The organism is Haloferax marinisediminis (assembly GCF_009674585.1).
In the GTDB taxonomy this organism is placed as follows: Archaea; Halobacteriota; Halobacteria; order Halobacteriales; family Haloferacaceae; genus Haloferax; species Haloferax marinisediminis.
The window spans coordinates 1-115,343 of record NZ_WKJP01000006.1; the positions used below are offsets into that span (position 1 = coordinate 1).

Below are 115,343 nucleotides of genomic sequence, written 5' to 3' on the forward strand. Positions count from 1 at the left end.
ATGACATCTGAACTCACTGACGACGAACTAATCGGCAGAATCGAGGGCATCAAGCAACACATGCAGTTGCTCGAAGAGCTCGGATTCGAGTTTCTCACACTACCGAACGTATTCGAGGTAGACCCCGTTGCAGAAGAACCATTCATCCTCTCAAATTCGTTCATTCCAGAGCAAATTGGTGGCTCAGTCAGAGTAATCGAACGTGGTGACGAGGAGGATGGAAGCATCCAAGAACCGCTGGAAGTCGAGAACCTCAACCATATGCTCCGGAGTTTTCTTCCGGGTGGCTTCCAGAAACGCTGGAAAGCGTTTGACCTCTGGCAAGGTGACTGGGATTTCAATCCCGATAACCCGGGTAGCGCCGATATTTCTCCGATGTTCGAGTTCAAAATGAAATACCCGCTTAGCGACATCCTCGGAGATGACATCGACGAGTACACACTCCTAGACCACGATGTCGACGACGTCGTCGTGTACATCCCGCAATCGATGTACGTCAAGCGGCTTTCTCGAGACACTCAGTATTACTGGAGTGTTGACTATCAGACGATTTTCGCCGCAAAGAGCCCGTTCGGTCGGCATTTACCGCTCGGTCGGAGTGACCCGACGACCAACTATCTGTGGTTCCGGCATCTGAAGAGTGACATATCGGCACCGCAAGAACCACTCCCCGACGGGAACGACCTACTCGTCTCACACGCCTACGAAGATGAAGTCGAATTCATCCGGTGTTACTACACGTCTCTTTTGACGCTGTACGAAAAGAGGAACAACAACACGCTCTCGCGAACCATTGACTACGTCAACACCGAAGACGAAAAACGAGCGTTCGTCGCCAGCAACGAGCGAAGCCAGTTGCTCTTATTCAATATCGACCGCCAGACGGTGCGACAGCGCGTGAAGGCAGTCCTTGATGAGCATCCAGCACTACGACGCGATCTCCAGTTCTCGCTCGCACACCGACTTGTCTGGGACAAACTGTTCTTCGAGGAGGGTGCCTTAGAGAACGTCTTCCAAGTAGAGCCGTTTATCAACCACCTCATCGGGGTTGATTTTCGTTGTCGAACGACCGAACTCGCTGCGTCGGTCTTTGACGCTGACACCGAGACGATTATCGAACAACTCCGTGCACTCCTCGAACCCGGAAAGGGTCTCGAACAGGGGCCACTGTGTCTGATGGGATACGACCCCGCACCACAGTCCGCGATGATTGACGTTGTCGACTCACATGAGGAGGTCGTTCACGGTATTCTCTCAGAATGCGCCGACGAGGAGACGCTCCTTGACTTTGCAGAAGAAGTATTCGTCCACTCTGTCGAACACGGATTAGCAACGTGGGCAACAGATGAGACCTCCGCTGGTGGGTCGTTCGAGTTGTGGTACGACACGAACTTCCAAGGACGGTCCGACGACCACGCACGCCTTGGTATCTACGACTCGATTCAAGGCGGTGCAGGCATCGCAGATGAAGTACACGACCACATCAACGATAGCCCAAATATCGACCTCGACACTGGTGTCGGCAAGCAGGCGGCCTGTCACACTGCTGCAGCAGATCAGACTGTGCTCGAAGTCCTCACCGAAGCGAGCGGTGACGTGCTCTACGACCTCTTTCACGAGTCGACACGGGCCGAATTTGATACGGACACAAACGAACAGAATGAAGGCGAGGACGGCGAACCGACAGGATTCCAAGCGCAGATTACTGCGATTCGTGACCAGGTCATCGACGACGAAGGTATGTACAACTTGAACGACCTCACGTCACACATCGAAAACCGGATTCAGGCCCTGTTCGAGACACGAGAAACTGCGCGGTTCTACGCGTACGTCGCCGCCGAATACGCAATTGTCGAAGACCAATTAGAACGCACCCCCCGGGCAGTCGATATCTTGCTCCATCTAGACCACCACATCTTCCGTGACCCACGCGTTAGAGAGACCTACCGACGGTTTGCTGAGGACGATAAGGGGCGTGACCTCTCAGAGCTCGGCGAGCGCTTAGAGGAACTCACCCACCAGTGTGTCACTGCTTGTCCAGACTGTATCGAAGCAGAGGAACCGAACTGTGTTCACGGGATGAAGTACCAAGCACAGTTGCTCAACCGACGACTTCTCAAGGAGGTCTCTTCATATGCTGCATAATTTAGCGAAAATCACAGACGAATATGCACGATTCGGTGGAAACGAAGTCACTGTCAAATGCCGCGTTATCGGAAGCCCGAAACGAGGGGAAACTGGCGGTGAGAAAGTGATGTACGAGGTCGCAGACCCGAGTGGGAACCTCGAGTTGCCGACGATGCTGTCGTTCTGGCTTGAAGAACCAACCGAAGATGGGTTCACCGACCTCTCGAAAACGGATTCAGCTGTCCTCGATGCGTTGTCGACAGGGAAAAATAATGTTCCACACCTTCGACGCGGGGAGACAGTCCTCGTTCGGGGTATCCCGAGACTGACGTCGAAAAACGGCCAACGGCTCTTCATCAACGTCACTTCAGTCCTCATCCGAGAGCCGGACATCCAGATCGGGAAAAGTGAGATTCGGACACAGGAATCCTGTCCGCGAGAGTATTACCTTCGGTACGTCAAGAAGACCTACCACAACAAATCGCTGAACAAGAACTCTTTCCGTGGAACAGCAGTTCACCTCGTCACTGAGCATGCAGTTGATGGCCATTCAGAGAAGTTTGCAGCAAACGCTTGGACCGAAGACGAGGCGGTTGCGTTCGCCGACGAAATAATCGAAGAACACCTGAGTATCGAACAAGCGAAAATTGGGCTTGCTGGGATTAAACTCAAGGAAATCAAAGAGCAGATCGAAGAGATTGCCGCTCGACTGTTCACGTCCGAGGCGTTCTGCGAACGCATTGCCAATGCGACAAGAATACAGACCGAACACAGGCTTCCATCAGCATACGGTTATAACGGGTTTGTCGACATTATCCTAGACGACGTCCCATACGACCTGAAGACGACGCGAAAACTCTTCGAATCGAAACAGGATAAACACAAACAGCAACTAAAATTGTACCTGTTCGCTCTTCTCTTGGAGCAACTCGAAGTCGGAGAACAAATCGAAGAAAGACTCGAAACGGGCCAAACGGGCTACCTCGTTTATCCGAACCTTGAAGACTCTGAGACGGTGTCGATAGAACAAGTCACCCTCGAGCTTGAAGACGTGGCAACGTTGCTTGCGGCACGAAACGAGGTCGCAGATTCTCGTGATACGTTTGGCCCTCCGTCACCGTACAACCGAGACTGCGATGGGTGTGAATTCAAGCACGGATACACTCATGCTTCGACCGGAGAGACGCTCTCACCCGCATGTACCTTCTACTGTCAAGACGAGCGTCGATGGCCGTGCTATGAGCTTAGTCCGTCGGGTGCTGTTGAGACAGAGTGCTCTCGATTCGACGACTGTGGCCAACGACTGGCGTACCGCGATACCGACGTCACAGATCACTATAACGCCCTCCGGAGCGCTCTCCAACAAGAGCGAGAGACACGGCAAACTGCCGGGGAACTCCTATCGAGCGTCGATGAGGATGCCCTCGCTCGAACTGGGCGGGTCGTCACAGGACTCTCACTCTCTGGTGCAAGTCAGGATACAATTGTCTACAATCGCGATTCTGCTGTCGTCTCTGCATTCACGCCAGGCGACATCGTCAGAATCGAACCCGAGAGCGACGGACGCACTGGCCGGTACGTCCCCTACCTTGGACGACGAGATGGTGGGTTTGTTTTCGGATTCGAAGACCTTGACCCAGTGTTCATGGACCCAACCGAGACGTACCGAGTGTGGTACGGGTTCGATGCAGAGACCGTGACTCGAAAGTACCTCCCGTATCTCGACTACGCACAGCGGACCGGCGCAAAGCCTGGCTTCGAGTACGAGGAACGCAATGAACTCGCAGGCGAAATCGAACTGAATGACTCTGCTGACATCGTTGACCACCTCGACAGCGACGAGGTGTTTGTCGACCTCCCGGCACGGCGCGACCGAACTGCCTTACTCGCCGAAACGGTGTCCTCGCTCGCCACTGCAGCGTATCCACATCCGGAAAAAGAAGACGAAGTGGTCCCCGAAGCAGGGCGACGTGCACTCATCTTAGGAACGTCACCAAAAGAAGTGGAAATCGCTCATCGAGCGACACCAGATGGCCCGAACTACCGCTTCGATGACTTTTCGACTGGCTCAGACACCATCCACGCCGGTCTCCGTCGAGCGGAAATTCAAAAACGTCTACTCGAGTCGCGAACACTCGTGTCGTCACTCCAGTATGCAGTTCGGACTGGCACGTTCCACGACCTCGCAGAAGGTGGCTACGGTGACCGAGACCACTCGAAGAGGTTCTTCGACGTCGTCGTCATCCTCGGGGCTGAACAGGTGACAGAGCCTGTGTATCTGTACCTACGCGATGTTGCCGACCGGGTCGTCACTGTCGGGGACAAGCGGGCACACGGCCCGAAAATGGTCAGTTCTGAGGCTCGTGAGCACGGCCTCAATCGGTCGTACTTCGAGGGAGCATATGAGCGATACGCATCGATACCCGCAGATGGGGCCACGAGTCTCCAGTTCGATGGGGAAGGAAATGCGTTCATCCGTGAACTCTTCAGAGACGATCCATTCGAGAAACTAGACTCGACGCTCTCGTTTTTGGGTATCTCTGGCGGAGAATCCACTGATGCGAGCGAGATAACACTCAATGCATCTGTCCGTGTACGACGTGGTTCCGGTGCCCCACAGAAACTCGTCTTCGACATTAGCCACACGAGTGCAAACCCGTTCGAGATTCAACAGACGTTTATTGACAGAGAATACCTCGATGCCACCAATCTCCCCAGCCCAGAAGGATCAGTTCTGCTCGACGGCACGCCACTGTATCTGACGTCGAAAGAACCTCTTGAGGGTGATATGCAATCGGACAGCCACCGCATCGTCATCCATGCAGATGCCGACACAATTCCTGCATTCTCGAAGACGTTCCTGTACAACCGTATCGAGGCACGAATTGTCGCACAAGTCGCCGACGACTACGACCCAGACTACATCGTCACGCCATTCGAAGCACACGCAAATGAACTGGCGTTCCGACTTGAAGAACAAGGACTCGACATACCTGTCAAACTCGCTCAGGAACTTGACGGCGATATCGCAGACCGGGCAATTGTCAGTTTCGCAGTTGCGAACGATGCAGGCATTCTTCACCCACCGCTGACCGACCCAGAGACGCTCTATGCGCTCTTTTCGGCGGCAGAGGACATCCTAATCGTTGGTCACAACCAGACGCTTAAATCGAAAGATGCGCTAAAGAAGTTGGTTACTGAACAGGCGGAAAAGTACGAACCCTAAGTTCAGGGTTTGGAACTCAGGACAACCAACTCGATTGTCTATTAAAGCAAAAAAGTCGAACTAGTTCGCGGTTAGTTGCTGGAATCGGCCGCGAGTGTGACCCCGTGATCGAGCAGTGCAGAGACGTCGTTGCGAGCAAGCGTTTGTGGGTCGTTGTAGGTGTCACACCCGTACTGGAAGACACAGAGCGGACACCCACTGTCACACTTGCACTGGAAGTGCTCTTCGATGAGGTCGATTGCTTCTTCGAAATTCCTGAATTCGTCGTCATCTGCTTCGACGAGGAGTCGGGTGATTTGTGCACCACCTTCCTGTGAGTCGAACAGATACATCGTCTCGTCGTCGATACTCTCGCCGAGTTCGCGCACATCGACCCCACCGAGGTACTGGAGTGCAACACGGAATCCGTGGACGAGTGCGTGTGTTGCTTCGCCTTCATCGTCGTCAAGGCGAACCCGCAGGCCATAGGTGTTATATCCGTATCCGAGTCGGACGAACTCAGACGGCGCTTCGTAGTCATCAGGGTGGTGGTCCGGGTCTGCGGTACACCGGCCACTGTGGTCTTCGGGGTCACGTTTGATGACGCCGTCACAACTCTCGTGACCACATCGTTCGAAGAGCGTCTCACGCGAGTCGATGCTCCCGCTTCTGTACTTGACTCGATAGCTCTCGGCGTGGACGAGGACGTCCAGTTCCCCGTATTCGACAGTGCCGACTCGATTTCCACTCTCGTCTTCGAGTTCAAACTCGTCGACGGTATCGAACGAGAGGACTGTCGTGTCGCGGTCAGTGAACGTCGCTTGAATGCCTGCATCCGGGTCTGCGTAAAGTTCACGTGCGCGGAACGAATCACCAACAGACGACGAGAGGTCTTCTCGATACGCCGTTACCGAATCGAGAACGGCGAGCCGACGTGGTTTCAATGGCACATCGGCATCGCACGAACAGGTCTCTGCGTCCAAGGGATACGCCGAGTGACATGCTGGGCAGACCAACTCTTCGGCGAGTTGGTCGTGTCCCGCTGTTTCGTCGACGACCGACCGAACCGATTCAGAGGAGAACTGGTCGTACTTCGCACGGGCAACCACGTATGTTTGATTCTCGTGGAGATACGCAGCACCAGGATGGAACTCTTTGATGGCCATTCGCATTTCACGGCCATTGTTATCGCCGAGTTGCTCTCTGGCATAATCCTCTTTAACCAGTGTTGTTTCGACGGTCGACGAAATCGAACGCATGTTGAACGCGAACTTACTCTGTCGCGACGTCCGGAGGAACTCACTGTACTTTTGCTGACGAATCGAGTCGAGGTGGTCGTCGATGACCGACTCTTGTGCTCGAATCCGGTTTACTTCGTCTAAGAGTCGAGTTGCTTCGTCATCGTCTCGTGACCGCTTCCTCTCGCGCTGGAGCGACCGTCGCCGCTCGTACAACTCGTCTTGTGCTTCGAACAACTCGTCGGTGTAGTTGAAGAAGTGATAGACATAGTGGTCTGCGAACTCTTCGACTGCGGCCTCTATGAGGTCGTCGTATTTTGTTGCAGCGTACTGGATTCGACCGGAGCAATCTTCTGCTGTACACCGTGTCTCGTCTACATCGGCGTCGTACTTTTCGCCGCAGAGCTCACAGTAGCGATAATCGAGCAGTGAAGAGAGATACGTCTCGATGTCATCGGCGTAATCGTGGACAATTTCATCTAACACCTGTACTTTCGACCGGCGCGTGTCGAGTTGGAGTACTTCGTTCGTCTGTGCCCGAACTGCGGTGAATTTCGCACAGCCTTCGAGGTCTGCGTCGGACGGTTGGTGGACGAAACTGTCGCCACCTTTGATTGTTGTTCGGTTCCCTTTTCGTTTCAACTCCCACGGGATTGCGAAGTTCGCGGCGATGTAATCGAAGATGGCCCACGAAAGCGACACGCGGAGGACCTCCTCGTTGTGTTCGTTGAGTGGGACGTCTTTTGACGAGGTGTGGATCAGGTCGACAGGGTTCTCGTAGTAGTAGTAGTCGATTGGGTTGCGTTTGCTGATGCTGTGGACCAGTGCAGACTTCGATTGGCGGCCTGCACGACCGACCCGCTGGAGATAGGCGTTCATGTTCGGTGGCGTTCCGAACAGCAACAGCGAGTCGAGTCCACCTATGTCGACCCCGACTTCCATCGTGGGACCTGATGAGAGGAAGTGTGGATGTTTGCCCTCTTTGAACAGGTACTCGATATTCCGTCGTTTTTGCTTATCTGTTAATCCAAGATATTCCTCTGCCCACAGCAACATGGCCGCCGCATACGTTGCTCTGTACGCGCGATAGGTGAACCGTGGGTGTTCAGGATCTGCAAGTTCGTTCAGTGATGTGTCGAGTGTGACGGACTTGGCAGACTGCAGACTGAACATGTGTTCGAGAGAGGAGTATGTCTCTTCCCGTTGTGGGTCGTACCACAGGTTGTCTCCGTTGCCTGCGACGGTTACTTCGAGTGCAGTCGGCGACAGTGAGACCCAGCCACCGTCTTCGTCGTGTTCCAGCACACCACCATTGACTAGCCCCTGGAGCACTGGTGTCGGGTTGTTTACCCCAGAGTTCTCACGGAGGGCGTCGATGTGGAGGCTGTTTCCACCGGCAAGTTGGCGGACGATCGACCGCTCGTCTGCATCCAAGTCGATTCTTGGGTCAAGACGAACGTCGATGACACCAACTTTAGAGAGTGGGTCATCGTGCTCACTGAACCGTTTGCTATACCGGTGTGGAAGCACTCGTCGGAGAAGACGGTCTTTGACTGCTTCTTCTGGGTCCCACCTGTACCGTGGACCTCCTTTCAACTTCTCCAAGATGTTCACAGAGCCTTCGGTGACGTCGGATGTCGTCGAGAGTTGTGCCTGAAACTCTGCGAGTTGGGTGAAGCTTTGGTCGAAGACGTCTTCGAGCGAGACCCAACCGTCGCTCTCGAGCATACTGGTGACGATCACTTGATCGAGTACGGTCTCGACTTCAGGGTCGTCGAAGTCGCGTCGAAGGCGCTTCATGTCTTGATGGGAGTCAGAAAACGAGAGCATCTTTGAAGACTCGAAGCCCTCATCCTCAGCAACACTCCGAAGGAGGTACTGCGCCGTGGTGACTGCTAAGTTATCGTAACTGTAGGTAAGCTCGTCATATCGGCTTCGACGATAGCTCGTTCCTGAGTGGTAACACGGCACGCCAGTCTGAAAGTCCGTGGGACTCCGAAGTCCACCGTTTGCATCGAACATACCGTAGGTATCGACATCGACGGTCCGGGATACGAGCTCGGGATTACCACACCCACACTCAAACCCGGTAACGACTTCAGACTCACAATTTTGACACACTCGCCGGTGTGTGAGTTCAAACAGACCCGCCCGAGCGAACGTCCGTGACCCGCACTCACACTTGTCTGGTGGAGTTTGGGTGAAGTATGTCCGACTACACTTCTTGTCCTTCTTCCGGCAAACCCACGGGAGGTAGTGCGTATTCACGACGCGTTTGCCGCAGTCACAGTCGACGATGGTATCTTCGCTGTGGTGTGTCTCACTGCAATCGGGACATGAGACTGTTTCACCGGACAGTTTTGGCTCCAGTTCATCCGAGCCACAGACATCACATCCATACGACACGGGATACTCTTTTTCGCACGCTGGGTTGACACAGACCGCGGTCTCAGCACTGACTCGGGCAGTCGGTGAGTCACAACTGTCACAGGTCGTTGTGGTTTTCCGCTTGCCGACATACCCACAGTCGTTACATTCGAGCCATGGACGGAACGTCACACGCAACGAATCGACCTCCTTTCCGCCAACAGCACACCGCTGACACGTGTGCTCGTCTTCGCGGCGACCACCGTGTTCTGTCGGGGTGTACGGGTCTAGTTGGTCGCACTCGGGACAGTACCACGCGACGAGTGATTCCTCGTCGCAATGCCGGCAGTATGTTGCCCGTGTAACGAAGTCGTATCCACACTCGCCACACGATCCGCGCGGCGACCGATACACCGCATCGCATCGACCACACGAATAGAACCCGTCGAGTGGCCATGAAAAGAGGTGTGTGCGATTTTCGAGCAGCCCAGAAAATTCACCGATCGTCCTGACGTTGGCAAGCGTTTGTTCTGCTTGTGTGTCTGTGAGATCGAACGTCGAAGTAAGCTCTGCAAGTAACTGTTCACGGGTTTGGGGTTTCTCACGAAGGACTCCGTGAACGTATTGAATCGCTTGGACTGCGGCCGAAGACGGCTCTGGTGTGGTCACGAATTCGAACACCTGTTCGCGAACAGCCTCTGCGACCTCGTTCCGACTGAGCTCTTCGTGTCCGTCAACGACGAACGCCCTGTCGGCAAGTGCTGGCGGAGTCACACTCTGGTCGCGACCCATCTGGATGAGCGACTCTTCATCGATTTGGACGTTCGAGAGAACCTCGGGCATCGAATCGGGGCGTATCGGGTCTAACGTCCGTGGATTCTCGTCGACGTGTGTAATATCCGAGGTGCCTGCGACTTTTCGGAAGAGTTCGTTGTGGTTGTTGACGGTTGCGGAACTCGCGACCACCTGTAGGTTATCGTCGCCAAACCGTTCTCGACGAAGCGCCCTGAGGCGCTTGACTAGCATCGATGTGTAACTTCCGAACAGTCCTGTGTAGGTGTGAACCTCGTCGAACACGAGGAAGTCTGGTTCGTAAATGAACGCGTCTTGTTCGCTGGTCGCGTTGACGTTCATCGCCCGGAAATTGATGATGTCCGGGTTCGTGAGGATGATGTCGACGTGTTCTTCGAGGACGTCGTTTTTGGTGAGGTGGATGAAGTCGAGCGGAACATCCGACTCACACTGTTGCTTGGTTGGCTTGACGGTAAACCGGCCAGAGTCAGGAGTAACCCGGAGGTTCTTGCTACAGCCTCGGCACTTCGCCAGTTCCTCGTTGTAGCCAGGACACTCAAAGAACTTAAACGAAGACCGGAGATAGCCTTCAGCCCCACCTTCGCCTTTGTGTGTAGGGGTGTCGCCGTCGTAGATCCCGACGGTGATGCGCTTTCGCTTCGGCAACTCACCGTTTATTCTGTACAAATATTCGATGAGGCGCTTGAGCTGGTCTTGGGCGAGTGCCTTTGTCGGATAGACGAGCAACGCTTTGACGCTCTGTGGGTCACATCCCTCGATTTCTCCTTCCTTCGCACGAAGAATATAATCTAGGATGGGGAGAAGCCACGCCTCAGTCTTCCCTCGACCAGTCGCTGCGGTAACGAGGGTATCGTCACCGTCAGCAACAGCCTTGACTGCTCGCTCTTGGAAATCGTACAGGCGCTTGAACCCCAGTGACGAAAAGGCATGTCGAACCCGCGGGTGGAGTCTGGCCTCGTTTGAGAACTCTTCCCACGGTTGATCGCTCCAATTCGGGATATCGAGTGCTTGCATGAACGGGCCACGTGACCCGACAAACGTCTCGTCTGTTTCCGTGTTCTGGAACCGGTGATAGACGTTCCGAGCGGCCTTGCCTTTGTTCCCGATGATGTACGACTCGTATGCCGATTTGACTTCCTCGGCGCGTTTGGCTGGATCTTTCATCGTTTTCGAAGTTCGAGTTGAAGCGCCTGTTCGAGCTCGGGAACCTGTTTTACCTCGCGCAGCGTCTCCATCGAGAGGTCGGACAGGCGAACCGGCTTGTCGTCGGTGAATCTTTTGAGCTCTTCTATGGTCTTGTCTTTGAGCTCATGTTGGGTTTGGAATGCCTCCCACCCGTGCTTCTCAGTGTTTTGTTCCCACCGGTCTGTGAGGCTATCCCACCGGACAGCAAGTGAGTGAGGGTTCTCCTGAGTGTTGCGAATGCTCTGGTCCAAGAACGAACGCATCGTGTCGATAAACGAGATGAACTCGTTGTCGCCACCACCGATAATCTGGTTCAATTCACGGGCAGACGACAGTTTAGCTTTCCATCCATCTCGGTGGGTGCCGTCTATCTTCGTGATTGTTTTGTCGGTTGCTGTCCCAAGTTGGCTTTCTGCGTCATCCACTGCCTGCTCTAGACTGACGATAGAACCCTTGTTTGCGTGCTCGATGAGTACGTCGTCACTGATGTCGGCGGCCTGCTCAGCGGTTTCAATAGCCCGGTTGACCGCTGCTGGGGCCGTGTCATCGAAAACCTTCTCGAGAACAGCGACATGGAAGGCGAGTTCTTTGGCTGTCCCTTCGAGGGTCTCCAGCTTCTGATTGAGTCGTCTGATGTCCCTCGTTGCGGATTCAACCTCTGCTTCTGTGTTTTTGGCAACCGCGATGTTGTTCGACTTTTCCTCGCACGCTTCGACTTTGTCTAGCAGAGAGTTGTTAACCAACGTGGACATGTTAGATACCTCCAAGGGTATTCATCACAGAACTGCGCTTCGTCTGGAAAGTCGTAAACTCACTTGACTCGCGAACGAGCGAATTGAACTCGTTCTTGTCAGCGCCATCGATTTGCTCGATAGCAGTCAGCATTTCATCGAGCGTTTCGTAAACCGTCCAGGCTTTCTGTGTTGCCCGACTCTCGTTGTACTGATGCATGAGCGTCATTACTTCGAGACCGTTGTCTGGATCGATGTCATCGAAGGTCCGTAGTGTCTGCCCGAACTCGTTGAGTTTGAGCGACCCTGGACGTTCCTCTAACATCTCACCGACTTTTTCCCACCGCTCTTTAAGATTCAACTCAGTGGGACCGATACTGTCACACAGGCGGTCGTACATATTTTTCAGGTCTGCCGGTGTGTGGTCCATACTGTACAGTGGTCTGACCGTATCGATGTCTTTCTTGATTACGCCGGAATCGAACGAGACCTCTAGTTTCTGCATTTCATTTGCGTACTCTGAGACACTCGTCATGAGAGTCTCTGCTCGGACTGTCGCACCACTTCTGGTCGTACCGACTCGGTAACCATCAGGCAAGTCGCTCGCAGATATTTGGGCTGCTGCATCCAGATAACCGTCCAAATCATTCGAGACCGCTCGTATTGCTGGAGCGAGTCGTTCGTCATCGACAACGTTCTTTTTGAGTAGGAAGTAGCCTCTGGACAACTGAGCGATGTCTGTCCGCCTCATCGACATGTTGTTGAAGCCTTCTATGAGGGACTTCGAGAGGTCGAACGTAGACTGGTCCCACTTGAACGGAGAGTGATCCGGCGTACTGAACTCATCGGGGTCACTGAACAGTAACTCGCGGGTAATTTCGTCTACCCCTTGGGCACTATTGAACAGTAGGAAGCGAGCAAGGACGATGAACTCCTCAATGGTCATTCCGGGCAGACACGCTTCGATGTCGTCTCGCATCTGTTTTCGAAGTCCAACGACCTTGTCGTCGGTCCACGCTCGGATTGCTTCGAAGTTCGTCTCTTCAGGGAACTCCTCATCGAGTCCATAGCGCATCATGTTCAAAAGCATCCGCTCGTAACCCGCATGCCCCTCCGGTTTGTGGGTGACAGTGATGCCGATGTTCTTTTTTGCGTCTGCTCCGCGAATCTCGACTGGGACATCGCTGCCCGTTGCATAGTAGAATCCCGCAGCTTTCTCCGCTGTCGAATTCTCGTTTGCAAGTCGAGTTGGGTCGTGGAACCGATTGAGTGCAGTCTGTACACCTTCTCGGAGTCGGTTTGCACTCGGGAAGTCACCGCCGCCACCGTACCAACTCTGGAACTGTGCGATACGTTCTCCGTTTCCAGATTTCGGTTGCTCCGGAGGTTCTGGTGGGTCTTCCGGAGGGTCTTCCGGTGGGTCTTCCGGTGGGTCTTCCGGTGGGTCTTCTGGTGGGTCTTCCGGTGGGTCTTCTGGTGGGTCTTCCGGTGGGTCAAGAGAGACTGGTTTGAGCTCAGAATCGTGAACCGTCCATTGCGGTGTCGGGTAGAGGACAGAGAACTGGACTTCGTCGTCTGTGACCGTAGCACTGTCCGGAATCCCGACATCGAAGGTTTCGAAATACGTTCGCGGAACGACGACCAGCTTATCGTCCTCAGGCGACACCTGACCGTACCACTTTACCAATCGTTGTGCCTCGTAACTGAGGCCCTCTGAAGAGATCGGCGTCGCGAAATCGCGGATGTAGGTATTTCCGTCAATCTGTTCATGTGGTGGGACGTCTGAACGGAGACAATCCCCAATAACGTGGTACAACAGCAGTCTTGGTGTCTGCTGTATCTTTCCGTCTTCCTCAAGGTGTTTGTACGCCCGCATGACGAAGCGTTTGTTGAACGGGTAGAGATCTTCGAAGGCACCGACGTCGACGTCGGTTTCGATATCCGAGCGTTCGTTAATGACCTGCAGGTAGTTTTCGACGAGTTGGACGGGCATCGCCCCTTCTTCGAGGAAATATGCCTCGCCATCGTCGTTGGTGAGTCGGAGATACCCATCTGCACGTTGAATCATGTGCGACAGGCCGCCGGCAGTCAATGCGTCGTCTGCATTTTCACTTTCCCACCCGGTCGTGTATCCGAGAACGACGTCGAACCCGCTCGTCAGTTCTTCACCACCGTCTCCTAATTGGAAAATGGTGTCCATGAAGTCGTCTTTCAGGAAGTTGAAGGTGGTAACGTCCTCACAGATGAGGACTGGACGAACACCATTCTCCTGGTACTTGTTGGCAATCTCGAGGAGTTCCCCTCGGAAGTCTTCGATGCCGATATTCTTCTGGAGACGACTGTGGATGGCGTTTCGAACTGCCGAGTAGACATCCTCTGCGTACGATGCGTCCCCAAAGACGTTGAAACAAAGCTTCTTGAACTCCTTTTTTGTCAGGAGGTCGATTCGCTGTTCTTTGCTTTCCTGTACGACCGCATCTTGATACTCGCGGATATTAGCGGTAAGAACACCGCGTAAGTCACTCTTGTTCGAGTTGTCCTCGAGGAATTTTTTGAGGTCGAAGTCGCTGAACTTCTTTGCGTCGAACGTTCTCAGGCCGGCAATAATGAAGTCTGCAAGGTCTTCAGGATCGAGTGTAACGACGTCGTCGAGTGGTTCTCGATCTTCGTCGAGGTGCTCGTAGAGTTTGTCGAGAATACCGCTAATACGGGTATTGTTTCTCGAGATGTGAATTGCGACGTGGTTTTCGGCACCTGGTGCTTTTTCACCACCACGGCCGTTAATCCGGTATTCGAGCCACTGGCAGAGGTGGCTTTTCCCACTCCCGACCTCCCCTTTCAGCATGTAGATTTTGTTTTCATGGCTCGAAGGGGCCGAGTTCGAAAGAATGTATTCGAGAAGCTCCTCGTCAGAGATGAAGTCGTTAGCGTATCCAACGAGAGTCTCTGCTCTAATCTTCTGAATTGGGATGTGTGTCTCGAGGAAGACTTCGGGTGTCTTCTGTTGGGACTCTTGTTTAATGTACTCGTTGACGACGTCGAGAGACCAGGTTTTAGGGAATGTACTCATGTTCGAAGCCTCCGCTCGTTACGGTCGAGCGGGTACCAGTATGCGGGTCGGTCAGGAAGCGATTCGACAGTGTAGGTTGCTACGTTTCGTGGGGCGCCGTTTGACCGCGGAAGTGACGCAACAATTCCGGCATCCGACATCGTCTGGAGCGAAATGGCACCTTCCATTTCGATGTCGTTGAGCACGTCTGCGACGCCCGCAGCAAGCTTTGGAACACCAGGCCGGTCAGCAAACACCGGCATGAACTCCTCGTCGATCCACTTCAGCGCACGTGCGAAACGTTTGGAGTCTTCACCGTTCTCGGCGTACCACGCTAGCAGCTCGTACATGAGTGCTCGCGTCGGGGAAGCGATGATTTCGTTTTCATCGAGATCGGTCGCATCGTTGACGTAGGAAATCGCTCCGAGCGGATCGAATAGGTTTGCCCACATTCGTATTTTTTCACCCCGCCACGTCAGGTCGAACGACCGATCAGAATCTGCTTTCACCGCTTCGAGTAGATTCTCCTCAGTAACCCGGCGACAATTTTGTTTAGCAAGTACGTCGAAAATATAGGTCAGATGATACTGTTTACCGGGCTGTTTCCGAACATGGTGTAGGACACGTGCCTCGAACGAGAGGGAGGAGTACACGTCTTCGTTCGAGAGTGACACGACGTTTTGGGCGGATACATCGACCATGTCTATCGCACGTAAAAATTTCAGCGACTGGTCGATATGTTCGGTTTCGTAGCCGCTCGTCATCGGGCGGCCAAATCGTTTCTCTAACGTCGAAACAGGGACTTCACCCTGTGACTCGAGTGTTTTGTAAATCGCCTTTAATTCGGCCCCTCTAACAGTACTGTACCCTGTTAGTAGGGCACTCGGTTTGTCGTTGTTGTGTTTGAAATCAGTCATTATCGTAAAGTGCTGCGTTCCGCTCTCGTTGCTTGTCGAGTTCTTCAACGTCGAAATCACACTGTACGAGCATTGCGTCCATCTCATTTGCAATCTTTTGGACGTAATCCCGTTCAAGCCACGAACGAAGCGTCTCGCGCATCCGCTCGGTGTACTTGGTGAGGACGTTTTCGAGGTCGTGTTCGACGAAGTAGTACAGTGGTTCCCAGACGCGACTGTCTGGTGGCGCTTGTTGATAATCGAACAGCGCCGGAAGAGTATCTGCGGGTGCTCCAACTGACCGGTGATGGTCCGAAACCTCGTGGAAAAAGTAATTCCGTGTCTCGCTGAACGGGATCGCAGAATCGAGGTTCTTTCTCACATATTGCTCCAGTAGATTCGGATACTTGATCGTCGTAATTGGGCCAAATTCATCGTTTATCGGGCGTTGTTGGTCGTATGCCGGAGTCTTTGGGGCATTCGTGTCGGTGACGATGACGTAGATGTCGTTGTCACCTCGTGAACGTAGTATCTCACGCATCAGATGCTGTTCGCCCATACGTTCGATCCCGTTGTGGTCGATTGGATAATCTGTCAACCCTGCGCTGCTGACAGTATGAACAACTGGATACGAAAGGTCTGCAGTGTTGAGTCCGTTTGGGTCAAGATGTTCGTAATCAACAATTTTGAAACCACTTTCCCACAATGGAGTGTGGAGAAATCTGCCGAACCCGAATTCTTCGAGAAGCGGAAGACTGCGCAACTGTGCCCGTTCTTCATGTGTGTGATTCCCAACCTTTGGGTCTTTGATAACGACCAATTTTGGCCCGGATGTTTCAGATAAATTTGCCAGTCCCATGAATCCCTACACTAATACTATTCTTGCAGATGAATATAAATGTTTGCAATAGATGAATACGAAGGGCCAATCCAAATTTTAGATACAATACGTTGCTCTTATATTCTCATTCCTGGGGCTGTTGGGGGTGTGATGATTGATACCACTCAATTTGCGTGTCTCTGTTTCTCTAGTTAATTCGCCTAACACACAACCGCATTTAAAACTTTATTCGATTCTACCATGTCTATATGAATACTCTAGTAATTTGATAATTCTATAAGTGAATTCTCTCACTGAGGGTGTGCCCGTTAACAAAACTTATCTCTAGGCGGATATTTTTCACAGTATGACCGAGGAGCCCGCTCGGCCATCTGTTTCGCTCTCACCGCATGCACTTGGCCAGTACGTTCGACTGTCCAGTTGCCCCCGGTACTTTCGTCTCAAATTCATCGACACGGAGGTCAAAGGTGAGCGTCAGTGGTACGAAAAAAATAGCCTGAGCTCCTTTCTTGGGGAAGTTGGCCTTGCGTTTGAAGCAAACCAACTTGCTGCACTCGCAGATGTTGCTGATGCGATTGTCGGACTTCCAGAAGACCATAACAACCCCGTTGCCCTCGATGAGATGTGGACTGACCCCCACGAATACGACTGTAACTCTCCATTTCAACAGGCGTGGGACGAACGCAACCAGACTCTCGTCGTGAAATACCTCTCCCGTGCTTCGCGTGCGTCCGAAGAAGAGAAACTATACGTCCTGTTCCAGCCACCGATGGTCGGGCAAGTCGGTGTCTGGGATATCAGAGGCTACGCAGATATCGTTCTCATAGAAAGTACTTCCACTGGCGTCCGAACGAAAGTACTCGAAGTCAAGTCGTCGTGGAGCGAAAAAACATCTCACCAATTACAAGCAACTGTTTACAGCATGCTCTTGGACGACCTCGCTACCAATCTCGGGGTCGAGCACGAGGCGCAGGCAGCAGTGATTAACCGTGAGTCAAATCTCGCAGAAATCGACCTATCCGAGGTATCCCCTTTTGAGACAGAACCGAGGGTCATAGAGCTCAATCGACTGCTCCGTCGTGATGGTGAGTTACACAAACTTTACGATGCCGGGTTCAATGACGTTGGCTACCGACTCGAACAGAAGTGTGATGGTTGCCCATTCCACCAAATTTGCTTTACGAAAGCTATCGAGTCGAAAGACCCTGCACTGTTGAATCTCACACAGGGCGACCAACAGAAATTGCAGGCTCACGGCATCGATTCACTTGACGGCCTCTCTACGTTGTACGAACGATTATCGGGGCGTGGTCCGACCGCCTACGAACCCCTTGATGTCGATGACTCGGAGACTGTCGGTAAACTCGAATCGGCTGGCCGAATAGGGAACCAACTCGAAGAATTAGGACAACGAGCACAGGTTCTCCGAAGCGAACTCGACCCGACGTACGAGCAGTTCGACGACGTCCAGTATCTCCAGGGAAGTGGCCCCGGAACGCTTCCCTCCGATGAGCATTCAACGGGCTCACTGCTTCGGGTCTACTTGTTCGTACAGGAAGATTACGTTCGCAACAGAATCTCTGTACTCGGTGCTCGAATCGCCGGACCAGACGGGAACACTGAATCATTTTCTCACGTCACACCTGACCTCTCATTTGGGCAGGAAGAAAGCCGAGAAGAAGAGGAAATCTTACTGCAGGACTTCTTCTTCGACCTGTTCAAAACCCTTGAAGAGGTTAACGCCGACTCATCAACAGATACTGCACCTGTTCACCTGTATTTTTACACGAGGGGCGAACGCGATGCGCTCGTCGAAGCGGTTCGAACACATTCGAGTCTCTTCGGGAGTACTGCAATCCGTGACTTGTTAGGGTTGCGAGAGGGACTCGACCAACCGATGGTCTCTGTCGTCCACGACGAATTGACCACACGTTTCGCGCTCAAATACCCCGGAACTGGGCTTATTCAAACGTCCAAACAATTCACACGAGCGGGCCACGGGCAGTTCACGGGTGACGATTGGATTGTCGAGGGTGAACACGGAAAGTTCGACCTCCGGTCGACGTTCTCTGATGGCCTGTTCGAGAGTGCTGTTCCTTACGAAGATAGTGGTAATCGAATCAAACTGTTACTTGGTGAGGATCCAAACACGGGAGACGGTGAGTACCCACTATTCAACCGATATGGTAACAATATCCCGATGGAGTACGTCTGGGGTGTTCGAGATGCGCTAGAGGATATCGGCGAGATCGTCACTGAAGACGAAGGCCCCGGCTCACTCGACGACTATCGATACCATTCAGACGCCAAGCGCCGCCGGATCACCGATACAGATGTCCGCTTGTTAGCCATCAAACTCTGTGAAGCGCTAGCCCACATCGAACGCAGTATCGAGCACAAAAACACCGATCTGAAAAAGCCGGCGTTGAACATACCGAAGCTTCCTGACTTCGGACTCGACGACCGACAGCTTTGGGAAGCCTGCCAAGAGTACCTTGACCTCGAATATACGACACACAGACAGGAGAACTTCGACCACTATCTAAAACCGCCGCTTCGACGAGTCCGCACAGGTCAGTCGGTCCTCTTTCGCGTCGACGAGGTCGTCAAAGACAAGAACGATCTCACGGTGACTGGTACACTCCCATACGATGAGTTCTTCGCGAACCCGTCGCAGATCCTTGGTGGGACAAAAGTAAAAGGGTCCGACAGTGGCGGTAGCGGAAGTTGGATGGTCATGACCCAACTCAAGCAATCAGGCTCGGCACTTATCCAACAACAGATTGACTCTCCAACCGACATCGAGAATTCTGTTCAGGTGACGGTGGAGTCAATCGACCACCAAACAGGACACATAACGCTCTCAGCAAGCTCAGGGTTCTGGATACTCAGCAAGCGAGAAGACGCACAGAAAAGTCGGTACCGGACACCGCATCGGTACCCTGTGCGTAGCCAACAGGAGGTCGTCTCTAAACACGAAGAGTGGTGTACCGTCGTCGACGAGGGGGCGCTGTTTATTCTCGACCCGATGGCGGACAGCTACGTTCAAGAGTACGCACGAACGGGGCTTGACTACGCCGAAAATAAACCGCTGTATGAACGTCTGAACACGGCGTTCGAGAGTGGATTAGCAACCGAGTTTGGCGACTCGATTTGGGAGGCTGATACTGATCTACTAGCGAGGTTCTACGAGGAGTACAGCAAGGCAATCGGCAACTCGCCAAAGGGGAAACAGCGTGATTTCGTCGAGGAGACCGAACCACCACTTGCAGTCCTTCAGGGTCCACCTGGGACTGGGAAGACGAAGTACACGCTCGCACCAGCGTTGTTGTGGCGACTTAGACTCTGGGAGCACACATTACGTGCTCAACGTAGTGGGTCATTTTTGGGTGTTGTGACTGCTCCCTCTCACACCGCTATCGACGAAGTCCGAGATTCAGTGTCGGAACACTGGCATGCATACAATGAAACGACTGGAAACCTGGATGACGTCGTGTTCGTCCGACTGGTCTCGAACCCAAGTCAAATCGGAAAGGACCTCCCTGGTGTCGAGTACTGCCACTATCACGGAAGAGATGACATCAAACGGTTTGAAGAGCTCTTGTTCTCAGAGACGGACGTCATCTTACTGGGGACACCGTCATCCATCCGGAGCACACTGGATAAGTTCGCGAAATCGACGGCGATGCTGCCGATGAACAGTGTGGAACAACTGCTCGAAGCAGGTGTTCCGCTGTTCGACCTGCTCGTCGTCGACGAAGCGAGTATGATCGACCTGCCACAGTTCCTTCTTCCCGCCTCGTTCCTCAAATCCACGAGCCAGACGCTGTTGGTGGGGGACCACAGACAGATGGAACCGGTGCAAAAACACGAATGGGAGGGCGAAGACCGCCGGACCATCGAAGAGAACATCCCGTTCATGTCTGCGCTGAACTTCGTTCGGTTCCTCCGTGGAGACCTTGATGAGACTGAAAGCATTCACCGAGAATCGCCGAACATCGGGGACGCAATCCCCATTATTGGACTCGAGCAGTCTTATCGATTCCACCGTGTAACCGCAGAACTCCTCAGACGACTCGTCTATCAACAGGACGGAATCGACTTCTACTCAAAACGTGAGGATCTCTTGGATTGTGTAGACACGAGTACCGCGGGAGTCGCCGCAGCGATGGATTCGGAACGACCAATAACGCTGGTAGTTCACGGCGAAAAAGGAAGTCAAGACTCTAATTTGACTGAAGTCGCTCTTATTGAAGCGTTGCTGGACGGGCTCCCAGAAGCAGACCCTGACGAAGTGGGGATTGTCACTCCACATAACGCACAAAAATCGAGGCTCAGAGATCTGGTTGGAACGAAAGCACTCTCGGATACTGTCGAGCGGTTCCAAGGGGGAGAGCGAGAAACGATCTTCATTTCGACGACAGCGAGTGACCCGGACTACGTCCGTGGCGAATCGAAATTCCTGTTAAATCCGAACCGACTCAACGTCGCACTATCTCGGATGGAAAAGAAAGTCGTTCTCATCGCGAGTGAGTCGGTATTTGATTTCATCCCACCCAAAGCAGACGAATACGAGAAGACTCTCATCTGGAAACGGTTGTATGGCGAACTGGGTGTGGGTCGAGAGAGACCCGTGTGGAGGGGAACCGTCGGCACGTTCTGTCCAACTGGAGTGGATACGCCAAAGAAAGGAGATGCTTCTGTTGAGGTCTACGGTTTGGGGAAAGACTGGATGGAATAGCTCCACCCAGCGATGATTAGAATTATCTCTTGCTGGATGATTTGTCTGATAAGACAGGACGTCAACAGGTACAAAACAATGGATTTTGGGATTGGTACATATCAACTGTGACAGTGACTCAAACTATATGTACTATTGATATGATATCCAAACATGGATTCTTGTTGGGTTGCGAAACAGGGAAAGAAGGGTACAATCACTGTCTCTCATCGGGATGACGCGTGGTATCTCACTAAGCCTCATGTCAAGTCTGAAGTGAAGTGTGTTGTACGAGGTATCGATGAACTATCACCCACAGATGTGTGTTGTGAACTTGAAGGGACTGTCTCGAAATATATGCGAAGTACGAACGGTGGTCCCGACTTTCTCTTTTTCGAAGTGGGTGACAAGACAGCGAAGGCACCAACCACAGTGCAAAACTCCGACCCGCCACAACACTCGAAGTCGCAGGACACTAGCTCACGGCCAAGATATCCTAGACGCCGTATTACTGAACTCTCGGGTAGTGGAGAGTACGTCACAGTTGAGGCTGTTATCGACTCAATCAAATCGGTCAATAAAGATGACTCCAAGATGCCTGATATTATTGGCAAACTCCGTGACGAGAAGACTGGCCGGATTCGGACGTTCGTCGTGGCGAACAGTGTTCGACACCCCTATCTGAAAATCGGGACTCGCTTCAGGTTCACGGGGGTCAAGGACCATCATTACGCAAAGTACGACCAAACACAGGTGTACATTACGAACCAGACAGAGTTCGAAAAACTCGGGGTTGAACAATCTGAGAAGTCGAAGAAGTCGACAAAGCCAAAGAGGTCGAAACAATCGGCAGGGTCCAAGAACCGCAGACTGAGGGCGATTGCTAAGTCAAGAATCGGAAACCGGGTGTTCACTGAGACAAACTCTGGCGACAAGTCCAGTATCGAGAAAGCGAAGCGAAAAGCCCGAAAACAAGGACGTGATCCCGCGATTGACCCAAGGTTGAAAAAATAGCTCACCCACGGTTCCTAGACTCCTCCCAACAATGTATTTAATTTTGAGATAGGGGCAATCTATAGTAGTTAATTATTTAACCGCTCCAACCTTATCAACAAGTCACATGATATCGCTTCCACTTTCTCTCGACGGTTTCCTCTCCCGTCTCGAGGACGCAAACAAAGAACGATTTGATGACGAAAACTGGTCGTTCAATGAGGGGCAACGGGCAGCAATCACCAGCGCAGATGGGCCGCTTTGCATCACTGCAGGCCCCGGCAGTGGAAAAACTGAGGTACTCATTTCTCGGGCATTGCGACTTCTCTTGGTCGATGGAGTTGCGCCCAAATCGATTCTCATCACCACGTTCACCGAGAAGGCCGCACAGAATCTCGAAGAACGAATCGCTGACCGACTTTCGACGCTCGGGTTCGAAGACGAGGTCGACGCTAATGCACTCCGCATCGGAACGCTCCACTCGTTGTGTAACGACCTCATACAGGAGTACCGATATCCCGAGTATGCGAACGTCGAACTACTCGATGCAGATGGACAGCAGTTGTTCATGTACGACAACTGTGATTTCGTGGACTACGTTCGTGGCCGGGGATTAGACGTCGAAGAGTGGGAGACGATTTCGGAGGAAGAACTGAGCGGAGACGAGTGGCGGTTCTTCAAACCCATGCTGGGTTGGGGAATCAGCGACCAGTATGGCCCGAACAAGTGGCAGGCCACGTCTGGTGCAGCGACCTTGCTTGATCGCGTCTCACAGTACAGAGTAGACACAGCAGCGATGCAATCTCAAGCACCCGATCAGTGGAAAGCCTGTGCTGAGGGGCTCGAAAAGTACCGAAAGACGCTCAAAGACAACAGTCGGTGTGACTTCTCTCGGTTGCTGGAAATCTTTATCGAGTTCATCGGAAGCGAAAGCGGGCGGCGACTTGTCGACGGCGATGAAGAGCGCAATCGTCCACCACTCACGCACGTCCTCGTCGACGAATATCAGGATACAAATCCGCTTCAACAAGAACTCTACTTCCGACTTGCAGAGGAACTCGACCAACCGAACATCACCGTAGTTGGTGATGACGACCAGGCTCTTTACCGGTTCCGTGGTGGGACGGTCGAGTGTCTGATACAGTTCCCAACGCGTGCCGCTGAACGCTTCGATACAAGCGTCGAGACCGTCCAACTTCGACACAACTACCGCTCGACGAAGGATGTCGTGGACTGGTGCAACCGATACCTCGACGACTACCCGCTCATGCAAGTGCCAGGAGCCCGCGCCCCTGACAAAGACTCGATGTTAGTCGGTAGAGATGACACAGCAGGGCGGCCGAGCGTCAAAGCACTCTTAGAGGGGAGCAGTGACAGTGTGGCAGCTGAAAAAGCAGCGGAACTCGTTGAGCAACTGTACGAACGAGACTACATCACAGACTACAGCCAAGTCGCGTTCCTGTTCAAGAGCACGAAAGAGACTCCCAAAAATGCAGGCCCGTACGTTGCTGCACTGCGTGAGCGAGGGATTCCTGTGTACAATCCCCGAAACAAAGCCTTCTTGAAACAGACCGAAATCAAGTTCGCACTCGGTGCACTCCTTCACTGTATCGACCCCGGCCTCGACGGTGCAGAGACAATCAACATTCGTGGTCGAACCCGGACACAACTAAACACCTGGTACGACAGTTATGAAGAGTTCGTGGACGAATTCGATGCGGGTGAACTGGCTGCGTACGTCGAAACGCGACGTGAAGCACTCGAGGACGCTGAAGGTGGCGACTCGTTAGGATTGACTCTCTTGGACCTGTTCTATCGGGTTCTTTCTTTCGAACCCTTCCAGACGTGGATTGAGAGCCCAGATTACCCAGCACCGGGGAACCGCCTAGGACAACTCTCCAATCTCTTCGATTCGTTCATGAGTGTGTCGGGTGCACACAGATTATCCAAGTCGACGCGGAGTGAAACTGTCTCCACACGATTTCTCAGACAGTTCTACTGGCAGTTCTGTGGGTACTTGGAAGCAAGCGACTTTGACGAACCAGAAGACCCCTACAACCAGATCCCAGAGGGATTCGTGCAGGTTATGACGGTCCACCAGGCGAAGGGTCTCGAGTTCCCAGTCGTGTTCACGAGCGACCTCGACAGCGAGCCGTGGATGTCCGGTACGTACTGGATTGAAGAACAGGTTCGACCCTACGCCTCAATCAACCCTTCAGGGACAGAAACGGAACGCGCAGAACGCGACGAGCTTCGCCGGTTCTTCGTCGCCTACTCCCGTGCGGAAGAAGACCTAATACTCCTCGATAACGAAGGCGCACCGACCACGCTTTCGCTGGGCTATTCGGAGGACAATGACGAACTTACTACCGAGTGGTTCGATGACGAACGGCGAGTTCGAACCCCGGATGACTTTTTCGAGACCGCCCAGGAATCAGTTGGTTCACACAATTCGACGACGCTGAAGCGCCGTTACAGCATTACGGGCGACGTACTCGCGTACAGGCGATGTAAACGGCAGTACGGTTACTACAACGAGATGAGTTTCGTCCCCGACCACGCGACGCAACTGTTCTTCGGTCGCGTCGTCCACGAAACGCTCGACCGGGCTCACCGACATTACAGCGGTGAAATCGACGGTGTATCTGCCGGAACAATCCCTAGCGATGGTGACATCGAGACTTACTTCCGCGAAGTTGCCTCGTCGTTGAAAGCCCAGAACATTCGACCAATGAGCCAAAAAGCCGAGGAGACGGCCCTCAAGTACATCCAACGGTTCAATCGGCGTGAAGGGGCTGACCTGTACCCGCGTGTCGTCGATACGGAACACCACCTCCAGAGTAACCGTGGTGAGTTCGTCCTCGAAGGCATCGTCGACGTCCTCTTGGGAGACGAAGACGGCCGTGAAATTTGGGACTACAAGGCCGGAAGTCGACCGGATTCCGATAAAGAACTCGACGACTACCGCGCACAACTTAACACGTATGCCGAACTCTACGCGTACCAACGAGGTGAGTACCCAGACCGTGGAGTCATCTACTTTGTTGGTGAAGATAGTCGAGACGACGCTATGTTTGAATTGTCGTTCTCGACCGGGGAAGTCGAAGACGCACTTACTGCGTTCGACGAGACGGTTCGAGATATCGAACAATCTCGAAGCACTCGAGATTGGTTCGGCATCTCACAGATGGAGGCGCCATCTGAAGGTACGTGTACCGAATGTGACATTCGTTGGAATTGTCCTGCGAGGCCACAGTTCAAGAGGAATCTAAACTAAGGGAGTGCGTCGGCGAGATAAAAGAGAACATCTGAGAGCGACTTGACATCGTGCTTAATGAACCCTCGAGACTGGATGGGTGTTGACGACAGCGTGTCGACGAGTCAATCATCGAAGTCTCGGCTAACTCACTTTGAGATTGGAATTTGAAGCTCATGACTAATTGACTGACGACCTCGTCCCGATGACAGTACTTTGTTTCCATTGAATTTCTCCATGTAATCTCGCTTAGGTGGAAAAGTGCTAGTATAAACTACAATCTGAGTGTGATTCGTGTATATCTGTACTCTGCTCTATGTTTCTCTATGAGGTTACTCAATAGGTGCTGAAAGTGAACTGTTTTTCGCCATGAGACGAAGGGTTAGAGAGGTCGAAGATGTAGGTTCAGCCCGCTCCAAGATGGTTGCTCTTCAATGGAGTCCAACTCATCGAACGGAGCTTTCAGCAGAGCATGATTAGGAAGCCATCGAGACGTCGCATAGATTTGCTTGCTGAAATCTGCTTCGTCTCTAGGAATCCAGCCGTCTCCGCGGACAAGGGTACGCATTGATTCCCCATTGATGAGCCTTGAGACCAACTCAGGAAGAGAAGCAGGGGGGATAACGGCGATAGAATCATCGCTTTTGAGACAAAGTCCAATCGGGTGGTTGGATGCCGAATCTTCGACCACCAAGAGTTCTTCGTCTGCCAGTAGGACCCCTCTCAAGTCGGACAGCACCTGCAGCATCTCATGGTGGAGCGTCAAGACCGACCTATCCTCTGGCTCTGATTCCGCGATAATCGAATTGCCATCGGGCTGGGATAGCGTCACGCGAACCGAAGACGCCCCCGATTCGAGCGTCGCGTTCGGCGCAACAACTGCCAATACCTCCAAGAACGCTCTTCGAACTCTCGTTGAGAGCGGAATCAGCTCTTCGGGCGAACCCCAGACCTTCTGAATTGCGGCATGTTGGACGCTCTGTCGAATCTCGCCAAGGTTTGCGATGGCGTCCTCGATGTTACCACTACTTCGTCTATCTCTTGAGACGACCCTCGAGCGTATTGCGTTACTGACAATCTCCGGCGACTGACCCACGGCGATATCGTACAAATCCTTGCGTTCGGTCAGGCGGGTGTACATCTTCGCTTCGACGCTGTCAGGATACCACAGATTGTATATTACCACCTCGTCAGCCGTTTGGCCCAAACGAGCGATGCGACCGATTCGTTGCTCCAACTTCGCCGGGTTCCAAGGAACATCGATGTTTATCATCACCCGAGCAGCCTGCAGGTTCAACCCTTCCGCGGCGGCCTCAGAACAGAAGACAACCCGAATATCCTCGTCTTCCAAGGCGAGTTTTACGTCCTGTTTGGTCGCCGGACGCTGTGTTTCGTCCGTCGTGATCCACGCATCCTGCCCGGTGTACAACCCATATCCGACATCCAGATTATCTGATTGATTTGCTCTGAACGCTTCGAGACAGGCATCGAGAGTGTCGGTGTACCGTGAGAAGACGAGGACTCCCTCTTCGGGGAGGTGCTCATTCAGCAACCCGACCATCGTATCCATCTTCGGGTCACGGAGGGGACCATCATCGACGAAGTTCTCCAATCGTCCAATCAAATCCATAATGTAGGTTGATTCGATACTCTTCGCACGTTCCAGCCGTCGCTGCTCGGAACTGGTGTTCTCAGAGAGTGACTCTTCCTCATCCGGACTGATATCCGGCTCTTCGTACTCTTCTTCGAGGACATCAGCGTCCGTGTCGTATCCTTCCGCTATCGCGTCAATCTTCTGCAGGCGATTCTCCAAACTACAGATGGCAGAATTGAGACTCGAGGCAGTCCGTTGGTGATACGAACTCTTCGTGAACCCAAGACTAATCTCCCGATTAGGGTCTGCTGCTTCCTCGACTGACCCGTACGCCTCCCGTAGGTACTCATGGAGACCATCGTAGAACTGATTGACTTCCAATGGGATATCGAGCGCGGGAGATTCGAACCGCCGCTCCGGGAACCGATACCCGAGTTCTACGAGTGAAGATCGGTTGTTTCTGAGTGTGAGAAGATGTGCGGGATGGAGTTTGACCAAAAGGTCGAACGCGCTTGACCAATCCTCCATGACTTCGTTAATAGCGTCTAGCGATGGGCTCTCGCCGGAGTACTTCGCCATCTCAAGGAGCTTTCGCTGGGTAGGCGAGATATTGTCGGGAGTGTATTTCATGTCATTAACCACCGCTTCCAACAATCGGAGAGTCCAGCGAGCGTTCTGGAGACTCTTTGCACCTTCGCCACCGGAGAGAATCTCGAGCGACCGTTCGTACACCTCCGAATCGTCCCAGAGTTCCGGCAACCCCAGTAACGCGAGCAACGAATGATACTCATACAGATTCGTCTGAAGGGGAGTTGCAGTCATGAATACAAGATGGGCTACCTCCTGGGAAACGTCGTCAAGCAGTCGCCAGAGTCTCGTCGGGCGATACGAACCATCAAGGGTCGGTCGAACCCTTGCAGCATGCGCCTCGTCGACGAGTATGACGTCAGGGAACCGATCTGCGTCTTCGTAGATATGGCCCCGCTGCCTCGTCCCTCTCGCGAGTTGTGCGGATATCAGGACACGTGAAGGGGCTGCCGGACCGACTGGATTGCCGCCGAGCGGTTGATTCCAGATTTCACCCGTGGGTGAGATGTATTCTGTCTGCGTCGAATCCCACCGCCAGAAGTCGAGCCCGAAATGCAACGTGAGTTCTTCCTGCCATTGCTTGAGGAGGTTGGCTGGGGCGAGAATCGTCGCGTCCTCGACATCACCGAATTCCAGTAAGTAGGTCAGTATCGCCCCAGCTTCGAGGGTCTTTCCAAGGCCAACTTCGTCTGCGAGGAGGACTCGAATGGGCCATCGGCTAAGTGCTTCGACGAACACGCGCTCTTGGTGTGGGTACAACCCCACGTTGTCGAACGAGAGTACTGAATATGCAGGGCTTGATTTAACGATTTCGAGTACCTCGTCAATCTTCACGGAGGGGGGGCGCTGCAACATAGGGGGCTGTTTCGGGGCGTTGAGCTGGTCGAGAAGTTCGCTCGCGAAAGAATCGTCGAGCTCGACGACCTTGAGGTACTCACGTTCATCATTCCAAATGTTCTCGAAGCTCTCTGTGTGGCGCTGAACAAACGCTCGTTGGCCTTCTTCCCAATCGGTGAAGACGCTCAGTTCCTCGATGTTCCCGTGCATCCCGGCGCCTGTTTCGTTCGGGCTGCCCACACCGACGACGGTGTTGCCTTCGGTATCTCGGAATATCATCCGCTTGTTGTGAAAGATACCTCCAGACCGGTGGTTCTCGAGGTCGACCGGGCAGGCGATACGAATCTCGAGCAACCCGTCGTTCATCATCCATGCCAGTGTAGCGAGCCTGTTCCGAGCGAACTCGTCCTGGACAGTCGATACCTCCTCGAGCAGACGTCTTCTAACCTCCTCAACCATCTCGTCAGCAGTCTTTGCATCCAGCCTTTCAGCCTCAAGAATCTCATGAGGGACGTCGTGTATACCGACAATCAGGCGCATCGTCCCTTCCTTCCGCCACAGAGCGTCTATACCGTCCGCGACTGCCAATAGCGAGTCGACGGTGAAGAACCCGGTCAGTCGGTCGTAGCTACGAGCGCGTTTGAGGACGGGGCGGACGAACGAATCGAGAATATCCTGACCCCAGCCCTCGTAGAGGATGTCCAAATCGAGCTCCGTGAAGAGCGCATCATTCGAGGACATGGATGTCACCGTCTGAGCGCGTCCAAGACCTGGTTGCAGATGTCTTGATCGTCGTCGGGCGAACCACGAGTGACCGCCCCCTTGTCCGCCAACTGTTCGAGCAAATCGCACGCGTAATCAGCCTGAGCAGGGGACATATCGTAGTCCGCTCTCCTTCTCTTCCCCATATCGAATAGGAATTTCCTCGACTTCCCGCTCAACAGGCCGTACTGTTTCGCTTTGGTCGACATGTGGAAGAAGACCTTTCCAGGGAGTTCGGCAACGTTCTCCTCCGGTCGCGGTCCGCTGACCTCCCGGAAGGCCCCTTTCACCACCGCGTGCGGCGCATCGTCAGAGGACATATCGTCGAGCGCTTTCAACCCAGCAACGATCTCGTCGGTGGTTGCATTCGCGAAGGCGAACCACGTGGTTTTCGGTGGGACGTCTTCTGCGAGAATTGAGAGGTCGTCTTCCTCCATCGTCGCAAGGACGAGGACGGCAGCGAGTTCTCCAGGGGTCGTGTCCAAGAACCGCGCGACCATCTCGATTCCCAAGCCGCTTTCGTAGAAGGTCTGCGAGACCGAAAGCACCCATTCATTGAACGGGTCTCGTGATGAATCCCAGACGTCGACGAGGGCCAACTTCGGCGATTCGGATTCGAGATTTACAGCCTCAACTTCGCCGGCCGTATCGCTTCGTTCGTCGCTCATCTTCACTCACCGAGCCTCTGGTATAGCCACATGTTACGATAGCGTCTCGCATCGGACGATTCGTACCCTATCTCGTCAGTGAGGAAGGACGCGATGCAGTCCGCCAAGGCCAACGTTCCTACAATCTCGTGGTCTTCCGATTTGTCGAGGAGTCGCGAGTTGGTGTTGAGGATGGCTTGCAGTTCCCCCGTTGCCTCATCATAAATGTAATCCCACGGGAGACGTTCGTCGGGTATCCCAGCCATCTCGTACGAAAGCCGAATCCGTTTGCCATCGATGGAGAGGGTGCTGGCATCGACCTGCACTAGCTCGTCTTCATCGTGCGTCGAATCACCATCATCGTCCCCAGTCCCGCCCCCCGAGGTGTCCTCATCCTCTCCTTCCTCGCCACCGTCAGGGTCCGCAACTTCAGACCCGCCACCCAGCGCCTTTTGAAGGCCCCTGGCAGCTTTCCGGAACTTCTTCGGGTCTTTGCCCCTGCTCGCTTCCCGAGAAGCTTTGACCACCGGCTCGAGGAACTCCTCCATCGTCTCCCTCGCTTCCTTCCATTCGTCGGATTGTCGCTCGAACCCCCGCTTGTAGAAGTTTGGAGGGACGAAATCGAGATGTACCTCACCGATGATTCTGGAGGTCATGAGGTGAGCTTTGAAGAAGTCCTTGTTCCAAGGCTCAACGAGTTGGTTCTCGCGGTAGAGGTTCAGACCGAAGATGTCATCGTTGTGGGTTTGCTTGTCCAACGCCACCCACCCGTAGATTCGGTGTTCCTCATCGTCGCCACATGGGATGTTGAACTCCTGTTTGGACCCTTCTATGAAATCGTACTCGGGGGGACGTGCTCGATTACCATTCACCTTGATGACGTCGCCGTCCTCGATGTGTCCCTTGTATGCCCGGCCAAGTTTATCTAGTACCGGACCGGCCAGGGGGTTGTAATCTCGGAGCTCTTGGACCACGATTGCGGTCCCGTGCTCGCGAACCCCCAGGACCCCATCCTCGTCAGGTTCTCGTTCCTCGATTTCGATTTCCCACTTGAAATCTGAATCGCCCGCTCGGTCCGTCCATTCCTCAAGGTTGAACTCAACGAAGTACTCTGTCCCCTCGCCGACTGGACGGGTCGTGACCGACCACCGGCGTCCAAGGCTGGCACACGCAGTCTTCATTCCGAGGCCGAACATCCCCTTCCGAGAGGCCGAGACCTTCCCAATCTTATCCATTTTCACCCCAAGGCGAACGGCTTGAGCCAAGACATCGCCATTCATCCCCTTCGCGTTGTCGACTACTCGAATCTCGGATGAGTCGATGTAGATGTCAACCTCGATATCGGTTCCCTCGACTTGGGCGTCCATGCTGTTCGCCACAAGTTCAACGATAGCCTCTGCAACCGTGAAACTCGCCGCTCCGATGTCCTCCATCAACGACGGGTCTGGGTTGATAGAAACGCTATGGCGCTTAGACATACATGAGAATCCATCGTCAGAGAGCATAACAGTATCTTCAGTTGACATTGCTCAACGTGCCAATTTCATTCGTCGTAATCCAGATTAAATTGTTGAGTCCACCGATGCCATTTCGTCGTCGAACTTATCCTGATAAGCAACAATCATCGAATGTTTCGAGCGCGAGTGCTGTTTAGGAGGATTTAAAAACCGGGCAATCGACCGTAGACACGTCTCAAACCTCACTACTCTACTGTGGCCCAGTAGATGGCAGATGTCAGACAATATGGACGGTCTGGGACTTAGGCTGAAAATCTAGATTTTTTAGTCGGTCTGAGTGGAACCCATCCGTGGTTCCGTAGAATTCGACAGATATCGTGCACGGAGTCTATCGTCCACACACTTGCCATCGGCTTCAGAACCGCAAAGGGGAGTAATCGACTCCGACGAGTCTTCGAACTCCTCTGGGACATGAATCTCATCTCGGTTCGCCTGGACCCAGGCACCACAGTAGTTGAGCTTGTACGCTAGGTAGTTCGCACCGACAAGTTTCAATAGCACACGGACGGGGAGCGTGTCATCCTCAGCCCCAAACAAGTCTGGAGTCTCGACCCGGTCGCTTCGGTCGAACTCCAATTGCGGGAAGACCTGGTCGACAATCCCGCTCCCATCGTAGTCTGAGATGGCCGAGAGTAGATTGTACTCAAGCGGCTCATCGCGTTCGTGGCGCCGTGACCTGATGGCTTGGAGCGTACTCGCGTCGGGAATTTGTGGGCCAAGTTCCGAGACGAACCCATCGATAACCTTCTCGACCTCTCGATGTAATTCAGGCCGCGAATCGAGCAATCCATCGAGGAGTTTGAGTGCTGTGTCGAAATCGACCGTGGTCGATTCCACGTCTGTGGAGTATCCACGGTAGAGTACAACCTCGAACTCGACAGGATGGCGAAAGTCACCGTCGACAGCATCATCGAGTGGGTGCCTGACGCCACCATCTTTGTCGGTCTCGAGGTCGACGCGGAAAGACTGCTTATTATCGACTGGTACGTGATGACGGAAGTTTCGAGAGATACTGAGACGACGTCGACCCTTCCACGAGGTGTCCCTCTCGTTCAGATTCGCACCCACTTCCGGACAGTTCTCTCGTACGTCGGGAGAGTCGACAGGGTCGAGTCCCATCGACTCGCGCAGCGCCTGTCCGATTCTGAACGCTGTCGGAACAGGAACAGCATCGCCAACACGGCGCCATTTCTGTGCTTGCGACGTCCCCGTGAACTGATAGGTGATTGGGAAGCCCTGGATAGTCGCAATCTCTCGAATCGTCGGCTTACGGAATCGGCTCAGGCCTTCGGGAGCGTCGGCTTCTTCCATCACGAGCGTCTCCCGTGCGACTCGTCGGTTCGTCGCGAGGACGGTCCGAGACGGTACATCTGGGTCGTCCGGGAACTGCATCTTTCCGTAGAACGAGTGGTCTTCCTTACGCACTCGTATTTCCTCTGCCTCGCGGTTCGTCAGGTGACTATTGTAGAAATGGTCCGTGAGTTCTGACTCCGGAAGCGAGAGCTCGTCGTAAATGGGGTCAGCGATGGTCGCATCGTCAGTTGGACCGTGGACCGGTCGTGGGAAGTGCTCTCGGACCTCGCCAAAGCTGAGAACCCGACTCGTATCAGACTCGGGGACAGGGAACTGTCCAGAGAATAGTCGGTTACGACGCTGTGATGCACCGTACTCGTTGCAAGCGAGAACGTGCTTCTCGATTTCGAGAGTTCCCTCGCGGTCAAGCCACGGTATGTCTTCGTACTCCACAGTCTCGGGGAGGTAGTTGTCGAGCCGTGGGACGTTCTCCATAATCCAGTAGTCTGGGTCCAGTTCCACGACGAAATAGAGGAACCGTTTGACGAGTTTCATCCCCGCCTCGATGTCACCACCGCCCCCACTCTTCGCCCAGGAGAACTCAGTGCATGGAGGAGACCCAAACAAAAGGTCGATATCGTTTGGCAGATCTTCTGGTTCGGTGTCGAGTACGTCTGCCTCTATGACTTCTGCGTCAGGGTGATTCAGTCGATAAGTCGCACAGGCTTTTGATTCGATATCGACTGCATGGGTAATATCGAAACCCGCCTGACGAAGCCCCTCACTAAAACCACCACCACCGCAGAACAGGTCAACCGCCGTTGGCGCCTCTGGCATACGAACCAATCTCTATCGAACACGTAAAGACATTTCGATCCATAGTATCAGAAATATATTATTTTAGAAAGACACGTTGGACGATGGCCTGCTAGCTTGGTCCACTGTCAGATTATAATTCAGTTGATAAAGAAATTCATTAAAATCTATAAGTATATATATATGGGAGTTTGCTATCCTGACGACATGGACGCATCTCCGATTGGTCGTGACGCATCGATAGAAGAAATCGAAGCCGCCTCCGACGCACTCCTTGGACACACGTTCGGAGACATCGTGACGACTGATCTGAGTGGTGCCGATAGAACGAAGGTCAAAGGCCAGCTTGGTGAGCTTCTCGAGAACTACTACGGGATGGCTAATGATAATGATCCTTTACCGGACTTCCGTGCTGCGGGGTTAGAACTGAAGTGTAAACCTCTGAAGATTTCGTATGGAGACTACTTCTACCCGAAAGAACCGCTAAGCGTGGGGATGATTGATTATTCGGAGGTTGCTGAGACCGAGTACTGGCGTGACATTGAGAAACTGCGGAAGAAGTTCCTAAATCTACTAATCGTATGGTTCGTTCACGATGGTGATTCACGAGCTGATTTCCCCTTCATTTGGTGGCAGAGTTGGTCCCCACACGAGCACATGGACGAGCAGATTCAGGAAGAATACGAAGAGATACGTCGACAAGTTCTGGAGGGTGAGCACCTGAGCGAGACCGAGGCCGGTAACGATATTCTCCAAACCTGTCCAAAGCACAACTACGATTTCGCGAACGACGAACCTGGGTCGTTCGTCGTCAACAGTGGGCATCCACACCTGGAAAAACCCGAGCGGCGAAGCTGGCGTATCCCAACACGGTTCCTTGTTCGCATGTTAGCAGATAATGCAAATCTCGAACTAATCGATAGGGGTCGCGTACAGTACGTGAAGAAGGATGCCTTGTGGAAGAAATCGAAGGACCGTGCGACAGATGCAGAGTCGATTTCCCGGTTCGTGTCAATTGGTGACGCTCAGTCGGAGTTGCGAGACTTCGACAGGTAGTCCGAATAAGTAACCAGGGCGAACATTTTCGGGGGCCTCCGCTCGTTAGGTACCGACAGATTCAATCGGTGGATTACCGTTTCCGATTATAAAGATGGGTCTGGAGACTGTAGAGTTGTTCGCAGGTGTTGGTGGCTTCCGACTTGGTCTAGAGCGTGCCGGTCACGAGATTATCTGGAGCAATCAGTGGGAGCCTAGCATCCAGGCTCAACATGCATCGGACTGTTACGCCGTGAACTTCGGCGAAGAGAACCACACCAACGTGGACATCAACGAAGTGGATGAGACGGACGTCCCAGACCACGACCTTCTCGTCGGTGGTTTTCCCTGTCAGGACTACTCAGTCGCTCAGACTGGGGCACAGGGTATCGAGGGAGAGAAAGGCGTCCTCTGGTGGGAAATCGAGCGAATCGTCCGAGAGAAACGCCCACCTCTTCTACTGCTGGAGAACGTGAACCGATTGCTTCGGTCACCAACGGAACAGCGTGGGCGCGACTTCGGGGTCGTTCTACACTGTCTCCACAATCTCGGATACAACGTGGAATGGCGAATGATAAATGCAGCCGACTACGGTTACGCGACCAAGCGCAGGCGAGTATTCATCTTCGCAGCAAGACGGGATACTGAATGGGGGGCGTGGCTTGATGCCGAAGCAGCAAAACCACAATACTTCTCTCAGAAGGGATTCTTCCCCCGCGAGTTCCCGGTGAAAGACCGACAACAGCGGTTCCCAATGCCACAAGAACCGGATACGTCGCTTCTGGGAGACCCGAAGGAGACAAGTGACAGTTTCGAATTCCACTTCAAGCATGCAGGTGCCATGGTCGCTGGCGACATCTGGACCGAGGAAGTCGACCCAGACACCGTGGACGGAAAGACGCTTGGTGACGTACTCGAGAGAGACGGCGTCTCAGAAGAGTACTTCCTGAACGAGGAAGACATCGACCGGTGGGAGTACATAAAGGGGGCAAAGGAGGAAGAACGCGTAACGGATGAGGGTTACGAGTACACGTTCAAGGAAGGTGCCATCCCGTTCCCAGACAAGCTCGACGAACCATCGCGGACGCTCCTGACTAGCGAAGGAACGACGGGAGTGGGACGTGTAAAGCACGTCGTCGAAGACCCGAAGACCGGTGACTTTCGAATATTGACGCCCAAGGAAGCCGAACGCCTCATGGATTTCCCAGATGACTGGACTGACACCGGAATGCCAGAGACGTGGCGTTACACCTGTATGGGGAACGCGCTGGTAGTAGGGCTCGTAGAGCAGATGGGTCGTTGGCTTAATCAGCAACCGGATGCTGTGGAAACCGACGACGAGCTTGTGTTCGGCACAGCCGATAACTAGAGAACCTGTGCTCAATCGGTACCATCGCTTCTGATTGCGTTAAGCGATATCAGAACTCATTCTCATCCGAAAAGTCTCTCCCCGGCCCTCAGAGAATCACCTTCTACGACGTATGTTTCTTCAGATAGACGATCAAGTGCATCGTACTTCATTACAATGTTCAGAGGTCGTTCATCAAGGAAATTTGTCAAGTAGTAGAAGAAGTCGTCATGCCCGGACGCGATGTACTTCTTTTGTCCTTGCTCTCGAATTTGCCGTGCCTTTGCTTCCACACTGTCTCTGTCGTGTCCTTCCTCTGCTAAGAATTTCTGAAGGCGTTGCCTACTCACCAGGAGACATTTCGCAGTCTCGATATCGGATAGTTGTCGAAGATTATCACGTCGAGCATCAGAGATCCAGACGAAGAGGTAGTATTCTGTGGCTTTCGAGTTGTCGTAGAACCACCCCTGTTTGAGTTGTCCATGTTTTAGATAATCTAGTTCAAGGACGAACGATTCTCTTGGGTTATTGATGTATGTCGTTTGGGCTTTCACGTCCAACAGTAACTCATCGCCGACATCGGGTATCGTCGCCCTAATATCACCTTCATCGTATTGCTCAGACATACTCTCTAACCGGTCGAACGAAACAGAGATTTTGGGGAATAAGTATTTCACCAGATATTGCTCAATGAGTTCACCGTCTTTGAGATCAGAATTGAAGCTACCCATTTATAGACAAATTCATCTCATATATTTATAACTTCTGCCGCAGTTATCATTCTGTATATCCATCAGTACGAACTTCATCAAGTGCCAACCAGTCCGAATATAGAACAACGATATAGTCCAAGTGACAAATGTCAAAAATAGATTACACTATCTACGTGAAGATAGGAGATTCAGTCCGACCACTTGCCGACGTCTCGTGCTGTGGCCCGAATCTCTTGGAATCGCTTAGATATCGTGTCAGTCGAAATTTCTGCCGCGGATGCTGCTGCACGCTGTGGTATGTCTTCGAAACCAGATTCAATTCCCGCAGCATATACAGCGGCTGCAGCGATGCCGATTGGCTCAACAGAAAATGAACCGACCTGTGGGTCTGAACTGAGTAATTCGGGTTATCTATCTCCTAGCAAGTCGACTTCACCGCTCGAATCACCACCACCCATATCAGCACCTTCGGACCGTGTCGGTTGTTCCTGCCGCTGCTCGTGTGCAGTCCGCCATTCCTCTGTTGCAGGAATACTATCCGCTCCGTGCTGTGTGTGGCGCTGCCGAACCTGAATCAGCACAGGCGTGTTCATCGCGTCTCCAGACACCACTGCTTGCCCTGGTGTGAGTCCTGGTAGTTCTCGGAGAACGTCTTCACCAGCAGCTTCAACACTGCTCTCGATGGCCTTCTGGTCGGTCGGGTTCTGTATCTTCATCGTGACCTGTGTCCCACACTGAGAGAGGACGTCCTGGTCAATTTTGGATGGTCGCTGACTGATGATGCCGAGCCCGAATCCAAACTTCCTGCCCTCGGAGGTGATTGTCCGCATGATTCCCAACGAGGGAGCGTCACCGGTCGCTGGCGCGAATCTGTGACCCTCTTCAAACAGCGAAAACAGTGGGAATTCGATGATGTCACCGTCGAAATTCGGGTCGTCACCGCGCTCACGAACGGCAGCCAGCCTTGCCTGATACAAACGACGGAGAAGCACCGTCGCAATCATCTGCTGGTCACGACGACTCAGCGTGTCCATCTGAAGAACGGTACATCGACCCGGTGCAACGAGGTCGTCAAGTGGGACGTTCATATCCGTCGTGAAGAGTTCGTTGCGTTGGATAGAACGGCGAAGACGCCACTCGAGCGCACCGACACTCGCGTCGTCCGTGCCGTACTGGTTCCGCATCTCATCCAGTAGTTCGTCGACACCCCACGTGCGAGATTCACGCTGTTGCATTGTTCGCCACCCCTCAGCAAGTCGTTCTTGCATACGATCACTGGGGTTGTCCAGAACAGCCATGACGTCTCCAACGCTCAATTCCGAAATCCGAATCCGGAGATTTTCTGGGGTGAAATACTCGACTTCGGGTCGGTACCCGTCTTCGCCAGCGAACATATCTTCTCCCCGCATCTCCGAGAGACTCCCGTACTCCCCGTGTGGATCGAACACCAACAGTGACGCTCGAACGTCTGGCTTCATCATCTCCTCCATCAGAACACCGGCAGTGTACGACTTCCCAGAGCCAGTAGACGCGAGGATGGCCAAGTGTGTCGCAGCGAACTCGTCGATGGGGACGTGGAGATCGACCGCACCGGTTTCGCGGTTGAGCAACCACCCCATGTGAGCGAGGCCATCTCGTGCTGTGACGTCGACCGAGCTCAAGGTTACCACGCCACTTTCGGTACGAGCGTCTGCAGCACCCACACCGAGGTTCGGGAGGACTGCCTCCAACATCGCGTCCGGTGCAGTTCGGAGTTGCGTTCCCGGCCGTGGAAGTTGGCGCGGGTTAGAGAACGTTTCCATATTGGTGTCGTAAAAACCGATGACAGTCGCCTCGAGCCGATAGAGGTCGATGTCTTCCGTCGGGACTCCGAGCGTCCCAGCGACCGCCTCTGGCGCGACATGCGGGTCTGCCATGAACGTCTCGGGGAGGCCCCGTGCCTGCTCGCGGTTGGTAACGCGAGCGATGACATCCCGAGGCGTCCCCTCGACAGTCACCGAGTAGGTGATGAACTCACCTGTCTTCACCGCTTGCTCGTCCGGGGTGACAATGAAGAACTCGTTCGGTCCATCTCCTGGGCCAGCTACGGTACCGATAAGGTCTCCATTGCTCCCAGTCGTCGTGGACGAGGAGGGTGGTGTGCTCATCGCATCACCCCCCGATCAACAGATGACTGCCATCTGATGTCCTTCTCGATGACGTTCAGAACTCGCTGGTGTTCTTTTGCAGGGAACGACTCACGGAGACGTTCGACCAGTGCCAGTGTGACTTCCGCACCGAGTGGACCGGCGACATCTAGTAGCCGCTCGATGTACGCGAGTTGAAGCCGCCCATCCTCGGTGGTGTGGAAGTCGCGGGTTACGCCATCTGGACACCGCTCGACGATATCCTCAACGGCGAGTGTCCACCGCGGCATCTGTTGGGTCGGGCTCTCGATAGTCCCATCGTCGCCAATTACTGCGGTACCCAGCAGGGCGACACCCGCGAACTTCGTTCGTTCCTCGACGTATCCCGGTGTGAACTGCGGTTGGTCACCCTGTGCGAGCCGCGGACCGGACCGCCCCTGGTCAGGGTCAACAAGCTGGGTGTCGTAGATGACGCCCATTACGACGTACTCGTCTACCCCAATCGTCTTTTTCACGAATACGGGCTGGCCAAATCCACATTCGTCAGGGGCGGGAGCACGCTCTCGGTCGGTTTCGTTGTAGATTTCGACCGTGTAGTCGATGTGGCTGTTCGAACTCACAATACTGCCTATCGCAAGACAGTCGTCGACTCGGTCGTTCTGAGTGCCGGGCTGATTCGTCGTTGGTGCGTCGCTCATTGATTGTGGAAAGTCGTGGAGATAACGGCTCCAATACCGTAGTTGAGGAGCGATTCTGTCGCCAACACCGAGCGTGTTGTCAGTATCATCGTCGGCGGAGTTCCTTGCTGAGTGCTTTAGCATCCCACTCCAGAGGCACATCGTTCGTCTCGGCCCACTTCTGGAGGAGGCGGAGGAACTGTTGTCGGTCCCGCTGGTCGAGCACAGCGTCGGTGTCTGCTTGTTGGAGTACTTCTGGATATCCTCGGCCAACTCCCGCTTCGGCTCGAATAACATCCAGCACGTACTCGTATAGACTCTCATACCCGGATGGTCCATCCGTGTCCAGCAGCCAACCAGGGAATTCCAACCGGTCGAGGCCTTCTCCCGGTGGAACTTTCAGATATGAAAAGTGAATCTCGTGGCTGAAGTCATACTCTTCGCCGCGATACGTCGCAGTAAGTGCGTCGACACTGCCATCACGACGGCACAGAAACGGGACAGTTGAGTCTCCCCAAGGGCTCATCATCCCTGACAACACTCTCGCGTCTGGAATTGTTCGGTCAGCACCAAGTTCGTCCTGAAGCAGCAACCGTGTCATCTTCGACAACTCAATCGCATTGGTTCCTGCAATGTACCCGACGAGTGGTATCCGATGGTGCTGACTTGCAGCGATGAGCTCGCTGATTGCTGAGAGATATCGGTTCCTAATCTCTGGTCGCCTTGGGTTTGCAAATGAAGCAACGAGCGGACCATCGTAGAGAACGACCGGTTTCCGTTCAAATGCGCCGCCCCCGTGTCGCTCTGCAAGGTATTCGATTTTGTCGATGAGCAGGTTAGCCTCGTGTTCGTATCGCTCAAGGCCGACGAGAGAGCTGTCGACGAACCGGTACTCGTCATCACCATCCTCGCCACCCGAGCGTGTCACGTCCATTGGATCTAAGAGTCGCCCCTCCCTCCCACGTTCGAGTCTTCCCTCCGGCGAATGGTGGTTGAGACACCATGCCGCCTGCACATACGCGAGTGGAATGTTGAATTGCTTCGTTGGGGGTATCTCTGACCCATCAACGGCGAGCATTGGAACGTCCATAAGGAGATCACGTGCCCAGTCGTTGACCGCCTCGTGGCTATCCCAACTGTCGGATGCCTCGTGATGAATCACGAGTGAATCTGCGGAATCGAACCTATCCGTTGGGAGTGCACCGGGATACGACGAAGACGATAGGTCGGAGCGGAGGTCACTCGCATCACCCATCTTCGGAAGTCGGCGAAAGGCATCCTGGTAGCGCTCGACGAAGTAGCCATCGTCCTCCAGATATGACCGGATGACTTCGACATTGTCGTCGAGTGCCGCCGCGACTTCGGACTTGTCGAACGCCATTAGTCGCTCATCACCTCCGACGTCTGGTTCGGTTTCTCGATGGTTACGCTGTAGTCAGTCATCGAGTCGAACGTGGAGTCGTGGCTGATGACCGTTAGCTGCTCGAAGGCGTCCAGTCCGTTGAGTTGCGCGACGAGGTTCGCTTTCTTGTCCTCGTCGAGGTTTGCTGTCGGCTCGTCGAGGAAGGCGATTCCGAGTCCCGAAATCTGTTCTAAGATGGCCAATCTGACCGCGAGTGCCGCAGCCATCTTCTCGCCGCCGGAGAGGGTTGAGAACGACTTTCGGACGTCAGCGTCGACGACGACGATATCGTAGTCGGACGTCCACTCCAGTTGTTCTGCCTTTCGACCGCGAATCGACCGGAAGATGGTGTCGGCACGCTTGCCGATGCGGTCGGTGATGACGTCACGCATCTTTGGCCCGGCAGCACGAACGTTGTCGCGCACCCACGTGGCGAACTGCTGGTCTGCAGCGAGTTCGCGTAGCTTTTCAATCGCTTCTTTCCGTTCCGACAGTTTCTCCTCTAAGTCCTCGACAGTGGCTGCGACTCCCTTGAGTTCCTCTTCCTTCGCGGATTTCGTTCCATTGAGGGTGTTAATTCGTCCTTTGAGTTTCTCTATGTCCTTGGAGAGAGACTCGTACTCGTCTTCGTCGAACGATTCCCTTTCGTCCTGGAAATCCTCGTTCAACAGATCGTGTTCTTCCCGAAGATTCGCAAGCGCTTGCTCTATCTCCGCTACTGCCTCCTCTCGTGCCTCCAGTTTGTTGGCAGTCTGCCGATTGCGTTCGAACTGCCGGTAGTCGTCTTCGCTTTCCTTGAGTACCCCTTTCACGCTCTCCAGTTCATCTTCGACATCACCGAACTCGGCTATTTCCTCATCCAGCTGGGCCATCTCGGCCTCAACCGACTCAATCGACTCTTCGACATCCACGAGTTTATCTGGGGCATCGGCGTACTCTTTCGCTTGAACCGTCGCCGTCCGGTAGGCGTCTTTCGCAGCCTCAAGTGAATCGCGCTCGTCCTCAAGGTCGGGCATCTGTTCGATTCCCTCCGTGAGTGAGGTTATTTGCTCACGAGTTTCCTCGCGCTTTTTGGCGAGGTCACCGAGGTCTTCTCTAAGTTCGCCTGCCCGACTCTTGTGCATGTCCAACTGCGCGACTCGTGTCTCGACCCGTTTGGCCTCCTCGAGTTCGTCCTGAAGTTCGGAGAGTTCCTCGTTGAAAGCCTGACGTTCCTCTTGAATCTCCTCGAGCCGTCCTTCCCGCTCTTCGATGGTCTTCGTCCGATGCTCACCTTCCAGTGGTTTACCGCAGGTCGGACACGGTGAATCTGCGTCAGCATCTCGAAGGTTTTCTAGGCGCTCGCGAAGTTCAGACTCTTCTGAATTCAGTGACGCGAGCCCACCCTTCACCTCACTTTTTCGGTCCCGAAGACCGCCTGCATCCGCCACTTCGGCCGCTTCGGTTTCGATTTCCTCAATCGTCTCAATCGTTCGCCGTAGTTCATCGAGGTCATCCCGGGCGTCGGTGTCGAGTGAATCAATTTCACCACGGAGGCGTTCGACTGTCTTGCGGTCGGACTCCAAATCGGAAATCCGTTCGTCGAGTTCCTCGTAGCGGTCCTTATCCGACTCGTGCGTATCGATGTTCTCCTTGGCCTGTTCGTACTTCTCTACCTGCTCCTGAAGTGTCTCTTTTTGCGTCTGGAGGCGCCCGAGTTTGCCGTCCCGTTCCTGACGTTCCTCGCGTAACTGGTTCAGTTCTGAGAGGTCGTCTTCGAGTTGGTCTTGGCGTTCCTTTGCCTCGTCGTACTGCTCGTATCCTTCACGAGCGGCCTCGCATTTGTCGGCGGCTTGTTGTGCGGCTTCGAGTTCGTTCTCTGCGTCACCGAGCGCGTTCTCTTTCGCCTCGATTGCTTGCTCTTTCTGTTGAATCTTTGTCTCAAGTTCCGTAATTCGTTCACTGATGTCATCTAGCTCTTCGTGTCTCTCTTCGACCTCGGAGAGCTCGGAACGTGCAGATTCTATCTCGCCGGAGATCTGTTCGACTTCCTCCTCGAGCTTTCTCTTCTCCTCACGTTCCTTGGGAAGGCTCTGTACTTCCCCCGTGAGTTCGCGGATGTCTTCTCGCACGCGCCGGCGCTCGGCTTCAATCTCGTCCGGAACCCCCTTCAAGACGTTCCAGGAGTTCTCGTAGGCGTCGATGCCGAGTAGTTCGTCGAACGTCTTCTGTCGATTCCGAGCGGTTTGTGCGAAATCAGAGAGGAACCGTGTCTGTGGGACACCGAGGCACGACTCCCACAGTTTGCTCAGTTCGTCGCCATCCTCGAGATTGAACTTCGCGCAGAGCCAGTCGACGAGTCCTTTCTTCGAATCGATATCTTGGTTTATCCACTCGTCGTTTTGACTGTCGTACCGTGCAACACCGTACTTCGAATACCCCGCAGACCGGGTCACGCGGTACCGCTGTCCTTCTTTGCCCTCGTCCAACTCGATGATTACCTCGACGATGCCGGACGAGGCCCCCTCACGGACGAATTCGTTGTTGTTGAACGGGAGCGAATCGAACAGGGCAAACCCAATCGCCTCCTGTATAGTCGACTTTCCGGAACCGTTCTCTCCGAGAATCGCGGTTACACCTTCCTGTAGTGGTACCTCCGTTCTGTCCTCGTACGACTTGATGTTCTCCAGCGTAACACCGAGTATTTTCAATTTGCATCACCTCTAGGGGCAGCAGCAGTCTGTTGTTTGGCAGTACTCTCCTCGCCCTCGTCACGTTCTGCAAAGGGGTCCTCACTGACATCCAGCGAGACGCCCGATGTAGCTTCGGGGAATAGTTCCCGGCGACTTTCAGAAACGACGTCGACGATGTCGTCTGTACTCTCACCGTCCTGCGCCATCCGATGTGCATCACCGAGGAGTGCCGCCACGGCGTCGGCGTGATTGCTGTACTCAGATTCGGTGGCGATGGTCTCGAAGACCCGTTGTTCTAATGCAGCGGTCTGCAATCGGCCGTCGACGAACACTTCTTCGTCGTCGAGTTCGGCAAGCAGTTCTTGAATCTCAGCCGTGGTGACGCGGCTGGTGTTCGTCTGTACGTACAGTGCATCGCACACAGTCGCGGTTTGGTCGGCTAGTTCGTCGACTCGGAAGCTCCCTCGGTCAAATTGGAGCGTTCCCTCGAAGCGGAGGTCGATCATCGGCTCACGACGTTCATTGCCCAGCAGGAACTCCTCACGGTCTAGGTAGTTCTGGAGAACACTCTGCTCGTCGCTCAGTTGTTCACGGAACGCGGTTTCGAGTTCACCTACCGACTCATAGGGTGTCACATCGAACTTGATGGTGTAGAACGGACGTCGCCGGGAATGCTTGTGGTTGACGTCGTGAGCGAGTTGTCCCGGTCCATCGTACTCATCGTCAGCCGGACTCAGGTCCACGCTGTAGTAGCCGTGGTTCCAGTCGTCTCGTGCCTCCGACGTGGAGTGTGCTTCAGATGACCCTGGGTTGTAGATCCATCCACTCGCATCGTAGCACTTGTGGATGTGCCCCAGTGCAAGATAGTCAACTACCTCACGCACATCTCGGAGTTCAGCGTGTGTCACGTTCCCGCCGAGTGCAGGTACTTCGTCCTCGATACCGAAGTGAGCCAGAAGCACCGTGTAGTCCGGTTGTCCGTGGTCCTCTGCTGTCTCTCGGATACCCTTCGCGACCTTCTCGAGCGCGGTGTCTGTTCGCGCACCCCGCCACTGCAACCCGAACACGCGGACTGTGCCGGTGTCTGTCTCTATGTCGTAGAAGCCAGCGTCTTCACCGGGTTCGTCGGCGTCGTATCGTCCGAACTGGGCGACCTCTGGATTGTTCTCTAGGTCAGCTTCAAGAAGAACGATATGTCCACGGCGATGGAGGTAATTTAGCCACGTCACCTCACGTGGGGTCAAGTTCTCGTCGTGGTTCCCACGAGAGACGAGGACAGGGACATCGTTAGGAACGACGCTGAGTCCCTTCTCAGCAGCTTCCAGAGCCTTCGGGCGGAGGTCTCGGGAGTGGAACAAATCACCGGGCAAGAGGATGGCGTCCGGATCGTCCCGCATGATGAGTTGTAGCGTCGCTTTGAACGTGTTCGTCATGTCGTCTTCGCGTTGTTTCAAACCGTACTGACGGTGGCCGAGATGTATGTCGGCAAGGTGTCCGATTTTCATTTGTTGATGTGTTTTGTGAATCGTGTTTGCTGTTCTCTACTCACTGGAATTGTGTTCCAGCAGGGAGTTTCGAACCAGGAAGGATTCCTGTGTATTCGATTTACTGACTTTTCTTCTGGCAGACATATAAAAACGAGCAAGGCGGGATGAAAGTGAACAGTCCCACCAGTGAAACACGCATGTCGGTAATGGGTTAGTCCCTACTCAACAGACTTCGAAGGAATCCTGGACTCTCAAGTCCTAATCGCTCCTAGTTGCTTAGTGCGGACAAAACGCCCCCTGCAAGAGTGGACGAATCCAGTTCATATTTGTCTCCCGCGTGAAACTAGAGCGTGTGATGCCCTCCATCGTCAACGGTCTCGTGTTCAGCTAGCCCTCTGGTAAGCCACTCGGCGTACTCCAGCTCTGTGGTGCCCTCATCTTTTCGTACATCGTCGAACTCGTTGCACCCACAGTTCGGACCACAGCCGTCTCCCTATTGACGAGCATTGGCCTGCTCGGCGCGTTTCTGCACCCATCGTGGCCGGCGCTATCATCGACTGGGCGGGATATAGCCTTGCGTTCTTCGTCGCCGGAGGTGTCGCCCTCATCGGGGTTCTGTTGGCATTACGTGCGCCCGAACCCGATTGCGATCTTCGAGGAATCTGATTCAAACAAGTGGTGATTCAGTCAACGACTTCAGACGTCCGCTTCCACTTGCATCTGATGTTCTAATGCCATATACTCCGTGCGTGCTGGGGAACAAACGAGACTGTCGTGCTGTACCCATCACTTCTATTCAGCATACCACTTCAGATAGACTCCCATGACTGTGAGTTTCTTACTAGCCGTATCCGCGTGGAGTACTGCGCCCCCAACTGGCCTCATTGAAGGGTGGCAAGAATGAGAATTGAATTCCTCTACATCGTTGTCCAAAACAGATAAGTCAGTGACGTCTGGTGGCTCAAGACGTGACGACGGCCGACGATATTAGACACAATCAGCCAGTTCCGGGTACTCTCAGGTTCACTATCAACAAAGTCGCCCATTCGCCCACGCCCCACGTGACGTCGAATTGACAGCGACTGACTCTGATGGGAACCAGTTCCAAATCGTGCTTTGGGAAAAACACGACGTCAATGGTGACTGGGTGATTAACGAGAAATACGCTCTTACTGGTGGCCGTGGAAAGCGATACTCGAACTATAGCCCTGAGGTTGTCATTGACAGCAACAAGGCCCTCGAAATTGAGCGCTTGGACTCCGAACCGTCGGCAACCGAACTCCTCATTGTGGGAGATACGCACATCGGATATCGGCATCGAGACCGGTCAGAAAAACGTCCGTGGGAACGGTCAGTCGATGCACGTGAGGGATTCAAACAGGCGTTAGAAGTGGCAATTTCACGCGGCGTCGACGCGATTGTCCATGCAGGAGATGTGTTCGATTATGAGGCAACGAAGTCGGACTGTATTGAGGTTACAGCCGATCTGACGGACCCTCTGGGAGCAGATATCCCGATGTACTACATTCGGGGGAATCACGACACAGACTATGGAATCGAAAGTTTACAGCAGTTCGCAGACGGGGCTGAGATGCGTCTTCGTCTGGGTACTGAGCCAATTACGCTGGGTAATCCTTCAGTCAATCTGTTCGGGATTGACTACACTGCCGGGGACTTACCGGAGGGAGGTATAGAATCGACTGCATCGACGTTTTTCAATCGGAATATCCTCGTCCTTCACGAAAAGCCATATCCAGTTACCAACGACCAAGGTTCGCTCATCTACAAAACCGGAGCTGATGTGTCGGCATTCCTCGAATCAGCGTCTATCGATATTGACCTCATCGTGACTGGCCACATGCACGTCAGTAAACAGGGTCGCGTCGTTGGTCATGATGTTCCTGTCCTCGTAACTGGCCCGACTTCGACGATAAGCAAATACAAGAAAGACAACAAACCCTCTGTTTGGCTCACGAGGGTTACTGAAGACGATTTAACGATTGAACGGCTGGAATTGGAATCATAATCGTTGATTTCGCCTGTATTGTTCGATTAAATCGTTCGATTAAATTCTCGATTGGTACTGTGAATACTCTCTACCATTAGCTGTTAGTAATGACACCACGCCTTTGCGTTTAGAAATTGATGAGCACAGGATTCTTTGACTGACAAATTACCTAACTTTATCAATCACGAGTTAATTGGGAGTGTTAGATGCGTGCAAGGGATGGCGGTTTCTTTGACTCCTACGATTTCTTTGGGAAGGCCATTCCAGGCGTTGTCTGGCTTTTCGGGATTGTCCTTTTGCTTCCAATGTCGATTTTCCCCGACGGGGAAACGACGGTCTTTACGATCCGAAATGTGGCGCTAATCTTGATTACCGGGGTTGCCGTCGGCTTGGTCTTCGGGGAGGGAATTCACAACGTAGCCGTGAACATTGAGCGGTCGTTCGGGTGGTTGAGGGGATGGCTGATGCGTCTTCGGGACGCAACCAGCAGTCATCGTCCATATCCCATCCTATTCGCTCAAGACGTGTTGCTGGGAAAAACAGGCGACCCTGAGGGACCACCAGACCAGACGGGAGATGAGAGCACGGTCGATGGAGTTGCTGACACGTCGGATGAGACTGACAAGACCGAGACTAATTTTAAGCCACGAATGCACGACTGGTGGGAGAATACGAAGTCAAACTGGTCCAATGATTTGAATGTGGACTGGGTTTTCCCTATCGAAATCGGACATGCCATGAAAGATTGGGCGAAACGACGATTAAAAGAGGTTGATACAGGACTCATATCCCACCGTGACCTGTTCGTCCGGAATCTTGAGGACCAAGTCCTTCCGTACCGAAATACTGAGAGCCGGAAAGAAACAAAGTACGAACTATTCGTGAATGCTGTAGAGAGCGAATTGGACGATCTCGACGTCACACTCGAGCGGGAAGGAAGTCGGCTTGAGGAACTCTACCCACTGATTACGACACGATTGGACGAGGCTCAACCGACGCGTGCAGGTAGCTTCCAATCCAGGTATTCATTTTGTCGAAGTATGTGGGTCGTTCTAGCCGGTCTTACGATAGCCTACCTCTCGGTCTTTGTCCACCAGAATAAACTAGCACTTCTGGATGCAGTATCTACGTTGCCGACCGACGTCGCCAACTTCACTGCGGAATCGGTCATACTACAGCTGGTTCTTGCTTTCTCACTCACTCTCTTTATTGGGGTATTGATAGAGTCGCTTGTGCTCGTGTTTGCACAAAACTGGAGAGAGAACGCTTTATCTTCGCTTATGACGGTGGGTCTGTATGTGGTTGCGGCTGGTGGTCTTGTCTTGTTTGGGGGCGACATTCTGGCTCAAATTGCCGGGTTGCTTGTCCATCTGTTTGTGCCCGTCCTAGGTTATTCGATTGAGCTCGCAGCTCAACTGACAGACATATACGCAACCCTGTTCAATTACAAAATTGACGAACCGGATATCCTGCTGTTCAGTGTATTCGGCGGATTAATCGGCCCACTCATCATTGTCCTTACAGTTTCGACGATAGCGTTCTTCGATGCGTCCGGTGATTACAAGGAGTACTACGTAGAATACTTGGTGACGGAATATACAGAAAAAGTACATTCATCCGATGGGGATAAGGACCCGGATGATTAGAACCAAACTCAGGCACTCGGCTGGCAGACTGCCCGGTATTGAGAACAACAACCCTGACAACTAATCTATGAGCCCTCAACTCAGCACAGAAGCGGATGTAGAGGAAGTACAGGAAGTCCTAAAGGAATTCCTCAGCAAGTATAAGTACCTCTACGAGATTCGCTTCCAGAAGCTTGTCTATGAGGCTGAACTATATTGTATAGAAAATTATGGGGCCCGGCTTACGACGGCGGAGTTCAAACCCTACATCTACGGAAGCTACTCAGAGACAATACGAAAGGCGTTGAATGATTTGGACGTCAAGAAAGATGTTGTCTATCGTAATGGTGGAAAGACAACGAAATACCTGGGCTATGGAGTATCTGGAGGCAATCTCCCGAATGCCAAAAAGAAGATAATCGAACGTGTCCATCAGCGGACAAAGCGGACGTCGACCGAAGAACTCGCTAAAGAAAGCAAAGCGAGTTGGCTCTACCAGAATCAGGACTACGACAACCCAATGGATTTCGAGGAATACTACGAGCAGTTAGGTAAGCTGGAAGATAGGCCTCGATACGATGAACAGAGACCAGTTCTTGGTGGCCAAGAGGGCACTGAAACAGCGGACGGAACTCAAGGAGAATCAGAAGACGACAGCTCAACAGCGGAGATTTCATCAGACGTCGCTCAATCAGCCCGCTTAATTCGATTGAATGTTGAGAATCCCGACACTTCTCAAGCAGAGACGACCACGTAGGTCGTGTTCAATTCAGGCAGCCTTTGTGCCTCCGCGTCTGTCAAGCATTTCAGAACAAAACCACCCCATAATTACAGTTACAATTGAGTAATAAATATGTTAGAGCCAACTTGTGAAATCTGAATATAGACAGAATTGGTGCATAGATTTTAGTTATTCAAACGCTATCTCCAACTTCTCATACATCCTCCTTCGCCGAGCCTTTCGCTCTTGCTCCCTCGACAGATAGTTCCGAAGCACGACCTCCGTCGACGAACTCCCCTGGTCTTCAGCAACCCCTTCCAACCCCTCAAGCACCTCACCAACAGCTTCTTGATACGCCGAGTACCAGAACCGTCGCCCCATCTTCGGTGTGGGCGTATCCCCATCAACGACCACGCCAGCACGGTCTGCAAGTTGCTTGAACCGACGACGAACCGTACTCACAGACACATGCCCCGTCGACGATGACCGAGAGGGGAACAGATACCCGTTCCATGTCTCACGGTCAGAAAGCACGTCAATCCGATTAGCGACCATATTGACCCCATACAACAGGGTCACCTCACCGGGTCCGTTCTTCCGCTCTCCATCACTGAACGACAGGTGTGGATCCTCGGCATCCAAGACCACCTGGTCAATGTGCAACGCCGCAACCTCGGAGGGCCGTAATCCCCACCCAGCAAGTGCAACGACGAGTAATTCCGCTTCGGGCGAATCCACCTCACTGTAGATTCGACGGACTTGCGACGCCGACAACGCCTGTGGGTCCGGTTCGCTCGCTTCCCAGCCAAACTCTTCGCCAGCCTCCGAGAGTGGGTTGTACTTTGCGTACTTCCGGCGCTTCACGAACGCATACCACGCTCTGGCGACGTGTAGGTACTCCAGCTTGGACCGATCCGTCGATAGCTCCTCGTCGAAGACGTCGAGGACGGCGAGACAGCGTTCGATTTCCCGCGGCTGCTGGTCTAACTCAGACAGCGGTCCGAGCAACGCATCTGTCCCGTGTAGCTCTCGGTAGGTCCGAACCCACTTGGCCAGTCGTGTCCGGTGGGTCTCGACGGTACTTTCTGCCCGTCCACCACGAGTTTTTATCGACGTGAGGTACGCGTCGAGCGCGTCGACGGTAGAGTCGTGGTCGACGTTCCACTCCCACTCCTCTGATTCCTCGTCTTCGAGGCCGACGACGTCGACAAAAAACTGCTTGGGAGTCAAATCGTGATGCTCGCGTAGCGCGTACGCGATTCCACTGCATCCGTGTTCAGTGAGCCAGTCGTAGGTCGGTACGTCTCGATCTTCGTTGAACCCATCACGATATCGCTTCGGTGCGATGTCTTGCCAGTAGACGTCGACGAGTTTGTCGAGGCTCATCTGCGACCACTTGTAGCGCTTTTCTCTCGGTCCCTCGTCTGAAGCCTCATCTTCAGCGTCCAAACCCTGGGAGTCGGACTGCTGACTCACGGCTTCTCACCAGGGAGTAACCCTCTCAATGCGTGTTGGGGTGATTCTGAATGTGAGATTTTCATTACTCACCGACTTTCTCCAATCTAGTTAATACTTTGGCTTGTGCAGGAGTGGACGTTACACAACTGCAATTAGTAAATAGGAGTCCCTGACAAGCGAATTTTCAATATACCAAATAGCGCTATACAGAAAATTGGACTGGGTTCCGTGGTTTGGGGTTGCGATTGTTTGAGCCATCGACAGTTACATATCTAGTGGTGTATGAAAATGGGCAACTACCAAATTCAAACTCACAGGTAGTACTTACGCATGAAATCACTCCACAGTAATTTCCCTCTAATAATTCTCTTGGTGGTTGTACTCGTTTTAGGTGTGGCACCGGCGTCGACAACCGCAGCGAGCGCACCAACTGCTTCGTTTACATACTCACCAACAACACCAAACCCAGATACTAAAATCACACTCGACGCCAGCAGCTCGTCGACGACTGGCACTGAAATTGTTTCATACGAGTGGGACACTAATGGTGACGGACTCTACGGTTACTCTGATGACGCTCGAGACGGACGAACTTCGTCAGTCACATTCTGGTCAGGAGGGACCTATGTTGTTGGTCTTCGTGTAGAGACAAGTGATGGGAAAATTGACACAGTTCGAAAACAAATTACAGTCGAAAACCCTGCTCCCGACCCGTCATTCACGTACTCGCCGTCATCTCCGAACCCAGACAACACAATTTCATTGGACGCAAGCGCCTCTACTGACGAAGACGGAACAATTACTGATTACGAGTGGGATACCAACGGAGACGGATGGTATGGATATTCCGATGACGCACGAGACGGTCAAACAGCGACGGTATCGTTTTCTTCGGGTGGAACATACACTGTCGGGCTTCAAGTCACAGACAATGGCGGAAAAACCCGAACGCTAACGAAACAAATCACGGTGGATAATCCCGCTCCTGAACCATCGTTCACGTACTCGCCGTCATCTCCGAACCCAGACAACACAATTTCATTGGACGCAAGCGCCTCTACTGACGAAGATGGAACAATTACTGATTACGAGTGGGATACCAACGGAGACGGATGGTATGGGTATTCCGATGACGCGCGAGACGGTCAAACAGCAACCACCTCATTCTCGACTGGGGGAGTGTATACAGTTGGTCTCAAAGTCACTGATAACGGTGGAAAAACCCGAACGCTCAAGAAACAAATCACGGTGGATAATCCCGCTCCTGAACCATCGTTCACGTACTCGCCGTCATCTCCGAACCCAGACAACACAATTTCATTGGACGCAAGCGCCTCTACTGACGAAGACGGAAAAATCACTGATTACGAATGGGATACCAACGGAGACGGATGGTATGGGTATTCCGATGACGCGCGAGACGGTCAAACAGCAACCACCTCGTTCTCGACTGGGGGAGTGTATACAGTTGGTCTCAAAGTCACTGATAACGGTGGAAAAACCCGAACGCTCAAGAAACAAATCAGGATTGAGAACCCGCAGCCAACTGCAAAATTCACTGTTGAGTCAGTAAATGGGTTGTCAGCCACGCTTGATGGTGGTGCATCATCTGATCCAGACGGAACAATCGTTGAATACCAGTGGGTTATTGATGGTCGAGCTTACGAGTATGGTCAGACTCCAACTATCTCGTTTAGTGATAGTGGCACGCACGAAGTGAAGTTAGTCGTTACAGACAACGGAGGAAGCGAGGCCAGCACCACGAAAGAAGTAGGCGTTAGTCATCCGCCAAAAGCAGAGATCGATGGACTCCCTCCTGTCATTCCGGTTGACCAACAGTTCGAGTTGTCTGCAAGCGGTTCCAGCGACGAGGATGGCAGTATCACGAGTTATCGATGGGTGCTCCCATACGGTGAGACACGACAGGGTGAAGACATCTCAATGGCAGTTAATCGTCCTGGCACAAGCGTGGTCAAACTTATCGTCACCGATGATACGGGGAATACTGACACTGCTGAAGCAGTGATTCAGGCAAAGACCCCGCCACAAATCGATGTGTCGTGGAGTCCACAGAACCCGATTGACGACGAGCCAATTGAGTTCTCTGCATCCTCGGATACACCGATCAAGTCGTGGGAGTGGGACTTCGATGATGATGGTTACGGCGACGAGTCAGGTCAGACCGTTGAAACGGTCTATGAAGAAGGTGGCAAGAAAGAAGTCACACTGACAGCAGTCGGAACAGACAATCTTGAGGTCACAATCCAGAAGACTATCCAGGTTCAAGACGTGAAACCTCACGCAAGCGTTTCTTGGAATCCATCCGTCCCGCGTGATGGACAAGATGTTGTATTCACTGCAAATTCCACGGACGAGCGTTTGGAGTACGAGTGGGACTTCGACAACGACGAAACTACCGATGAGACCGGCCCAAAAGCAACCTATCGATTCAAATCGAGCGGGAAGCATGTTGTTGAGATGACCGCCACTGATGAGCACGGTGATACCGCTGAATTCTCCGAGGTGGTGACCGTCCAGCGAAGTGCAACATTTGATGTGTCAACTGATCGGTCTGCTGTTGACACTGGTGAAGAACTGCTCGTGAAATTCTCCGGGGCGAACAAACTCCCTGATACGCCTATTCAAGTGAGACTTGAGCTTGACCTTCCTGAGAGTGGTGTGTCTGTCTCTGGAGTAGCTGGGAGTAACTTGGCGAGCCCCAGCAGTACCGAGTTCGTTACTATCGACCCCGGTAGAGAACAGAGCATCCAGTTACGAATGCAACTGAATGAACGTGGCTCTTACAATATTTCTGGGAATGCCGTTTATTACATTGGTGAGGTTGGCGAAGGAGATCGCCGCGTAGTCGCAGTCGAACCCATTAAAATTCAGGCAGGTGTCACTGAAACAGAATCGAGTGCGCCTGGCTTTGGAATCGTCGGGGCGCTCGTTGCGTTGGTTCTCACAGTCGCCATCGCAGTAACTCGAGCTAACTAAGCAAACTTGGAACCCACAATCTACTGCAATCGGACTCGTATTTGTGTGAAAAGAGCGATGAAAAGAATGAGAACTACATAAATCACCATAACGGTTTCACCTCCAGTGTTGACAGTCGAAGGCCCTACCCTGTCAACGTCCACAACAAACTAATTCGATCACATCAACCATAACCACATAATCTAATTCGACGATTCCCGAAGGAAACATATCTTAAACAGGTTTGAACCGTTTCAGATATTCTATGAAAATCAGATGAAATGTTCCCGTTCAAAGTTGGACAGGCGTTTCATGTCCGCTGTTAGGGTTTCAGCAGAGCTGTCAGTCTCTGTTCTTAATGTACCGAACGGCGCCGAGTGCTGTCATCGAGATGAATGCTGAAGGTCCAGTGAACCCGAGACCACCACCAGCCTCACTTTCAGAGGTTTTCACTTTTTCTTCGGACGTTTGGATCTGGACTGCTTGGCTGTAAATCGCCTTGTTCTCCGTGTCATCCTCAAAGTAATAAATCGCGTTCCCAACGACGTTGTACTCACCCGGTTCATTCACCTGTAGGTTGACGGTGATGCTGCTCTCGTCGGAGGGGTCAACAGTAACCGTCGTAGTGTATTGGTTCGATCCTTGGCTGGCATCATCGACACCTGTTACTTGCACTCCGCTGGGGAGGTCTAAGAGCAACTGGACGGTGAGTGATTTCGAGGTGAGGAAGTTCACTGCACTGAGTGTGATTGGGGCTTCCCCTCCCACAGGAACCGTTGGATTGGTTGTAGTGAGGCTGAAACTCGCATCCCCTGTAGATTCAGGGACTGCGCCGTCTCCTGCTGAAGTCGGTTGGCTGGAACTGAGACTGTGGTTAGCTCCCTGTTTCGCGAAAGCCATCACTTCACCGGCACTGGTTGCGACGAAGATTCTGTCACGCCCTGTAGTCATCTGATTGAACCATTCGCGGTCTCCAGTGTATTCCCACTTGATGACCCCTGATTCTGAGTTGAGTGCAAGTATCGTTGCGGTATCGTCAATTGAGCCGGCTGCGTAGACTGTATCACCGTCTTGTTTGACACTCCCTCTTTTTGCATCAAGCGGCACTTGCCAGTTGGTGTCGGTGGACGTTCTATCAAACGAAACAACGCCATCATCAATTACGTTAATGGCGACGGCGTTCGAAGCATCGCCAGAGATAGACCCTGCTGCAGCATGTCTGGTTGCACCACCTCTAACCCAGATTTGACTCCCGGATTTCGTGTATCCTTCATACCTCCAAACATTCAGAGTCGGGGAAACAACGACCGTATTGCCTGCAATATGGGCATCAAAGTTTTCCCGAGTTGCTGGATTGTAATGGTCATATGGCATTCCGTATCTATAGTCCTGAGTGAGGTTGATGATGTCACCAGTTACTGCTGATAGGAATGCGACTGAGTCACCCGAATTGAACCATCCTTGGATTACGATTTTGTCTTCGATTGCGACCGGGCGAGTGAAGATGTCTGTTTGTTTATCCCATTTTGTTGTTCCATCTGTGGGGTTGAGTGCGAGGAGTTCTTCTTTGCACGCAACAATTCCGAGCCCTTCTGTGAATGTGACTCCAAGAAATCCTTCTGTGAGGGGGCGTTCCCACTGTTTGGACAGGTCCTGTTTGGAGAGACAATGGAGGCGGTCGTTGGAAGTACCGACGAGGATGTGGTTGTCACCGAGTGCAACACCCGAGACCATAATACGGTTATCGAGGGTCGTCGATGCGATTTCTGCGCCGTTTTTCGCACCGATTTTCCTGAGCGTACCGGTACCTGTTCCAACGTAGAGAATCTGGTCCTCGATTTGGAGGTTTGTGATATTTCCTGGGTTGCTGGTTTTCCAAAGTGCAGGTGATTTTTGTGCAGTTGCGGTTGGTGCGAGGGACAGGGCCGTTGCTGTTGTGGTTGCTTTGAGGAAGTTCCGTCGAGTAAAATACTGTGGCTTTGACATTATTGGGACTAAATAGTCGTTCAGTGCTTATCTCTTGACTAGCGACTTTACTAGTAAAAACACAAGGGCATAAATAAAAATTGTGACTCAGAACACAAATACACCAATGCGTATCACGCACAATCAAACTATTCATTTCCCTCAAGATGATTACTTCGCAAACGAAGTTAGTGCCTTGAGGAAACCTTGTTACTGCACCGACAAAGATGAATCTTGATGAGATGTCGTGTTAGTTTGGTGACGGCAATTAAGGTAAATAACTGGATGAAGTTGATTTACATATGTGCGTTCAGATGTGTTGGTTGGGCTTCAACACAATATATCATAAAATTGGTTATTCTTTTACTAGTGAAAGATTTATTACCCCCCGGACAATATGTAGGAGTAGATGAAACGCATCACCCAACACCTCATCGTTGCACTCACCGTCTTCATGATGGTGACCAGTGCCGCAGCACCACTCGCAGCCGCACAATCCACCAACAACTCCACCACCACCGCCACCCCCACCGAAACTCCGACGGCAACCCCCACGACCACACCTACCGCTACTCCCACCGAAGCTACGGAGTCTGAACCGACCGAATCTGAGTCCTGTGAGGTCTCAGAAAATGGCCCGAAGCTCTCCCAATCGCGCCTCTACGCTCCCGTCACGACCATCAACTCCGGTCAATCGGGTGAAATCGAGGGCGGCTTCCAACTTGACCCAACCACCAGTTGCCCCATCGTCGTCCACATCACGATGAGCGTCCCAAACGGCATGAGTATCATGGGTGCATCTGACACCTTCACCACCGGGGCTGGTATGACCTCCGCCCAGTTCAAGGTCACCCCCCAGTCCGGTATCAAGGATATCCGTGCGAACGTTTACTCCGAAAACACCGGCAAGCGTACCGTCACCGCTGACATCACCTACTGGCCTGAAGGACACAAGGATCTCGCCAAAGAAATCGACGGCATCCGCCTCACCTTCGACGTCGAAGAAAAGAACGTTGCTCCCGCTAACGCATCTGCCGACTCGGACTCCGGCGGTGCTCTCGGCTTCGACAACCTCAGTGCCTCTAGTCCGCTTGTGATTATCGGCGTTCTCGCACTGCTCCTGCTCATCGCAATCGTCGGCCTCATCGCTCGCGGTGGCGACATTAACGTCGCCCAGAAGAACAAGTAACTGGACGAATCACACGACAAGTAGCGCACCCACCCCTATTTTCCACTCATGTTCGACAAATTACGATCCCTACTCAGAAATCCACTGACCCCACGAGTCAACAATGTCGATGGAGACCCAACTGGACTCCTCGATACCGACCCCACCGGTCTGCTTGACTCTGACGAGTGGTTCGAGGCGCGAGACATCCACGTCAGTCGGTCTTCGCCTTCCAAAGCAGCGCCTCAAGAACCGCTATCGCCAGAGATAGCGAAACCAGACCAATCCTCGCCCATTTCACGAGAGTTCGGACGGGGTGTGTTCGCGCTTCCAGCTTCACGGCCGTTCCTTCAGAATCTCGAAACCCGCGCTCAAAACGGGGCTCACGAGGTTGTAGAGACTGCTTACGTCCTTGCGGGGCCAACGTACTCGACACCGAATACGATGTTCCAACTCGACGACCCCGAGTACTACAAGGACGCTACGATTGATTCACTCACATCGCTGCCAGAAAAGGTCGCTCAAGACGTTGCTGACGCCTACGATGGCCTTTCGAAGCCAAAAATGATTGCGTGGATTCACACCCACCCGAACGGTCGACCAATGCCGAGCCCGACCGATAGAGAAGATGCGACTATGTACCAGCGGTGCTTTGCGAACGCCCTTGGGACGAATGATTTCGAATACTACAACGGTATCCACGCCTTCGACACTTCACGCCGATCAAACGCGACTGTTGACGAATACTACGTCCCTCAGGAGAAACCAATTGGCGCATCGTGGACAGGCCCACGGTTCACCCACACTCTTGCCATGTGGGACCCTGAATTCAAGACGCCCTACAACGTGAAGGTGATTAGCGAATGACCGACATTCACGAAGAAGACTTTCGAGCGGCATTTGATATGCTCTCTCCAGAAGCAAAGAGTGCGCTCGTTGAAGCCATCTTAGATAACCCAACAGCTGTCGAATCGTTCGCCCTCAACGCGAACCAAGACAACGGAGAGTCGGTGAAAATGGTTCACGAGGTAGACTACGACATTCCCGACTTAGAGGACCGCCTCGATGGCCTTCCTCGAACAACTCGCGAGTTCTACGAAGTGGTCAAAGAAGTCCCTGAACCGCTCTCACGGGAGGATATCGCGGCGTTTATCCAAAAGGAACACCAGGATTTCTTGGAAGACCACGCTTCTGCGAAGTACAACTCGTGGCTCTCTAAGCACCTCAACAAACTCTCGAAAGCAGGTGTGCTAGGAAAATACCGTCACAACCGAAAGGTCTTCTACACGCCTGACATCGAGAGAGCAATCTACGACTGGTACAGTATCAACCAACCCGAAGAAGAACTTGGCCCTAAACTTGCCAATGAAATCGCATCAGAAACGGGTATGCCGTGGGCTGTTGTGAGAGCAACTCTAGAAAGAGTCACGTGATATCACCCCAGTTCTACATCCCTCTAATTCGGTTCAGCTCCTCGAGACCCCCACTCAATACTTCCACTGACTAACTACCTTACTCCCTCCAATTGGCACCCAAAAGACAGGAAGTGTTGCGTATTGAGAGGAAAATTCTGTAACCTGTAACCAACTCTCGTGAATGAACTCTCAGCTAAGGTTCTCGAGACGGATTTGGTTCGAGGCTAAACGGGGTTTCTCAATCGCCACGTTTCTGGAATCATCCTTCAACGAACCCAGATTGGACACTACGATGAGTTACGAGAGCACACGAATAGAAGTGGTGTCACCGAGTAATAGACAGCAGCCACTGGATGAACCCATCCAACAACCCACCATCAGACGACTCAGACGGTCCCAACGAATCAGAAACCCCGGAGTTACCGGACTCTGAACCACTTCCACTAGTACTTGAACTGGATGTAGGTGTTTTGTTCGTTCCTTTAACTGTTGCTTTAAGCTCCACAGATTCTGACTCACCCTTCTTGTCTCCGTAGTAGAAGACAGCTTTTGCACGGACCACGTGGGTGCCTAGTTCGTTCACTTGGATGTTCAGCCCGATGTTATCCTCCGAACCGGGAGAGACCTCTGAGACCGCAGTAAACTGGTTCGACCCTTCGTCAGCATCCTTGACATTAGTGACATCCACACCACTTGGAACTTCCAACAGTAACTGCAGCGTCATTGGTTCTTCGTCGACCTCGTTGATGGCGCTCAGTTGGAGTCTGGTCGAGCCACCTAGAGTTACAGTGGTTTCACTCGCGGTGAGATTGAAGTTCGCTTGGTCTGTGGCTTCGCGAGATTCACTGGGGTCGATTGAAGGTGAATCTGGGATGTCCGCACCAATTCGTGTCCCACTCAATGCTTCCCTATCCCCTGAAAGCGGACCTCGGACGGAAACCTTGTCATACTCGTATTCTTTCACACTGAGGTACGTGATGATCTCTCGGCCAGCCTGCAAATCAACGAACTCTATCCAAGATTTATGCTCGAGGCGGCTTTCCCACTCGATGATTCCAGTCGTTGGGACAATTGAACTAATCGCAATACCGTCCTTGTCTTTTCCAAGCACAAAGAGTGAGTCATTCGTCAGGGCCAGCCCATTTCTGACCGCTTCGATATTTGATTCGAATAGCGTCTGACCAGTAGAGGCAGATAAGGGGTCAACGGACTCGTCGACGACAACGTCTGAGTTAGTGACATAACCCGGTTCTGGCCTGTATCCCGAATTCCAGATGAGACTTCCATTGTTTGAATCGAGCGCTATGGTTCCCTCATACTCGCTGAATTCGTAGCTGGGATAGGACGCGAATACGCGCCCATTCGAGTACGAAATGTCCACTGGTTGGTCATTGTCGTAAACGCTTGGCTCTGCTTCCGACTCGATTTTCCATGCAACTTCCCCGGTGTCCACGTTGAGTGCGTACACGGAGGTGTCTCCCCCAAAGTTACCATCGGCAATATCGATGGCTCGGAAAAAGAGTTTTCCATCGCCGAATGTTGCCCTTTCCGCGGACATGTTGGTACGCCACTTAACCTCCCCGTCAGATAGTGAGCGCATGGTGATGCTCTCGTCTGCGGCGATGATTACGTTGTCATTGTGGATATAGAGTCCACTCACTTCCCCGCCGGTTGGGATGCGCCATTCTTCTTTGAGGGTTTGGCGGTTGATTACGTGGAGGCGGTCAGAGGACGTTGTGAACAAGAAGTAAGCTTCACTAATCGCCATCTCTTCGACAGAGCTGTTAAGGTCGAATTTCTGGAGAAGAACCCCTGTTTTCAGGTGACGGGCTTCCACGAGACCGTCTTCTCCTCCGATGAAGAGGTTATTCGCGCCAAGAGTGTAGGATGACACCTCTTGGGGGAACTCACGTTCCCAGAGAATATCTGGGGCGCTTGTTGCTGCGGCTGCGGGTGTGGTAAGTTGCGCGAGACCGGGTGAGGCGGTGAGACCAACGGCGCTGAGACGCAATATATCTCGCCGGGTGAGACTGTACTTGGGAGTCATTGAACCATCCAAATCCATTACTAGTAAAAGAAGAGCCCAATTATTGATAAGTCTAACTACTACAACAACCCAAGGACTTGGCTACCGCATCTGTTGCAACGTCTTGAATAGTTAGAAGAAAGTTGACTTCCGTGAACCTAAAATCCTAGACATACATCGTTTGACACACGCTACTTTCATCACACAGATGTCGGATTCTACCCTTAATGGCGAAGAAAAAGACCAGTAGATGTTTGAGATGGAGTGACAAAATGGTAGAGATAAACTGTCTCTGAAACCAGACATTAGTTATCCATATTGTGGCAAAATAACTAATAAAGATAGCCAACGGAATTTTCGTGTTTTTGATAGTGAAAAGTTGGAATAGTGATTTAGTGAGGTTCTTGAAGATGAGAATTGGACCGAAAAGTAATAACGAAAGGAAATGAACCTATTGAGTTGGCAGTCACCAGATGTATCGTAAACGAACTACGCTGAACTACGACCCCAACGAAACTCTCTTTCCTTCCGGATTCACCACGAGAGTACTTCTTCCACCACTGACTACTGTCCCAATCAATGCAGTCCATACCACCGCTAACACGAGAAGCCCTTAATTCACATATCCAAGTAGAATTACTTCCACTACGGGTCACAAGTATAGCTGCAGACTATGCATTCGATATGCCCCAAGATTCCTCGGTCTCAAAAGCCACGGTCAGCCTAGCACGTGGTATCCAAGAAGTTCTCACCAAGGAACTTCGACCATTATTCTCCACTGAACCAACTGGGAATGACGCTCCTGGAGCGTATAGAGACACGAAAGAACCACTCTACATCGACTTTTCCCTCTCAGAACACTCATCGCCTCTAGTTGCCACGTTCTATGTTGATCTCCCTCTATCGATTCATTCACAACCTGAAAAAACCGCAACCAAACTCATCAGGCCAATCGAAGCTCTCGGACTAACTCACAGTTTCACAGATTCAAGCACACTCCCATCAGAGTCGAAAACCAACGAACCTTCGTATCGACTAATTTTCGAACTCAGCGAGTCCTCTCAACTCTTCACGACACTTCTGGCTCTCGTCGAGTAATCATCGTCTACCCCAGTGGGATTCGATATTCAAATACGCAGACAAAATACTGGCCAACATTGGCGATTTCTACTCTTAAAAGCAATTACAACCAGTGAGGTACTCGAACAAGGGGTGTCTCGAGTAATTCACCGACTACTTTGACTTGCTACCTGCGATCAGTTCCAGGAGGTCCGAGTGATTGGTATAGTAGTGTTTTACTCGAACGAGACCGTTTTTGTCTCTCTCACAGATTTGAGGCGATTGAGGACTTCTTCAGCCATGAACGTTGCTTTCATGTTGGGCTCTGGCTCGTTCTCACTGAAGTCCTTGAGTGCTTCATAGATATCTATGAGACGGTCCAGTTCTTCCACAGGAACGTATTCGCCAGTAGCAGGAGTTGAAGGCTTTGTGGCTTGTTCATGGGTCTTACTCTCTACTTCTTCAACTCTCGCAGGTACAGCATCCCTCTCAAGGTTCGCCACTTCTTGAGCCGTTGCCTCTGGTTCAGATTCATTTTCATCTTGACCGACGTATTTGTTGTAACGAGTCTGAATTGCAGCGATAACGGTATCATCGACCATCTCATCGAGTTCTTCATCCGAGAACTCACCATCTTCTACCTGTTTGAATGTCCGGCGGACGTGTTCACCAGACGTGGCAATCAGTTGTTCGCCAATATCTTTGGTACTGATATCCTCTAAGTCAGCGACGTACGCATTCACAGCGCGAGCGCGCTTGGTGGGTGCACTTTTGATAACCTCGAGGGCCTCCTCGTCGGTGAATTCCTCAGATGACACATTGACGACGTCCCTCATTTTTTCCTCTTCTTGACCGAGACCAGCTTCTTCGATGTATTCGAGAATGAGTTCTTGAGTTCGGGTGTTTTGGTAGTCCTCGTACTGCTCGGGGGTGATTTTGGTATTTCTGACGTCCCGCATGATTTGTGCGGCGTACTCGGGAGTAATACCTGCGACAACTGCAACCTCATCAGGGTGTAGTTCTGGTGCGACCTCCATCGTATTCACAACGACCTGCTTCCCATTGGTACCGTACGACGGACGCGGCGGGTACGGATCATCTTTTTTCTGGAAACCTAAGTCAAGCATCTCTACGTCACTCTTGATGCTTGGAGAGAGCTTCTCAAGAGCAGTATTTTGGTCGTCGTGGAAGTGCTCCTCTTGGATTCGGTTGAGGATGTACCGCTGAAGGTCAACATCAAGTGCACTTTGGACCTCGTATTTCGATATCTCGCCTTCACTGAGTGCCTTCATTATCCGACGGGAGTATTCTTTCCCGCAGTTGAGCAAAGGCTTCAGGTCCATGTAATGAAGTGACGGTTCAACTGCTAATGCGTTGATGATTCTAACTTTTTGTGAGTATGAATCGGGGTCGATGTCCGGTTTGGTGATATCTTTTGAAGAGCTCATTATGTTGGGGGTGTGGTGGTGTCATCTTGTTGGTCAAGGCCATCTGAAGGTGAGGCCTGCCACTCAGTAGTCTCTAAAGTAGTCTCAGTATAGACAAAATGCCCTTCCTCAATTGCCATAGGTTGAGGTGTGATTTCATCGAATTCGATGTCGCATCCGTTGAGCCCCACGTGAACCTTATCAAAGCCTGTGGTGTGGGTTCGGATATCGTTTGAACTATTGGACCCATCTACACGATAAAGGCACATCCAAACAAGGTTTATTGGTTGAGTGAATCGTGGCTCACTTGCATGGTTGTAGACCGGGGCTTGTTCACCGGCTGCCGATTTCATCGACATGATTTTTTGATGAATACCGTACGTTGATGCTGGCACTCAGAACATGCGTAGTCTACCGATTTGGAGTAGGATGTCCAAACACTGATAATCGGTGCCATCACACAATTCAGCTCACTAATTGGGACTTAGGTTCTCATAACATATAGTATTCATTGCCAAAAGCCCCTAAAACGAGTTTTTCCAATTGGTGGCTTAAGTCTACCAAAGGAACCCCACACAAGTAACAAACATCACGACGGCACTCTAGTTTAGAGCCTCCTTTTCCGGCGTTGTCCGTTGAAAAACAGATGTGGTTGGCGGAAATTATTACTTTACTGGGTTGTGTGAATCACTCACGGGCGCTCGCGTGACTACCTGCCCACCAATTTGGAAGTAGATAATTCAAGTTTTCAAGGTGTGGATTCTAAACACATCTTGAAGATCGGGGAGTGTTGAAATATAATCAATAGCACATTTCAGCATAGCCGCTGTTTTTGAATTATACACACCACCGTATCCGGAGAGACAGCAATCAATCACTCGGAGTCAATACGGAGGTCCCCATTTGGCGCAAACTCTTAACCAACAAAGTTGCCTGGTGACACAGTTGTTGGTTAATATGGGAAGACAAGGTAGCACGACAAGTTGTTCATCGACCACAAGGAAATCCCACCTCTTGTCCGTGTCATAATGACGGCAATTCATGCCCACGGACAACGAATTCGCGAGTCGGATTCAGTCGGAACACCCCCGGTCTCATTCGACGAGTGGGTGACCAGCGAAGACATCCACGAACTCTTGACCGATCACAACATCCACGATGCGTACCGGAAGGACGTCAAGGAACTCAGTCAGAACCCGCTTGCAATCTCTCGGAAACTCGTGGAATATCCGGGCGTGAAGCATTTCGATATCGATAATTCAGGGCGGAAAACACGTTCAAATTCGGGAACCCGTACCGGAAAGGTGAGAAATTACATATAGAAAAACCAGAAGATATCTTCGAATTACCGTGTGTGGCGAACATCGACGAGCACCTCCACGAAGAAAAACCAGTCCGATACGTGCTGTTCACACTCGCACGACTCCTGTTCAGCCTCGAGAACAACTTCACAATCGACGACCTCGTGTCCCTGTACGAACGGTGGGATTGGCACGACCCAGAGATTACCGAGTACCAGCTCACCTACGAATTCGATAACGGCTCGAATATCATGCCAATCAGTTGTACCAGTGAGAACGAAGATTGGATGAGTTTCTGCGTTGGCTACGACAACTGCCCCTACGACATCTACTCTAGTCTGCCATTGAAAGGCGAGATCTTCGACGACTAATACACCTCACATCTTTCAGCACTTCTAACAATCTCTCCATCTCACTGACGTAGTTTAGCACTCTACTGGAGTGAACCACTTCCAGGATTTTACGAATTGACCTCGTTGATTTGGTGGTTAATTGAACCAGTATTGTCCAACAGATAGCGGCTATCATCGTGGGAAGAACACCCCGATTCATCGAGATAACTAAACATTTCACCTAACAATCAGTGGGCTTTCAATCGTCTGTACAGTGGGATTTCCTTGATGAGAATCCCTTTGATTCCCACCATTTGCTCTTTACTGACCCCTCTCGAGCGCACCCTTCTCAGGCGAAAATATATCCTCATATTCCCCTCGTTTTCCTGTGCCTATTCCGCAATTGAGACGGCCCGAATATCGAGCTGTTTTTTCGTTCTTGCTCTGTTGATTTGGTTCGATTTCGCCGGGGTTGTAACACCCAAAAGAGGGGCCAATTATCAGATTTCGTATGGTAATATTGAGAGGCTCGGATTATTTACGCCAGTCTTGTTCACGAGCATAATATTCTATCCCGAATGAACGTATCAGAATACTAATAACACGTATTCTGAGCATACATTGGTAAAGTCCGATTGTGGTATAAGTAGTATATAAACTCCCTTCGAGATATGCCCATTATCTCAAAATCCAACCCCTCTGGACAATGCGTGTTGAGTTCGGAATCTGCGTGATATTGGGGATAGAAGGTCTGGAAACCTATTGTAAGGCGGAATTGAAAATCTGTCCGAGATACGCGATTTATCTCAAACAACAATTGACACTCATAAACCAAATGCGTACTATTTTATAGGATGGTAAACTTCAATTTTCATTTATATGCTATATAAGCATGGTCCGAGTTATCCCCGATATATCAAATGGAATCTCTCACATTTCCCTCGGACAGCAATTACGGTTTTCACACAGAGCGTGCAGTGCCCCTACCCTTTGAAAACTGGATTGTAAAACACATCCAATGTTAGTCCCCTGACTAGTGCTTATATGTTAATAATTCAGATATCGAGATATCGCCTCAAGTTGGTAAAGTGCAGTTAACCACCCCCTTGACCCCCTTCTCGTTCGAGATAAACCCATTATCTCGATAATAACGGGGTGAAATAGGGGGTAAAACCCGAGTTAACCACCCCCTCTTTTGTCGATGTTGTCCCAAAGAACCCCACTCATTGCATTTTGGTTGTGTGGTGGGTGGGGTTCTTTTGCGGGGGTGGTGGGTGCTGGTGGTGGTTTGTTGTTTTCTCTGTTTTCTGATATGGTGTTTGGGTGTGTGGTGGTCGAGGTGAGGTGGGGAGTGAGCTGGGGTGTGGCCTGGGGTGGTTGGTGGGCCCGTGTATGTTCTCGATCTTGTGTGAGAGCAGGGGGTTTCTTTGGTGGAGTACTGGGGGTGGGTTCGATTGTTTACCCCTGAGTTCTGAGTAGGTTGCTGGGACTCCAGTCGGAGTGACTAGACCGAGTAGCCAGCCGGAGTGGTCAGCCGGAGTGACTAGACCGAGTGGGTAGACCGAGTGGGCAGTCCGAGTGTTGAGTCGGTTTGGGTAGTCGGAGTCGACAGTCCACCTCACCAGTCGGTTTGGGTAGTCGGTCTGAGCAGTCGGTCTGAGCAGTCGGTTTGGGTAGTCGGTTTGGGTAGCCGGTCTGGGTAGTTCGAGTCGATAGCCCATCTCATCAGTTGGAGTTCGGATGCGACCTCGTGAATGAGGGGTGGTACAACAGAGCAGTAGTCCTCGAAAGCCCCTCTCGTGTCGACGCACGCTCAGCGACATATCGACTTCGTCGATAGTGGGCCGCTGAATCGCACGCGACACCTCGAGCCCCTTTCAATCCACCCGGTGGTTGGTGTCGCCATCTCTCGACCTCTATTGTCCCCCGGTGAACGCACTATATCCACGACATGGGGGAATGCACGGAAGAGAGACAGAAATCACTATGACCAACGAGATTGAGAAATTCCAGACCGACCCGAGCGCAGAGAACTACTACGACCGACTTGGTGTTCCACAAGACGCCGACACGCAGACGATTCGCAAAGCAGGGAAACTCGCGTGCAAGAGAACTCACCCTGATTCCGGTGGTCGGTTCTCTGGCTGCAAGGAGTTCACTCGAATCACTGCTGCTCGGGATGCGTTGGAAGATGACGACGAACGCGGACACTACGAGGTATTCCGAGCGAGGTACGGGGCTGCCAAAGGGACGACGATGTACGAACAGTGGGTGCAGCGGGGCCAGCCCCAGACTCCTGAGACCTGGACTGTTAGCGAATCCGAGCCAACTGACGGGTGTCAAGACACCACCACTGCATCAGCTCCTCGTAGCGTGGGCACTGCCCAGGGCGTCACTGTTCCCGATACCGAACCAGTCACAGCACCGTACGGATACGTGACTCGACCGTGCCCCGAATGTGGGAGCGAATGCGAAGCCAGTCAGATTGGGCGTACTCCCATCGATTGGGTCCCATCCGGTGAGTTCGACGCGTACGAGGAGTACCTCTGTTTGGTGTGCCGCCTCGTTTTCATCGCCCACGTCAAGTCCGACTCGACTGTGGAGATGACTCTGCACTCTGGGCCTTACGAAGAACCACGACCCGGTGGCGTTGTTCGTCGAGTCACCTCCCTTGGGCGGGAGTTCCTCGCTCGACTCCTGAACTTGAACGTGCGTCCCGTTCATGGTCTCACCACCGCGTGCTTAATTTGTGTGAACGACTCGCGTGCAGCGAGACCCAGAAGACTACAGGCTATTAGGATGCGAGTGCGGGATCGGTTCCGGAACCACATCCGGTGCTTCGTCTTGGTCTCGTCAATTTCAACTCACCAATCGAGAGTTCAGACATTGCCGTCGGTACGGTGAGTTTGGTTCTTATTGCTGTTAATTTCACTCGTGCGAACATACTTATTTGACCTCTCACTACCCCGGATTGAGAACTCCAAAACACGGGAATCTGCCTTCTCAGTGCGGTCTCAAACCAGATCACGTGTTTCTGTTGAGTGACAACGATATTCAAAAAGTATGAAATCATCATCCACACCCGAAGTTCACAATCAACTCCGAATACACCTCGCGCAGGCGCTGACTCGGAGTGACTCACCCGTCGTCACAGACCACATCAACGCAGCACTAACACTGTGCGATGAATTATTCAATGAGGGGCTACACGAATGCCAAGTATGCGGTCGAATCGGTCTCACAGAACGGATTGCAGTACACACCTGCAAAGAACAAAGTCAAGACCTGTAACGATTCGTGGTTGGCCTTTTGGGTAACGATACTCCTCATCTTGGACGCTAATCTCGTTGGGTAGAACCGACAGTCAGTTCGAGGGTTTTGCAGATTCTACTTCGTACCCCACAAGTGCTTCGAAGATGTGGTCGTAGAGTGCCAATTCCTCTTCGGGTGAATCAACAGACCGTTTCGAAGTCCCTTCAGTTCGGGCAATTTCTCGGAGGACACACAATCCGAAAGCGAACTCACTTCGGTTGAACACCTGATACAGAGAGACATCAGCTGCGTCTGCAAGTTTGTGTTGCCAGCACCACCGGGTTTGATTCTCTTGGGAGCTCCGCACTGCAACCAGAACGTGCTCAGCTGAGAAGCGGCCTTCGTACACGTTTTCAGGGTCGTCTGCTGGCCAGAATCGAATGGACTCGGGCATCAGTACGGGGACACGCGACGTATCATTATGATCAACCGTTCGTTCAAGCTCAAACACGTCTTCAGCGTCGCCTACTGACTCTTCAGTTGCAACGAGTTTCATGAGTTTTCCTTCGGGCGTTAGTTCGTACTTCACCGTGAGTCGAGAGTTTTTTTCGACGCCAGAGAAATCAGTCACCCAATCTGTTTCTTCCACAATGCCGCGGTATTTCGGTAGCTCAATACTAGCGGGGAGGCTTACCGGTCGTGGTTCAGTATTCGAGTTTTGTGTGGTCTCTTTGTTGAACACGATTACATCAACAGATGATTATTCATTAGGTGTTGCCCGTGCACAGGTTCTCTGAGTCTAAAATAGCCAAAGATGGATCAGGAGCACTCAACAATAACCAATTCAATTTACGTCGTAATGCAGTCACTGCATATCGGACTCAAATCTTTGGGTTGCTCGACTCCCATTCTCACTCTGAGTCATGTGCGCAGCAGCTCCACCCGCTGCCCAGCGTAAATTGCCTCAGGGCACCGCCTTGATTTTTCTGTGGATTCATTCGTGGTCGTTCATTTTATCTAGATATCGATATACAGTATAGGTACGGCAGAACCGAGCACAGTCGCTCTCAAAACGAGAGCACCCGTGCTGGAACCACGAGTGCTCGGGGCTGTCAGCGACAACACCCATGAAATACATAGAGATATCTCTAGAAAAGCGTACTGCACTCAAAACCACCTTTGACGCACTATCAAAGGTACCACAGTGAGCGAAGAAAGCCACAACGTAAGCGCTCTATCCGCTCGTGAAGTCGAGCCAGAACTCGACGCTATCTTCGAGTTGTTTTGTGAGGAACGCCGCCGCCTCATCGTCGGCCTCGTTGCAGTGCATCCCTCAGGACTGACGCTCGATGAGCTCGCGACAATTATCGCGATACTTGAGCCAAAACGTGACCACAACAAGACAGCACACACAAATGACATCCGGCAGAAGCTCAAAAACCATGCCAGCAAGCTCAGTGCTCATGGCATCATTGAGTACGACGATTCAGCAGTGAAACCAGGACCAGCATTCGAGAATATGCACCAGTCAGTCTCAGATATCACGATTGATTGGGTACACGGTCAGTTTGGTGACGAGCAACAGGAGTAACCACTGAACCCACCTAGAACGAGGGTCTCTCGGCGTTCTCAGCCGCTCGGATTTCTTCGGATCGTTCGACTTGCTCAAGCAGATTCTTGTAAGGCACTGGCCCGAACACATTGAGTTGGTCGAACAACTCTCGGGCCTCCTCAGTAAGTCGATAGTATCGATAGGAGTCACCGCGGTTCAGTCCCTCTCGTTGTTTTGACGCTGAGTCAATGAGGCCGCACTCCTCGAGCCTCACTAAGTGTCGACTCAGAGTTGCCTCGGAAATGCCGGGGTTGTAGTATTTGATTTCTTTCCGGCTTGGCGCATCTTTCGGGTGCCCAACGATCGTTCCGATGATGTTCTTCCGGCCCACATGATCAAGTACCCCCATTGTTTTGAAGGGATCCAACTGGTCATGCTCCGTGTGCGAAAATTGGTCGAAAGGATTCATTAGAGTCACGAGGATACCCGTAGCAATAACCATTTTCAAATATGTGAAAATGGTCTGCGCTCGTTGCCCCACCTCTATACCGTTGCCGTCAGTTATCCACGACTGAAGTCGTGGGCTTCCTCCTCGAATTAATGTGACCGCTCCCCCGATTGGAATCCTACTGCGGGATAAACGTGTTCCATACTATCTCGATGCATCAATCTTGATCACGACCTCGGAACCGTGATTTTAGAATCCTTCCCCCCATGTCATTTACATTTTCATAACGAACCCGAGTACGTCCTCCAAATTGAGTTAACTAAGCCGAATCGATACTTCGCAATTCTCAAAGCTATCGTTGCAGGGGATACCACATCAAATGAAATCACAAAGATGGTTGGAATCGACAGAAAACAGATATCGACCTACACTTCTAAATATCAATTGAAATAAGTTCGTCACAAATTATATCAGTGTCAATTGATATTCTGGTTTCAATCGAATGGCGACAGAAGATCAGTCACTTGTAGACACTCATTTTAATTTAGAAGATTCTCCAGACGTTTTGACTCAGATCGGCGGAACGGTCAACAACGACCTATCAAGCCATCTTTTGAGCATTGAAGCAACCCGTCTAGCTATCGCACAGAGCCAACAGGAACTCCAATCGACAAAAGAAATCGCGGACAAAATCCAGCTCCTCGAACATCAGTTGGATGCAGCACACCGTGCATTATTCCAGATGAATGGGCAGGCTCTCTTCGCAGACGAAGTTGGGTTGGGAAAGACCATCGAGGTTGGGATGGTTCTCAAAGAGATGGTGTTCCGAGAGGCACATGAAACATTCCTCATTCTAACCCCCGCACAACTCGCGACGCAGTGGCAAAAGGAGATGCGAGAAAAGTTTGGCTTAGAGTTCGCGTGTAACTATGACGATGGATTCGAGGGTTTCGATGCGTACGACAAGGTAATCGCAAGTATCGATACTGCAAAACGGGACTCGTACGCTGAGGAGATCCACAGACGCAAGTGGGATGCACTAATTATCGACGAAGTACACTACCTTCGAAATCAAGGAACCAACCGATACGACTTCGTCGAAGACATCGAGTATCAGTATGCATTCTTCGCAACGGCAACGCCCGTTCAGAACAACGTCAAAGACCTGTACAACATTGTCAATCTAATCCGACCTGGCTTGTTCGGGACCGAGTCTGAGTTCGAACGGCGATATGTTCCTGAGAAGAATCCGGATGGCGTCCAGAACTCCGCTCAACTGAACAGAGAGCTTCGGTCTGTGATGATCCGGCACAAGCGGGGCGACACAGCAATCGACTTTACAGACCGTCAAGTCCGGACGAAAACTTTCAAACCCAACAAGCAAGAGCGGGCCCTCTACGAGGCGGTCACCAACTACGTCAAGAACTATTACTCGAAACAAGGAGGCCAACACCTCGTCATGCTGATGTTGCAAAAAGAGGTGGTGAGTTCGCCATGGGCTGTGCTCAAGACAGTCGAAAAGTGGCTCGATGGAGAGGGGAAAGCCGTCGTAGGAAAAGAGAGAGAGGAGTTACTTTCTGTTGCAAAACTAGCCCGTGAAATCAGTCGGACAACTAAGCAACAAAAGCTCTTGGAGATTATCCGGAGCGTAAATGACCGGATGGAGACAGGGCGAGCGATCGTATTTACACAATTTCGGGCGACCCAAGACGCGATAATTTCGGCGTTGAATGATGAAGATGGGGAAGAAGACATTCCAATTCACGTTGTGAATGGGTCGCTCTCAAGTGACCAAAAGGACGCCCAGATCCGGCATTTCAGAGACCGTGGTGGGGTGCTCGTGACGACAGACTCGATTAGCGAAGGTCGAAACATCCAATTCTGTAACGTCATCGTGAATTACGACCTCCCATGGAATCCGATGAGTGTCGAACAACGGATAGGCCGGATTGACCGGATTGGGCAGGATCGCGACGTGTACGTGTACAATCTCGCGTTAGAGGGAACAGTCGAAGATTACGTGTTGGACAAGCTCTACGGGAAAATCGACGTTTTCCACCAAACTGTCGGTGGCCTCAAGGAGATCCTCTCCGAGCGCGAGCAGTCCAGTGGACAGTTCGAGCAAGAAGTTCTCCAACAGATGATAAATGCAGGATCGAAACGAGAACTTGAGAACAATTTCGAAGATATGGCAGTCGATCTGAAAAGCGACATGCGCTCGGCAAAGCAGGCACAGCAATTTAACGAACAGGTGTTCGAAGGCTTTGAGACTGGAGGTGGCAAATGAAGTCAGAGGTCGACACGTCGATTTTAAACAGTGTCAATATCAAACGATTCACGAAATCGGTTCTCGAAGAACACGGAGCCTCTCTCGACCGGTCAAACAGCGCAAAGTGGCAGGTCGATTTCCCAGCAGGGCTGTCCCAAGAACTTGACCGACAGCAGGGGACGTTGGTGTTTGACCCTGCAGACAAGACCCTTGGAGAGGGGGATTTACTCGTCCAGCCCGGGACACGCGTGTTTTCTGCACTCCTTGACTTAGTTCAGAAGCCGGCAAGCCTAGGTCGACTCCGACTCACAGAAGACAATCTCCAGATTAACCCACCGGACGTCTTTGAACCATCTAACTTGGGTGTCGATATCACAGAGTTCCAAAAGAACGACTCTGACTTCGCACTCACATTCCACTTCCGAGTCCAATTTGAGACGCCTGCATCCTTCCACAGCGAAGAGATGTTCTCCGTAACAATTGATCCACAGACACAGGCTCGCCTGCCAGACCTCACTGCGAGGCTCACATCACACCTACCACAATTACTCCAGCAAAACAACGAAGGAGAGCGCAGAAGCGTCTCAGAAGCTGCGGTCCAAGAATCATTTAGCAAGGCTCAGCAAGCAGTTATTAATCGATCCCGGCCAATCATCTCTGAGATTCAAACCGAAGCAGATGACAGTGCAACGGAGCGGATTGACGAAATTCGGTCGTGGTACGAACAGCGTCAATCGGAACTCGACGAGCAAATTACGTCCCAAGTCGAAGAGATTCGAAAATGGAACAAAAAGTACCGAAAGGCACGCAAAGACAGCACACGCCGGAAATACATTAACAACAAACGCGAGGCAGAAAGGAATCTGGAACAACTGAAGAAGACGGTCGAAAAAAAGAAGCGGGAACTCGACGAGGAGGAGGCAACTGAAATCGACGAGGTGATAGACCGGAATGAGGTCAAGGTTGACGTCTCCCTCGTTGGTGTGACTGAGATTACGTACGTCCGTGGAACACTCACGCTGGATATTCAATCCAGTCAGGTACAAACCCAAGCTGAAGTCACATACCATCCTGCAACAGACGAGTATCATGGGCTCGACTGTGAAGTCTGCTCGAGAGACCTCACTGAGGGAGTCCTCCCACGATTGTGTTCGAACGGGCACCTGGTCGGTGACCCGTGTTCGAATAGCTGCCGAAACTGCGACTTAGCCTACTGTGATGACTGTGACACAACCGCTACACTCGATAACTGTACGGTCTGCTTGGAAGACGTCTGTCAGAGTTGTGTTGAAGTCTGTCTGACGTGTGAATCGGCCGTGTGCAGTGACCACACAGATATTTGTGATTCCTGTGGACAGGCTACGTGCCATCTGTGTGGTGAAGAATGCACGACCTGTGGCTCGTTCCATTGCGACACCCATCTCGAACTGTGCTCAGAGTGTGACGACTATCACTGTGATACTCACACAGATTCGTGTGCTCAATGCGGGTCAGTCCGGTGTGAAGCACATCTCGAAACTTGCGACACGTGTGGCGACCTCCTCTGTGAAGATCACACTGCATCTTGCGCGACTTGTGACGAGACAGTCTGTGATGACCACGTCGAGTACTGTGAGGTCTGTCTCGCACACTCAGTGGCTGAGCCACGAGGGTTCTGCGACCATCACACAGAGCACTGTTCTGTAGGTGGAGAAGTCCTGTGTGCGACACACAGAGATTCGACAACGCTTGGCTCAGGTCACGTCTGTGAAAACCATCGGGCAGCCTGCAGTACCTGTACAATAGAATATCGCGAAACGAACCTGACGAATGGACAGTGCTCAGCTTGTAATTCACTCGGTGAGGTGGACGAAGACCACATCCCAACGGTGGTCTCGAAAGAATACCGGTCTGTCAAAGCCGGGGCAAACGACGCATACATGGTAATTCTTGGTAAGCAACTTCTCGGCCGGAATAAACTAATCGTGTACGATATCAAAACTGGTGAGGAAGCCCACCGACAGAGTGCAGGACTGCTGAAGCAACTCTTGGGAGGAATCTAATGAGCGATCAAGACACTCTCGAGAAGACGGTAGCCGACACCAATTCACTTGCAGAATTCCTTGAAGCGACAGACGCCCCAACTAAAGACCAGGCAAGCGCGGTTATCAAGCACGTCTGGGGGAGAGATGTGCCACAGAAGCGGGCAGAGGCAATACTCAACAAAGAACGAGAGCGTCTTGCACAATTCGAGAACGTTTCTTTCACACAGAACTCGCGTGCTCCACGTTATATGGATCTGACCGACCTGGAGCTTGTGTCCGGTCATGAATTCGAACACATTCTGGCCGAGGTCCTCAGCCGTATTGAGGGAAGCGCAACCGTCACAAAGGCATCAGGCGATCAGGGTGTCGACGTTGTTTGGTTCCGCGACACGGAGACCATCGGGATCCAAGCAAAGGCATACAATAAGGACAATCCAGTCGGGAATAGTGCTGTCCAAGAAATCTTCACGGGATCAAAAGTCCTTGACCTGGAGTATTCAATTGACAAGTCCGCAGTGGTGACCACTTCGAGATACACGGAGAGTGCAATCGAGGCAGCCGAGAAATCAGGAGTCCGTTTGTATGGCCGGTCGCAACTGTCGCAATGGCTGTCTGAAGCGAAGTTAGATGCAGAAGCGATGGGTGACCTCTTAGACAGGATCCGCTGAAGGCTGCGAAATACCCACTGAGTGTCAACGACGTAGATAATTTGAACAGTTACTCCGCGCGCACTGCTATTTTTTTAAAGCGTCAGGACTGTCTTCGACAGTAATCTCCGGTGCGAAAAACGAGGAATGTTTACGCACGAAGGTTACCTTCTCACGGCGGTTTGAGGAATCTGTGTAGAGGTACCCAATTAACTGATCACGCCCTTCAGACTCAAAGTGTCGGACACGCATGGTCCCGCGGTCAAAATCAACTGGGAGATTGTCATAGCTCTCGGATTGGAATGTACACACAAGCTCTGAATTTGGTGCATCACCTCGAATGATCGATGCAGAATCACTGCGCCAATACTCACTGTCCAGATCAATGTACGCGATTCCCATCTGTGTCCAGCTTTGAGAGATGATCAAATGCGGAGCATTCTCGAGTGCACCAACAAGATCCTCGTCGTATTCCACCCCAGAAGGTTCGGAAGAATCGCGACAGACCGAACCCAGACCCCCTGTAAATCGGGCAATTCCTCACCTTTACTCATCAGAGATAACAAACGCCAGAAGAAGACGTTGTGTCCAGTGTAGAGTAAAGTGAACGCGAGAGTGGCTGTGATCATAATGGTGTTTTCGGCCAGTGCAGCACCAAGCGTGTTCGGAAGGTATCCAGCGAAGGTGGGAACAACGGTCGAATTAAGAACGGGGTTCAATATGAGAGCGAGAAGTAGCGCGAACATCCCCATGTACCCAATGTACAGAAATCGGCCCTCGTCAACTGAATACGTGTGCATCTCAGATTGAATAGACTCACACGCGCTGACTGTAATTAATTTACCCCCTGACAGATCATCGAGACTCCCGAGGGTAACCCATGGACGGAAGATAGATGAGAGAGAAGAGAATTGGTTTACTTTCAGTCTGCGGAACACCTTTTTGTAGCCTTGAGATAATACCTCGGTATGGCTCGAATCACATTGGGAGAATCTCGACCCAGTGAAACTGTGCTATCGGACGCTGGTGAACGAACACTCCACGTCGGACGAGACCGCCCTATTCGAATCAGTTCGGGCCACAGGCTTCTCCACCATGAGGGGAAGTGTTCTCGACCACACGGGCACAACTACGAGATATCGGTCACAGTCACGGGAACCCTAACAGAAGAAGGATGGGTTGTCGACAAGGGAGAGGTCACGAGTATCATCGACGAGTGGGACCACCGCTTCCTTCTGGAGGAGGGAGATCCACTCATTGAGGCATTTGCTCAGTCAGGAGATGATGACGCCGTCGTCGTGCTCGATTATCCTCCGACAGCAGAGGTAATGGCTGTTGTACTCGAAAGACGGTTGCTTGAGTCGCTACCGGACAACATTTCGGACGTCTCCGTAGAAGTTGCCGAGACGAACGAACTCTGTGCTGTCCTCTGACCGTGTCGGTTAATTCAGACGCTAATTCACTTGATTCTCAACCGCAGCACGACGACGGTGCTCTCCCAATCAACGAAATCTTCCACTCACTCCAGGGAGAAGGCAAGCTCGCAGGTATCCCGAGCACGTTTGTCCGTACATCCGGATGTAACCTCAGGTGTTGGTTCTGCGATTCGTATCACACCTCGTGGGAGCCTACTCACGGGTGGTTGAATCTTGACGAGGTTGTGTCGAAAGTAGAGAACTTCGCCTCAAATCACGTCGTCGTCACCGGTGGGGAGCCGATGATACACGAGAACGTTACCGTGCTCCTCTCAGAACTGCGTAATCGAGGGTACCACACTACTGTTGAGACAAACGGCACTGTTTATCTTGATGCTCCCATCAATCTCGTGTCTATCAGCCCGAAGCTTTCCTCATCAACACCAACGAAGGGGCGTCCTCCTGCTGGTGGCGGCGCTGACGTCGGTGTCTGGGAATACCAGCACGAAGAGACAAGACTAGACTATGATGTTTTAGGTTCGCTGGTAGAATCGTACGACTTCCAACTGAAATTCGTCGTGACAAACGAAGCAGACGTCAAGGAAGCTCAGACACTCGTCGGGGAACTCCGTGGAGTGAGTAGCGTTCCGGTCAGAAATGAGGACGTCCTATTGATGCCTGAGGGAATGACCCGCGAGCGGTTGGCCGAGACGCGTGGTTTGACTGCTAAACTGGCACTAGAGTACGGATACCGCTACACCCCACGACTCCACGTAGACCTGTGGGACGACGCACCGGGAACTTAATCATGAACAGAAAAACCAACGGTGAGATCGACCAGCCGAATAGCACCGAAGTCAAGATCGATTGGGAGAAGGCACAAAAGGGGTGAGGCTTCTCCTCGAAGCAATCGGTGCCAACCCAGAGGGAGTGGGCCTCGAAGACACGTGGAAGCGACGCGTCCCTCAGACCTTCGAGACGCTGACCGAGGGGTATCACGAGGAGGAGAAACCAACAATGCGGACGTTCCCAACCAAAGAGTCGTCAGCTGTGGTCAAGACGAGCATCCCCCTCTACAGTCTCTGTGAGCATCACCTTCTTCCCTACCACGGTGTTGCCCATGTAGCCTACATTCCTGACGAGCGAGTGGTCGGCCTTTCGAAACTCTCACGATACGTTCGCTGGCAGTCACGGCGACTCACGGTTCAGGAGTCATTGACCCAGGACATTGCCGTGGGACTCAATGAGGAGGTCGGTGCCGAGGGCGTCATCGTAGAGATAACGGCGACGCACCTCTGTGAGGCGATGCGCGGTGTCGAACGGGAGACTGAAACGACGACTCGAGCCATCGTCGGAAATGTCACCAATGGTGTTGTGCGGCAGTTCGAACGAACAATAGACCGGAGTACACGACAATGAATGAAAGCGAGAAGACGAACACTAACGAAAGAGCAGTCATACTGGTATCTGGAGGGATGGACAGTGCAACAGCGGTGTACGAAGCGATGGAGCGTGGATACGACCCACTATTCCTCCACACGTCCTACGGTCAGCGCACCGAAAACAAAGAGTTCGAATCAGCCCAGCGACTCGCGGAGGTAGTCGGACCGGATGAGTTCCTCCGTGTCGAGACAGAACACCTCAAACACATCGGTGCCTCCTCACTCACCGATGAGAGTATCGAAGTAGCCGATGCCGACATGGAGAGCAAAGACATCCCCAGTTCATACATCCCCTTCAGGAACGCCAACTTATTATCGATGGCAACCTCCTTCGCTGAGTCACAGGATGCTTCGGCTATCTTCATCGGTGCTCACTCTGAGGACTTTTCGGGGTACCCTGATTGTCGACCATCGTTTTTCGAAGCCTTCCAGCAGGTCATCGACGCTGGCACGAAACCCGAGACTGACATTACACTAGAAGCGCCGTTCGTCGAATGGTCGAAGACACAAATTGCCGAGAGAGGTATCGAGCTGGGTGTTCCGTACAATCACACCTGGTCGTGCTACCGGGAAGAGGCTCCCGCCTGTGGCACGTGTGATTCTTGTGCGTTCCGCCTCCAAGCATTCCAACGGATTGGCGTTCGTGACCCAATCGAATACGAGGAACGACCAACATACAGACACTAATCCGTCTGCGCGTACTTCTTGACATTTCTGACTCTACTGAAATATTTGGAGATTGGTTTTCTCGTCGTGTTTCTAGTTAAACGCTTACAGAGGTTTCAACGAGACCACCTGGACATTGGTCAGAGTGACAGTTGAATAAGAAACATGCTTCCGACTCTTAGAAGGCCTCCTCAACAACCTCCGTAGAGATGACATCGTAATCAGCATCCACCGCGTCGTCAAGGAGTCGACTGCAGAGCGCTAAGATTTGGCGAACATTCCCTTGAGATCGTTGGAGAATCACATTCAAACTCTCTTCAGTAAATGGTCGAAGGTCAGTCTCCTCTTCCGCAGATAGACGTTCTAAGGCGAGGTAATCATGAATAAGATTGTATAGATGGTCGCTAGTTAGCGGCTTCAATGTCACCTCTTGACCGATACGTTCGCTGAATGCGTGATATTCGCTCATGACGTCCTGCCACACTTCTGGTGCACAACCAAAGAGTAGGCAAAGTCCAGAGCTATTCTGGTCCATGAGATGTCGGACGCTGTTGAGCGTCGCCTGCTCGTACTTCGGAGAGAGACGTGCGATACTCTCGAACTCGTCTACGAAGACAAACACAGCGGTATACCCGAGGTCAAGGAGCATATTCTTCAATGCAGTAAAAGCCCTGACACCCATGGTATCATCGTCGAGTGCACTGTGAATCTCCATCTCTTTGCGTTGCTCGTACCGAATCCCTTCGGCCGTAAGCCACTGCCACGCATAGAGGTTGGTATCTTCGTATATCATGTGGACAATCGCCCGAGCAAAGTCAGCGAATTTCGTGATGTCGCTTAATTCCCTGATTGCCTCTGGAATGATTTCTGGGAGTAAGACGTCTCCTTCGTCGATGAGTGACCGCATCTCTGCGGCACCTTCTGGTGACTCATCAGTGCATTCTCGAGTGATTGAAGCCAGGTACTCGTACGACAAGTTCTGTAAATGACTGAACCCGAGATCGTAGACGAACTCGTGATAGATATCGAGGAAGCCCTCTCCCGGTTGGGCAACATAGCCTACAATCACGTCGTCGTGGTCACGAAGCAGTGAGCGTGTGTATTTCAGCGTATGCGACTTCCCATTCCCATACTTTCCTGTGACGACGAGGTGCTTCGACTTGCCAGTCGACAGTACCGTCGAAACCGTCGAGCTAATCTTCTCTGAAACATGGCTCTGTCCACAGAATATCTCAGGGTTTTCGGCTGGGACTGGACTATACGGGAAGGGGTTTCCGCTGAGGCCGTATTTTGAGTAATCGCGCTGCTGGTCTGTGATGTTGAAGTTACTGGACATTAGTGTGTCTCTTGTTCAAACGTGATGTCGCGGTCGTGGACCGCGAGGTAGTAGTATTTCTTACCGTACAATTCGACGCCTGCCATGACTCGCTGAGTCGACTGCGAAGTCGTGATTAGCGAGCCTTCGTCAGCGAGTTCAATTTGTTTGATTCCGAGCGTTGCATCCTTCGCGGCCGTGTCCATCGGTGCGCCAGAGAGCTCGATTTTACCAACGTTCTGCTGGCAAAGCTCAAGCACCGCTTCGTCGAAATCTCGTCTCCGACACCCAATTCGTTCGCAGATATTCTCTCGGAGTCGTGGAATCGAGAGGTACCGTTGACGCAAGTTGACCCCCGCTGTTTGTTCGAGGTTGTCATAGGTGTCTAATAGGATGAAGTGAAAGTTGCTCGGGATTTCAGTCTCGTTCGAGAGGTAGTAGTCCCCAGAGAAGGCATTCCGCTGCACACTTCCAAGCCGTTCAGCCCAATCACCAACGATCTCGATACCAGTCTGGTTGAATGAATATGGCGTATACTCCTGTGTCTTCTCAAGGTGTTCTAAGAGTGTGTCGAGGTCAGCATATCCAATTTCTTCAAGCGCTTGGAGGAATGCACCGTAGTGAGGACTTCGGGCAGCGAGAATCGAGCTGACTTTCCTCCAGTTTTCGGCACGGATAGAGTCCAAGAACGACTTTCCGATGCCCGTAGTCGTGTAGACGAACTCGTCACCATCTTCACTCTCTGATAACAGTGAAACCCGTGTCGCTTCGAGGATCGTCTCTCGCGCTCTCCGATGATTTACATCGAGTGCTTCAGCCAGTTCTGCTGTTGACCTGTATTCGTCTTCACATGCGTACGTGAGCTCCACGAGTCGACTCAGCGTAACAGGACGGATAGTCGGTCGCTCATCGCTCATGTGAGCCTCCGAACCTGCTGTTTTGCGGTCTGGTATGCGCGACTCGTCACCTCATTGCCCTGGAACCGAAGGTCTAGGTAATCCTCAATGTTCCGCCCGGATTCAGCAACGTATTGGAATCGGCGTAATTCCGTTGCCAACGCCCAGAGGTTGTGTTGAACGAGAGCAGAGCGATCTTCACGAATGTCGTCCAGTGTTCGAGTACCACAGACTGGGCATGGACACGGGAGTCGCTCCAACTGTTCTATGTCCTGTAATTCTTCTCCACCAAAACCTGGTATCAGGTAATTCCGATTGCCTGCTCCTCGAATGAAAGCGGATGAATCGAAACTATCGACGCCGAGATAGAGAAGAAGTGGTTGATAGACGAGACCACCAAGCCCGTACACGTGGAGGTGTTTGTCGGTGGCGGTTCGCGCTGATAATATCAGTTTTGTTACTTTTTTGTAATCTGACCGTATTGGAACCATGCTCCCGAGGGCATAGCCATCGAAATCACCGAACTTCTCTAGATGAGCGATGCAATTGCGAACGGTCTCCGGATCGTACCCGTGAACACTCGCGAATAACAACGCCTCGCCAGAGTGCTGGTCACTTGCTTCGAGCGCATATTCGATACTTTGGTTGACACGGCGCTGGTTTTCTGCCGCACGTTTTTCTCGTGAAAGTGGGACATCAACCGTACCGTAAATGTCCGCATCGAGTTGACGTTGTGCCTCAAGTGTTTTTTTGGGGGTAGTGTCGACTTCACCTGAACTGAAGTCGAATCCACCGCTATCCGCAAACACGATTGTATCTTCAGGAACGCCCATCTCCTCGCGGAGTGTAACACCGTTCAGTAACCGATCCCACATCGGTGTGCGATTACGAATTGCCCGTGTATTGATCATCGCCACCGGTAAATCCGGTATGGACCCCACATACGATGGTGTGTTGTCACTTGACCGTTTCCCGATATTCCGGACCGGGAAAAAGACAGGTGTGTTTAGTTTCCCGTGAGGGAGGTCAATTGTCCGACGTCTGTATAGCATACCTCCCGCCCGTGTAGGCTGTTAACATACTTAGAAAATGTCCACGAAAAGTCAGAAGGTGAAAGAAAAAAGACTGTACGTTAATTAATACTGTTTGAGCTCAACTTGTGTCGGGTCTTCATCGACTTCCCGACATAGTGTTTCGATAAGTCCGGGGTTTAGTAGTTCAATATTCTCGACACGTCGTGCGAAGTTTTTGAGGTAAACTCCCTTCAAGCCGACGACGATTGTACCATGGTTTTTGGCGTCATCAGTCCGGGCGGGGACAGACACGATATTGTCGAATTGTTCGTCGACAATCTCCCGATTGAACACGACGCCAATCTGGTCTGCACGGATTCGCTGTATCATCGAGTCGATATCGATGCTGTTGTAGTAGTCCTTCCCCAGCGTGAAGAACACGACATCGAAGTTGCCTTCGTCGAAGACTTTTTCGAGATCTGACCGGATATGCAGTTTCGAGGAACGGTCACGGATTTCGGCAACCTTCATCGAACTGAACGTCACTTCGTACGGTGGTAGCGGTTCGTTCTCTGGAACTAATCCGAAGCCAGCGCTGATGAAGTAGCGTGATACTTGGTGGCCGCCATCTCTCAGTTTTCTGACTGCTTCGCGGACGTAGTTCTGTTGACGGCCAGTATACAGGTCAGATGCTGCGATACCGGGAACATTCTCCCTATCTAACAGTTCCTCTCGCGAGAATTTGAGCGTCTCCTCTGCGTCGAATACGGGCGCCCCATCCGGGAACTCCTTACTGCCCGAACACTGGTCGACAACGAGGATGTTGAGTCCGTCAGCAGGATTCGCCTCGGGAGCGTGCGGGATGAAATCGTCACCAACGACGTAATCCTCGCCACACGCTTCGAGGACGTCTCTGCGGAGCACAGCAGAATCGGAAAACGTGTGTAGCTCGCAGTTGGAGGATTCGACTCCCTCGGCGAGTGCAGGGTCTACGTCACCGTCTGGTGTGACGAGGAAGAGGTGTTGGTACCGCTTCGACTGCTCTCCCAGATTGTCTGCCGTTCGAGTTGTCGAAAACGAGACACTGGAGTTGGTCTCCTCCCACCACTCAGTGACGCCACTAGCGTCGAAGACACCGATTTCGGCTACAGGGAGATCGTGGACCTGTTGCCAGAATTCGGGTTCTTCGCTTCGGAGGTACTCCTCGATAGTGTCGTAATTGCTGAGGCCTGCCGAACCTCGAACCGCGATGAGAATTTTCGGAATCGCGTCGTCGAACTCGTCGTAGAAGCGACGTGTGTTGTGGAATCCACGACGCCGGTTTCGGTCATTTCCTCGGAAGATACAGACCTCGATTCCGTGCTCCTCACAGATCGGGCATTCGCATTTTTCCCACGGGCGGTTAGCGAGCGTCCGCTGATAGTCCTCTAACAGATCGTCATCACCAATCCAGGTGGCATAGTCCTCGACGACAGCCCAAATCTCGTCGTATGGCGTCGAGTCTGCTCCGTCGATGATCGCGGGCGTTCGCGGGAAAGTCGCAAACTCATCTTCAGCAGTGTTCAGCAGGTCTTCGTACTCAGAGAACGGGAGTGGGTCTTCTGAGCTGTCCTTCCGCAGGAGTTTGACGATCTTCCCTCGTAGGGCATCGCTGAAACTGGCCTGCAGTTCGCGAGCGTATTCGAAGTCATCTCGAAGGGTTGCTTCGATGTCCTGGAGAAGCGACTGGTCGTACCGACTGTCGTGGCGGTGTTCACGGAGGTACTCCCGGGTTTTCGGGAGGACAGTAGCAGCCAGCTCATGCCATTCGTGGACCGCGTCCGTAAGAGACCCCTCAGCGTCGTACGCTCGCAACGCAACGAGCGTTTCTCTCCCACGTAGCGACTTCTGAACGGACTCGTCTAACGAATCACGATTCGAGGGGTACCGAACACGAATTGCATCGTAGCGTTCGTCGTGGTCGAGCCGATAGTTGTCGCCGCCAGTCCACGCGGAACGGAGCATACTCGCACTGTCGAAACTCGTCATTCCCGAGCGGCCAACAGTATCGAATCCCTCCGTCTTCGCAAACCCGAAGACGTGTGTATCGATACGTCGGGTGTGTTCGCGTTCGAACTCCTTGACGGATTTCCCGACGTTTTTGACGATCTTTCGGACGTCGTGGATTGGACTGCCCGCGACACCACCGATTCCCACGTAGTCGTATCCGATTCCGAGGACGTACTCGAGGGCTTCGACGTAGGATTCTGGGTCCCAACCCTGGATAGCGACCATCAAGCGGAACGAATAGTCGCCCGCGTGGTACTGCTCGTACATCTCCTGGGCGTTGTCGAGCGTGAGTTCGTACCGGAATGCCGCATCGTCAGCACGATAAACTGCACGCGAATCCTCTGCTAACTCAGTGAGGACAGCATCCACGTCGCCCTCGAAATCAGACCGCGTAAATGGTGTAACAGCAGCATCTGTGCGAATGCTTGGTTCGTACTCATCGACGTAGCTCGGCCACTCATCGGGCCACTCATCGATCATCAAATCGACGACATCGGTTATGCTGTCTGGGATGTCAGACTTCGAAAACCCGCCACCGAAAGCGCGTTTGTCGAGATAGAGACGCCCCTTGTCTTTTCCAGACCCTAAGACAAGATGGTCGATAGTGACACCAACAGAGACCTTCAGGTCTTCATAGAAATCCAGCATCTCTGCATTGTCGTAAGGGGGAAACGGGAGCGATTTGTACCCCCACGCGCCGCAGTCACTGATTGTCGGGAGCCATTCCGGGATAGAGAGAACAGGGTCATCGTAGACACCGTGCTTGCGCAATCGTTGAGATTTCCGGATCGAGCTTTCGACTTGTTCGCGCGAAATCAGTACCCCATCGATGGGAGTGGTATCGTGTTCAAAAATATCCCAGATGTAGCTGAGCTCACGCTCCTGACGGTCGACAGTAGAGAGTTCGTCGTGTTCGAAATCATAGCCAGCATCGACAGCATCGTCCCATTCTGGAACGTAGAATCGCACAGGTTAGATCACCTACTTAGTCATAATTCCATCTCACCTTATGTATGTCTCTTTCTCTGTGTCGGAACGGCATATGAACGGGAATATCTGAGGAATATGATAATGCTCTATAAAGAATAATGGTGAGGCCATGTCGACACCAACCCGAGAGTAAAAACTACACTTCGAACCGCCGAGTGAGTCATTCGCTGACTCCCGTCGCAGAAGTTGGACGGGCAATAAGAGCTTGCTCTGTGTGCCGAGCCATGAGCATCAATGTTCGTTGACGACTTATCATCTGGTCGCTCGACAAGTCCACGACTGGACGTTGGTTGCCGTTAACGGGCGGTCGAGAGACCATACTTGCCGTGAATGAGGAATTTTCTCCGAAGAGTCTAATCTAAAAACCGTTGGAAATTTGCTGTAATGACGGTCTCTTGTCTCTTCGCCTCTGTCTCGACAATTTCCCTGTAATTGATCTCTTCGTCCTCATTATCGTCTTCATCTTCTCCACCATACTCATTATCCAGAAGTTGTATAGATGTAGCAACTTGCTCCAGAATCTCTATCTTCCGCTCTGTCACGCCCTCGTAGGTCCATCGCCGGTTGTAGTCATCAGCCACGTTCGCCAATTCCTCCATTCTCGACTCAACCGATTCCACGAACTCCTCATAGCTAGATACAGAGTCAAATCCAAGTTCGGTGACTGTGCTTCCGTACGTGTCCTCACCGACCTCCTCAAGAGTCTCTGCTAGCCGCATGTATTCATCTAGCTCAGAGAATTCCGGCGTGTCGATATACTGGTTGTAGAGACTCTCGTTCACCGACAGTTCGTCGAAACCGTCCGTTTTATCGTATGCGTACGCTTTCTTTGCGAAGGGCAAGTTCCCGATCGATTGGTTTTCGGTGAAACGTAGGAGAGTCAGATTTCCCAGGCTGTGTATGTACTTCTCTGCGAGTTCCCCAAGGTGGTCATCGGCCTCTTGATCGATGAGTCCTTCAACGACTCCCTGAAGGGTGTAGTCACCATCATCTCGTTGGGGAGCGTTCTCTGTACAAAAGAACCACCGGTACCAATCGTACTTGTCCCCATGGTTCTCAAGGAGCGGAGACTGAGGAAAGATATGCTCGATATGGACCACTTCATCATCTTCATTGAGGGTCTTCAACACCATCTCATCGTCACCAACCATAGCTTCAGAGACTAACTTCCTGAGTAGTTGCTTGCCCATGTCAGGCCGCCAGTCACTCTCGCATAGTAGTTTGACGAGAGGTTCACCGAACAACTGACTGTTCTCGCTACGTGCTTCTCTGACTAACTGTTGCTTTACCTCCTCTGAGAAGCCGTTATCGGTGAACTCACCCACTGCTGCCGCGTACGAGTTGTCCTTAACATGAACATCTCGACTCACGTAAAGCCGGACAGTCATGGACTCCACAGTCCGGAGTAATTCGAGTAGGTCACCCTGGCGATCCATGTGGTGCTCACATACATCGTGATACGCTGCGAGAACCAATGGTTGCCAAACACTGGTGTTCGCCTTAGACAAGCGTATCAGGATGCGGTTACACTCCGACTCAGTGTCCTGGTCTCCCTCCTCGCCGAGGTCGATTCCGTAGTTCTCGGGATCCACGAGGTGGTGATAGTAGACAGCATACTCCTGCAGGTCTTCAATTAGTTCCTTCGCATCGTCAATGTTACTCAGATGTGTCGATAGTCTTCGAGAGTCGTCCTCAGTCTCTTCGAGGGTGAACGCCTCTAATAGGTGGTCGCCGATATCTCCCCGGGCATTGATACCGTCCTCCGTCACGACGAAATATGTCTTGAGGAAGTCGAGTATTCTTCTATGATCGGTGTCGAACTCGTCCACCACAGATTCCCAACGACGAGTGTACTCGTCATACTCGCGCTCCGATGCATCGCGTCGGAGTCTACCGATGATTCGTGTCCTGATGATGTCAGTCTGCTTGAGTTCGACTCCACGATTGTTGAGGACTTCAAAAATCTTCATCAGAAGTTGGGGCTGGTTATCATCCACCTCGAAGTAGCCAACATAGAAGCATTGCAGAATGAATTCTTTCAGGTTTACCAGAAAGAGGTACTGCTTCTCAGGGTTTGGACGGTTCTCGAGTTCCCCGTCGATACGCTTCGAGAAAAATCTGTATGCCTTTCTAATTTGATTATTGGAATTTTTGAATTTGACCTTACCATTTATCAGAATCTCTTTTTGCAGGTCCGTGAAATCGGATGCGTCGTCCTTACCAGACGGCATACCTGCATGTGACTTCATCAGGTTCGGCCTAGACCCATCTGTCTCCTCGTACAGACTGTCATCAGCTATTGCATCGAGGTAAGCGTCGTGCTCAAGATCGAATTCATCCAGGAACGTCTTGATACGAATAGCATTGTTCTTGGTATTGTTGCTCACCCCTTCGTTCTGGATAATATACCGAATGAGGGCCTCCTCACCCCTCATCAGGGCAGAGAAGAACTCGCGGTTGTGTTGATCAAGTTCTAGAGACGGACCTAATGTCGGGTCTCCGTTGGTGTAGATGAGCGATTGTGTTTTGCCTACGTGACCGGAGTACTGACTGATGAACCTACTCCCGCAATCGGGAAGGTTCTCGACGAGATGGTCGGCGATTATTTTGAAGAGAACGGAGAGGGTCGTCACTCGCTGTTGACCATCGATGACGTCGAAGACATGACCATCACGGTTGATATCCTTACGATCGGAGAAGAACATCGAACCAAAAAACACGTCTGAACCCCGTCGTGATACACTCCGTCCGTTTGACTCGAGGAGAGGGATAATCTCGGCCCAGAATTCATCCCATTGCTCCGTGTCCCATTCATATCCACGTTGATAGTCTGGGATGTGGAACTCTTTGTGGAAAAATTCGTTGAGTGGAACCCTGTCGATTTCAATATGATCTCGAACCCGGGTGCGGATCAAGTCGGTATAGACTATTTCGTTTTGACCGGCCTCCCCCTCGAAACGAAGAAGTTTGTTCCCTAGAACATCCTCTATACTCATAGTGTCATGTGTGCTAGATACCACAATAATACTTGCCTAGAGTAAGAGAATCAACCCTACCTATCGAATGTGAACGATACCGACGCATTGGCTCATTCAAAACGGGTATGGCAATGGTCTGGTCCTCTCACTTATCCCGCTGGACCGGTCACAAAGTGTTGACGCAGTTAAATCAAATAGTCTTAGAAGTCGCTGTGTTGGCCCAGTTGTTGGGGAAAGTCATAGATGTACTCAATTTCAATAGAGTCGGTTCAATCTATTCAACCGAATCATTTCTACTGGTCCAATAGTTCAACAATCTCTTCCTCGAGACACAAGGTAGCCAAATGGCTCACCGCGTCAGTCGGGTCGGGGCCTGCTAATTCATCGAACGGGACAGGCGATTCGAACTGCGTCGCAATGCTCCACGGACAGAGGTCGAAGTCTGCCCTAATGGCAGTTGCAGCCTCATAGGTGTCGTACTTCTCAGCAACTGACCGGTAGTCTTCGAGGTGCTCGCTTACGAAATCGCGAACCTCCGCTGCAGACTCAAAATGAATCGTTCCGGATTGATGTCCGCTCATGTTTCAACTCGATGGTTGTTCAAGACTTGAACCTTCGGTAGCGACTCCGATTACATCACCCAACTCGTTCAATGTATCTCGGTGAGCTCGAATCGTTGCCACGGACACGTTCGCCGCTCGACTGTCCTCCGACTGTGTGAGACAACATTCTGTGTCACTGCTCGGGTCGATTTGATACTCGTCGATGACGAGTCCACACTCCTCACAAAGGGTTTCGACCATGTTCGTGCTCACATAGCCGCCGCAATCTGGACAGGCTTGTTCGTGTTAACCGGTACATCTTCGTCGAAGCCAGTTTCGTAGATATCTCTCGTCGCCATTGGTCATTTGCAAGGCACTCGTAGTGCACCCCGCACCCTTCAGGGAGAATAAAATACTGCCGTTGTTTCGTTACTGTTCACTCGATTCGACAATGGGCTTACTCGGGGAGCTCACGTCGTCCACTATCAACGCACGCCCAACACGGGAAGTAGTCGTCAAGAACATCACAGTCGCAATCATCAGGTGTTGCATCGTCTTCCACCCCGGTTTCGGGTTGTTCGTCGGTTACCGCACCGCCGTCTGCAACCATCTGCATTTGCTCAACGGCATCAAGAATGGAACGCCGAATTGCGACAGCAATCCGGTGTTTGCACGGGCCAGTGTATCTCTGGTCAGCAGGGCACCCACACGACGTCGGTACGCCGTCGATCATTCGTACGTTGTATTGTACGTTGTATTCATGATTCTCAGGTTCGGCGTGGCTCGCATTGCGGACTAGAACGTCGCCGTCGAATAACGAGAATTCGAATGCCTCGTATTGGGCCCGTTTCAGAACACGCTTGGTTGGGTCAAGTCTTGCTAGTAGGGATTCGGACATGATATTTTTCGAAGCGCCCAGATGAGAGCGCCTCGCCCATCGAGGCGCTAGTAAATCAACAAGTCACTCGTAGCTATCGTAGACCTCTACCAGAATCCATGGTCATACTCAAGCCACCAAGGATGTTCCATCGGGTCATATTCTTCCAGCGAGCCTGGATGAGCAGTTGTCCGCGGCATGAGAACTCCCAAATGCTTGAGTTGGTGCGTGAAATTATGGACGACGTTTTGTCGGATGAGTGATTTCCAGACGTCCTCGTCCTGGTATATTTGAGCTCTGTCTTCTGATTCAAGATAGCGGATGGCTTGTGATTGCTTGCCTGGACGGCAAAGCAGATTTAAAAAGGCGTTAGGATATCGGGTGACAAGTCGCTCAAGAACATCCGGTAGGACGACGTGTGCTTGATTGAATGAGCCGATTGCTTCGTACAACAGTTCGAAATCAGGATGACGGCGGAAAAGATCCCGAATGAAGAGTGCGACCGTTGGGTGTGACTCACAGAGCGCGCCACCTTGCGGAATGCGGTCTTTGAGCGAGTCAAGGTTTTGAAGTGTGACTATATCTTTGCCTCCTAAGAAGGTCACAGCAATTTTTCCACGGTCCGTCAACGAGTGATCGTTACGATTGAGTAATCCAAGCTCGATCGCTCCAGAAACTGATGCCCCGCCTTCGTGGAAATCGTACTTACGCTCGTCTGCGAGTTCGTCGACGATATCCGCCTTATCTGCCGTTTTGAGTTCGTCCATTACAAGGACCGGGGCGAGATAGTTCAGCGGTTGAGACAACTGCAGTCCAGAGATATTCCCGTTAGTGACGTTGCCCTCGAAATAAGATTTGAGACGTGTCTCGACATCATATAGCGACTCTTTGATTTGGGCATCGGGATCATACTGGCTAACTTCCCCCGCTGGGTTGACCCCTAAAAACCCAATTACACCATTATCCTTCGAGAGGTGGTTGAGTTCTGTCGCTGGTGCAGCGAGATACGAGTAGTGAGCACCGTCTCGATAAATCGTCGCTTGGCCCAGGCCTGTGTCAATATCTTCGGCTCCTTTGACCTCAACGGCAAACACATGTCCGCTAGGTGTCCGTCCGAGGATATCTGGATATCTGCCATCGATTGTAATTCGGTGACTTTGGTACTCTCTAAGAACTGCCTCATATCGGTCTTCATGTGCGTCTGGAATGTGAACGAAGAACGAGTACGACTGGGAGTTGAGGTAGGATACAACGTGTTCGAATACCTCGGGCTCCGTCATCGGTGTATCCATTGCTACTGCTGACACCTCAGTGATGGGTCAAGAATCCGTCGACACACAGACTCCTGTAGTTGGTGTATCAGGCTATAACATGCGTTCGAACAACCGGATCGGATTCGTTGAAGTGGTCTGGTCGTTTGAATGTGGTCGATGACAAACAAATTCGCGGCACAAACGTAATAACGGCCTCCTTGCTTCACGGAATAGTTTTCATGTGATATTGATTCAGTTCCTCAGGGGTCACAAACTTATTTGTACCAATAGCATCCGTACGACATATGCAAGACGATAGGGATATCAAACCAACTATTCTGGAGGTCGACATATATCCGACAAGCCCGGAAGAACAGGAAGAGAGACAATTTAATTGTGTGAGGAATCTTCTCGCAGACTACGGGTTCTCAATCGCGGATATCTCCACTGAGCAGGATAGCAACCCTGTTTTGACTGATGCATTCACTACCTTAGATAGTAATATCGAGTCTGTTGAACAAATTGTAAAAACGTTAGAGGAGTGGTATCCGGGACATGAAGTCTCGTACTCCCGGATATATTCAGACCTCTATCGTGAGACAGCAATTTTCCCAGAAACGCAACTGATCGCGGTAGAGTATGTCAAAGGTGGAGCAACAGACTATCAGGCGATGACGGAGTACACAGAGTGATGGAGTTGAGTCTATTCTGGATATAGGTGAATACTCAGACATCCTGCTGACTACACCCTCTGAATGTTGCACGCGGCTACTGACAGTGACTGGGGAGGTCTCTGTGGGCGTGCTGAATACAGGGCGCGTAGTCGTCAAGACCACATCTGAAACCTCAGTTGACGGGCTCCTTTGTGTCCAAGATAGCAGAAAGCTATACATTGAATCTCCCCCCACGGTCCAGATACAATGATACCCCCAAGCCCGGAACGTTCCAAGACGCAGCCCGCCACGCCGAGGCCGTGGCTGATCACGGCATAGGCACAAGCCACCCCAAGGCGCTTGTAAAGATGCGAAATGCGCTCATCCGTCTGGAGAACGTGGCTAAAGAAGCACGAAAACAAGTGGTTGAGCCTGCATTAGATGACGAGATGGACGTCGGAGACAACGTTGCCGGCGTGCAAAGGCTGGAGGGCGAGCGCCCCACCGTGACGGACAACGTGGCCGCCCTGGAGATGCTCGAGGACGCTGGCGCGGATCCGGCAGAGGTAGTGAGGATCAACCCAAGGCAATTCGTCGACGCCGTCGATGGAACCGGTGTTGACCCATCGGAAGTCATCGACCGCGAGAAGTACACATTTTACCGCCGGAGCGAGTGAGTGAGCGGGTTGCCCAAGGAGAGCCCGGAGTTCCGCGCGTATCGCGAGCGAAATCACGAGAGAGCGAAACTCTCCCAAGGGACTGACGCATGTAATCGAGTTCCACTAGAAAGAGATCAATTGTAGAAAATGGTCTGTAGGAACTCCTAACTAATGGGTTTCATTTCTGCTCGCGTGAAACCAACAACAACTGCTTGCTGAATATACCCTCTAAGTTCAGCACTCCGATTCTGACAACGTTCAGAGGGGAGGGGGTATCTGTGAGCGTGCTGAACTCAGGGCGCGAGACTGAAACCCGTGTGGGTCAATAACTATAGATAACCAATGGTAAATCAGAGTTGATGAAGGCACTCATCCATAATGACCGTGGAAAGACGCGGGAATATACCGATGTAGTGAAAATCGTGAGAGATAGCGACTCGCTACGTGTAACTCGAAACGATGGAGAAAACAAAGAGCAATTCGAAATTCCAGAAGGTCTGATTGTTGAGGTGGTTGCTGAATAGAGGGCGCGTATCGCCTACAGTTTGGGACTCAGAACTGGTGTAGCTGTATTACTTGATTCGAATGCATTCAAAATAATCTATCGCAACATGATTGCCGAGTGTCCCATCTTCAAGTTCCACTGATTTCGAAGAGAATTCTGCTTTGAATTTTTGTAACATGTCCTGTACCAGCGCCAAGTTTTCATCATTGTATTCAAACCCATGGGATTGGAATTCTATACCCTCGTCGGAAGGTTTGTGCGAATATTGAATCGGGAAATCGTTCTCTTCCATCAGTCGTTTCATTTTCTCCTCGTCCTTATCATCATAACCAGTAATCCACACATGAAGTCGGGTTGTTGGTTCGGGCATGGGTCGTGATACCCCTCCTTGCGTCTATAATCTAATGGTCAGGAGTTTAGCGTGCTGAATTCACTCTCTATATTCAGCACGTTACTCCTGTCAAGCTCTGTAATTTTCAACAGAGTCAATTTAGTCAAACTGCCTCCACGAGGCCTGAGGCGATCTAAGTGCCCAAGTTTCAGTTTGTGGGTCTAGCTTTTCTTGACTATCAACACCGTACTCCGTGAGGATTCCAGCATTCACGAGGAAGGCCTTGTACTGGAATATTGTATTCGTATGGTAAATCGACTTTTTCTCAAATACCGACGGACGAATGTTCCCATCTGAATCAAATACTTCACCGTCAGAAAACTCAGTGCTCATCTTTCGTTGATTGACAAAGAGTTCAACAGCGAGGTCGGGACTCCTAGATGCCAGTTCCTTTGCAACGAGTTCCAGTGATGGTTCTGTTTCGGTATTTTCCATCAAATCATTGATCACGTCGATGAGTTCTCTCGTACCCGGGTACTCGAGAACAACCCACCGCGCCATGAGTCCCAGTATCGGTTCCATTTGGATCAGGGGCTTCGCCTTCCGTCGGAGTCGTTGAACTACTTCAAGAACTTCGTTGAGACCTCCATATGCGTCGATCAGCGCGTGAACGACAGTTTGTCCGAGCGGAGTGAGTTTTTCGCCGTCTACACCGTCCACAATAAGCCCCAGAGAACGTGCGTCTCGTCGACAGTCAGCTACAGACGAAATCACGTACTCTTCACAGAGAGCACCTGTCTCGCCATCTGCTGCTACACAAACCGCATACCCGAGTGGGTTCTTTGGGCTATTCTTCGTTAATTTGGTCAGTTCGGGTGTCCCAATTTGAGCATTGTACCGAATACGGTCACCAATCGGAACTGCCGCTGCTGCAGCGATCCGAGGCGTTTCCTCTACGGTTACAGTACCATCAGATTCGACACCGAGTAACCCAACGTTGAGATCACTCGCTAACTGTTTGTGCCACCGTTCGATGTCGGATTTGGGTACGGCAGCAATAGATATATTTACCTCTTCGAAATGGCGGTGGGCCTGAGAGATCGCCTCTGAAACTGCCGCTGAATTGCTTGTCTTTCCCTTGGCTTCGATCGCAGCAAGTGGGGGAGACATGAGGTTGACATCTCCAACCGTATGATAGCTCGATTCTTTCGGGAGCGCCACTAACATGTCGGGTTCGCCAGTCGAAAGCCGAATCGGGGCCATCGGTTCGAGACGTTCTCGAACGTCGGCGGGGACGGGTGCCGAACCCCAATCAGTTACTGCGAACTGAGTGTCGACAACTGCATGGCCTTCAGTCGATTCCGTCGGCAAAAGATACTCCTTTGAATGTATCAAGACGACAGGTTCGATTAGCGGCAACAAGTGAGAGGACATTTTCTATAGAAGTGTATCGTGTCTAATAGGTGTGCCGAGAACTTGCCCCTGGCGCACCGGAAAGGTGCGAGCAAAGTGAGATGAGACGGTAAGGATCAACTCATCGCAAACAGCGGGCAAACGTGAGTCGTGAGAACGAAGGACACAGAGAGGGATGTCGTCTATACAGAGTAGACACAGTTGCTAGAGTGTTAGCGGGGAAGTCGAGTGTTCAGACGTCGTTTCGAGAGACAACACACCTGGGACCACATAACTGACTTCGAGCACAGGTTAGCTATTTTAACGACGATTTGAGATGGTGCCGTTGGTAGCTCAAGCCTGAAGAACTGGCTGAAAATAGACCCACAGACGGCGAAAGTGCTGATTTCTTATAGCCGATTGGAGCTGTCGAGCCTCCACATACCACCGTACAACCATCAGTATCTTCTTCAATCTGTTTGTGGAGGTGCCCCAGTGCGAGCACATCAAAGTTGACACCACAGTACTCGCGTGCCCACCGAAGTACGTCATTGACAGTACCAATTGCGCGGTCTGATAGAGAATACGGCTGAACAGACTGATGTAAAGTTAAAATCGAATATTGATTATTAGACGGGCTACCTTTCAATAGTGCTGCTTCCCACTCAGATTGCCTAGTGAAATCAACCCCATAGAGGTCTAGATGTTTTCCGACCTTGGTAGGGGTAGTAGACAGGTGGGTTGCAAGCCCGTCCCGTTCGTATGTTTTCAGTATCTCTGTCCCCTCTTTACGCTCATGGTTGCCCAGAATGTAATAAAATGGGATGTTTGCTGATCGTAAATACGAAAGCTGTTTGCGACACGTCGAAGAAAGTGACTCAGAGATACCATGGCGATCGTTATGAAACAAATCACCCGAATGAAAGACAGCATCAACGTCCTTCGCTACTGCGAACTCGATAGCTCGTTTGAAACCTGGAACACAATCAACTGTGCGTTTGTACCGTTTTGATCCCGCATTGGTTTTCCCCAGGTGAGAGTCAGTCATCTGGAGCACTACCGTGTCGTCAGATGCTGTTTGAGAGCCCGTTTTGTTTTTGTAATCGACGGCACCACGATATCCTATGCGGTTCCAGTCGTGTCGTTTGTCGCGTTTCCCGCTTACGTGTGCAGCAACAGAGGAGATTTCTCCCGTATAGTTACACTTACTGACCGGACACCGAACGTGACCTCGAGGAAGGTCCCTCTCTGAAGAATTCTGCACCCGCTTGAAGTGATTTGCACCATCGTAACCGAGCCGAGACCAGCTATGCTGTGTGTCTCTTTTACCACTAATATGCCCTGCAACCGAAGCTACTGGGCCGCGATAATCACAGCCGGCTACTGGACAGTTCATCTGAAAAATATCTTATCTTCGGTTAATATAAATGACTTCTCCGTTCCCCTTATTTGATTGAAATACAAGAGTAACATGACAGGTTTTGCTAGAATTGGGGTGCCACTTTCGAATGGCGAAGAGTGGAGAGGTTGGCTGAGCCGGCAGTTTGATTTAAGAACGGAGAAAATACTGTGTCGTGTCAGAGAGCCTAAAGCAACGCCTCGCCGAATTCAAAAATCGGCTCAACCGTCTCCCAGAGGCCGAAGAGACCCCTCGTACGACACTTCAGATCCTCGGTCGGAGCCGAATAGAACAAGACTGGCAACGACTTCTATTTTACTTTCTCTCGCCTGACGAGGCACATGGACTCGAATCCGCCCTTTTAGAACATCTCATGACGGCACTTTCCGAAAGAGAGGGCCTGGATTTTGCGTTCTCCCGTTTTGACCTGGACAACACGCATGTCGAGCTCGAAGTTGTTACCTCCAATGGTCGACGGCCTGATGCTGTATTCTGGTCGAGTGAAGATTGGTTTCTTTGTTGGGAACTGAAAGTCACAGCCGCGGAGGGCACAGACCAAACGCCAGATTATGTCGCCGCTGATTCGTTCCCGAGTATTGACCTCCACAAAGACAATGTACCCTGCAGTGGCCATCGGTATCTCTACCTCGCTCCGGAAGGGTCACCTCCACCGAAAGCAGACGAGTTCCACCAAGTCTCGTGGGAGTGGGTTAGTTCGGAACTCCAATCGTTCCTTTCGAAGAGCCACGGCAGATATCCAGCACAAACGACAGCGCAACTCAACGACTTCATCAGCACAATCCAGACCGAACTTACGATGACTGAATACCGAGAAAACCAACAAGAGAAAGCGAACTTGTACTTCGATTACTATGACGAAATCAAAGAAGCCCAGGCGGCTTTCGATAAGCAATGGGACGCGTTTGCAGAGGATTGGGCAGTACAACTGGCACAACTCTTCGATGAGTCAGGGACTGGTGAAACCTCGACGAACTCTGATAACGACGTCATACTCACATTCGATGGTAATCGTGACCAGTGGATATTCCGACAGGGCTATCCAGACTGGGCGGGGATAACCAAGGAACGTTGGTGGCGAAACAAGGCAGACTTATCTCCTATTTCCCCCACTGCGGAAGCCGACGATCAGATTCGACTGGCGTTCTATCATCGGTTACGACAGAACCGTGAACGTGCAATTCGGGATGACACACTGGAGTTCCAACTCTGGCACGGGACAAGCAGTACTGACGAATTCGAGTACGCATTCAGAGATGCCCTCGCAAAGAAGGTCGATGGACTGACACGTGGATGCCCTCAGGCTGTGACGCTCACCGGGAAACGTGGGAATCCTCTAATTGCGACCTACGATATCCCGGTTGAGGAATACGACGATTTCTTTCAGGCGTATCTCGCTGCACTGCAAGACGGGTTATTGGATCTCGCGGTCGAACATAGCGAACTGATCGACGCCATCGACCAATCGTTCGAAGAGAATCTCCAAATCTTCGAATAGAAACTCGATTGCCTTCGATGAGGACTGTAAATAGATAGTATCAAACTAGCCATTTCTCAATCAAGATATTATTCCAAGGTGAGATTATATACGAGTATATCCCAACTTCACTGTATGACCGACAAAATAGAGTTTAACCCAGAAAAGACAGCGGAATTGATTAAAAAACATGGGCGACATATCCACGACGAAGATGCTCAAGAAGAGAGGCTTCGTGACTTAATTCAATTAGACAAAGAGACAGACCTCAACCGCAGAAATTTGCAAAATAAGCTGCGTGAGAATTTTGATGAGCTTTCGAAACACAACGGTGAATTGCGACCCCACATTCGGTTTCCTCTTGACTCCGAAGCGTTTGAGAATGCGATTAAGAAGACTCTTGACGGAGAGGTAGCAGGCGTGAGCGCAGAAGGATATGTCATTGACTTCGACGCGTGGAATGACATGGGAACAATCCAGATGGGTATCGATATACAACAACTGATAGAGAGTACATTAACAAATCCAGATATGTGGGACGTCGAGTACTCTGGTCCTGATGACTATGATACTGTGATATCGTACTACGATGGTGAACCAGCACTCCTCCAACCAGAAGTGCAATCTAGAGAATTCCCTTCTCATTACGTTGTTGACACGTATTATACTACTCTCCTTCGAGATATGAGCAATGAGTGTGCTGAAGCAGTGGATACAATGCATGAGGTTGTAGATGCAATCCCAGATGTCCACTGGGGAGGAGAACCAAAACTTACCAGAGTGGGTGCAACATATAGGTTCGCGTCAACGTTACGGGTCCGGTGAATCTCAAACGCGACTGAAGCAATCTGACCGCAAACTTCGACCCGTCCATCGAGGTTGAGCTTTGTATGTTTGATTTCAAGTGAATTTTTTCACCCAAAAAACTATGTTAGGGTCAATCATCGTTTTCCGCATGGGTAATCGACGACGGAAAGACAAGGCGCACGATATCGGTGATTCAATGCCAGGGACATATGGCGACAGCCAAGGGACGATTCACGATCGTCAAGGAGGAGGACCGACGTTCAATCCCGAAGATGATGTGATTGTACCAGGCGAGATTCACGAACAGTTCAACAAGGAAAAGCCGAGCAGCAATAATCCCAACCCGGACGCAGATACTGAAGAACAAGACGAGATAAGTAAACGAATGCGGTACGCGAAGAGATACGGCGATTCTTGGCCGGAGGACCGGAAACGTCGGTTCCTCCGCGAACACGATGTGTCGGCGGAGAAGATGGGTTGGAAAGTTACCGAATAGCCAAACTGAAAGTGCAGAGAACCTATAACACTGCTGGCCTCAATTTTCACCCGATGTTTGTTCCCACTAACTTAGATTCAGAATTTAATGAATAGAGACATGGACGATAATCCGTTTCAAAATTGGTCGCGTGACAATGGAAGCCTCCTAAGTGCTTCTCTTACACAAGGCCAATATCCGCCAGTCTCCGTCGTCAAAGCCTACGAAAACGCGGTTGAGAAGCTCGACATAGGTGTTTTCGGAAAAGACGAGTACGTGATTCCGCTATTCGACTCGGAAGTTCCGAAACCCACTGGTGAGTATGTTCAGTACAAACCTGCGACGAAGAAAATCAAAATATACGACAGGGACAAAGGGCGCCTCAACTGGCTGCCGCCACAGAAAGTGTCGACAACGAATCTCGGCCAACGACTACGCTGGTGGATTCCAGAAATCAAACAAGGTGTCAAGACACTTGATGACGATCAAATACCTCCAAAAGCCGTCTCACCCATCAACACACTGAGTGATAGTGAGACGTCCGAGTTCTTTGCCGAGATGCGTGGGGTCGTCAAACAGGAACGAAGGGCCAATAAGGAGAACAACAGAGAAAGATTTGACGAGCTCAGACTGGAATCCGCCATTCATAGAGGATTGATGGCAGGGCCTCTTGTTCCGATTACCACAGTATCGTATGAAGGGGATAGGGCGTACAAATTCCAACTCACGACTGAAGATACTGACGACGATACGGACCCAAATCTCCGTGACGACGCCGGTATCTTCCCAGATAACGAATATATCGCTGGAGTGCGTGGTTACGAAAGCCAGAAACCGATTGAGATGGAAGCCGTCCATGTTGGAGATTCAGAATTGTGGCTTCGTCCACTGAACCGGCCGATTACACCAGGTTCACCACGTGACGATGCACTCACAGACAATGAAGCAACGGTGTGGCTTCACGACCTACTTAATCCGCTTCCATACGAACGCCGACTGAACGCGATAAATAGGGTGAAAGTCAACCAGAAAAAGCGACAGCTTCTAACCGGAAATCGGGAAGTGACGTTTGGTTCTAGTAAGTATGCCGTTCCAGACCCATCTGTCGAGCTCAACGACTCGCAAGAAAAAGCCCTCGTCTGGGCAGAAGCCGCAAACAATTGCCTCTGTATTCACGGACCACCTGGAACCGGGAAGACGCGGACACTAACTGCTTATATCCGTGATGCTGTTGGTCGTGATCAAAATGTCTTGATTACTGCACATTCCAACCAGGCCGTCGATAACCTCCTCGTAGGTGACAGCACTGTCGATGAACCAGAGGACGAAACGCTTCACGCAATGGCACAAGATGACGAGATAGACCTAACAATAGCGCGTTCCGGAAGCAACTCTGAAAACCGTGTCGTTAAACGATACTATGAAGGTGTAGCCGCAAACGGGGCAGATGTCGTTGCAGCGACAACCAGCGGAGCAGCCCGGTTTTCTCCCGATACCTTTGACATCGGAATCGTCGATGAAGCCACGCAGGCGAGTCGCGCCGCGACTGCCATTGCGTTCAGTGCCTCCGAAAAGCTAATTCTTGCAGGGGATCACAAGCAACTTCCGCCGTTCGCCGCCTCCGACGACAAACTCGGTGATGAGAAGCGACTCTCGCTCTTTGAAACACTGATGAACCGGTATAGCGACGATATCGCAGTCATGCTTCGTACGCAATACCGGATGAACGAGACCATTGCGGCCTTTCCGAACGAAGCCTTCTACGATGGCGAATTGAACACTGCTGACCGGAACCGTGACTGGACCGTTGATAACCTTTCACCACTGATGGGAATCCATATCAAAGGGACTGAGCAAAAGCGGGCAGCAAGCCACTCCTACTACAATCCAGAAGAGGCCGAAGCAGCCGCAAAACAAGTGAAGTTACTTACCAACAGCGGACTATCCCCTGCAGATATTGGTGTCATTGCGGCGTATAGGGGACAAATCAAAGAGATCAGGAAACAGCTTCGTGGGCTCGATATCAATCGAGTCCACCAAGTCTCCGTTAATACTGTTGATGCCTTCCAAGGGAGTGAACGTGAGGCAATCATTGTCTCGCTGGTTCGAAGCAATAGCGCCGCATCAACTGGCTTCTTGACAATGCCCGACGAGGGCCCACGTCGGCTCAACGTAGCGCTTACTCGCGGTCGGAAACGTTTGGTAGTAATTGGTGATTGGGACACGCTGGGTACGCGCGCCTCACATCGAGCCCCCGACGAAAGCTGTGCACAGTTATATGCCGAATTAGAAGACCAAATTCGGGGAATAGAGAAAATGCTTGATGCGGAACCCCAGTCTTTCCAGTAAAACTGTGGCGGACTTTCATCAAATTTGAGGCCACGCACCACGTTCGAGAGATTACTCGATGTAATCAAATTCGGATTATCCCAGACGTGTATAGATATGTCTACTATGGATTATTACAACGCCTTCCGGCTAACATCGGCCACGGTAGACAATATCGGACTCGGTGCCCCCAATGTGGCAACCAAGTCAAAGTCATCACTAACGATCATGCTACTGCTAGGACGATTCCAAGTGCGGGTACAGCATCTACAGAGATGGTCGAGTCTCCGCGAGAGATTCTCTCATACGGTGAATTTGGATATTTAATTGCTCTAATATAACATCAGTGAGCACTGGTCCTGAGAGACCCAACCGATGTGTCTTCTTGAACCCAACTAAGAATCCAGTTTCCCGATGTAGTGCTGTTGAGTTGACCACGAATCGTTCTTCTATGTTGTCCCTTAAGTACGAGCTGCTAGATTACGAGAGGGACCTTCTCGAAGACATCGGGCCACAGAAAGCTCAATTTATAGATGATAAATCTTTACTCAATAGTGAAATTTCTATCATCAAGATTTTGGAAGAAGTCATCTTCAAGTAGGTTAGAGACTTGATCTGTGACTTCAAGAATTTCTTGTGAATAGAGCTGTAATAGCACTTCTCGAGGAGTATTGTTTTCTATCTCTTTGGCTATCCACTCCACATCTGCTTCCATGAGGGCGGTGGATACGACTCTCCCAGTTGTTTGTCTATCAATCTCTAATGCAGCGCCAATGGTGGCGCCTACTAAACCACCATTTTTCCCACCAATACTTTCACCCGCGTGTTTCCAGGTTATTACTGATTGGGATATCTTATACGAATCCAAGTCATTTATTCGAATACGTGCATTAGTACCCGAATTTTTTGATAATTCTCTCCACAATGCATATCCTCCTCCTATAATAAATCCAGCTACTGCTCCATATCCTCCTCGAAGTGCTCCGAGTTTTGCACCATTTGCCGCATATTTAACAACAGTCTCAACATCGATTTTCTTAGCAAGATTAGTGAGCTCATATAATTTATTTTTCAATATTTTCTTTGCATCATCATAATTCACCTCCTCAGTCCAGAACTTGGAAGACTCATTTACACTACCTGCTTTTTCTTTTATATACATCTGTGCACTTTTCCCTTCTTTTTCGAAACCAATCTCCGACAAACTAATTTTGTATACATAGTCGTTTGTCCATATTTTCACAGATTCACCACTGAAAATACCGAATTTGAACCTATTTATTTCCCCGTATCGTGTAGAAATAACTCGTCGTTGCGCTCCGTTTTTATAGACTAATACTAGTCGTTTGTCTGTTATGAGAAACATCGCTGGGTAAATTCGAGTAGTAACTAACCCATGTTCATCTCCGAAAGGGTCAGTTCCCCCCTCAAAATATAGATTGCAATTATGAAACATATATTGGAGTTGTTCCCCATAATTCACATACACATGGAACGGCCCCTCCAATCGTTGAGTGAAGGGAATCATTGTGGCTACTACCTGGGGTGCTTCCGACAACCGACCCAGTGTTACCGTTTCACTCTCTGATCCTGCAAACACATCTTCTATCGACCGAGTTCCAAATTGAACATTATCGTCTGAATGTTTATTCATCCTATAATTAGACAATGTACAAATATAAATATGTAACCGAAAACATATTAACGAACAATCAGTGCCGTCGAGGCTAATTTGCCAGGAGATGAACATCTACTGCCATCTGATTTCGGCAAAACCTTGTCGAATGTACGACCATATCTCATCAATTAATAATAGAGTGTATGAAACTTCCTGAGAGCCACAATCAGTAATGCCTCGGTGAAACATTCGATGCGTCGGTGGCGTTCGGCGGCGAGCGATGGTCAGACTGCAATCCACCTCTGGACCGGGCTTAGTGCTTGTCGGTGACGAATGATGGTTTGGAGGAAGAATTGTACCGTCGCGTTGCCGCACAAGATAATAACCCGTTCAATTTCCCCCATTTATCACCGAAGTCCAGTTGAGGTCGTGCATTTGAGTTGCCTGCTGGTGCTTGACGGTAACATATTCTAGTGACTAGATATCCGCGACCGTATGAGACAGGTACATAGCCACCGGTACACAGATGGGCTCGCCAGCGGTTGTCCTTGGATATCATTACCGTTGTCACCAGAATCCAAACCGCAGGTGTGTCGCGGATTTATCACTGCCCGGTACAGTTATCCAGCTATCAATTATCTTGTGATTCATGACCAAGGTCTGGATTACCACGATGAGCACCCACATCGAGGCGGTCATCAACCCTCTTCTCGCTGCGAGCGAAGACGAGTTCGTTCCTGATGTCATCCATCTCTTGAGTAATCCGGGAATCGAGTCGAAAGTCCCGTTAGTCCAAGAGATGATGACTGCGGTGACTGATGCTTATGGGTCTGGGCCAGCGGAAGTCAAAGTGACCACTCTTGACACTGAGACTGACTTCGCGGGGGTCATCAGTCACATCCGTGATCCAATTGCGGCCGCACACCCCTCTGATGTCGTTGCTGTAGACGTGACTCCAGGGCGGAAGTTTATGTCGGCTATCTCATTTCAGGCAGGAATCCAATTTGCTGCAGACCACGTGTACTATCTCTATCTCGACTCCGATCGCCACTTCGGTGATCTCCTTCCAGATATCCCGACTACCGCCGCTCAACTCATCGACTTCACGGAGGAGTTGTAAATGCTATTGAGCCGCAAACATATTCTCCCACTACTGAACGCTCTGTATCGAACGGGTACAAATCGAATCTCCGTGTCCCATCCTGCAACCGAGATTGGAGAACTCCTAGAAATTCGACTCAAGCATCCGAATGAGACGTCCGTCCGGTTGACAATGGATCTGGGTGACCTCAATGAAGGTCGTGAAGAGATCCGTCGACGATATGGTGAAACCGTACACAATGACCTCCCAGACGCTGATGAATACGTCCGTGCTGTTACAGCGGGAGGATTAGTTCCTGTTGCGAACGTATCCGAGATTCACGAGTATATTTCACGACATGGGTATCGCGATCTTGAGGCGGGGCATGGCCCACTCGTTCTTGGTATCGATACAAACATCATCCCCTGGGAACTCCCACGGATACTCGATCTCGATCATAAGTATGGGACTACCGACGATGCCGGAAGACGACCGACAAACGGCTACGCACTCGCAACGGGTGTGAAAGAGGAACTCGACTGGCACTACAAGCATTATGAAACGAACTCACTTGTCGAGGCATTCGGACCAGAGTTCGAACGACTCACAAATCAACCAGCAGGTAGCAATCGGCAAGGGTTCCTGGGTCTGTATGCATACCGCGCGTTGATGGCAGGGCGAAACGTCGACCGTGTCGAGACCGGGACAGGCGACGAGAGTATCGTGTCTGGATATCTCGAGTATCAACAGAACTCACGGAAAAAACCGCTTCTCCTGAGTAATGACCGCGGATTTGTGGAGCGGTCGGTCGATGCAGGGCTATTATCCCAGCACGTTTCGTTCACGCCCGTGCTTCCACGAACCGTGTCTGCAACGTGGAAAGAAATTGCAGATACACTCTATCTACTTTCAGTCATATTCGGTGCCCTCAACCTTCCAAAAGTCACGCTCTTCGGTGTGTGGAACGGTAAATCAGGACTCGGATGGCAACATGAGAAGCTATCGTGTCAATTCCGAAGTCCAAAACTCGAGCCACTCGTCGAGCGTCAGATGCGTGTACTTGACGCGTACGACGATATTCGTTGATTGGTGGCAAATTTGAATCCGATTGTGGGAAATATATCCTATACATGGGCCCTTGAAAAGAATACATATCCTGTTGAAAACCCTCACACTTTGACAGGAGTGTCGTGCCTGAATATAGGGAGTGTAGTCAGCAACCTTCCCGTCACCTAGTCACGATATTTTGGATGGCATTGACGTTGATTACTCCTGCAAACATGACCCACTGAGACACCATTGAGCCTTAGAAAGTGTACCTCTGGTTTTCCGGATACCTATCCACTTTCATTCTGAAGAGTGTGCGAAATGATCTCGTGGGTCGCATCCCGGCAGGTGTCCATTCTCTCGATAACTACTTCTTCCAATGTTTCTTCAGTAGATTTCCCATCTCGAGCAGTCAGTTGATTACGTTCGTAGAGCTCACACAGTTCTCTAACTTTTTCTACACCAGCACTATTAGATTCTGTGACCATGTTAATTGCTCTGAGAGGTATTATCTCAGAAGCAAGAAGGAGTGCTTTGATCCTTCTATTAGCCTTTTGAATCCGGATTACAACACTACCATCTTCAAATTCAAGATCAGAGGTAACCTCATCTGGATTCTCCTCAACATACCCTCGGAGCTCACTTTGGAGCGAATCGTAGATATGATCAACCTCTCGTTCGATGGCTTCAACATCGGCATTATGCGACTCTTCGAACGTGATTTGAGATCTGTGCTCCTGGGAATCCTGTTGCGGTGACGTTTCGGATTCACTTGGATTTAGAACTGTAGATTGGTCGGATCTATGTCCTGATTTTTTATCACCGACTCGTTGGATTATGCTGCCATACTTCTCCTGAAGTTCATCATCGTTCTCAACATATGTTTCAAGAATCCCGACCGTAGACAGCATGATTACTGATTCAGCTATATCACTGAGTCCGATTATCCCAATTCCTTTTTCATGAGCAAGCTCCACAACATCCGCGCCCAGTGGCCGATGTACGATGATGGACAAGCGAGAGGTGGGATTGGATGGTATCTTGCTGACAAGTTCCTCAATTCGCCGAGTTGTTAATTCGCCGTCGTCGTAGTGAAGGATAGATGTAGACTCTGGGTACGGTAGAGATTTCGTCGCCTGAACATCGCCTATATGATTAGAATTCGCAATCGTAACATTGGGTTTCCAACCACGTACTGCACAAAGATCCGCTATGAGATGAGCAAAGCTAATCGCGTCAAGATCATTGAGAATTTGGAATACAACCTCTCTATCGTTAGAGCCTGAGAGTGGCATACTTGTACCCATTAATCAAGTAATGAATAGTTTTGGGTGGTTCTGCTGAGATGGCAAGACGTCGGCCTATGATGATAAATTGGATTTCCCGTCAGACGTCGAATCACTGGTAACCGATACGGGCCCTGTATTCAGCACAGTATCTAAAAACAATCAGCGACTGAGAGGTTCAGCAGATCCAAAACACACTAATTCGTCTCCGTTGGATCGACACAGAGAGGTCTGGTGAGTTATTCGATTTAGCTAGATGAATTATCTAGTTGTAGATATAATAGCAAATTGATTACACATGCCAAAAGAAAATCGTACTGAGCTCGATATCGCCTCGTATATGGGGGACAACTCCTACCCATGGCAATTTTCTGTGACACGTTCAACAAATGAGATTGTGATAACGCAGGCTCGTGGTCCAGAAGATAAATTTGACCCAGTTATCAAACAATTCGAGATTAAGGATAGCCCAATCGACGACGAGCCACAGTCGTTTCAGCACACAGTTATTCGCCGTGTGTGGACTGAAGACCCCAACGAGCCAAATGTGCGTTCCCAGCGAAGTGAAGGCCGTATCGTTGAAACTCTCCTTCATGACAAACGTGGCTGGCACCTCGACCGTCCAGAGCCACGTTCACCAATCGAAAGTTCAGATTGGGAGACCACATATTACCAAACCAACTATCCGGGAATCACCGTCTCAGACGGGACTATTCGTTCACAGACCGAGGACGAATTGCAATTTACCGAAGAGCGTAACTATCGTATCTCGAAGGAGTTGTTCGAGACGTACGATTCAGGGTACGTACTCTCCTACCATGAAGTCAATGAGGAATCTCGTTCATGTGGAATGTGGGAGACAGCCAATGCGACCGCATATCGACTTCTTTAGTTCTTGTAGGCTAGTTTTGAGACAACTGAGTTGGGTCGGCGTCAGCGTTCTCGAGGCACTGTTAATCGGTGTAGATTTACAATGCCGGCATGGCATCACGGTCACATGATAGAAAAGAGTCGAGCGCAAGGATGTCTTCTAGGATTAGCTTGTGGAGACGCATTAGGCCGTCCTGTCGAGTTCAAGAGCCCTTCCGAGATTGATTCCGACCATGGCAACGTAACTGAGATGATTGGCAATGGGACGCACGGACAACCGGCTGGCACCATCACTGACGATACCGAGATGGCACTGTGTATCGCTCGAAGTCTCGTTGAGCAGAATGCGTTCGACCCAGAAGACGTTGCAAACCGATTTGTCGAGTGGCTGGATTCCGGCCCCTTCGATATTGGATTGATGACTCGTGATGCACTCTTCCGGATCAAACAGGGGACTCCATGGAACGAAGCAGGTGTCGACGTGTGGCACTCACGTCCAGAGGGCTCCAACGCAGGCAATGGAAGCGTGATGCGATGTGCACCACACGCGATTGCGTTCCGGAACGAACGTAATGAGTTAGACCGTGTCAGTCGACATTCGTCTTCAATAACCCATGCTGACCCACGCTGTCAGTGGGGCTGTATCCTACTTAATCGGACGCTCGCAAACCTAATCTGTGACGTGAGCGACCCACTAGGAACTGCACTTGAAGACTCAAGTGAAGCCCCCGATGAACTCTGGACTGCGATCGAAAACGTACATCAGGTACTGAGCGGTGAGAGGAACCAGTCGAGTTTCGAGTCTACGCTTTCGACGTCGGGATATGTCGTCGGCTCACTCCAAGCAGCGGTATACTACGGATTATCGGCTAACTCTGCCGAAGATGCCGTGGTTCAAGCTGTGAACAGAGGACATGATACAGATACAGTCGGAGCGATTGCTGGGGCCGTTGCAGGGGCACGGTATGGGGTTGAAGAAATTCCAACTCGATGGATAGAAGAAATCGATGAGTCAGTTGAGCTATCGAGGTTGGCTAGCCAGCTACTGACAGTTCAGTAACGGGCTTCGACGTGATGAGCCTATACTGAAATTAGGTGTTTGGATTATGGTACTCGATGGCAACCATTTGGAAACTTGTAGATAAGAATATATAATTTGGGGAGAATTATAGTTTGAATGGCCTTACAGAAGACATCACGCTCTAATGAGATGGCCGCGGCTCAAGAGCAAGAACAGATACAGCGGCTTGCACAAATTGAGATGTGGCGAGGAGACCTTCGCGTCCTCCTTCGTGTCCTCCAAGATTCACGCACACCATGGTACGCATCAGCGTTGATGGCCGGGGTGCTTCTGTGGGGTCTGTTGCCAGTCGATCCACTTCCAGATATTGTGCCATTGGCGGGGATCATCGACGATGCCGGCGTCTTCCTGATAATCCGTGCGGCAATCTACCGGTTAGTCCCCAACGAGATTGTCGACCAGCACGCCGAGGTCATCGCGAACACGAAGAAGCATCGGTTTGGCCCCGCGAAGGCTGTCGCAAGCATCGCCGTACTCCAGGTTGTTCTAATCGTTGTTGTCCTGGGTGCGTTCGGTGCAATGGTTTTCTAATCTGAAACAGAATTTTTCTACTGACTTCAAGAACCACTTCCAAGGGTAGACGGTTATAGGAACCTCTGAAGACGGATTACTGGAGTTTTACACCCCACTATTTCCAGTAATACGGTTACACACGAATTCGACAAGAGCGGGCTTTTGGAAGCCATCTTCAGAAGTCCATTGGTCGTGGACGTCGTCCCAACACTTCCGACAGAAGACGTCCCCAACTGGAGTTTCAAACGAACCCGGCGTTACGATTTCTCTCGGAGGAACATCTCGACCACACCTTTGGCACTCAACAGTGGGATTCCAAGTGTAGTCGCCCGGAAACCTCCAAGGTGATTCAACGATATCAGTCGAGGGATCAACAAGCCAAACAGGAATCTAGCCTCGGTCCCAGGGAGAACCTTGCCCAGTTCAGCGATTTCCGCTTGAGTAACTCTCGTGTCGTAGACGACGTAATCAGTGAGGATAGTCGATGATAGTATAGTGATTTCTTTTAGTGAGCCGTACTCTCCGAGTTTCGTGAGCACATCTTTGGGAGGCTTCAACTGACCAGAAAACCGTGTGTGGTCGAAGACCTCAGATATATTCACCTCGTTCTTTGTGGATGACTGGAATTAACCAACAATAACGGGTTATTTGATGGTTGTTGGTTAAGTGGTGATTCGGTCTTCTCGACTGCGTCTGACGAGTGTCATACCCCGCCATTTCCACTAATAGACTGACAAGAACTCGATGTGATGGTCCACGCGGTTGACCCTCCCCCCACCGTTTCCAGTAAAACTCGACGAAGAGAAGGGCTAGCCCTTGCAGAAGTTTTTTCCACCATTGAGTGGGCGACAACAAGCTTCTGTCAGTTTATCCTACGGACTAACTTGTTATCCACCAATATAAAACTTTGCTACTATTTACTGTTTATTCTGTAGCACCCCGACCTATTCGAGGTTCTTTACTGGAAATGGTGGGGAGGGTGTGTCCCGACCAAGCTCGTGATTGAACAACCACGACGTCTCCCGATTAACTTATAATCGAAGATTTACTGGAAACAGTGGTGTCTCCCAGATATATAAATAAGTCTTTACTGGAAATACTGGAACCCAGTGGTCTCATTTCTGGTTTAACTTTACGACTTCTTGTTCTTCGACTTTACTGGAAATGGTGGGGTCTAATCACCTTCCAGCACCCCGTTGATTTACTGGAAATAGTGGTGTGAACAATCATCCAAAATCCCAATCCTCTCGTCATAGTCCCTAATGACTGTCTCAGTGACTTTCTTGTGTATAATTGGAAACCAAGGGGGCAATACTTGCTATTGGAACCGATGGGTACCCATGGTTATACTGGAAATACCGGAAACGGTGGTCGAAACAATTATCAGACACGACTGAGTTATCTGACCAAACCATGACGCCGCGGTTTCAGCCGGACGATACACTCTACAAGCGACGGAATACGCTCAAGGTTGAGTACGTCCCCGACGACATCGTCGGGCGGGACAACGAAATCGAGGAATACGAGGCCGCACTTCAGCCGATTATCAATGGAGAATACCCTGACAATATCTTCATTTATGGGAAAACCGGTGTCGGAAAGACCGCCGTCACGAACTTCTTACTCAACGAGTTGCAAGACTCGGCGAAACACTTCGAGGTCGACCTATCTGTAATATCCCTCAATTGCGATGGCCTCAGCACGAGTTACCAGGCTGCAATTAGCCTCGTCAACAACCTCCGAGAACCGGAGCATCATATCGCCGAAACCGGACATCCTCAATCGAAAGTCTACCGTCTTCTCTGGGACGAACTCAACAAGCTCTCTGGGACTGTCGTTATCGTCCTCGACGAGATTGACCACATCGCAGACGACACGTTCCTCTACCAAATCACACGCGCAGACAATAACGGCTACATCGACAATATCCAACTCGGGCTCATCGGCATCAGTAACGACTCGACGTTCCGAGAGCAACTCGACGCGAAGGTTCAATCCTCCCTCTGTGAAACCGAGATCTCGTTCCCACCGTACGGAACAGGAGAACTCCAGAAGGTCCTCGAACAACGTGCTGATATCGCGTTCCACCAGAACGCAATCGAGGATGGTGTAATTTCGCTGTGTGCTGCACTTGGTCGACAGGATGGTGGTGACGCCCGCCGAGCAATCACACTTCTCCGGAAGGCGGGTGACCTGGCTCGGACAGAAAATGCAGAGACGGTCACAACCGACCACGTCGAGCGTGCCCAGGAGAAACTCGAGGCACAACAGAGCATGGACATCATGCGTGACCTCACGGAACATGAGAAACTCACCTTGTACGCGCTGACGACGCTCGCTGCTGAGAATGCGACTCCCGCACGCTCGCGCATCGTCTATCAACGCTACAAAGAACTCTGTAACTTCCAGGGGCGAGACCCTCGGACAGCTCGTCGAATGCGGAGCTTCCTCTCTGATTTCGAGATTCTCAACCTCACGCTCTCACACATGGAACACCGTGGTCAGGACGGAGGGACGTATCGGGAACACGAACTCAATCGAGATATTGCGACGGTCGTTGACGCGCTTCAGACGATCATCAGCGAGTTTGGGGCACACCGAAGTATCATCGAATACCTTCCCGATTCTGGTGAAGACTTCGCTGCGATGGGGGACGACTAGTCCTCAAAGGTCGAAGTGCACAAGCACGGACTCAGAGTGCTGAATTGTGAGACCGTGATTGTGGTCGGCCGGAGGGCTGGAGGTTGTTGAAATCATTGTCCTGCAATGGGTTCCCAAGGTCGCGCTGAATAGAGTGCGTAACGGGGGCTCATCAAACGTCGTCGATCCCATGCCGCAACGCCCGCCAGGCGAACCACAACTCTTCCAGGTCCAGCCCAGTCGCATGCGCTGAGACTGCCACGCCGTCCGGTCGCGACTCAAGACCCGTGGATTGCTGGAATGTCACCCACGCGTTTGCGGTTAAGTAGGTCAAAATGTGCAGAACACCGAGTCCGATGGCCACTTCTCTCGAATCAAACTCAAAGGACTTGATGTGACCGACGACCACGAACCGAGTTTGAGGAACACGAAGAGGTTCTGCCAAATGTGGCTGAACTCCCCGTGCATCCAGGGCCGAGGACGGATAGAACAGAGGCGTGATGGTGGGCGAAGCGAGATAAATTGACCCATCTTCGGAAAATATCCCCAGGCGTTCTGGTGAAATCCACAGGCACTGATATTTTGTTGAGGCTGTACTGAATACAAACTCGAACCGCTGCCACTGTCGACGGTGCGTTATCATCCTAACAACCACAATATCCGCAAGTTTAGCCTACATTACACTGAAATCAGTGCATTGGGCAGGGAGATAGATATCGACCAGCCACCACCCCACGTAGATTGTACCCGTTGCTGAGTTCTACCTCCTTGGCCAAGTTCACAAGACACACACTCTGTCGTCGAAACGAGCTTTTGGTTGCTTCCAGTTGGTTGAGCGACGAGACGTGCCGTTTGATGAACTCCCGCAGCAGTCGTGGCAACCTTGGTTCTCAAGTTCCCGATTCAGCAACTGATACGCACGCTGAACTCGTGGTCACGAATCGCGATTATACCGCTCCATATTTGGACGGATAGCGGTCCGGTTCTGATACCGACAGGCGGAATATTACACGGTGACGATGGAACAGGATGTGTAACTATTGAGGCGTGCGCGATGGGTTTACACGTGGAGACGAAAGATACACGCTATGTCGGAACAGGTTTGTGTATACTGGGATGACTCACTGCTCTCGGACCGGACTGGATTCGCTATTTCCGGATTGACAGCGGACGGGGAACCAAGTCATAAAGTCAAGATTTCAGAAGGGGCCGATGGATTCGTATCGGTGTTTGCACGACCGGAAAATGGCAATCGAACGGTCGCGTTAGCGTTGGAATCGTCTCCAGAGCCGGGGGTCTACATTTTCGAACCGAAATATGCGGGCTACGATTTTGAGGTCCGACTTGAGTACCCCCAAGAACCGTATCCGAGTCCAGCGATGCAAACGTACGAAGTAACCTCACCACTTTGTGCGGTAGAAGTTGGGGACACCATTGATATCGGACTCAGGAAGGACGTGACGACCACCCCGGGAGTGAAACATGTAGAGGGGCGAGTAATCGACGTTGCAGATTGTTGTGGGTTGCTCCCGGACACCCCACCTTTCGATATAGACCCAGATACTGTTCTCTCAATCCTGGTTAATATCTCAGACGAGAAGGGAGATGTGGAGAAAGCACAAGCGGTTTCGGCGATGTTAATACGGAGGCGGCTTTCATCAGTCGGAAATAAAATGGGGGTGCTGAATATCACGGGGACTGAAAATCCGCTGGAATTCGACTGGGAAGGTCGGTCAGACACGCCACATCTTCAGGTCGAGTCCGTGACTGTCACGCCCGAGAAGGGGGAACCATGGACGGTTGAGAACGAGGGCCTTTCGGAGTTGCAGTTCAACCCGCTAGCAGATTACTCGACGACAGAGCGAGTCGAGGAACTCCAGTCAGCGTTCGCTGAAATGCCTGACGTGACGGTCTCAGAACGGACGCTGGAAGTTTTTGCTACAGCCGTAACGGCAGAACCTCCAGACATGTCGATTGAGTGCCATTACAAATCGAGACGGAGTGGTAATGTCCTCATGAAGAGTGGAAAACTACGTGAAGCGCGCTCGGTATATTACGCAGAGTCTAATCGGGCAAAACACCAGATTCGGTTCGCGGATAATGAAGCGACGTATTATCTATTGGTTGACACGGATAACACCGCATCAGAATCTGTTTCCGTGTACACTGTCGCCGAGAATAGACACTGGGACTCGGAATTAGGCCCACTTGTTGAGCTGGAACTCACTGGTTCTCAGTGAATGGACGTGGGTCCAACGGACATGACATGCAGGCTATGTGGCTGAATGTCCACTAGGCCACACACAACAGTAAAAATGTAGAGCGCTAGTTGGCCGGCTTGCACTCCTCAATTTAATACCCAAGTTGTCAATAGTTTATATATCCAAACGTAATTACAAACTATGAGCGACGAAATCGACGTATCCGACGACCCCGATATACTCGACGGGAAAAAAATAATCGAGGGTATAGGAGACACCCTTCGGTTGCTGCTTGACGCACAGCACGGCACGCTCTCGGACGAGAAACAGACGAAGATTTTGAATCTAAGAGGAAGCGACCCGGCAGAAGCGCTCGGCCATTCATACCACCTCCGTGATGAGTTACGAGAAAACGGATACGCTGCCGACTGTGAATACCTTGGCCTCGCCGACAACCAGCCCGAGTGGTCTTCCGAGCCGCGACATGAGATTAAACTGTGCATCAATCACGACGAATAGGTACTTATCCAGCCATTACCGGCCTCGTTCGAACGAGGAATCTGAGGGGGTCAGTCTAACTGGAGATGGGGTTCTGAGGGGCATCAGCAGCCTAGCGGTATATCCAATCACTCTAGTTTTGAAGTATTTGGACATGCTGAAATCATCCTCTCTATTCAGCATGCCATTCCTGTCATGTTCTGAGTAGTCCTACAATGTCATCTCTGATTAACCAACAAATCTATGTCTGTACAATGCTTGTGTTGGTTAAGATTGAGTTCATGTCTCACGAGTCACCGACACCCCACCCCGAGATTCCTGCTGGAATCGTCGAACAGCTTGAAAGCCTACCTTCTGATACACTCAATCACGTCTCGAGATACGCCGAGCGGCTAGCAGAACACCGCGAACGAGAGCGACGACTCGAGGTACAGCAGGAATCAGACCGGGTCAAAAAAGAACGTCCGAGTGATTTGCCAGAAGACGTCCCGTCAAGGGCCACCATCACGATCAAAGAAATCAACGACAACCGATACTACTACTGGCAGTGGAGAGAGGGAGACAAGGTCAAATCCAAATACAAAGGACCTATGAACAAGTCCGGTAATGACTGACTCTGCCGCTAGTCAGATGCCGTCCCACACCACCAAACTCTCAAGTCACTCCTCCGCTTCGTTGAGCTGTTGTAATCCAACCTTCACTAACACTTCACGAAGGCCGTCAGTCGACTGGCGAAGTTACACACCGACGTCAGTCTGTGCGAAATGGAGTATCTGGTTGACATCAATCGATTGCTCGACATAGGACTTCACGGTCGTTTATGTATTCAAGCACGTTGTTTTCGCACTTTGAATCTGGGAAGTATCGCGGGACGCTCTGCTCGAGAAGTCTTGTGCCAACCACCTCGCTTTGGTCGTGCTTTGTTCTCGTCGTGTGAAGACCCCACCACATTGACCCTCGAAGTAGTGGCGGTGCAGACGCACCGGAGAATGTGATTGTAATCTGCGCCAATTGCCACCGTTGTGTACACCGTGGGAACGACGGAGCTGAATTCAATGAATCTGAGCTCCCCCGATGGAACTGGTGTGCGATTCAATTACCTGAAAAACATCGGTTCCAGTTATCGGGGTGAGGTCCAGAATGGGAAAATTGTAGACCCGAACGGCGACGAACGGTCCCCGAATGGAGCGGCCAATGTAGTGGATAAAATCATCCGAGGAGAAGACGCCCAGGAACCCGGTTGGAGTCCAAGTCAATGGGAATGGTTTTCGGGAGATGGATGGGAAGAACTCTCGACATCTGATAGCTAACATCACTCAAAGAGATTTCTCGTATACCGGTAGATTGGTGCCCCCAGCCAGTCGCGCCGTTCAGCGATCGTCTCGAAGGCAGCTTTCACGGCGTCATCCCCGAGTGTGCCCCGCTTGACCAACGCTCGAAGCACGATCGGTGACAGTGCGGCGTCAGCGTCGACTAACTGCTGCAGTTCGGGAAGTGCTCGGTAGTCGTCAGTAATGAGGAATACTGCATCTAACTCGCGAACAGTAGTGACACAACTCGCTTCGCCCTGGTTGATTCGACTTGTTACGAACTCGTCGCCGGTGACATCGACCACTTCGTTATAGTCTATCGATTCGAGGACGCTGTTCGCACCGTCTCCATGCCGGTCATCGTATTGGGCAGTCGCTTCGAGTCCGTCGACGACTGCTTCGGTAGTCACGACGTCGAATTCATTGACGACGGAATCGAGAACACCACCGATTGCCAGAGAGATGAACGCACTCGTATCTACGACGAGCATCTAGGGTCTGCGAGTTTGTCGGCGAGTTCTTCACCACGGTTGAGGGCTTGCTTCGAGGCTCGAACTGCTTCGGCGTCTTGCCGGCCAATTATCTCGACGAGTTTCTCGAACTCGATGTGGTCCTTGAGGTAGAGTTCGACGACTGCCTCTCGGAAACTCTCTTCAGATTCTTTCTCTAAGAGGTACTGTTTGAGCGCCTCGATGAGTATCTCAGTCCGATTCTTATGGGTGACCTCCGCAGAGATGTCAGCGTGCGTGATAAATTCCTCGGAGAGTCAGAAGTTGACTCGTTTCGTGCTCATGTGTACATACAATGTGTGTACAATGCTAAAGATGTGTGTTTGAGTCCAAGCTTCGAAACGCTGGGTGTCCCTCCACGACTTCGGACCACCACAGAAAAGTACATAAAGTAATGAATATAATATCTGATAACTATGCAGGAGAGTGACTACACTCACGCTGGCGATGACCAGGTCCCCATTCTGAACCTAACTACGGAGGTCGGAACCGGTGAGAAAGCAATTGCGGTCGTGGAGAAAGACCCGAACGGCGAGGTGAAGCTTATCGGACCAATGAGCGAGCGTCGAAATATAACGATGACTATTTCGGGAGACGTCAA

At 51.5% G+C, this 115,343-nt stretch carries 81 protein-coding genes and 3 pseudogenes (1 of these 84 running past the window's edge); 47 read left to right on the top strand and 37 right to left on the bottom strand.

What is annotated here, in order from left to right; translation table 11 throughout:
- Both GJR98_RS17575 and GJR98_RS16930 read left to right on the top strand, forming a co-directional pair.
- On the top strand, positions 1 to 2,145 hold a 2,145-nt coding region (locus tag GJR98_RS17575), incomplete at its 5' end, for a hypothetical protein (protein ID WP_191965520.1).
- Positions 2,146 to 2,254: 109 nt separating this feature from the next.
- Entirely contained in the window at positions 2,255 to 5,353 is a 3,099-nt protein-coding gene (locus GJR98_RS16930) for a PD-(D/E)XK nuclease family protein (RefSeq protein WP_191965521.1), read from the top strand.
- Positions 5,354 to 5,424: 71 nt separating this feature from the next.
- Here GJR98_RS16930 and GJR98_RS16935 read toward each other — a convergent pair whose 3' ends face one another.
- From GJR98_RS16935 to GJR98_RS17755, 5 genes are read right to left on the bottom strand one after another with little or no spacing between them, the layout of a single operon-like run.
- Positions 5,425 to 10,914, bottom strand: coding sequence for a DEAD/DEAH box helicase (locus tag GJR98_RS16935; RefSeq protein WP_151139923.1), 5,490 nt, complete (start codon positions 10,912 to 10,914; stop codon positions 5,425 to 5,427).
- Positions 10,911 to 11,687 (bottom strand): hypothetical protein, encoded by a 777-nt coding sequence (locus GJR98_RS16940; protein WP_151139924.1) that lies wholly within the window; start codon positions 11,685 to 11,687, stop codon positions 10,911 to 10,913. Before GJR98_RS16940 ends, GJR98_RS16935 begins: the two co-directional genes overlap by 4 nt.
- A 1-nt stretch (position 11,688) precedes the next feature.
- Positions 11,689 to 14,736 (bottom strand): hypothetical protein, encoded by a 3,048-nt coding sequence (locus GJR98_RS18150; protein WP_228717213.1) that lies wholly within the window; start codon positions 14,734 to 14,736, stop codon positions 11,689 to 11,691.
- Entirely contained in the window at positions 14,733 to 15,632 is a 900-nt protein-coding gene (locus tag GJR98_RS16950) for a hypothetical protein (RefSeq protein WP_151139925.1), read from the bottom strand. The genes GJR98_RS18150 and GJR98_RS16950 overlap by 4 nt, the downstream gene beginning before the upstream one ends.
- The gene (locus tag GJR98_RS17755; RefSeq protein WP_225316458.1) at positions 15,625 to 16,470 is read right to left on the bottom strand and encodes a hypothetical protein; all 846 of its coding nucleotides are present in this window, start codon (positions 16,468 to 16,470) and stop codon (positions 15,625 to 15,627) included. The genes GJR98_RS16950 and GJR98_RS17755 overlap by 8 nt, the downstream gene beginning before the upstream one ends.
- Before the next feature lie 604 nt (positions 16,471 to 17,074).
- On the opposite strand from GJR98_RS17755, the pseudogene GJR98_RS18085 reads away from it, so the two are divergent.
- The 4 genes and pseudogenes from GJR98_RS18085 to GJR98_RS16970 form a co-directional block, all read left to right on the top strand.
- A pseudogene (locus GJR98_RS18085) lies at positions 17,075 to 17,617 on the top strand (PD-(D/E)XK nuclease family protein); the annotation flags it as partial.
- 732 nt (positions 17,618 to 18,349) lie between these two features.
- Positions 18,350 to 21,193, top strand: coding sequence for a DEAD/DEAH box helicase (locus GJR98_RS17760; RefSeq protein WP_228717214.1), 2,844 nt, complete (start codon positions 18,350 to 18,352; stop codon positions 21,191 to 21,193).
- A 573-nt stretch (positions 21,194 to 21,766) separates the two neighbouring features.
- Complete coding sequence (locus GJR98_RS16965; protein ID WP_151139927.1) at positions 21,767 to 22,186, top strand: hypothetical protein; 420 nt, start codon at positions 21,767 to 21,769, stop codon at positions 22,184 to 22,186.
- 106 nt (positions 22,187 to 22,292) lie between these two features.
- Positions 22,293 to 25,442 carry an ATP-dependent DNA helicase gene (locus tag GJR98_RS16970; RefSeq protein WP_151139928.1) on the top strand — a complete coding sequence of 1,050 codons (3,150 nt, stop codon included), beginning with the start codon at positions 22,293 to 22,295 and terminating at the stop codon, positions 25,440 to 25,442.
- Positions 25,443 to 25,803: 361 nt separating this feature from the next.
- On the opposite strand, the gene GJR98_RS16975 is transcribed toward GJR98_RS16970, so the two are convergent.
- From GJR98_RS16975 to GJR98_RS16990, 4 genes are all read right to left on the bottom strand, one after another.
- Positions 25,804 to 29,181: a helicase-related protein gene (locus GJR98_RS16975; RefSeq protein ID WP_151139929.1), complete on the bottom strand. Its 3,378-nt coding sequence runs from the start codon at positions 29,179 to 29,181 to the stop codon at positions 25,804 to 25,806.
- Positions 29,182 to 29,186: 5 nt separating this feature from the next.
- Positions 29,187 to 29,870 (bottom strand): hypothetical protein, encoded by a 684-nt coding sequence (locus tag GJR98_RS16980; protein WP_151139930.1) that lies wholly within the window; start codon positions 29,868 to 29,870, stop codon positions 29,187 to 29,189.
- Between the two features lie 2 nt (positions 29,871 to 29,872).
- Positions 29,873 to 31,327: an ATP-binding protein gene (locus tag GJR98_RS16985; RefSeq protein ID WP_191965522.1), complete on the bottom strand. Its 1,455-nt coding sequence runs from the start codon at positions 31,325 to 31,327 to the stop codon at positions 29,873 to 29,875.
- Positions 31,328 to 31,630: 303 nt separating this feature from the next.
- Entirely contained in the window at positions 31,631 to 33,496 is a 1,866-nt protein-coding gene (locus tag GJR98_RS16990; RefSeq protein WP_151139932.1) for a DNA cytosine methyltransferase, read from the bottom strand.
- Positions 33,497 to 33,682: 186 nt separating this feature from the next.
- On the opposite strand from GJR98_RS16990, the gene GJR98_RS16995 reads away from it, so the two are divergent.
- Positions 33,683 to 34,531: a MutH/Sau3AI family endonuclease gene (locus GJR98_RS16995; protein WP_191965523.1), complete on the top strand. Its 849-nt coding sequence runs from the start codon at positions 33,683 to 33,685 to the stop codon at positions 34,529 to 34,531.
- 94 nt (positions 34,532 to 34,625) lie between these two features.
- Positions 34,626 to 35,879 (top strand): DNA (cytosine-5-)-methyltransferase, encoded by a 1,254-nt coding sequence (gene dcm, locus GJR98_RS17000; protein WP_151139934.1) that lies wholly within the window; start codon positions 34,626 to 34,628, stop codon positions 35,877 to 35,879.
- Between the two features lie 62 nt (positions 35,880 to 35,941).
- Here the strand turns inward: dcm and GJR98_RS17005 are convergent, their stop codons facing one another.
- The 6 genes from GJR98_RS17005 to GJR98_RS17030 form a co-directional block, all read right to left on the bottom strand.
- On the bottom strand, positions 35,942 to 36,589 hold the full coding sequence (locus tag GJR98_RS17005; RefSeq protein ID WP_151139935.1) for a hypothetical protein: 648 nt from the start codon (positions 36,587 to 36,589) through the stop codon (positions 35,942 to 35,944).
- A 389-nt stretch (positions 36,590 to 36,978) separates the two neighbouring features.
- On the bottom strand, positions 36,979 to 38,718 hold the full coding sequence (locus GJR98_RS17010; RefSeq protein ID WP_151139936.1) for an ATP-binding protein: 1,740 nt from the start codon (positions 38,716 to 38,718) through the stop codon (positions 36,979 to 36,981).
- A complete protein-coding gene (locus GJR98_RS17015; RefSeq protein WP_154269889.1) occupies positions 38,715 to 39,395 on the bottom strand; it encodes a hypothetical protein in 681 nt (226 codons plus the stop codon). Before GJR98_RS17015 ends, GJR98_RS17010 begins: the two co-directional genes overlap by 4 nt.
- Before the next feature lie 85 nt (positions 39,396 to 39,480).
- Positions 39,481 to 40,755 (bottom strand): DNA double-strand break repair nuclease NurA, encoded by a 1,275-nt coding sequence (locus GJR98_RS17020; protein ID WP_151139937.1) that lies wholly within the window; start codon positions 40,753 to 40,755, stop codon positions 39,481 to 39,483.
- On the bottom strand, positions 40,755 to 43,466 hold the full coding sequence (locus tag GJR98_RS17025; RefSeq protein ID WP_151139938.1) for an AAA family ATPase: 2,712 nt from the start codon (positions 43,464 to 43,466) through the stop codon (positions 40,755 to 40,757). The genes GJR98_RS17020 and GJR98_RS17025 overlap by 1 nt, the downstream gene beginning before the upstream one ends.
- Entirely contained in the window at positions 43,463 to 44,953 is a 1,491-nt protein-coding gene (locus GJR98_RS17030; protein ID WP_151139939.1) for a metallophosphoesterase family protein, read from the bottom strand. The genes GJR98_RS17025 and GJR98_RS17030 overlap by 4 nt, the downstream gene beginning before the upstream one ends.
- 397 nt (positions 44,954 to 45,350) lie before the next feature.
- Between GJR98_RS17030 and GJR98_RS18030 the strand changes: the two are divergent.
- From GJR98_RS18030 to GJR98_RS17050, 4 genes and pseudogenes are all read left to right on the top strand, one after another.
- Positions 45,351 to 45,601: pseudogene (locus GJR98_RS18030) on the top strand (MFS transporter); the annotation flags it as partial.
- Positions 45,602 to 46,046: 445 nt separating this feature from the next.
- Positions 46,047 to 46,961 (top strand): metallophosphoesterase family protein, encoded by a 915-nt coding sequence (locus GJR98_RS17040; RefSeq protein WP_191965524.1) that lies wholly within the window; start codon positions 46,047 to 46,049, stop codon positions 46,959 to 46,961.
- A 188-nt stretch (positions 46,962 to 47,149) separates the two neighbouring features.
- Positions 47,150 to 48,589 carry a hypothetical protein gene (locus GJR98_RS17045; RefSeq protein ID WP_151139941.1) on the top strand — a complete coding sequence of 480 codons (1,440 nt, stop codon included), beginning with the start codon at positions 47,150 to 47,152 and terminating at the stop codon, positions 48,587 to 48,589.
- 67 nt (positions 48,590 to 48,656) lie between these two features.
- Entirely contained in the window at positions 48,657 to 49,325 is a 669-nt protein-coding gene (locus tag GJR98_RS17050; RefSeq protein WP_151139942.1) for a type II toxin-antitoxin system antitoxin SocA domain-containing protein, read from the top strand.
- Positions 49,326 to 49,478: 153 nt separating this feature from the next.
- On the opposite strand, the gene GJR98_RS17055 is transcribed toward GJR98_RS17050, so the two are convergent.
- On the bottom strand, positions 49,479 to 50,675 hold the full coding sequence (locus GJR98_RS17055; protein WP_151139943.1) for a tyrosine-type recombinase/integrase: 1,197 nt from the start codon (positions 50,673 to 50,675) through the stop codon (positions 49,479 to 49,481).
- Between the two features lie 402 nt (positions 50,676 to 51,077).
- Here GJR98_RS17055 and GJR98_RS17060 point away from each other — a divergent pair, with 402 nt between their 5' ends.
- Positions 51,078 to 53,744 carry a PKD domain-containing protein gene (locus GJR98_RS17060; protein ID WP_151139944.1) on the top strand — a complete coding sequence of 889 codons (2,667 nt, stop codon included), beginning with the start codon at positions 51,078 to 51,080 and terminating at the stop codon, positions 53,742 to 53,744.
- Positions 53,745 to 54,065: 321 nt separating this feature from the next.
- Here the strand turns inward: GJR98_RS17060 and GJR98_RS17065 are convergent, their stop codons facing one another.
- A complete protein-coding gene (locus GJR98_RS17065; RefSeq protein ID WP_151139945.1) occupies positions 54,066 to 55,709 on the bottom strand; it encodes an outer membrane protein assembly factor BamB family protein in 1,644 nt (547 codons plus the stop codon).
- A 388-nt stretch (positions 55,710 to 56,097) separates the two neighbouring features.
- On the opposite strand from GJR98_RS17065, the gene GJR98_RS17070 reads away from it, so the two are divergent.
- From GJR98_RS17070 to GJR98_RS17080, 3 genes are all read left to right on the top strand, one after another.
- A complete protein-coding gene (locus GJR98_RS17070) occupies positions 56,098 to 56,877 on the top strand; it encodes a hypothetical protein (RefSeq protein ID WP_151139946.1) in 780 nt (259 codons plus the stop codon).
- Between the two features lie 297 nt (positions 56,878 to 57,174).
- Positions 57,175 to 57,723 (top strand): hypothetical protein, encoded by a 549-nt coding sequence (locus tag GJR98_RS17075; protein WP_151139947.1) that lies wholly within the window; start codon positions 57,175 to 57,177, stop codon positions 57,721 to 57,723.
- Positions 57,720 to 58,289, top strand: coding sequence for a hypothetical protein (locus GJR98_RS17080; protein WP_151139948.1), 570 nt, complete (start codon positions 57,720 to 57,722; stop codon positions 58,287 to 58,289). Before GJR98_RS17075 ends, GJR98_RS17080 begins: the two co-directional genes overlap by 4 nt.
- Before the next feature lie 307 nt (positions 58,290 to 58,596).
- Here the strand turns inward: GJR98_RS17080 and GJR98_RS17085 are convergent, their stop codons facing one another.
- Entirely contained in the window at positions 58,597 to 60,318 is a 1,722-nt protein-coding gene (locus GJR98_RS17085; RefSeq protein ID WP_191965525.1) for an outer membrane protein assembly factor BamB family protein, read from the bottom strand.
- Positions 60,319 to 60,876: 558 nt separating this feature from the next.
- Between GJR98_RS17085 and GJR98_RS17090 the strand changes: the two genes are divergently transcribed.
- The gene (locus GJR98_RS17090; RefSeq protein ID WP_151139950.1) at positions 60,877 to 61,395 is read left to right on the top strand and encodes a hypothetical protein; all 519 of its coding nucleotides are present in this window, start codon (positions 60,877 to 60,879) and stop codon (positions 61,393 to 61,395) included.
- 197 nt (positions 61,396 to 61,592) lie between these two features.
- On the opposite strand, the gene GJR98_RS17095 is transcribed toward GJR98_RS17090, so the two are convergent.
- Positions 61,593 to 62,804 carry a hypothetical protein gene (locus tag GJR98_RS17095; protein ID WP_151139951.1) on the bottom strand — a complete coding sequence of 404 codons (1,212 nt, stop codon included), beginning with the start codon at positions 62,802 to 62,804 and terminating at the stop codon, positions 61,593 to 61,595.
- A gap of 962 nt (positions 62,805 to 63,766) precedes the next feature.
- Between GJR98_RS17095 and GJR98_RS17580 the strand changes: the two genes are divergently transcribed.
- The 3 genes from GJR98_RS17580 (at position 63,767) to GJR98_RS18090 (ending at position 67,320) form a co-directional block, all read left to right on the top strand.
- Positions 63,767 to 64,105: a hypothetical protein gene (locus GJR98_RS17580; protein WP_195759384.1), complete on the top strand. Its 339-nt coding sequence runs from the start codon at positions 63,767 to 63,769 to the stop codon at positions 64,103 to 64,105.
- Positions 64,102 to 64,455, top strand: coding sequence for a primase-associated protein (locus GJR98_RS17100; RefSeq protein ID WP_225316463.1), 354 nt, complete (start codon positions 64,102 to 64,104; stop codon positions 64,453 to 64,455). Before GJR98_RS17580 ends, GJR98_RS17100 begins: the two co-directional genes overlap by 4 nt.
- A 1,947-nt stretch (positions 64,456 to 66,402) precedes the next feature.
- A complete protein-coding gene (locus GJR98_RS18090) occupies positions 66,403 to 67,320 on the top strand; it encodes a DnaJ domain-containing protein (RefSeq protein ID WP_225316464.1) in 918 nt (305 codons plus the stop codon).
- 460 nt (positions 67,321 to 67,780) lie between these two features.
- Here the strand turns inward: GJR98_RS18090 and GJR98_RS17110 are convergent, their stop codons facing one another.
- Positions 67,781 to 68,410 carry a hypothetical protein gene (locus GJR98_RS17110; RefSeq protein WP_151139955.1) on the bottom strand — a complete coding sequence of 210 codons (630 nt, stop codon included), beginning with the start codon at positions 68,408 to 68,410 and terminating at the stop codon, positions 67,781 to 67,783.
- Positions 68,411 to 68,872: 462 nt separating this feature from the next.
- Between GJR98_RS17110 and GJR98_RS17115 the strand changes: the two genes are divergently transcribed.
- Positions 68,873 to 69,259, top strand: a complete 387-nt coding sequence (locus tag GJR98_RS17115; protein ID WP_151139956.1) for a DUF7344 domain-containing protein — start codon at positions 68,873 to 68,875, stop codon at positions 69,257 to 69,259.
- Between the two features lie 13 nt (positions 69,260 to 69,272).
- Here the strand turns inward: GJR98_RS17115 and GJR98_RS17120 are convergent, their stop codons facing one another.
- Positions 69,273 to 69,689, bottom strand: a complete 417-nt coding sequence (locus tag GJR98_RS17120; protein ID WP_151139957.1) for an ArsR/SmtB family transcription factor — start codon at positions 69,687 to 69,689, stop codon at positions 69,273 to 69,275.
- A 175-nt stretch (positions 69,690 to 69,864) separates the two neighbouring features.
- Between GJR98_RS17120 and GJR98_RS17765 the strand changes: the two are divergent.
- The 8 genes and pseudogenes from GJR98_RS17765 to queC all read left to right on the top strand — a co-directional run.
- A pseudogene (locus tag GJR98_RS17765) lies at positions 69,865 to 70,112 on the top strand (ATP-binding protein); the annotation flags it as partial.
- 58 nt (positions 70,113 to 70,170) lie between these two features.
- Entirely contained in the window at positions 70,171 to 71,955 is a 1,785-nt protein-coding gene (locus GJR98_RS17125) for a DEAD/DEAH box helicase (protein ID WP_151139958.1), read from the top strand.
- Positions 71,952 to 73,979: a hypothetical protein gene (locus GJR98_RS17130; RefSeq protein ID WP_151139959.1), complete on the top strand. Its 2,028-nt coding sequence runs from the start codon at positions 71,952 to 71,954 to the stop codon at positions 73,977 to 73,979. The genes GJR98_RS17125 and GJR98_RS17130 overlap by 4 nt, the downstream gene beginning before the upstream one ends.
- A complete protein-coding gene (locus GJR98_RS17135; protein ID WP_151139960.1) occupies positions 73,979 to 74,629 on the top strand; it encodes a restriction endonuclease in 651 nt (216 codons plus the stop codon). Before GJR98_RS17130 ends, GJR98_RS17135 begins: the two co-directional genes overlap by 1 nt.
- Before the next feature lie 947 nt (positions 74,630 to 75,576).
- On the top strand, positions 75,577 to 76,041 hold the full coding sequence (locus tag GJR98_RS17140) for a 6-pyruvoyl trahydropterin synthase family protein (protein ID WP_151139961.1): 465 nt from the start codon (positions 75,577 to 75,579) through the stop codon (positions 76,039 to 76,041).
- Positions 76,042 to 76,043: 2 nt separating this feature from the next.
- Positions 76,044 to 76,829 (top strand): 7-carboxy-7-deazaguanine synthase QueE, encoded by a 786-nt coding sequence (locus tag GJR98_RS17145; RefSeq protein ID WP_151139962.1) that lies wholly within the window; start codon positions 76,044 to 76,046, stop codon positions 76,827 to 76,829.
- Positions 76,830 to 76,911: 82 nt separating this feature from the next.
- Positions 76,912 to 77,442 (top strand): GTP cyclohydrolase I, encoded by a 531-nt coding sequence (folE, locus tag GJR98_RS17150; RefSeq protein ID WP_151139963.1) that lies wholly within the window; start codon positions 76,912 to 76,914, stop codon positions 77,440 to 77,442.
- Complete coding sequence (queC, locus tag GJR98_RS17155; RefSeq protein WP_151139964.1) at positions 77,439 to 78,152, top strand: 7-cyano-7-deazaguanine synthase QueC; 714 nt, start codon at positions 77,439 to 77,441, stop codon at positions 78,150 to 78,152. Before folE ends, queC begins: the two co-directional genes overlap by 4 nt.
- Positions 78,153 to 78,309: 157 nt before the next feature.
- Here queC and GJR98_RS17160 read toward each other — a convergent pair whose 3' ends face one another.
- From GJR98_RS17160 to GJR98_RS17200, 9 genes are all read right to left on the bottom strand, one after another.
- Positions 78,310 to 79,467 carry a BREX system ATP-binding domain-containing protein gene (locus GJR98_RS17160; RefSeq protein WP_151139965.1) on the bottom strand — a complete coding sequence of 386 codons (1,158 nt, stop codon included), beginning with the start codon at positions 79,465 to 79,467 and terminating at the stop codon, positions 78,310 to 78,312.
- Positions 79,467 to 80,363, bottom strand: a complete 897-nt coding sequence (locus GJR98_RS17165) for a hypothetical protein (protein ID WP_151139966.1) — start codon at positions 80,361 to 80,363, stop codon at positions 79,467 to 79,469. The genes GJR98_RS17160 and GJR98_RS17165 overlap by 1 nt, the downstream gene beginning before the upstream one ends.
- A complete protein-coding gene (locus tag GJR98_RS17170; RefSeq protein ID WP_151139967.1) occupies positions 80,360 to 81,394 on the bottom strand; it encodes a tRNA-guanine transglycosylase in 1,035 nt (344 codons plus the stop codon). The genes GJR98_RS17165 and GJR98_RS17170 overlap by 4 nt, the downstream gene beginning before the upstream one ends.
- 84 nt (positions 81,395 to 81,478) lie before the next feature.
- The gene (locus GJR98_RS17175; RefSeq protein ID WP_151139968.1) at positions 81,479 to 84,373 is read right to left on the bottom strand and encodes a queuine tRNA-ribosyltransferase tRNA-guanine transglycosylase; all 2,895 of its coding nucleotides are present in this window, start codon (positions 84,371 to 84,373) and stop codon (positions 81,479 to 81,481) included.
- Positions 84,374 to 84,747: 374 nt separating this feature from the next.
- Entirely contained in the window at positions 84,748 to 87,390 is a 2,643-nt protein-coding gene (locus tag GJR98_RS17180; RefSeq protein ID WP_151139969.1) for a GmrSD restriction endonuclease domain-containing protein, read from the bottom strand.
- A gap of 275 nt (positions 87,391 to 87,665) precedes the next feature.
- Complete coding sequence (locus GJR98_RS17185; RefSeq protein WP_151139970.1) at positions 87,666 to 87,953, bottom strand: hypothetical protein; 288 nt, start codon at positions 87,951 to 87,953, stop codon at positions 87,666 to 87,668.
- 3 nt (positions 87,954 to 87,956) lie between these two features.
- Positions 87,957 to 88,175: a hypothetical protein gene (locus GJR98_RS18095; protein ID WP_394349878.1), complete on the bottom strand. Its 219-nt coding sequence runs from the start codon at positions 88,173 to 88,175 to the stop codon at positions 87,957 to 87,959.
- A gap of 196 nt (positions 88,176 to 88,371) precedes the next feature.
- A complete protein-coding gene (locus GJR98_RS17195; RefSeq protein ID WP_151139971.1) occupies positions 88,372 to 88,812 on the bottom strand; it encodes an SWIM zinc finger family protein in 441 nt (146 codons plus the stop codon).
- Between the two features lie 86 nt (positions 88,813 to 88,898).
- Positions 88,899 to 89,885 (bottom strand): hypothetical protein, encoded by a 987-nt coding sequence (locus tag GJR98_RS17200; protein WP_151139972.1) that lies wholly within the window; start codon positions 89,883 to 89,885, stop codon positions 88,899 to 88,901.
- 464 nt (positions 89,886 to 90,349) lie between these two features.
- Here GJR98_RS17200 and GJR98_RS17205 point away from each other — a divergent pair, with 464 nt between their 5' ends.
- From GJR98_RS17205 to GJR98_RS17215, 3 genes are all read left to right on the top strand, one after another.
- On the top strand, positions 90,350 to 90,736 hold the full coding sequence (locus GJR98_RS17205) for a hypothetical protein (protein WP_151139973.1): 387 nt from the start codon (positions 90,350 to 90,352) through the stop codon (positions 90,734 to 90,736).
- Between the two features lie 281 nt (positions 90,737 to 91,017).
- Entirely contained in the window at positions 91,018 to 91,374 is a 357-nt protein-coding gene (locus GJR98_RS17210) for a hypothetical protein (RefSeq protein WP_151139974.1), read from the top strand.
- Positions 91,375 to 91,715: 341 nt separating this feature from the next.
- Complete coding sequence (locus GJR98_RS17215; RefSeq protein ID WP_154269894.1) at positions 91,716 to 91,880, top strand: hypothetical protein; 165 nt, start codon at positions 91,716 to 91,718, stop codon at positions 91,878 to 91,880.
- A 48-nt stretch (positions 91,881 to 91,928) separates the two neighbouring features.
- Here GJR98_RS17215 and GJR98_RS17220 read toward each other — a convergent pair whose 3' ends face one another.
- From GJR98_RS17220 to GJR98_RS18100, 3 genes are all read right to left on the bottom strand, one after another.
- Positions 91,929 to 92,231 (bottom strand): hypothetical protein, encoded by a 303-nt coding sequence (locus GJR98_RS17220; protein WP_151139975.1) that lies wholly within the window; start codon positions 92,229 to 92,231, stop codon positions 91,929 to 91,931.
- 120 nt (positions 92,232 to 92,351) lie between these two features.
- On the bottom strand, positions 92,352 to 93,626 hold the full coding sequence (locus GJR98_RS17225) for a hypothetical protein (protein WP_151139976.1): 1,275 nt from the start codon (positions 93,624 to 93,626) through the stop codon (positions 92,352 to 92,354).
- Between the two features lie 274 nt (positions 93,627 to 93,900).
- On the bottom strand, positions 93,901 to 94,980 hold the full coding sequence (locus GJR98_RS18100; protein WP_151139977.1) for a metallophosphoesterase: 1,080 nt from the start codon (positions 94,978 to 94,980) through the stop codon (positions 93,901 to 93,903).
- Positions 94,981 to 95,158: 178 nt separating this feature from the next.
- Here GJR98_RS18100 and GJR98_RS17235 point away from each other — a divergent pair, with 178 nt between their 5' ends.
- The 4 genes from GJR98_RS17235 to GJR98_RS17250 all read left to right on the top strand — a co-directional run bounded on the left by GJR98_RS17235 (position 95,159) and on the right by GJR98_RS17250 (position 100,109).
- A complete protein-coding gene (locus GJR98_RS17235) occupies positions 95,159 to 96,499 on the top strand; it encodes a PD-(D/E)XK nuclease family protein (protein ID WP_151139978.1) in 1,341 nt (446 codons plus the stop codon).
- 114 nt (positions 96,500 to 96,613) lie between these two features.
- Positions 96,614 to 97,303 (top strand): hypothetical protein, encoded by a 690-nt coding sequence (locus GJR98_RS17240; RefSeq protein ID WP_151139979.1) that lies wholly within the window; start codon positions 96,614 to 96,616, stop codon positions 97,301 to 97,303.
- Positions 97,304 to 97,433: 130 nt separating this feature from the next.
- Positions 97,434 to 97,781, top strand: coding sequence for a hypothetical protein (locus GJR98_RS17245; protein WP_151139980.1), 348 nt, complete (start codon positions 97,434 to 97,436; stop codon positions 97,779 to 97,781).
- Positions 97,782 to 97,880: 99 nt separating this feature from the next.
- Positions 97,881 to 100,109: a DEAD/DEAH box helicase gene (locus tag GJR98_RS17250; protein ID WP_191965527.1), complete on the top strand. Its 2,229-nt coding sequence runs from the start codon at positions 97,881 to 97,883 to the stop codon at positions 100,107 to 100,109.
- A gap of 523 nt (positions 100,110 to 100,632) precedes the next feature.
- On the opposite strand, the gene GJR98_RS17255 is transcribed toward GJR98_RS17250, so the two are convergent.
- Positions 100,633 to 101,742, bottom strand: a complete 1,110-nt coding sequence (locus GJR98_RS17255) for a hypothetical protein (RefSeq protein WP_151139982.1) — start codon at positions 101,740 to 101,742, stop codon at positions 100,633 to 100,635.
- Positions 101,743 to 102,355: 613 nt separating this feature from the next.
- Between GJR98_RS17255 and GJR98_RS17260 the strand changes: the two genes are divergently transcribed.
- Both GJR98_RS17260 and GJR98_RS17265 read left to right on the top strand, forming a co-directional pair.
- The gene (locus GJR98_RS17260) at positions 102,356 to 102,826 is read left to right on the top strand and encodes a hypothetical protein (RefSeq protein ID WP_151139983.1); all 471 of its coding nucleotides are present in this window, start codon (positions 102,356 to 102,358) and stop codon (positions 102,824 to 102,826) included.
- A gap of 153 nt (positions 102,827 to 102,979) precedes the next feature.
- Entirely contained in the window at positions 102,980 to 103,873 is an 894-nt protein-coding gene (locus tag GJR98_RS17265) for a hypothetical protein (RefSeq protein WP_228717215.1), read from the top strand.
- A 251-nt stretch (positions 103,874 to 104,124) separates the two neighbouring features.
- Here GJR98_RS17265 and GJR98_RS17270 read toward each other — a convergent pair whose 3' ends face one another.
- Entirely contained in the window at positions 104,125 to 105,129 is a 1,005-nt protein-coding gene (locus GJR98_RS17270; RefSeq protein ID WP_151139985.1) for a hypothetical protein, read from the bottom strand.
- Positions 105,130 to 105,418: 289 nt separating this feature from the next.
- On the opposite strand from GJR98_RS17270, the gene GJR98_RS17275 reads away from it, so the two are divergent.
- From GJR98_RS17275 to GJR98_RS17310, 8 genes are all read left to right on the top strand, one after another.
- Entirely contained in the window at positions 105,419 to 106,012 is a 594-nt protein-coding gene (locus GJR98_RS17275; RefSeq protein WP_151139986.1) for a hypothetical protein, read from the top strand.
- Between the two features lie 105 nt (positions 106,013 to 106,117).
- On the top strand, positions 106,118 to 107,050 hold the full coding sequence (locus tag GJR98_RS17280; protein WP_154269895.1) for an ADP-ribosylglycohydrolase family protein: 933 nt from the start codon (positions 106,118 to 106,120) through the stop codon (positions 107,048 to 107,050).
- A gap of 150 nt (positions 107,051 to 107,200) precedes the next feature.
- Positions 107,201 to 107,602, top strand: a complete 402-nt coding sequence (locus tag GJR98_RS17285; RefSeq protein WP_191965528.1) for a YkvA family protein — start codon at positions 107,201 to 107,203, stop codon at positions 107,600 to 107,602.
- A 1,395-nt stretch (positions 107,603 to 108,997) separates the two neighbouring features.
- Positions 108,998 to 110,245 carry an orc1/cdc6 family replication initiation protein gene (locus GJR98_RS17290; protein WP_151139988.1) on the top strand — a complete coding sequence of 416 codons (1,248 nt, stop codon included), beginning with the start codon at positions 108,998 to 109,000 and terminating at the stop codon, positions 110,243 to 110,245.
- A gap of 1,067 nt (positions 110,246 to 111,312) precedes the next feature.
- The gene (locus tag GJR98_RS17295; RefSeq protein WP_151139989.1) at positions 111,313 to 112,464 is read left to right on the top strand and encodes a hypothetical protein; all 1,152 of its coding nucleotides are present in this window, start codon (positions 111,313 to 111,315) and stop codon (positions 112,462 to 112,464) included.
- 162 nt (positions 112,465 to 112,626) lie between these two features.
- Entirely contained in the window at positions 112,627 to 112,944 is a 318-nt protein-coding gene (locus GJR98_RS17300) for a hypothetical protein (protein WP_151139990.1), read from the top strand.
- A gap of 260 nt (positions 112,945 to 113,204) precedes the next feature.
- Positions 113,205 to 113,537, top strand: coding sequence for a hypothetical protein (locus GJR98_RS17305; protein WP_151140003.1), 333 nt, complete (start codon positions 113,205 to 113,207; stop codon positions 113,535 to 113,537).
- Positions 113,538 to 113,872: 335 nt separating this feature from the next.
- Positions 113,873 to 114,055 carry an HNH endonuclease gene (locus GJR98_RS17310; protein ID WP_151140004.1) on the top strand — a complete coding sequence of 61 codons (183 nt, stop codon included), beginning with the start codon at positions 113,873 to 113,875 and terminating at the stop codon, positions 114,053 to 114,055.
- A 180-nt stretch (positions 114,056 to 114,235) separates the two neighbouring features.
- Here the strand turns inward: GJR98_RS17310 and GJR98_RS17315 are convergent, their stop codons facing one another.
- Together GJR98_RS17315 and GJR98_RS18105 are read right to left on the bottom strand one after the other, a co-directional pair.
- Positions 114,236 to 114,724, bottom strand: coding sequence for a hypothetical protein (locus tag GJR98_RS17315; RefSeq protein ID WP_151139991.1), 489 nt, complete (start codon positions 114,722 to 114,724; stop codon positions 114,236 to 114,238).
- A complete protein-coding gene (locus GJR98_RS18105; protein ID WP_394349879.1) occupies positions 114,712 to 114,984 on the bottom strand; it encodes a CopG family transcriptional regulator in 273 nt (90 codons plus the stop codon). Before GJR98_RS18105 ends, GJR98_RS17315 begins: the two co-directional genes overlap by 13 nt.
- 174 nt (positions 114,985 to 115,158) lie before the next feature.
- Here GJR98_RS18105 and GJR98_RS17325 point away from each other — a divergent pair, with 174 nt between their 5' ends.
- Positions 115,159 to 115,343, top strand: the beginning of a protein-coding gene (locus tag GJR98_RS17325) for a hypothetical protein (RefSeq protein WP_151139992.1). The gene runs 256 nt beyond the window's last position; 185 of the gene's 441 nt are visible here — the first part of the coding sequence; its start codon is at positions 115,159 to 115,161; its stop codon lies off the right edge, out of view.

Excerpts from the sequence above, each read along its gene's own strand:
- GJR98_RS16930 (WP_191965521.1), top strand. The coding sequence starts at position 2,255 with ATGTACGAGGTCGCAGACCCGAGTGGGAACCTCGAGTTGCCGACGATG.
- GJR98_RS16935 (WP_151139923.1), bottom strand. The coding sequence starts at position 10,914 with ATGAAAGATCCAGCCAAACGCGCCGAGGAAGTCAAATCGGCATACGAG.
- GJR98_RS16940 (WP_151139924.1), bottom strand. The coding sequence starts at position 11,687 with ATGTCCACGTTGGTTAACAACTCTCTGCTAGACAAAGTCGAAGCGTGC.
- GJR98_RS18150 (WP_228717213.1), bottom strand. The coding sequence starts at position 14,736 with ATGAGTACATTCCCTAAAACCTGGTCTCTCGACGTCGTCAACGAGTAC.
- GJR98_RS16950 (WP_151139925.1), bottom strand. The coding sequence starts at position 15,632 with ATGACTGATTTCAAACACAACAACGACAAACCGAGTGCCCTACTAACA.
- GJR98_RS17755 (WP_225316458.1), bottom strand. The coding sequence starts at position 16,470 with ATGGGACTGGCAAATTTATCTGAAACATCCGGGCCAAAATTGGTCGTT.
- GJR98_RS17760 (WP_228717214.1), top strand. The coding sequence starts at position 18,350 with ATGGTCTCTGTCGTCCACGACGAATTGACCACACGTTTCGCGCTCAAA.
- GJR98_RS16965 (WP_151139927.1), top strand. The coding sequence starts at position 21,767 with ATGCCTGATATTATTGGCAAACTCCGTGACGAGAAGACTGGCCGGATT.
- GJR98_RS16970 (WP_151139928.1), top strand. The coding sequence starts at position 22,293 with ATGATATCGCTTCCACTTTCTCTCGACGGTTTCCTCTCCCGTCTCGAG.
- GJR98_RS16975 (WP_151139929.1), bottom strand. The coding sequence starts at position 29,181 with ATGTCCTCGAATGATGCGCTCTTCACGGAGCTCGATTTGGACATCCTC.
- GJR98_RS16980 (WP_151139930.1), bottom strand. The coding sequence starts at position 29,870 with ATGAGCGACGAACGAAGCGATACGGCCGGCGAAGTTGAGGCTGTAAAT.
- GJR98_RS16985 (WP_191965522.1), bottom strand. The coding sequence starts at position 31,327 with ATGTCTAAGCGCCATAGCGTTTCTATCAACCCAGACCCGTCGTTGATG.
- GJR98_RS16990 (WP_151139932.1), bottom strand. The coding sequence starts at position 33,496 with ATGCCAGAGGCGCCAACGGCGGTTGACCTGTTCTGCGGTGGTGGTGGT.
- GJR98_RS16995 (WP_191965523.1), top strand. The coding sequence starts at position 33,683 with ATGGACGCATCTCCGATTGGTCGTGACGCATCGATAGAAGAAATCGAA.
- dcm (WP_151139934.1), top strand. The coding sequence starts at position 34,626 with ATGGGTCTGGAGACTGTAGAGTTGTTCGCAGGTGTTGGTGGCTTCCGA.
- GJR98_RS17005 (WP_151139935.1), bottom strand. The coding sequence starts at position 36,589 with ATGGGTAGCTTCAATTCTGATCTCAAAGACGGTGAACTCATTGAGCAA.
- GJR98_RS17010 (WP_151139936.1), bottom strand. The coding sequence starts at position 38,718 with ATGAGCACACCACCCTCCTCGTCCACGACGACTGGGAGCAATGGAGAC.
- GJR98_RS17015 (WP_154269889.1), bottom strand. The coding sequence starts at position 39,395 with ATGAGCGACGCACCAACGACGAATCAGCCCGGCACTCAGAACGACCGA.
- GJR98_RS17020 (WP_151139937.1), bottom strand. The coding sequence starts at position 40,755 with ATGGCGTTCGACAAGTCCGAAGTCGCGGCGGCACTCGACGACAATGTC.
- GJR98_RS17030 (WP_151139939.1), bottom strand. The coding sequence starts at position 44,953 with ATGAAAATCGGACACCTTGCCGACATACATCTCGGCCACCGTCAGTAC.
- GJR98_RS17045 (WP_151139941.1), top strand. The coding sequence starts at position 47,150 with ATGCGTGCAAGGGATGGCGGTTTCTTTGACTCCTACGATTTCTTTGGG.
- GJR98_RS17050 (WP_151139942.1), top strand. The coding sequence starts at position 48,657 with ATGAGCCCTCAACTCAGCACAGAAGCGGATGTAGAGGAAGTACAGGAA.
- GJR98_RS17055 (WP_151139943.1), bottom strand. The coding sequence starts at position 50,675 with ATGAGCCTCGACAAACTCGTCGACGTCTACTGGCAAGACATCGCACCG.
- GJR98_RS17060 (WP_151139944.1), top strand. The coding sequence starts at position 51,078 with ATGAAATCACTCCACAGTAATTTCCCTCTAATAATTCTCTTGGTGGTT.
- GJR98_RS17065 (WP_151139945.1), bottom strand. The coding sequence starts at position 55,709 with ATGTCAAAGCCACAGTATTTTACTCGACGGAACTTCCTCAAAGCAACC.
- GJR98_RS17070 (WP_151139946.1), top strand. The coding sequence starts at position 56,098 with ATGAAACGCATCACCCAACACCTCATCGTTGCACTCACCGTCTTCATG.
- GJR98_RS17080 (WP_151139948.1), top strand. The coding sequence starts at position 57,720 with ATGACCGACATTCACGAAGAAGACTTTCGAGCGGCATTTGATATGCTC.
- GJR98_RS17085 (WP_191965525.1), bottom strand. The coding sequence starts at position 60,318 with ATGACTCCCAAGTACAGTCTCACCCGGCGAGATATATTGCGTCTCAGC.
- GJR98_RS17090 (WP_151139950.1), top strand. The coding sequence starts at position 60,877 with ATGCAGTCCATACCACCGCTAACACGAGAAGCCCTTAATTCACATATC.
- GJR98_RS17095 (WP_151139951.1), bottom strand. The coding sequence starts at position 62,804 with ATGAGCTCTTCAAAAGATATCACCAAACCGGACATCGACCCCGATTCA.
- GJR98_RS18090 (WP_225316464.1), top strand. The coding sequence starts at position 66,403 with ATGACCAACGAGATTGAGAAATTCCAGACCGACCCGAGCGCAGAGAAC.
- GJR98_RS17120 (WP_151139957.1), bottom strand. The coding sequence starts at position 69,689 with ATGAATCCTTTCGACCAATTTTCGCACACGGAGCATGACCAGTTGGAT.
- GJR98_RS17125 (WP_151139958.1), top strand. The coding sequence starts at position 70,171 with ATGGCGACAGAAGATCAGTCACTTGTAGACACTCATTTTAATTTAGAA.
- GJR98_RS17130 (WP_151139959.1), top strand. The coding sequence starts at position 71,952 with ATGAAGTCAGAGGTCGACACGTCGATTTTAAACAGTGTCAATATCAAA.
- GJR98_RS17135 (WP_151139960.1), top strand. The coding sequence starts at position 73,979 with ATGAGCGATCAAGACACTCTCGAGAAGACGGTAGCCGACACCAATTCA.
- GJR98_RS17140 (WP_151139961.1), top strand. The coding sequence starts at position 75,577 with ATGGCTCGAATCACATTGGGAGAATCTCGACCCAGTGAAACTGTGCTA.
- queC (WP_151139964.1), top strand. The coding sequence starts at position 77,439 with ATGAATGAAAGCGAGAAGACGAACACTAACGAAAGAGCAGTCATACTG.
- GJR98_RS17160 (WP_151139965.1), bottom strand. The coding sequence starts at position 79,467 with ATGTCCAGTAACTTCAACATCACAGACCAGCAGCGCGATTACTCAAAA.
- GJR98_RS17165 (WP_151139966.1), bottom strand. The coding sequence starts at position 80,363 with ATGAGCGATGAGCGACCGACTATCCGTCCTGTTACGCTGAGTCGACTC.
- GJR98_RS17170 (WP_151139967.1), bottom strand. The coding sequence starts at position 81,394 with ATGCTATACAGACGTCGGACAATTGACCTCCCTCACGGGAAACTAAAC.
- GJR98_RS17180 (WP_151139969.1), bottom strand. The coding sequence starts at position 87,390 with ATGAGTATAGAGGATGTTCTAGGGAACAAACTTCTTCGTTTCGAGGGG.
- GJR98_RS17185 (WP_151139970.1), bottom strand. The coding sequence starts at position 87,953 with ATGAGCGGACATCAATCCGGAACGATTCATTTTGAGTCTGCAGCGGAG.
- GJR98_RS18095 (WP_394349878.1), bottom strand. The coding sequence starts at position 88,175 with ATGGTCGAAACCCTTTGTGAGGAGTGTGGACTCGTCATCGACGAGTAT.
- GJR98_RS17195 (WP_151139971.1), bottom strand. The coding sequence starts at position 88,812 with ATGTCCGAATCCCTACTAGCAAGACTTGACCCAACCAAGCGTGTTCTG.
- GJR98_RS17205 (WP_151139973.1), top strand. The coding sequence starts at position 90,350 with ATGCAAGACGATAGGGATATCAAACCAACTATTCTGGAGGTCGACATA.
- GJR98_RS17215 (WP_154269894.1), top strand. The coding sequence starts at position 91,716 with ATGAAGGCACTCATCCATAATGACCGTGGAAAGACGCGGGAATATACC.
- GJR98_RS17220 (WP_151139975.1), bottom strand. The coding sequence starts at position 92,231 with ATGCCCGAACCAACAACCCGACTTCATGTGTGGATTACTGGTTATGAT.
- GJR98_RS17225 (WP_151139976.1), bottom strand. The coding sequence starts at position 93,626 with ATGTCCTCTCACTTGTTGCCGCTAATCGAACCTGTCGTCTTGATACAT.
- GJR98_RS18100 (WP_151139977.1), bottom strand. The coding sequence starts at position 94,980 with ATGAACTGTCCAGTAGCCGGCTGTGATTATCGCGGCCCAGTAGCTTCG.
- GJR98_RS17240 (WP_151139979.1), top strand. The coding sequence starts at position 96,614 with ATGACCGACAAAATAGAGTTTAACCCAGAAAAGACAGCGGAATTGATT.
- GJR98_RS17245 (WP_151139980.1), top strand. The coding sequence starts at position 97,434 with ATGGGTAATCGACGACGGAAAGACAAGGCGCACGATATCGGTGATTCA.
- GJR98_RS17250 (WP_191965527.1), top strand. The coding sequence starts at position 97,881 with ATGGACGATAATCCGTTTCAAAATTGGTCGCGTGACAATGGAAGCCTC.
- GJR98_RS17255 (WP_151139982.1), bottom strand. The coding sequence starts at position 101,742 with ATGAATAAACATTCAGACGATAATGTTCAATTTGGAACTCGGTCGATA.
- GJR98_RS17260 (WP_151139983.1), top strand. The coding sequence starts at position 102,356 with ATGACCAAGGTCTGGATTACCACGATGAGCACCCACATCGAGGCGGTC.
- GJR98_RS17265 (WP_228717215.1), top strand. The coding sequence starts at position 102,980 with ATGGATCTGGGTGACCTCAATGAAGGTCGTGAAGAGATCCGTCGACGA.
- GJR98_RS17270 (WP_151139985.1), bottom strand. The coding sequence starts at position 105,129 with ATGCCACTCTCAGGCTCTAACGATAGAGAGGTTGTATTCCAAATTCTC.
- GJR98_RS17275 (WP_151139986.1), top strand. The coding sequence starts at position 105,419 with ATGCCAAAAGAAAATCGTACTGAGCTCGATATCGCCTCGTATATGGGG.
- GJR98_RS17280 (WP_154269895.1), top strand. The coding sequence starts at position 106,118 with ATGATAGAAAAGAGTCGAGCGCAAGGATGTCTTCTAGGATTAGCTTGT.
- GJR98_RS17285 (WP_191965528.1), top strand. The coding sequence starts at position 107,201 with ATGGCCGCGGCTCAAGAGCAAGAACAGATACAGCGGCTTGCACAAATT.
- GJR98_RS17290 (WP_151139988.1), top strand. The coding sequence starts at position 108,998 with ATGACGCCGCGGTTTCAGCCGGACGATACACTCTACAAGCGACGGAAT.
- GJR98_RS17295 (WP_151139989.1), top strand. The coding sequence starts at position 111,313 with ATGTCGGAACAGGTTTGTGTATACTGGGATGACTCACTGCTCTCGGAC.
- GJR98_RS17300 (WP_151139990.1), top strand. The coding sequence starts at position 112,627 with ATGAGCGACGAAATCGACGTATCCGACGACCCCGATATACTCGACGGG.
- GJR98_RS17305 (WP_151140003.1), top strand. The coding sequence starts at position 113,205 with ATGTCTCACGAGTCACCGACACCCCACCCCGAGATTCCTGCTGGAATC.
- GJR98_RS17315 (WP_151139991.1), bottom strand. The coding sequence starts at position 114,724 with ATGCTCGTCGTAGATACGAGTGCGTTCATCTCTCTGGCAATCGGTGGT.